The 108,438-nt window shown below is 68.4% G+C and carries 126 protein-coding genes and 2 tRNA genes (2 of these 128 only partly in view); 60 read left to right on the top strand and 68 right to left on the bottom strand.

Features of this window, described 5'->3' with window-relative positions; all coding sequences use genetic code 11:
• On the top strand, positions 1–280 hold the final stretch of the coding sequence (locus tag MRBLWO14_RS05210; protein ID WP_341935393.1) for a cytochrome c biogenesis protein ResB. 1,577 nt of this gene lie to the left of the window's left edge; the window shows 280 of its 1,857 coding nt (coding positions 1,578–1,857); its start codon lies off the left edge, out of view; the stop codon is at positions 278–280.
• A 4-nt stretch (positions 281–284) separates the two neighbouring features.
• Positions 285–1,274: a c-type cytochrome biogenesis protein CcsB gene (gene ccsB, locus MRBLWO14_RS05205; RefSeq protein WP_341935392.1), complete on the top strand. Its 990-nt coding sequence runs from the start codon at positions 285–287 to the stop codon at positions 1,272–1,274.
• A 29-nt stretch (positions 1,275–1,303) separates the two neighbouring features.
• Here the strand turns inward: ccsB and MRBLWO14_RS05200 are convergent, their stop codons facing one another.
• The 3 genes from MRBLWO14_RS05200 to MRBLWO14_RS05190 all read right to left on the bottom strand — a co-directional run bounded on the left by MRBLWO14_RS05200 (position 1,304) and on the right by MRBLWO14_RS05190 (position 6,581).
• Positions 1,304–1,888 carry a 2'-5' RNA ligase family protein gene (locus MRBLWO14_RS05200; protein WP_341935391.1) on the bottom strand — a complete coding sequence of 195 codons (585 nt, stop codon included), beginning with the start codon at positions 1,886–1,888 and terminating at the stop codon, positions 1,304–1,306.
• A gap of 68 nt (positions 1,889–1,956) precedes the next feature.
• Positions 1,957–3,828 carry a YhgE/Pip family protein gene (locus MRBLWO14_RS05195; protein ID WP_341935390.1) on the bottom strand — a complete coding sequence of 624 codons (1,872 nt, stop codon included), beginning with the start codon at positions 3,826–3,828 and terminating at the stop codon, positions 1,957–1,959.
• A complete protein-coding gene (locus tag MRBLWO14_RS05190; protein WP_341935389.1) occupies positions 3,825–6,581 on the bottom strand; it encodes an MMPL family transporter in 2,757 nt (918 codons plus the stop codon). Before MRBLWO14_RS05190 ends, MRBLWO14_RS05195 begins: the two co-directional genes overlap by 4 nt.
• 122 nt (positions 6,582–6,703) lie before the next feature.
• Here MRBLWO14_RS05190 and MRBLWO14_RS05185 point away from each other — a divergent pair, with 122 nt between their 5' ends.
• Positions 6,704–7,324, top strand: coding sequence for a TetR/AcrR family transcriptional regulator (locus MRBLWO14_RS05185; RefSeq protein ID WP_341935388.1), 621 nt, complete (start codon positions 6,704–6,706; stop codon positions 7,322–7,324).
• Positions 7,325–7,424: 100 nt separating this feature from the next.
• Here the strand turns inward: MRBLWO14_RS05185 and MRBLWO14_RS05180 are convergent, their stop codons facing one another.
• Positions 7,425–8,399, bottom strand: a complete 975-nt coding sequence (locus tag MRBLWO14_RS05180; protein ID WP_341935387.1) for an o-succinylbenzoate synthase — start codon at positions 8,397–8,399, stop codon at positions 7,425–7,427.
• Between the two features lie 201 nt (positions 8,400–8,600).
• Here MRBLWO14_RS05180 and MRBLWO14_RS05175 point away from each other — a divergent pair, with 201 nt between their 5' ends.
• From MRBLWO14_RS05175 to MRBLWO14_RS05120, 12 genes are all read left to right on the top strand, one after another.
• Positions 8,601–8,933, top strand: a complete 333-nt coding sequence (locus tag MRBLWO14_RS05175) for a PadR family transcriptional regulator (protein WP_341935386.1) — start codon at positions 8,601–8,603, stop codon at positions 8,931–8,933.
• 1 nt (position 8,934) lies between these two features.
• On the top strand, positions 8,935–9,933 hold the full coding sequence (locus tag MRBLWO14_RS05170; RefSeq protein ID WP_341935385.1) for a permease prefix domain 1-containing protein: 999 nt from the start codon (positions 8,935–8,937) through the stop codon (positions 9,931–9,933).
• 31 nt (positions 9,934–9,964) lie between these two features.
• Entirely contained in the window at positions 9,965–10,876 is a 912-nt protein-coding gene (locus MRBLWO14_RS05165) for a 1,4-dihydroxy-2-naphthoyl-CoA synthase (RefSeq protein ID WP_341935384.1), read from the top strand.
• A gap of 18 nt (positions 10,877–10,894) precedes the next feature.
• Positions 10,895–12,049 carry an AMP-binding protein gene (locus MRBLWO14_RS05160; protein WP_341935383.1) on the top strand — a complete coding sequence of 385 codons (1,155 nt, stop codon included), beginning with the start codon at positions 10,895–10,897 and terminating at the stop codon, positions 12,047–12,049.
• A 55-nt stretch (positions 12,050–12,104) separates the two neighbouring features.
• Positions 12,105–13,208 (top strand): AAA family ATPase, encoded by a 1,104-nt coding sequence (locus tag MRBLWO14_RS05155; RefSeq protein WP_341935382.1) that lies wholly within the window; start codon positions 12,105–12,107, stop codon positions 13,206–13,208.
• 11 nt (positions 13,209–13,219) lie between these two features.
• Positions 13,220–14,011, top strand: a complete 792-nt coding sequence (locus MRBLWO14_RS05150) for a class I SAM-dependent methyltransferase (protein WP_341935381.1) — start codon at positions 13,220–13,222, stop codon at positions 14,009–14,011.
• A 59-nt stretch (positions 14,012–14,070) separates the two neighbouring features.
• Entirely contained in the window at positions 14,071–15,243 is a 1,173-nt protein-coding gene (locus MRBLWO14_RS05145) for a histidine kinase (RefSeq protein WP_341935380.1), read from the top strand.
• On the top strand, positions 15,240–15,875 hold the full coding sequence (locus MRBLWO14_RS05140) for a response regulator transcription factor (RefSeq protein ID WP_341935379.1): 636 nt from the start codon (positions 15,240–15,242) through the stop codon (positions 15,873–15,875). Before MRBLWO14_RS05145 ends, MRBLWO14_RS05140 begins: the two co-directional genes overlap by 4 nt.
• Before the next feature lie 191 nt (positions 15,876–16,066).
• Positions 16,067–16,828 carry an ABC transporter ATP-binding protein gene (locus MRBLWO14_RS05135; RefSeq protein WP_341935378.1) on the top strand — a complete coding sequence of 254 codons (762 nt, stop codon included), beginning with the start codon at positions 16,067–16,069 and terminating at the stop codon, positions 16,826–16,828.
• A complete protein-coding gene (locus tag MRBLWO14_RS05130; RefSeq protein WP_341935377.1) occupies positions 16,825–18,297 on the top strand; it encodes an ABC transporter permease in 1,473 nt (490 codons plus the stop codon). The genes MRBLWO14_RS05135 and MRBLWO14_RS05130 overlap by 4 nt, the downstream gene beginning before the upstream one ends.
• Positions 18,298–18,365: 68 nt before the next feature.
• A complete protein-coding gene (locus MRBLWO14_RS05125) occupies positions 18,366–19,022 on the top strand; it encodes a 2-phosphosulfolactate phosphatase (protein ID WP_341935376.1) in 657 nt (218 codons plus the stop codon).
• Positions 19,023–19,063: 41 nt separating this feature from the next.
• The gene (locus tag MRBLWO14_RS05120; RefSeq protein ID WP_341935375.1) at positions 19,064–19,576 is read left to right on the top strand and encodes a DUF3054 domain-containing protein; all 513 of its coding nucleotides are present in this window, start codon (positions 19,064–19,066) and stop codon (positions 19,574–19,576) included.
• A 20-nt stretch (positions 19,577–19,596) separates the two neighbouring features.
• On the opposite strand, the gene MRBLWO14_RS05115 is transcribed toward MRBLWO14_RS05120, so the two are convergent.
• From MRBLWO14_RS05115 to MRBLWO14_RS05100, 4 genes are all read right to left on the bottom strand, one after another.
• A complete protein-coding gene (locus MRBLWO14_RS05115; RefSeq protein ID WP_096713416.1) occupies positions 19,597–20,085 on the bottom strand; it encodes a SprT-like domain-containing protein in 489 nt (162 codons plus the stop codon).
• Between the two features lie 91 nt (positions 20,086–20,176).
• Complete coding sequence (locus tag MRBLWO14_RS05110; RefSeq protein ID WP_251589082.1) at positions 20,177–20,704, bottom strand: hypothetical protein; 528 nt, start codon at positions 20,702–20,704, stop codon at positions 20,177–20,179.
• Between the two features lie 101 nt (positions 20,705–20,805).
• Positions 20,806–21,666: a fused MFS/spermidine synthase gene (locus MRBLWO14_RS05105; protein ID WP_341935374.1), complete on the bottom strand. Its 861-nt coding sequence runs from the start codon at positions 21,664–21,666 to the stop codon at positions 20,806–20,808.
• 31 nt (positions 21,667–21,697) lie between these two features.
• Entirely contained in the window at positions 21,698–22,966 is a 1,269-nt protein-coding gene (locus MRBLWO14_RS05100; protein ID WP_341935373.1) for an LCP family protein, read from the bottom strand.
• Positions 22,967–23,123: 157 nt separating this feature from the next.
• On the opposite strand from MRBLWO14_RS05100, the gene MRBLWO14_RS05095 reads away from it, so the two are divergent.
• From MRBLWO14_RS05095 to rpoC, 11 genes are all read left to right on the top strand, one after another.
• Entirely contained in the window at positions 23,124–24,419 is a 1,296-nt protein-coding gene (locus MRBLWO14_RS05095) for a sugar ABC transporter substrate-binding protein (protein WP_341935372.1), read from the top strand.
• Positions 24,420–24,441: 22 nt separating this feature from the next.
• A complete protein-coding gene (locus MRBLWO14_RS05090) occupies positions 24,442–25,419 on the top strand; it encodes a sugar ABC transporter permease (RefSeq protein WP_341935371.1) in 978 nt (325 codons plus the stop codon).
• Positions 25,416–26,249 (top strand): carbohydrate ABC transporter permease, encoded by an 834-nt coding sequence (locus MRBLWO14_RS05085; protein WP_341935370.1) that lies wholly within the window; start codon positions 25,416–25,418, stop codon positions 26,247–26,249. The genes MRBLWO14_RS05090 and MRBLWO14_RS05085 overlap by 4 nt, the downstream gene beginning before the upstream one ends.
• Positions 26,246–27,757: a glycoside hydrolase family 3 N-terminal domain-containing protein gene (locus tag MRBLWO14_RS05080; protein WP_341935369.1), complete on the top strand. Its 1,512-nt coding sequence runs from the start codon at positions 26,246–26,248 to the stop codon at positions 27,755–27,757. The genes MRBLWO14_RS05085 and MRBLWO14_RS05080 overlap by 4 nt, the downstream gene beginning before the upstream one ends.
• A gap of 14 nt (positions 27,758–27,771) precedes the next feature.
• On the top strand, positions 27,772–28,647 hold the full coding sequence (locus tag MRBLWO14_RS05075) for a MurR/RpiR family transcriptional regulator (protein WP_341935368.1): 876 nt from the start codon (positions 27,772–27,774) through the stop codon (positions 28,645–28,647).
• 152 nt (positions 28,648–28,799) lie between these two features.
• A complete protein-coding gene (locus MRBLWO14_RS05070; RefSeq protein ID WP_341935367.1) occupies positions 28,800–30,473 on the top strand; it encodes an ABC transporter substrate-binding protein in 1,674 nt (557 codons plus the stop codon).
• 123 nt (positions 30,474–30,596) lie between these two features.
• Positions 30,597–31,601 (top strand): ABC transporter permease, encoded by a 1,005-nt coding sequence (locus MRBLWO14_RS05065; protein ID WP_341935366.1) that lies wholly within the window; start codon positions 30,597–30,599, stop codon positions 31,599–31,601.
• A gap of 46 nt (positions 31,602–31,647) precedes the next feature.
• Positions 31,648–32,613 (top strand): ABC transporter permease, encoded by a 966-nt coding sequence (locus MRBLWO14_RS05060; protein ID WP_341935365.1) that lies wholly within the window; start codon positions 31,648–31,650, stop codon positions 32,611–32,613.
• On the top strand, positions 32,610–34,331 hold the full coding sequence (locus MRBLWO14_RS05055) for an ABC transporter ATP-binding protein (RefSeq protein ID WP_341935364.1): 1,722 nt from the start codon (positions 32,610–32,612) through the stop codon (positions 34,329–34,331). The genes MRBLWO14_RS05060 and MRBLWO14_RS05055 overlap by 4 nt, the downstream gene beginning before the upstream one ends.
• Before the next feature lie 222 nt (positions 34,332–34,553).
• Positions 34,554–38,054: a DNA-directed RNA polymerase subunit beta gene (locus MRBLWO14_RS05050; protein ID WP_341935363.1), complete on the top strand. Its 3,501-nt coding sequence runs from the start codon at positions 34,554–34,556 to the stop codon at positions 38,052–38,054.
• Positions 38,055–38,137: 83 nt separating this feature from the next.
• Positions 38,138–42,013 carry a DNA-directed RNA polymerase subunit beta' gene (gene rpoC / locus MRBLWO14_RS05045; protein WP_341935362.1) on the top strand — a complete coding sequence of 1,292 codons (3,876 nt, stop codon included), beginning with the start codon at positions 38,138–38,140 and terminating at the stop codon, positions 42,011–42,013.
• 64 nt (positions 42,014–42,077) lie between these two features.
• Here rpoC and MRBLWO14_RS05040 read toward each other — a convergent pair whose 3' ends face one another.
• A complete protein-coding gene (locus tag MRBLWO14_RS05040) occupies positions 42,078–42,665 on the bottom strand; it encodes a hypothetical protein (protein WP_341935361.1) in 588 nt (195 codons plus the stop codon).
• Positions 42,666–42,750: 85 nt separating this feature from the next.
• Between MRBLWO14_RS05040 and MRBLWO14_RS05035 the strand changes: the two genes are divergently transcribed.
• Both MRBLWO14_RS05035 and MRBLWO14_RS05030 read left to right on the top strand, forming a co-directional pair.
• Entirely contained in the window at positions 42,751–43,677 is a 927-nt protein-coding gene (locus tag MRBLWO14_RS05035; RefSeq protein ID WP_341935360.1) for a PfkB family carbohydrate kinase, read from the top strand.
• 86 nt (positions 43,678–43,763) lie between these two features.
• Positions 43,764–43,848: transfer RNA gene (locus MRBLWO14_RS05030), tRNA-Tyr, on the top strand.
• Between the two features lie 81 nt (positions 43,849–43,929).
• Here the strand turns inward: MRBLWO14_RS05030 and MRBLWO14_RS05025 are convergent.
• Positions 43,930–44,109, bottom strand: coding sequence for a helix-turn-helix domain-containing protein (locus MRBLWO14_RS05025; RefSeq protein ID WP_341935359.1), 180 nt, complete (start codon positions 44,107–44,109; stop codon positions 43,930–43,932).
• 306 nt (positions 44,110–44,415) lie between these two features.
• On the opposite strand from MRBLWO14_RS05025, the gene MRBLWO14_RS05020 reads away from it, so the two are divergent.
• The 4 genes from MRBLWO14_RS05020 to MRBLWO14_RS05005 all read left to right on the top strand — a co-directional run bounded on the left by MRBLWO14_RS05020 (position 44,416) and on the right by MRBLWO14_RS05005 (position 46,006).
• Positions 44,416–44,745 carry a hypothetical protein gene (locus tag MRBLWO14_RS05020; protein ID WP_341935358.1) on the top strand — a complete coding sequence of 110 codons (330 nt, stop codon included), beginning with the start codon at positions 44,416–44,418 and terminating at the stop codon, positions 44,743–44,745.
• A 197-nt stretch (positions 44,746–44,942) separates the two neighbouring features.
• Positions 44,943–45,284, top strand: coding sequence for an ATP-dependent DNA ligase (locus MRBLWO14_RS05015; protein ID WP_341935357.1), 342 nt, complete (start codon positions 44,943–44,945; stop codon positions 45,282–45,284).
• A 100-nt stretch (positions 45,285–45,384) separates the two neighbouring features.
• A complete protein-coding gene (locus MRBLWO14_RS05010; protein ID WP_341936165.1) occupies positions 45,385–45,708 on the top strand; it encodes an ATP-dependent DNA ligase in 324 nt (107 codons plus the stop codon).
• A gap of 22 nt (positions 45,709–45,730) precedes the next feature.
• Positions 45,731–46,006 (top strand): hypothetical protein, encoded by a 276-nt coding sequence (locus tag MRBLWO14_RS05005; RefSeq protein ID WP_341935356.1) that lies wholly within the window; start codon positions 45,731–45,733, stop codon positions 46,004–46,006.
• A gap of 46 nt (positions 46,007–46,052) precedes the next feature.
• On the opposite strand, the gene MRBLWO14_RS05000 is transcribed toward MRBLWO14_RS05005, so the two are convergent.
• The 11 genes from MRBLWO14_RS05000 to MRBLWO14_RS04950 are packed head-to-tail and all read right to left on the bottom strand — an operon-like array spanning position 46,053 to position 57,165.
• On the bottom strand, positions 46,053–48,152 hold the full coding sequence (locus MRBLWO14_RS05000) for a glycerophosphodiester phosphodiesterase family protein (RefSeq protein ID WP_341935355.1): 2,100 nt from the start codon (positions 48,150–48,152) through the stop codon (positions 46,053–46,055).
• A 17-nt stretch (positions 48,153–48,169) separates the two neighbouring features.
• Positions 48,170–48,583: a hypothetical protein gene (locus tag MRBLWO14_RS04995; RefSeq protein ID WP_341935354.1), complete on the bottom strand. Its 414-nt coding sequence runs from the start codon at positions 48,581–48,583 to the stop codon at positions 48,170–48,172.
• Between the two features lie 2 nt (positions 48,584–48,585).
• Positions 48,586–48,816: a hypothetical protein gene (locus tag MRBLWO14_RS04990; protein ID WP_341935353.1), complete on the bottom strand. Its 231-nt coding sequence runs from the start codon at positions 48,814–48,816 to the stop codon at positions 48,586–48,588.
• The gene (locus MRBLWO14_RS04985; protein WP_341935352.1) at positions 48,813–49,379 is read right to left on the bottom strand and encodes a hypothetical protein; all 567 of its coding nucleotides are present in this window, start codon (positions 49,377–49,379) and stop codon (positions 48,813–48,815) included. The genes MRBLWO14_RS04990 and MRBLWO14_RS04985 overlap by 4 nt, the downstream gene beginning before the upstream one ends.
• Before the next feature lie 2 nt (positions 49,380–49,381).
• Complete coding sequence (locus MRBLWO14_RS04980) at positions 49,382–49,747, bottom strand: hypothetical protein (RefSeq protein WP_341935351.1); 366 nt, start codon at positions 49,745–49,747, stop codon at positions 49,382–49,384.
• On the bottom strand, positions 49,747–50,526 hold the full coding sequence (locus MRBLWO14_RS04975; RefSeq protein WP_341935350.1) for a hypothetical protein: 780 nt from the start codon (positions 50,524–50,526) through the stop codon (positions 49,747–49,749). Before MRBLWO14_RS04975 ends, MRBLWO14_RS04980 begins: the two co-directional genes overlap by 1 nt.
• Positions 50,526–51,566: a hypothetical protein gene (locus tag MRBLWO14_RS04970; RefSeq protein ID WP_341935349.1), complete on the bottom strand. Its 1,041-nt coding sequence runs from the start codon at positions 51,564–51,566 to the stop codon at positions 50,526–50,528. Before MRBLWO14_RS04970 ends, MRBLWO14_RS04975 begins: the two co-directional genes overlap by 1 nt.
• Before the next feature lie 50 nt (positions 51,567–51,616).
• Positions 51,617–52,213, bottom strand: a complete 597-nt coding sequence (locus MRBLWO14_RS04965; RefSeq protein WP_341935348.1) for a hypothetical protein — start codon at positions 52,211–52,213, stop codon at positions 51,617–51,619.
• Between the two features lie 8 nt (positions 52,214–52,221).
• A complete protein-coding gene (locus MRBLWO14_RS04960; protein WP_341935347.1) occupies positions 52,222–53,358 on the bottom strand; it encodes a hypothetical protein in 1,137 nt (378 codons plus the stop codon).
• On the bottom strand, positions 53,349–54,200 hold the full coding sequence (locus tag MRBLWO14_RS04955) for a hypothetical protein (RefSeq protein ID WP_341935346.1): 852 nt from the start codon (positions 54,198–54,200) through the stop codon (positions 53,349–53,351). Before MRBLWO14_RS04955 ends, MRBLWO14_RS04960 begins: the two co-directional genes overlap by 10 nt.
• 13 nt (positions 54,201–54,213) lie before the next feature.
• The gene (locus MRBLWO14_RS04950) at positions 54,214–57,165 is read right to left on the bottom strand and encodes a phage tail tape measure protein (RefSeq protein ID WP_341935345.1); all 2,952 of its coding nucleotides are present in this window, start codon (positions 57,163–57,165) and stop codon (positions 54,214–54,216) included.
• On the opposite strand from MRBLWO14_RS04950, the gene MRBLWO14_RS04945 reads away from it, so the two are divergent.
• On the top strand, positions 57,137–57,475 hold the full coding sequence (locus MRBLWO14_RS04945; RefSeq protein WP_341935344.1) for a hypothetical protein: 339 nt from the start codon (positions 57,137–57,139) through the stop codon (positions 57,473–57,475). The two genes, MRBLWO14_RS04950 and MRBLWO14_RS04945, sit on opposite strands and share 29 nt — an antisense overlap.
• Here the strand turns inward: MRBLWO14_RS04945 and MRBLWO14_RS04940 are convergent.
• From MRBLWO14_RS04940 to MRBLWO14_RS04885, 12 genes are all read right to left on the bottom strand, one after another.
• Positions 57,472–57,915, bottom strand: coding sequence for a hypothetical protein (locus MRBLWO14_RS04940; RefSeq protein WP_341935343.1), 444 nt, complete (start codon positions 57,913–57,915; stop codon positions 57,472–57,474). The two genes, MRBLWO14_RS04945 and MRBLWO14_RS04940, sit on opposite strands and share 4 nt — an antisense overlap.
• A 23-nt stretch (positions 57,916–57,938) precedes the next feature.
• Positions 57,939–58,691: a hypothetical protein gene (locus MRBLWO14_RS04935; RefSeq protein ID WP_341935342.1), complete on the bottom strand. Its 753-nt coding sequence runs from the start codon at positions 58,689–58,691 to the stop codon at positions 57,939–57,941.
• A 43-nt stretch (positions 58,692–58,734) separates the two neighbouring features.
• Positions 58,735–59,148, bottom strand: coding sequence for a hypothetical protein (locus tag MRBLWO14_RS04930; RefSeq protein ID WP_341935341.1), 414 nt, complete (start codon positions 59,146–59,148; stop codon positions 58,735–58,737).
• The gene (locus tag MRBLWO14_RS04925) at positions 59,141–59,491 is read right to left on the bottom strand and encodes a hypothetical protein (RefSeq protein ID WP_341935340.1); all 351 of its coding nucleotides are present in this window, start codon (positions 59,489–59,491) and stop codon (positions 59,141–59,143) included. Before MRBLWO14_RS04925 ends, MRBLWO14_RS04930 begins: the two co-directional genes overlap by 8 nt.
• A gap of 8 nt (positions 59,492–59,499) precedes the next feature.
• Complete coding sequence (locus MRBLWO14_RS04920) at positions 59,500–59,847, bottom strand: hypothetical protein (RefSeq protein ID WP_341935339.1); 348 nt, start codon at positions 59,845–59,847, stop codon at positions 59,500–59,502.
• 8 nt (positions 59,848–59,855) lie between these two features.
• Positions 59,856–60,272, bottom strand: coding sequence for a hypothetical protein (locus MRBLWO14_RS04915; protein WP_341935338.1), 417 nt, complete (start codon positions 60,270–60,272; stop codon positions 59,856–59,858).
• A 1-nt stretch (position 60,273) separates the two neighbouring features.
• The gene (locus tag MRBLWO14_RS04910) at positions 60,274–60,750 is read right to left on the bottom strand and encodes a hypothetical protein (protein ID WP_341935337.1); all 477 of its coding nucleotides are present in this window, start codon (positions 60,748–60,750) and stop codon (positions 60,274–60,276) included.
• A gap of 15 nt (positions 60,751–60,765) precedes the next feature.
• Positions 60,766–60,963 (bottom strand): hypothetical protein, encoded by a 198-nt coding sequence (locus tag MRBLWO14_RS04905; protein WP_341935336.1) that lies wholly within the window; start codon positions 60,961–60,963, stop codon positions 60,766–60,768.
• Between the two features lie 21 nt (positions 60,964–60,984).
• A tRNA-OTHER gene (locus MRBLWO14_RS04900) sits at positions 60,985–61,044 on the bottom strand.
• Between the two features lie 52 nt (positions 61,045–61,096).
• Complete coding sequence (locus tag MRBLWO14_RS04895; RefSeq protein WP_341935335.1) at positions 61,097–61,504, bottom strand: hypothetical protein; 408 nt, start codon at positions 61,502–61,504, stop codon at positions 61,097–61,099.
• 11 nt (positions 61,505–61,515) lie between these two features.
• Positions 61,516–62,517 carry a major capsid protein gene (locus MRBLWO14_RS04890; RefSeq protein WP_341935334.1) on the bottom strand — a complete coding sequence of 334 codons (1,002 nt, stop codon included), beginning with the start codon at positions 62,515–62,517 and terminating at the stop codon, positions 61,516–61,518.
• Between the two features lie 22 nt (positions 62,518–62,539).
• Positions 62,540–62,932, bottom strand: coding sequence for a hypothetical protein (locus MRBLWO14_RS04885; RefSeq protein ID WP_341935333.1), 393 nt, complete (start codon positions 62,930–62,932; stop codon positions 62,540–62,542).
• Between the two features lie 224 nt (positions 62,933–63,156).
• On the opposite strand from MRBLWO14_RS04885, the gene MRBLWO14_RS04880 reads away from it, so the two are divergent.
• Positions 63,157–63,768, top strand: a complete 612-nt coding sequence (locus MRBLWO14_RS04880) for a hypothetical protein (protein WP_341935332.1) — start codon at positions 63,157–63,159, stop codon at positions 63,766–63,768.
• A gap of 122 nt (positions 63,769–63,890) precedes the next feature.
• On the opposite strand, the gene MRBLWO14_RS04875 is transcribed toward MRBLWO14_RS04880, so the two are convergent.
• Positions 63,891–65,060, bottom strand: coding sequence for a phage minor capsid protein (locus MRBLWO14_RS04875; RefSeq protein WP_341935331.1), 1,170 nt, complete (start codon positions 65,058–65,060; stop codon positions 63,891–63,893).
• Positions 65,061–65,161: 101 nt separating this feature from the next.
• Between MRBLWO14_RS04875 and MRBLWO14_RS04870 the strand changes: the two genes are divergently transcribed.
• Positions 65,162–65,371: a hypothetical protein gene (locus MRBLWO14_RS04870; protein WP_341935330.1), complete on the top strand. Its 210-nt coding sequence runs from the start codon at positions 65,162–65,164 to the stop codon at positions 65,369–65,371.
• 17 nt (positions 65,372–65,388) lie between these two features.
• On the opposite strand, the gene MRBLWO14_RS04865 is transcribed toward MRBLWO14_RS04870, so the two are convergent.
• From MRBLWO14_RS04865 to MRBLWO14_RS04855, 3 genes are read right to left on the bottom strand one after another with little or no spacing between them, the layout of a single operon-like run.
• Positions 65,389–66,960 (bottom strand): hypothetical protein, encoded by a 1,572-nt coding sequence (locus tag MRBLWO14_RS04865; protein ID WP_341935329.1) that lies wholly within the window; start codon positions 66,958–66,960, stop codon positions 65,389–65,391.
• Positions 66,961–66,975: 15 nt separating this feature from the next.
• Complete coding sequence (locus MRBLWO14_RS04860) at positions 66,976–68,292, bottom strand: PBSX family phage terminase large subunit (RefSeq protein ID WP_341935328.1); 1,317 nt, start codon at positions 68,290–68,292, stop codon at positions 66,976–66,978.
• Positions 68,282–68,779, bottom strand: coding sequence for a hypothetical protein (locus MRBLWO14_RS04855; protein WP_341935327.1), 498 nt, complete (start codon positions 68,777–68,779; stop codon positions 68,282–68,284). Before MRBLWO14_RS04855 ends, MRBLWO14_RS04860 begins: the two co-directional genes overlap by 11 nt.
• Before the next feature lie 108 nt (positions 68,780–68,887).
• Here MRBLWO14_RS04855 and MRBLWO14_RS04850 point away from each other — a divergent pair, with 108 nt between their 5' ends.
• A complete protein-coding gene (locus tag MRBLWO14_RS04850) occupies positions 68,888–69,712 on the top strand; it encodes a hypothetical protein (protein WP_341935326.1) in 825 nt (274 codons plus the stop codon).
• Positions 69,713–69,844: 132 nt separating this feature from the next.
• On the opposite strand, the gene MRBLWO14_RS04845 is transcribed toward MRBLWO14_RS04850, so the two are convergent.
• The 24 genes from MRBLWO14_RS04845 to MRBLWO14_RS04730 form a co-directional block, all read right to left on the bottom strand.
• The gene (locus tag MRBLWO14_RS04845) at positions 69,845–70,054 is read right to left on the bottom strand and encodes a hypothetical protein (RefSeq protein WP_341935325.1); all 210 of its coding nucleotides are present in this window, start codon (positions 70,052–70,054) and stop codon (positions 69,845–69,847) included.
• Positions 70,047–70,376 (bottom strand): hypothetical protein, encoded by a 330-nt coding sequence (locus MRBLWO14_RS04840; RefSeq protein ID WP_341935324.1) that lies wholly within the window; start codon positions 70,374–70,376, stop codon positions 70,047–70,049. The genes MRBLWO14_RS04845 and MRBLWO14_RS04840 overlap by 8 nt, the downstream gene beginning before the upstream one ends.
• A 124-nt stretch (positions 70,377–70,500) precedes the next feature.
• Positions 70,501–70,887 carry a hypothetical protein gene (locus MRBLWO14_RS04835; protein ID WP_341935323.1) on the bottom strand — a complete coding sequence of 129 codons (387 nt, stop codon included), beginning with the start codon at positions 70,885–70,887 and terminating at the stop codon, positions 70,501–70,503.
• Entirely contained in the window at positions 70,884–71,228 is a 345-nt protein-coding gene (locus tag MRBLWO14_RS04830) for a hypothetical protein (protein ID WP_341935322.1), read from the bottom strand. The genes MRBLWO14_RS04835 and MRBLWO14_RS04830 overlap by 4 nt, the downstream gene beginning before the upstream one ends.
• Positions 71,225–71,608, bottom strand: coding sequence for a hypothetical protein (locus MRBLWO14_RS04825; protein WP_341935321.1), 384 nt, complete (start codon positions 71,606–71,608; stop codon positions 71,225–71,227). The genes MRBLWO14_RS04830 and MRBLWO14_RS04825 overlap by 4 nt, the downstream gene beginning before the upstream one ends.
• On the bottom strand, positions 71,605–71,889 hold the full coding sequence (locus tag MRBLWO14_RS04820; RefSeq protein WP_341935320.1) for a hypothetical protein: 285 nt from the start codon (positions 71,887–71,889) through the stop codon (positions 71,605–71,607). Before MRBLWO14_RS04820 ends, MRBLWO14_RS04825 begins: the two co-directional genes overlap by 4 nt.
• Positions 71,886–72,701, bottom strand: a complete 816-nt coding sequence (locus tag MRBLWO14_RS04815) for a hypothetical protein (protein ID WP_341935319.1) — start codon at positions 72,699–72,701, stop codon at positions 71,886–71,888. The genes MRBLWO14_RS04820 and MRBLWO14_RS04815 overlap by 4 nt, the downstream gene beginning before the upstream one ends.
• Complete coding sequence (locus tag MRBLWO14_RS04810; protein ID WP_341935318.1) at positions 72,698–73,303, bottom strand: hypothetical protein; 606 nt, start codon at positions 73,301–73,303, stop codon at positions 72,698–72,700. Before MRBLWO14_RS04810 ends, MRBLWO14_RS04815 begins: the two co-directional genes overlap by 4 nt.
• The gene (locus MRBLWO14_RS04805) at positions 73,300–73,650 is read right to left on the bottom strand and encodes a hypothetical protein (RefSeq protein ID WP_341935317.1); all 351 of its coding nucleotides are present in this window, start codon (positions 73,648–73,650) and stop codon (positions 73,300–73,302) included. Before MRBLWO14_RS04805 ends, MRBLWO14_RS04810 begins: the two co-directional genes overlap by 4 nt.
• A gap of 34 nt (positions 73,651–73,684) precedes the next feature.
• Positions 73,685–74,185, bottom strand: coding sequence for a single-stranded DNA-binding protein (locus MRBLWO14_RS04800; protein WP_341935316.1), 501 nt, complete (start codon positions 74,183–74,185; stop codon positions 73,685–73,687).
• A complete protein-coding gene (locus MRBLWO14_RS04795) occupies positions 74,185–74,826 on the bottom strand; it encodes a hypothetical protein (protein WP_341935315.1) in 642 nt (213 codons plus the stop codon). The genes MRBLWO14_RS04800 and MRBLWO14_RS04795 overlap by 1 nt, the downstream gene beginning before the upstream one ends.
• Positions 74,823–75,164 (bottom strand): hypothetical protein, encoded by a 342-nt coding sequence (locus tag MRBLWO14_RS04790; RefSeq protein WP_341935314.1) that lies wholly within the window; start codon positions 75,162–75,164, stop codon positions 74,823–74,825. Before MRBLWO14_RS04790 ends, MRBLWO14_RS04795 begins: the two co-directional genes overlap by 4 nt.
• Entirely contained in the window at positions 75,164–75,835 is a 672-nt protein-coding gene (locus MRBLWO14_RS04785; RefSeq protein ID WP_341935313.1) for a hypothetical protein, read from the bottom strand. The genes MRBLWO14_RS04790 and MRBLWO14_RS04785 overlap by 1 nt, the downstream gene beginning before the upstream one ends.
• A complete protein-coding gene (locus MRBLWO14_RS04780) occupies positions 75,835–76,212 on the bottom strand; it encodes a hypothetical protein (RefSeq protein ID WP_341935312.1) in 378 nt (125 codons plus the stop codon). The genes MRBLWO14_RS04785 and MRBLWO14_RS04780 overlap by 1 nt, the downstream gene beginning before the upstream one ends.
• A 163-nt stretch (positions 76,213–76,375) precedes the next feature.
• Positions 76,376–78,178, bottom strand: a complete 1,803-nt coding sequence (locus MRBLWO14_RS04775) for a DNA cytosine methyltransferase (RefSeq protein ID WP_341935311.1) — start codon at positions 78,176–78,178, stop codon at positions 76,376–76,378.
• Entirely contained in the window at positions 78,175–78,603 is a 429-nt protein-coding gene (locus MRBLWO14_RS04770; protein ID WP_341935310.1) for an HNH endonuclease signature motif containing protein, read from the bottom strand. Before MRBLWO14_RS04770 ends, MRBLWO14_RS04775 begins: the two co-directional genes overlap by 4 nt.
• Complete coding sequence (locus tag MRBLWO14_RS04765; RefSeq protein ID WP_341935309.1) at positions 78,600–79,424, bottom strand: recombinase RecT; 825 nt, start codon at positions 79,422–79,424, stop codon at positions 78,600–78,602. The genes MRBLWO14_RS04770 and MRBLWO14_RS04765 overlap by 4 nt, the downstream gene beginning before the upstream one ends.
• Positions 79,421–79,594 carry a hypothetical protein gene (locus MRBLWO14_RS04760; protein WP_341935308.1) on the bottom strand — a complete coding sequence of 58 codons (174 nt, stop codon included), beginning with the start codon at positions 79,592–79,594 and terminating at the stop codon, positions 79,421–79,423. The genes MRBLWO14_RS04765 and MRBLWO14_RS04760 overlap by 4 nt, the downstream gene beginning before the upstream one ends.
• Positions 79,591–80,523, bottom strand: coding sequence for a lambda-exonuclease family protein (locus tag MRBLWO14_RS04755; RefSeq protein WP_341935307.1), 933 nt, complete (start codon positions 80,521–80,523; stop codon positions 79,591–79,593). The genes MRBLWO14_RS04760 and MRBLWO14_RS04755 overlap by 4 nt, the downstream gene beginning before the upstream one ends.
• Positions 80,520–80,858 carry a hypothetical protein gene (locus tag MRBLWO14_RS04750; protein WP_341935306.1) on the bottom strand — a complete coding sequence of 113 codons (339 nt, stop codon included), beginning with the start codon at positions 80,856–80,858 and terminating at the stop codon, positions 80,520–80,522. Before MRBLWO14_RS04750 ends, MRBLWO14_RS04755 begins: the two co-directional genes overlap by 4 nt.
• Positions 80,855–81,100, bottom strand: coding sequence for a hypothetical protein (locus tag MRBLWO14_RS04745; protein ID WP_341935305.1), 246 nt, complete (start codon positions 81,098–81,100; stop codon positions 80,855–80,857). Before MRBLWO14_RS04745 ends, MRBLWO14_RS04750 begins: the two co-directional genes overlap by 4 nt.
• Positions 81,097–81,309, bottom strand: a complete 213-nt coding sequence (locus tag MRBLWO14_RS04740) for a hypothetical protein (protein ID WP_341935304.1) — start codon at positions 81,307–81,309, stop codon at positions 81,097–81,099. The genes MRBLWO14_RS04745 and MRBLWO14_RS04740 overlap by 4 nt, the downstream gene beginning before the upstream one ends.
• A gap of 228 nt (positions 81,310–81,537) precedes the next feature.
• Positions 81,538–81,753: a helix-turn-helix domain-containing protein gene (locus MRBLWO14_RS04735; RefSeq protein WP_341935303.1), complete on the bottom strand. Its 216-nt coding sequence runs from the start codon at positions 81,751–81,753 to the stop codon at positions 81,538–81,540.
• Entirely contained in the window at positions 81,750–81,986 is a 237-nt protein-coding gene (locus tag MRBLWO14_RS04730) for a helix-turn-helix transcriptional regulator (RefSeq protein ID WP_341935302.1), read from the bottom strand. The genes MRBLWO14_RS04735 and MRBLWO14_RS04730 overlap by 4 nt, the downstream gene beginning before the upstream one ends.
• A 44-nt stretch (positions 81,987–82,030) precedes the next feature.
• Between MRBLWO14_RS04730 and MRBLWO14_RS04725 the strand changes: the two genes are divergently transcribed.
• The 3 genes from MRBLWO14_RS04725 to MRBLWO14_RS04715 all read left to right on the top strand — a co-directional run bounded on the left by MRBLWO14_RS04725 (position 82,031) and on the right by MRBLWO14_RS04715 (position 84,153).
• A complete protein-coding gene (locus MRBLWO14_RS04725; RefSeq protein WP_341935301.1) occupies positions 82,031–82,315 on the top strand; it encodes a helix-turn-helix transcriptional regulator in 285 nt (94 codons plus the stop codon).
• Between the two features lie 117 nt (positions 82,316–82,432).
• On the top strand, positions 82,433–82,912 hold the full coding sequence (locus MRBLWO14_RS04720; RefSeq protein WP_341935300.1) for a hypothetical protein: 480 nt from the start codon (positions 82,433–82,435) through the stop codon (positions 82,910–82,912).
• A 2-nt stretch (positions 82,913–82,914) separates the two neighbouring features.
• Entirely contained in the window at positions 82,915–84,153 is a 1,239-nt protein-coding gene (locus MRBLWO14_RS04715; RefSeq protein WP_341935299.1) for a site-specific integrase, read from the top strand.
• A 166-nt stretch (positions 84,154–84,319) separates the two neighbouring features.
• Here the strand turns inward: MRBLWO14_RS04715 and MRBLWO14_RS04710 are convergent, their stop codons facing one another.
• Entirely contained in the window at positions 84,320–84,625 is a 306-nt protein-coding gene (locus MRBLWO14_RS04710) for a hypothetical protein (RefSeq protein ID WP_341935298.1), read from the bottom strand.
• A gap of 313 nt (positions 84,626–84,938) precedes the next feature.
• Here MRBLWO14_RS04710 and MRBLWO14_RS04705 point away from each other — a divergent pair, with 313 nt between their 5' ends.
• From MRBLWO14_RS04705 to MRBLWO14_RS04650, 12 genes are all read left to right on the top strand, one after another.
• The gene (locus MRBLWO14_RS04705) at positions 84,939–85,280 is read left to right on the top strand and encodes a hypothetical protein (RefSeq protein ID WP_341935297.1); all 342 of its coding nucleotides are present in this window, start codon (positions 84,939–84,941) and stop codon (positions 85,278–85,280) included.
• Between the two features lie 10 nt (positions 85,281–85,290).
• Positions 85,291–86,205 carry a hypothetical protein gene (locus tag MRBLWO14_RS04700; RefSeq protein WP_341935296.1) on the top strand — a complete coding sequence of 305 codons (915 nt, stop codon included), beginning with the start codon at positions 85,291–85,293 and terminating at the stop codon, positions 86,203–86,205.
• Entirely contained in the window at positions 86,198–87,322 is a 1,125-nt protein-coding gene (locus tag MRBLWO14_RS04695) for a hypothetical protein (protein ID WP_341935295.1), read from the top strand. Before MRBLWO14_RS04700 ends, MRBLWO14_RS04695 begins: the two co-directional genes overlap by 8 nt.
• Positions 87,315–87,995: an ABC transporter ATP-binding protein gene (locus MRBLWO14_RS04690; RefSeq protein ID WP_341935294.1), complete on the top strand. Its 681-nt coding sequence runs from the start codon at positions 87,315–87,317 to the stop codon at positions 87,993–87,995. Before MRBLWO14_RS04695 ends, MRBLWO14_RS04690 begins: the two co-directional genes overlap by 8 nt.
• Positions 87,992–89,143 (top strand): ABC transporter permease, encoded by a 1,152-nt coding sequence (locus MRBLWO14_RS04685; protein WP_341935293.1) that lies wholly within the window; start codon positions 87,992–87,994, stop codon positions 89,141–89,143. The genes MRBLWO14_RS04690 and MRBLWO14_RS04685 overlap by 4 nt, the downstream gene beginning before the upstream one ends.
• Positions 89,144–89,274: 131 nt before the next feature.
• The gene (locus MRBLWO14_RS04680) at positions 89,275–91,374 is read left to right on the top strand and encodes a family 10 glycosylhydrolase (RefSeq protein WP_341935292.1); all 2,100 of its coding nucleotides are present in this window, start codon (positions 89,275–89,277) and stop codon (positions 91,372–91,374) included.
• Positions 91,375–91,569: 195 nt separating this feature from the next.
• Positions 91,570–92,088: an Asp23/Gls24 family envelope stress response protein gene (locus MRBLWO14_RS04675; RefSeq protein ID WP_341935291.1), complete on the top strand. Its 519-nt coding sequence runs from the start codon at positions 91,570–91,572 to the stop codon at positions 92,086–92,088.
• Positions 92,085–92,273 carry a DUF2273 domain-containing protein gene (locus MRBLWO14_RS04670; RefSeq protein WP_341935290.1) on the top strand — a complete coding sequence of 63 codons (189 nt, stop codon included), beginning with the start codon at positions 92,085–92,087 and terminating at the stop codon, positions 92,271–92,273. The genes MRBLWO14_RS04675 and MRBLWO14_RS04670 overlap by 4 nt, the downstream gene beginning before the upstream one ends.
• On the top strand, positions 92,273–92,668 hold the full coding sequence (locus MRBLWO14_RS04665) for a hypothetical protein (protein ID WP_341935289.1): 396 nt from the start codon (positions 92,273–92,275) through the stop codon (positions 92,666–92,668). Before MRBLWO14_RS04670 ends, MRBLWO14_RS04665 begins: the two co-directional genes overlap by 1 nt.
• Positions 92,665–93,249: a DUF6286 domain-containing protein gene (locus MRBLWO14_RS04660; RefSeq protein ID WP_341935288.1), complete on the top strand. Its 585-nt coding sequence runs from the start codon at positions 92,665–92,667 to the stop codon at positions 93,247–93,249. Before MRBLWO14_RS04665 ends, MRBLWO14_RS04660 begins: the two co-directional genes overlap by 4 nt.
• A complete protein-coding gene (locus MRBLWO14_RS04655; protein WP_341935287.1) occupies positions 93,246–93,860 on the top strand; it encodes a hypothetical protein in 615 nt (204 codons plus the stop codon). The genes MRBLWO14_RS04660 and MRBLWO14_RS04655 overlap by 4 nt, the downstream gene beginning before the upstream one ends.
• A 113-nt stretch (positions 93,861–93,973) precedes the next feature.
• Positions 93,974–94,147, top strand: a complete 174-nt coding sequence (locus tag MRBLWO14_RS04650; RefSeq protein ID WP_144876933.1) for a CsbD family protein — start codon at positions 93,974–93,976, stop codon at positions 94,145–94,147.
• Between the two features lie 58 nt (positions 94,148–94,205).
• Here the strand turns inward: MRBLWO14_RS04650 and MRBLWO14_RS04645 are convergent, their stop codons facing one another.
• The 4 genes from MRBLWO14_RS04645 to MRBLWO14_RS04630 are packed head-to-tail and all read right to left on the bottom strand — an operon-like array spanning position 94,206 to position 98,409.
• Positions 94,206–95,177: a serine hydrolase domain-containing protein gene (locus tag MRBLWO14_RS04645; RefSeq protein WP_341935286.1), complete on the bottom strand. Its 972-nt coding sequence runs from the start codon at positions 95,175–95,177 to the stop codon at positions 94,206–94,208.
• Positions 95,178–95,187: 10 nt separating this feature from the next.
• Positions 95,188–96,105, bottom strand: a complete 918-nt coding sequence (locus MRBLWO14_RS04640; RefSeq protein ID WP_341935285.1) for a carbohydrate ABC transporter permease — start codon at positions 96,103–96,105, stop codon at positions 95,188–95,190.
• Positions 96,105–97,064 carry a sugar ABC transporter permease gene (locus tag MRBLWO14_RS04635; protein ID WP_341935284.1) on the bottom strand — a complete coding sequence of 320 codons (960 nt, stop codon included), beginning with the start codon at positions 97,062–97,064 and terminating at the stop codon, positions 96,105–96,107. Before MRBLWO14_RS04635 ends, MRBLWO14_RS04640 begins: the two co-directional genes overlap by 1 nt.
• Positions 97,065–97,119: 55 nt before the next feature.
• Positions 97,120–98,409 (bottom strand): extracellular solute-binding protein, encoded by a 1,290-nt coding sequence (locus MRBLWO14_RS04630; RefSeq protein ID WP_341935283.1) that lies wholly within the window; start codon positions 98,407–98,409, stop codon positions 97,120–97,122.
• A 232-nt stretch (positions 98,410–98,641) separates the two neighbouring features.
• Between MRBLWO14_RS04630 and MRBLWO14_RS04625 the strand changes: the two genes are divergently transcribed.
• The gene (locus tag MRBLWO14_RS04625; protein WP_341935282.1) at positions 98,642–99,508 is read left to right on the top strand and encodes a MurR/RpiR family transcriptional regulator; all 867 of its coding nucleotides are present in this window, start codon (positions 98,642–98,644) and stop codon (positions 99,506–99,508) included.
• Positions 99,509–99,510: 2 nt separating this feature from the next.
• Positions 99,511–100,686, top strand: coding sequence for a DUF1343 domain-containing protein (locus MRBLWO14_RS04620; RefSeq protein WP_341935281.1), 1,176 nt, complete (start codon positions 99,511–99,513; stop codon positions 100,684–100,686).
• Between the two features lie 21 nt (positions 100,687–100,707).
• Here the strand turns inward: MRBLWO14_RS04620 and MRBLWO14_RS04615 are convergent, their stop codons facing one another.
• Both MRBLWO14_RS04615 and MRBLWO14_RS04610 read right to left on the bottom strand, forming a co-directional pair.
• Positions 100,708–101,226, bottom strand: a complete 519-nt coding sequence (locus MRBLWO14_RS04615; RefSeq protein WP_341936164.1) for a gluconokinase — start codon at positions 101,224–101,226, stop codon at positions 100,708–100,710.
• 5 nt (positions 101,227–101,231) lie between these two features.
• The gene (locus MRBLWO14_RS04610; RefSeq protein ID WP_341935280.1) at positions 101,232–102,638 is read right to left on the bottom strand and encodes a gluconate:H+ symporter; all 1,407 of its coding nucleotides are present in this window, start codon (positions 102,636–102,638) and stop codon (positions 101,232–101,234) included.
• A 132-nt stretch (positions 102,639–102,770) separates the two neighbouring features.
• Here MRBLWO14_RS04610 and MRBLWO14_RS04605 point away from each other — a divergent pair, with 132 nt between their 5' ends.
• From MRBLWO14_RS04605 to MRBLWO14_RS04575, 7 genes are all read left to right on the top strand, one after another.
• The gene (locus MRBLWO14_RS04605) at positions 102,771–103,478 is read left to right on the top strand and encodes an FCD domain-containing protein (protein WP_341935279.1); all 708 of its coding nucleotides are present in this window, start codon (positions 102,771–102,773) and stop codon (positions 103,476–103,478) included.
• A gap of 92 nt (positions 103,479–103,570) precedes the next feature.
• On the top strand, positions 103,571–104,038 hold the full coding sequence (locus tag MRBLWO14_RS04600) for a hypothetical protein (RefSeq protein ID WP_341935278.1): 468 nt from the start codon (positions 103,571–103,573) through the stop codon (positions 104,036–104,038).
• A gap of 9 nt (positions 104,039–104,047) precedes the next feature.
• On the top strand, positions 104,048–104,539 hold the full coding sequence (locus MRBLWO14_RS04595) for an FBP domain-containing protein (RefSeq protein WP_341935277.1): 492 nt from the start codon (positions 104,048–104,050) through the stop codon (positions 104,537–104,539).
• Positions 104,540–104,585: 46 nt separating this feature from the next.
• The gene (locus MRBLWO14_RS04590) at positions 104,586–105,383 is read left to right on the top strand and encodes an enoyl-CoA hydratase/isomerase family protein (protein WP_341935276.1); all 798 of its coding nucleotides are present in this window, start codon (positions 104,586–104,588) and stop codon (positions 105,381–105,383) included.
• 116 nt (positions 105,384–105,499) lie between these two features.
• Entirely contained in the window at positions 105,500–106,516 is a 1,017-nt protein-coding gene (locus MRBLWO14_RS04585; RefSeq protein ID WP_341935275.1) for a hypothetical protein, read from the top strand.
• Positions 106,513–107,307: an inositol monophosphatase family protein gene (locus tag MRBLWO14_RS04580; protein WP_341935274.1), complete on the top strand. Its 795-nt coding sequence runs from the start codon at positions 106,513–106,515 to the stop codon at positions 107,305–107,307. Before MRBLWO14_RS04585 ends, MRBLWO14_RS04580 begins: the two co-directional genes overlap by 4 nt.
• A gap of 192 nt (positions 107,308–107,499) precedes the next feature.
• Positions 107,500–108,438 carry the 5' portion of a M23 family metallopeptidase gene (locus tag MRBLWO14_RS04575; RefSeq protein ID WP_341935273.1) on the top strand. It continues 279 nt past the right edge of the window, so 939 of the gene's 1,218 nt are visible here — the first part of the coding sequence; the start codon lies at positions 107,500–107,502; the stop codon falls past the right edge of the window.

Raw genomic sequence — 108,438 nt, 5'->3', positions numbered from 1 at the left:
ACTCGCTCGCGGCGAGGATCCGACGCTGGCGGCCGCGGTCGACGACCTCGTCGCAGGACACGCACGACTGCTCGACGCGGCGGGCGTCACGACCGCGATTCCGGAGGCGGAGGCGGATGCCGACGGGGATGCCGAGGCGGAGGTGTCCCACGACGAGCAGCGCGTTTCGTCTCGCTCCGCTCGCTCAACGACCGGTCCCGGTGACGTCTCCGACAGCTCCGCTCCCTCGACGACCGGACCCGACGACCGGCCCGCTTCCGACACCCCGAAAGTAGACTGACATCATGCTCGATCTCGAAGTGATCTCTCCCGTCCTCCTGTGGACGGCGATCGCGATCTACGCGGCGGCCTTCGTGGCCTACGCCTTCGATCTCGCGCGACGCTCGCAGCTCTCCGCCGACGCGGCGAGCGTGCGCGAGTTCGAGCTCGTCGGCGCGTCCGCCGGAGCGCGGGGTCGTGCAGCGGCGAAGGGCGGCGCCGCGGCATCCGATTCCGCATCAGCGCCCCCGCGCTTCGTCATGGCGCGCATCGGGACCTCGCTCACGGTGCTCGCGTTCGTCTTCCACCTCGCCGCCACCCTCACGCGCGGCTTCGCTGCAGGGCGCGTGCCGTGGGCGAACCTGTACGAGTTCGCGATGATGGGCACCCTGCTGATCGTCGCGGTCTTCCTCGTCGTGCTGACCCGCGTCGACCTGCGCTTCCTCGGAACGTTCATGACCGGTCTGGTCGTAATCCTGCTGGGTCTCGCCGCGACGAATTTCTATGTCGAGGTCTCGCCCCTCATGGACCCGCTGAAGAGCGTGTGGCTCGTCATCCACGTGTTCGTGGCCTCCCTGGGCACGGCGTTCTTCGCGCTGTCGTTCGCCCTGTCGGTGATCCAGCTCATGCAGTCGCGTCGCGAGCGCCTGATCTCGGAGGGCGCGGAGAAGACCGGTCCCGGATTCCTGCGCACGTTCCCGGGCTCGGAGCGCCTCGAGAGCATGGCCTACCGGTTCACGATCATCGGCTTCATCCTCTGGACCTTCACCCTCATCGCCGGATCGATCTGGGCGTACTACGCCTGGAGCCGCTTCTGGGGCTTCGACGTCAAGGAGACCTGGACGTTCGTGATCTGGGTGCTCTACGCCGGTTACATCCACGCCAGGGCGACTCGCGGGTGGCGCGGCAACCCGTCGGCGTGGCTGTCGATCGTCGGATTCTCGGCCGTGATCTTCAACTTCACGATCGTCAACGTCTTCTTCAAGGGCCTGCACGCCTACTCCGGCCTGAGCTGATCCGGCTTCCCTGACCAGCCGCCGAGGCATCAGCCGCCGAGGCGGATGACCTCGGCGAGCTCGACCCCGCCGTCATACGAGACGAGTTCGACCTCGTGGATCGTCTCGGACGGCGGGTCGGCCAGCTCCCGCGCGGATGCCGTCGCGAGGGCTTGCCACTCCTCGGGTGAGAGGGTCTTGCCGTAGAGGACCGACAGGTGGAACGTCCAGTCCTCGAGGCTCAACTCGCCGAGCCTCCGGATGTCGGTCGCCTCCAGCGCGCTGGTGAGACTCGCGTACGCCGAGACCAGGGACGCGCTGCGCGCGAGCCGCAGGATCACGATCTGCCAGGGCGCGGGGAAGACGTCGACGGCCTCGACCGTGACCTCGATCGGCGCCTGCACGGTCGCCCAATCGCGTACGAGTGCAGCGAGCTCCTCCCGTCGCTCCGGTTCGAAGAACCCGCGCAGGGTCACATGGCCGGTGTGCGGGTGCGGGACGTCGGCGCGGTGCAGCGCGGCATCCTGCTCCCGCTCGTACAGCTCGGCCACGGGACCCGTCGGCCGCAGCACGAGGTACTGCTGCCCGTCGAGTGACGTGAGCTGATCCGGGGTGTCCATGAACGGTCGACGCATGCCCCGATCGTACGGAGGCACACCGCCTGCGTTGCGTCACACGCCGTCGATGGAGCGTCACACGACGATCAGACGGTCGCGAGAGCCGCCTTCACCGACGTCGTGCGACGGAGCGTGACCGCGAGCGTCGTCGCGACCAGGGCGAGCACCGCCCACACGACGAGCGCGGCTGCGGCTGCCCCGTTCGCGGAGATCAGACCGGAGAACGCGGATGCCGTGGGCAGCGCGGCCCCGATCGTCGCCAGCCACCCGGGCACCGTCGACACGAGTCCCGTCGCGATGGCGAGGACGCCGACCAGAGCGGAGACCCACCGGCCCACCCCGCCGAAGACCGCGACGAGCGCCTGGTTCACCGCGGCGAAGGCGACCCCTGCCAGCACGGCCATACCGGCGAACGCCCACCACGTCGCGGCGTCGTATCCGGCGACGATCTGCACGATCAGCGAGACGAGCACACCCTGCCCAGCGCCGATCGCCGCCGCCGGTGCGAAGGCGCGGAGCGCGAGCCCCGCCGATGTGCGGCGCGAGGTCAGTGTGCGGGCAGTGTGCGGGCGCAGCACGAGGAAGGAAGCCAGTGCTCCGAACCACAGCACGACGGCGGTCAGCAGCGGGATCGCCGTCGGTCCGAAGATCGTGTCACCCGCTCCCTCGGCGGCCACCGGGTCGGCGATCACCGAGGCGAGCGACGTCGACTCGGCGTCGCTGAACGACGGCAGGGATTCGGCGGCCGTGCGCAGCCCGCCGGCGAGGTCACCGGTGCCGGTGGCGAGGCTGTCGAGGCCCGTGGTGAGCTCGGTCGCGCCGGTCGCGAGATCGGTCGCGCCGGTCGACAGCTGCTCCGCTCCCGTCGCGAGCGTGCGCGCACCGGTGGCCGACTGCACGACGCCCTCGTTGGCGAGCTGTGTGAGACCGCTCGCGAGCTGCGAGGCGCCCGCACCTGCCTGGCTCAGCTGAGGAGCGACGGTTCCGGGCAGCGCCGCGAGCTGCTGCACGCCCATGTCCGTCTTCGATGCTCCCGCGGCTGCACCGGCCACCTGCTCGCAGAAGGTCGCGGATCCGCCCGCTGCCGCACAGTCGGCTGCGAGCTTCGTCAGACCTGCTGCGAGCTGTGACGAGCCCTGGGCGACCAGTGCCGCGTTACTCGCCTGCGCCTGCAGCTCCTGAGCGCCGGCTGTCAGGCCCTGTCCGATGGTCGAGGCGCCCGCCGCAGCCTCGCGGGTCTTCGTCGTGAGCGTGTCGAGCCCTGCGGCGAGGGTCGTCGCGCCCGATCCGAGCTGCGAGGCACCGGAGGCGAGCTGGGTCGCGCCGTCGGGGATCGCAGCAGCGCCGGCCGCGGCATCCCGTGCTCCTGTCGCGAGCTGGTCGGCGCCGTCTGCGGCCTCGCCGATCTGGTCGCCGATGGTGGTGAACCCGACGAGGATGTTGTCGGTCGTGGCCTCCGAGAGCATGGTGCCCATGCTCGACGCGGCGACGTTCGCGATCTGACTCGTGATGAGATCGTCGGCGACGAGGCCGTCGTCGGGCGTGGTGACACGGATGGTGGCCTGCTCGGCGGTGCCACCGCCATCGGAGATCGCCTGTCCGGCGGAGGTCGCGGCGGCCGAGAAGTCCTCGGGGATGGTGATCACGGCCTGATAGGTGCCGTCGGCCAGGCCGTCTGCGGCATCCTCCTCGTTCGAGATCACCCAGGTGAGGTTCGAGTCGAGATCGTCGGATCCTTCGACGAGTCCTGACGCCAGCTGCCGGCCGAGCGGGGCGGGCTGTCCGTCGATCTCGACGGGCTCGTCGAGATTCACGATCGCGGCGGTCATCGAGTCGAGGCGCTCGGTCGGGTTCTGCAGCGCGGCGACGAGGATGCCGCCGATCGCGGCGGGCAGCAGCAGGATGCCGAGGATGGTCAGCCAGGTGAGGGAGCGGCGGGGTGTGAGCGAGCGGGTCATGCGTGCACCTCGGTCGTGGTGGAGGAGTGGGCGGCGTCGAGATCGGTCGGGGCGGGCGCGCTGCGTCCGGCCGATTCGAGCACGGCGAGGGCGGCGTCGGGGGAGCGAGTCGTGAGCACCACGGCGAGCGCCTGATCGGTGTCGCGCAGACGCGCGGCGAGCTGATCGCGCTCGGACGGGGAGAGCCGGTCGACGCCGTCGATCACCAGGAGCGAGGGGCGCCCGCGCAGGGCCTCGGAGAGCTCGGATGCCGTGTCGCCGGCATCCGAGACGATCACTGCGCCGACGTGCGCGCGCACCCAGGCCGCTCGTCCCGGCAGCAGGTGACCGGCGACGCGGAGGAGACCGCCGTCGGGCGTGATGCGTCCGGCGAGGGCGAGCGCGAGCACCCGCAGTGCGCCGGTCGACGATCCGGTCACGACGGCCGACCCGCGCGGCGGAACCCGCAGACGAAGGGCGCGGATGCCGGCATCCGAGATCGTGAGGTCGTCGGCGGCCACGACCGAGTCGTCGCCGGGCCAGTCGGCCAGGTGACGCTCGCGCTCGACCGCCTCGCCCTCGATGTCGACGCTCGGCAGGATGCGTTCGAGCCAGGCCGGGATCTGCCAGGCGCGCTCGCCGAGGATCGCCATGAGCGCGGGGATCAGCGTCATCCGCACGAGGAAGGCGTCGATCGCGATGCCGGCCGCGAGGCCCAGCGCGATCGGCTTGAGTGAGGAGTCTCCCTCCGGCACGAACGCGACGAACACCGCGAACATGATGAGACCTGCGGCGGTGACGACCTTCGCCGAGCCGGTGAACCCGCTGCGGACCGCGCGGAGGGCCGCTGCGCGTCGGGTGGAGCGGTCGGGGCTCTTGGCGTCCGGGTCGTGCACGTAGTCCTCGCGCATGCGCGAGACGAGGAACACCTGATAGTCCATCGCGAGGCCGAAGAGCACGCCCATGAGGATGATCGGCATGAAGCTGATGATCGGGCCGACCTTCGCGACGTGCAGGGCGTCGGCGAACCAGCCCCACTCGAACACGGCGCCGACGACGCCGAAACCGGCGACGATCGACAGCAGGTATCCGGCGGCGGCCGTCACCGGCACCCACAGCGAGCGGAAGACGATCGTGAGGAGGATCAGCGAGAGGCCGATCACGAAGAGGCCGAACGGCAGCAGGGCGTGACCGAGCTGATCGGAGATGTCGATGCCGACGGCCGTGAACCCGGTGACCTTGAGGTCGATGCCGTACTCGTCCATCCACTCGTCGTGGTGCGCGCGGAGCTCTCGCACGAGGTCTGCGGTCGCCGGGTCGTCGGGAGCCGTCTCCGGCACGATCTGCACGATGCCGGTGTCGGCGGTCTCGTTCGGGGTGGCGAGGGCGACCTCCTTCACACCGTCGATCGCCGCGACCTCGTCGCCGAGGTCCCGCATGAGGGTGAGCGGATCGGTGCTCGTGACGATCGTGCCGGTGAGGATCAGTGGACCGTTGAATCCGGCGCCGAACTCCGAGGCGGTGAGATCGTAGCTCTGCCGGGCTTCGGAGTCCTTCGGCAGCACGCCCGCGTTCGGGAGAGCGAGGTTGAGGCTGAGCGCGGGGACGGCGACGATTCCCAGACCGATCACGACGGCGAGAGACACGAGGATCGGCCGCTTCGTGACACCCGAGACCCAGCGGTCGCTGAAGCCGCGGCGGACGGCGGGAGCGGTCCGCCCCTTCTTCGCCTTCGGGGCCCGGCGCGGTCGTCCGACGACGCGTCCCTTCATGAAGCCGAGCAGAGCGGGCGTCAGCGTCACGGCGATGGCCACGGCGATCGCGACGGCGACCGATGCGGCGATGCCCATGGTGGTCAGGAACGGGATGCCGGCGAAGCCGAGCCCGATCAGCGCGATGAGCACCGTGACCCCCGCGAACACCACGGCCGAGCCTGCCGTGCCCACGGCGCGCGAGGCCGACTCCTCGGGGTCGGTGCCCGCTCTCACCTGGTCCTGGTGCCTGGCCATGATGAACAGCGCGTAGTCGATCCCGACGGCGAGTCCGAGCATGAGGGCCAGCAGAGGGGTGGTCGACGACACCGTGGCGAACGCGGTGGCGGCGAAGATGCCCGCCATCGAGATGCCCACGCCGAGCACGGCGGTGAGCAGTGGGAGGCCGGCGACGACGAACGAGCGGAACGTGACGATCAGCACGAGCAATGCGATCAGCAGGCCGACCGCCTCGGTCAGCGTGACTCCGGGGATCGACGTCGCGAACAGGTCGCCGCCGAGCGCGGTCTGCGAGCCGGAGGGGAGCTCGTCGGAGAGGTCGGCGACCACGGCGCGGAGGTCGTCCTTCGTCTGGTCGTCGACGTCGCTGGACTGGCCGTCGAACTGGAGCCGGATGATGCCGGCGGTCTCGTCGTCGTTGACCATGCCGTTGACGTTCTCGTCGAAGGGCGAGGTCGCGGAGAGCACCGAGTCGTCGAGGTCGGCGAGCTTGTCGACGGTGTCCTCGATGTCGGTCCGATACGGATCGTCGACGATCGAGTCGCCGTCTGCCGCGACGACGATGATCTGCGCGCTCGTGCCGCTCACCTGCGGGAACGAGCGGTTCAGCTGCTCGAGCCCGGCCTGCGACTCGGTCCCGGGGATCGAGAAGGTGTTATCGGTCCCTGCGCCGAGCACGAGGGCGCCGGCACCGGCGAGCCCCAGCACGAGCAGCCACGACACGAGGACGCGCCAGGGGTGCCGGTACGACCAACGGCCGAGCGAGGACAGGAGTGTGGACACGGGGCTCCTCCGAGGATGCGGGTTGGATACACATCTGTATCCAATACATAGTTGTATCGTAAAGTGAGCCGGAGGCAGAAGTCTGTGGACGAGGTGTGAGAATGAGGGGTCAGGAGGATTCGATGACGACGACCGCCACTCGGAGCAGGGAGAACACCCGCGCCCGCCTGCTCGACGCCGCCGCGCAGGTGTTCGCGGAGGTCGGGCTCGAAGGCGCGTCGGTGGAGACCGTGTGCGAGCGCGCCGGCTTCACCCGCGGCGCCTTCTACTCGAACTTCGAATCGAAGGACGAGCTGTTCCTCATGCTCGCCGGCCGCGTCGCCGAGCAGCGCGTGGACGCCGTCCGCGCCCGGGTCGACGAGATCGCCGCCGACGGCGGACTCGTGGAGGGCTGTGATCCCGTCGAGCTGGTGCAGCAGCTCATGGATGCGGGGAGCGATGACCGCCCGGGCGTCATGCTCATGAGCGAGATCCGCATCCGCGCTCTGCGCGACGCGCAGTTCGGAGCGGCCTACCTCGCCCAGGAGCGTGAGATGGTGTCGAGCATCGCCACGATCGTGTCGGGCATCGTCGACGCGAGCTCGCTCGAACTGCGCATCCCCGCCGACGCGGCGGCACGCATGCTCATGATCATCTGGGAGGGGATGACCGTGCGCGGCGCGATGGCCGGTCACGACGCCGAGCAGCTGCGCCACTCCGGCAGCGAGGAACTCGGCCGTCTCGTGCAGCTCCTGCTCGCCTGATCGTCGTCATCCGGGCAGCGCACCGGGTGCCGGAGCCGACGCGTGCCGGATCAGCGCGACTCGACCTGCTTCGGCGATGCGACCGGCACAGCAGCAGGGATCAGTCGGCGAGCACCCCGTGGCAGCGGCGCAGGCGGTCGAGCCACCAGTCGCGGCGGTCGGCGGGGGCCGCGAGACGGTCGAGCGCCGCAGCGTCGGGAATGACTCGTCCCGCCGGGATCGCGCCGTCGACCGGGCGGCGGTCGGCGACGTCATCGAGGAAGAGGGATGCCGTGCCGAGCCCGCAGTCGTAGTCGAGCGTCGGAAGGGCGGCGGCGAGCGCTGCGCCCTGCGAGAGGCCGATCGCAGTGTCGAGGGCGCTCGACACGACCACGGGGAGCCCTGCCGCCGTGACGATCTGCAGCGCGTGGGTGATGCCGCCGAGCGGCTGGGCTTTGACGACCAGCAGGTCGGCGGCTTCGGCGCGCGCCACAGCCAGCGGGTCGGATGACTTGCGCACGCTCTCGTCGGCCGCGACGGGGATTCCCATGTACTTCACGCGCTGCCGGAGCTCGGCGAGCTCCGGCACGGTCCGGCACGGCTGTTCGACGTACTCGAGGTCGTACTCGGCCAGGGCGTGCACGGCATGCTCTGCCTCGTCGACGTTCCAGAGGCCGTTCGCATCGACGCGGATGCGACCCTCGGGGCCCATCGTCTCGCGCACGGCACGGACCCGGGCGACGTCGTCGGCGAGCGACTGGCCGGGCTCGGCGACTTTGACCTTGGCGGTGCGGCATCCCACGAAGCGGTCGAGCACCTCCGACACGCGAGCCGCCTCGATGGCGGGCACGGTCGCATTCACGCGGATGCTGTCGCGCACCGCTGCGGGTTGGGGGCGCCACGCGAAGTCGATCGCCGCCGTCAGCCAGGTGGCCGCCTCCGCGTCGTCGTACTCGACGAACGGCGAGAACTCCGCCCATCCCCCCGGGCCCTCGAACAGCAGCGCCTCCCGGGTGTCGACTCCGCGGAAGCGTGTGTGCATCGGGAGGGCGACGACCCGGGCGGAGTCGAGCAGGTCTGCGAGCGGCGGGATCATGTGCCCATTCTGCTCTGTCTCGGGGAGTCGAACTCGGCGCGAACCACCCCTCTCGGTGCGAGCCACCCCCTTCGAGCCTGCCCCGAGGGGGTGGCTCGCCCACGAGGGGGTGGCTCGGCAATGAGTCGCCGGATCGGAGGCGCGCGCCACGCATGTAAGTGTCATTGACAATAGTGTGTCTCGCACAGTAATGTGATCGTCATGAACGAAACGCTCGACACCCACCTGCAGGAGCTGCGGCGCGGCACCGTGGTGCTGGCCTGCCTGCAGTTGCTTCGCACAGCGGGATACGGCTACGGCCTGCTCGAGCAGCTCGACGCCCGCGGGTTCGCCACCGATGCGAACACGCTCTACCCGCTGCTGCGTCGTCTCGAGAAGCAGGGGTACCTGACCAGCGAGTGGAACACCGACGAGGCTCGGCCGCGCAAGTTCTACCGCACCTCCGAGGCCGGCGTCCGGCTCGCCGACACACTCACAGACGAATGGCGCGCACTCACCACCGCCATCGCCTCTCTCACCGCAGAGGAGAACTGACATGCCCACCACCGGCACCGCCACCCTCACCGAGCGCTACATCAGCGCGACGGTCCGCAGCCTGCCGCCCGAAGTGCAGGACGATGTGCGGGCCGAGCTCGAAGCATCCATCGCCGATGCCGTCGAAGCCCGACGGGAGCAGGGCGAGGACCCGCAGAGCGCCGAGCGCGCCGTGATCGTCGAACTCGGCGACCCCGGCGTCCTCGCGGCCGGCTACGCCGATCGACCGCTGCAGCTCATCGGGCCGAAGTACTATCTCGCGTGGTGGCGCCTGCTGAAGGTGCTGCTCTGGATCGTCCCCACCTTCGCGGCAGCGGGCGTCGCCCTCGGAAAGGTCTTCGAATTCGCGACCTTCGGCGAGACCGTGGGCGCGGTGGCGACCGTGATCGTGCTGTCGATCGTGCACGTCGGGTTCTGGACGACCCTCGTGTTCGCGATCCTGGAGCGCACCGCCACCGCCCCTCGCTGGTCGTGGAACCCCGATCGCCTGCCCGACCCGTCGGATCCGGGGCCGCGGCGCGCCGACCTGATCGCCACCGTCGTCTTCCTCGGCGCGGCCGCCGGCGCGATCCTGTGGGATGCACTGCGCGGCTTCGTCCGTGACGACGGCGTGCCGGTGCCGATCCTCGATCCGGCGCTCTGGCCGGTCGGCATGGGCGTGCTGCTCGCCCTGATGGTGGGCGAACTCGTGCTCGCTGTCGCCGTGTACCGTGCGAGGCGCTGGACGACCGGCGCCGCCGTGGTGAACACCCTGCTCGCGGTCGCCTTCGTCGTGTTCGCCCTGTACCTGCTCCTCTCCGACCAGCTCGTGAACCCGGGGTTCCTGGAGTATCTGGCAGTCGAGCATGCCGCGGGGCTGGCGGAGGCCGACGCGCGAGCCGCCGAGCAGGGCGGGGTCATGAACGTCCTCTCCGTCATCCTCGGCGTGGTGATCGTCGGGAGCGGCCTGTGGGACGCGATCGACGGCTGGATCAAGGCGCTGCGCGCTCGCCGCTCGTGAGCGGCGGGCGCGCGGGAATAGGCTGGATGCCGTGACCAGCGCATTCGTCTCCGACCTGTTCGACCCCGACGAATGGGTGCTCGCGCCCGGCGCCGAGGACTACACCGACATCACCGCCCACGTCACGCACGACGGCGGCGTCGCCCGCATCGCCTTCAACCGCCCCGAGGTGCGCAACGCGTTCCGTCCGCACACGGTTGACGAGCTGTATCGCGCGCTCGACATCGCCCGTCAGGATCCGCGGATCGGCGCCGTGCTGCTCACCGGCAACGGGCCGAGCCCGAAGGACGGCGGCTGGGCGTTCTGCTCGGGCGGCGACCAGCGCATCCGCGGACGGGACGGCTACAAGTACTCCGACGACGAGAAGGTCGTGCACGACCCCGCGCGCGCCGGACGCCTGCACATCCTCGAGGTGCAGCGGCTGATCCGCTTCATGCCGAAGGTGGTCATCGCCGTCGTCCCCGGGTGGGCGGCCGGTGGGGGCCACTCCCTCCACGTCGTCTGCGACCTCACCATCGCCTCCGCCGAGCAGGCGCGCTTCAAGCAGACGGATGCCGACGTCGGCAGCTTCGACGCCGGGTACGGCTCCGCCTACATGGCGCGACAGACCGGGCAGAAGTTCGCACGCGAGGTGTTCTTCCTCGCCGAGGAGTACTCGGCGCAGCGGGCGTACGAGGCAGGAGCCGTCAACAGGGTCGTCCCGCACGACGATCTCGAGCGCGAGGCCCTGGCGATGGCCCGCACCGTGCTGACCAAGTCGCCCACCGCGATCCGCATGCTGAAGTTCGCGTTCAACGCGGTCGACGACGGGCTCGTCGGGCAGCAGGTCTTCGCCGGTGAGGCCACGCGTCTCGCCTACGGCACCGATGAGGCCGTCGAGGGCCGCGACTCGTTCCTCGAGAAGCGCGACGCCGACTGGTCATCGTTCCCCTGGCACTACTGAGGCGCTGAGGGCACGGTCATGGTCGCGCTGATCCCGATGGACGCCGACGATCCGGCGCAGCTGCGGGGCGCACTGGCCCGTGCGCTCGACGGCGGACCGGCTCTCGGCTTCGGCATGCTCGCCGACGCGCCGGACTGGGTGCCGCAGGGCACCGCCGTCGTGATCGCGACGTCGGGGTCGAGCGGCATCCCGAAGCGGGTCGCCCTGAGCGGGGAGGCTCTGCGGGAGAGCGCCGAGGCGACGGCTGTGCGTCTGGGCGCCGGACGCTGGCTGCTCGCGCTCCCCGCCGGCTACGTCGCCGGACTGCAGGTGCTCGTGCGGTCATACCTCGCGGGCACCGAGCCGGTCGCTCTGTCGGGCCGGTTCTCGCCGGAGTCCTTTGCCGAGGCCACGCTGTCGATGCTGCGTCCTGCGGCGGGAGGGGCGGTGCCCGAGCTGTACACCTCGCTCGTCCCCGCCCAGCTGTCGACCCTGCTCGACGCGGCCGACGATGCTCCGGTGCGGGCGGCACTGCGGGCGTATCGTGCCGTGCTCGTGGGCGGTCAGGCGCTTCCGGAGCCGCTGCGCGATCGGGCGGACGACCTGGGCGTGCGACTCGTGCGCACGTACGGATCGACCGAGACGAGCGGCGGATGCGTCTACGACGGCGTCCCGCTCGACGGGGCCCTCGTGCGCGCGGTCGACGGCGAGCTGCGCATCGCCGGACCCATGCTCGCCGACGGCTACATCGGCGACGGCGCACTGACGGCCAGGAACTTCGTACGCGACGAGCACGGCATCCGCTGGTATCGCACCGGCGACCTGGGCCTCGTCGAGGACGGCGTGGTGCGGGTGCACGGCCGCGCAGACAACGTGATCGTGTCGGGCGGGATCAACGTCTCCCTCGATCGCGTCGAGCGGATCGTCCGCAGTGTGCCTGGGCTGAGCGGTGCGGTCGTCGTCGGAGTCGATGACGATCGGTGGGGAGAGGCGTCGGTCATCGTCGCGGCACGAGGCGAGGCCCTGCGCCGCAGTGAGGCCGAGCAGCTCGCGCACGCCAGGGATGCCGTCGCGGAGCAGCTCGGCAAGCACGCGCGTCCGGCGCGGCTCATCCTCGTCGACGAGTTGCAGCTGCTCACATCGGGCAAGCCCGATCGCGAAGCGATCCGCCGGGCGGTCGCCGAGCTGCGCTGAGCGCGCCGCAGCTGCCCGCGGAGGCCGCACGCAGCGCGATGCGTAGGGTGGCTGTGTGAGGATCCTCAGGCTCGCGGGCGGCCCCGGCGTCGGCAAGAGCACGGTCGCCTGGGAGGTCGCGCGTCGGCTCGGAGACGAGGGGACGCCGACCGGCTACGTCGACATCGACCAGCTCGGCATGTGCTATCCCGCACCCGGCGGCGATCCGGACCGCTGGCACCTGAAGGAACGCGTGCTGCAGCACATCGCTCGTGCGCATGAGGCGGTCGGCGTGGACCTCCTCGTCGTGTCCGGCGTCGCGGAGACGCGCACTCCGCCGCGCTCGCACGGGTATCCGGCGACGTCGATCTGGCTGGATGCCGAGGAGTCGGTGCGCCGCGCACGCCTCGCGGCGCGGGGGTGGGATGACGGACAGGTCGGCCGAGCGCTTCAGGCCGGAACGACGGAATCGACGCACGCCCACGCCGACTGGATCAGGCTCGCCACCGATCGCCTCGCCGCCGGGGCGGTCGCGGATGCCGTGATCGACCGGGTCGGGAGTCAGAACGGGTCGGCTGCAGGCGCTGCGACGCGGGCCCTTCGCCCTGTGTCGACGGCAGCCGGCCGGGTCGTCTGGCTCACCGGTCCGCGCCTCGCCGGCGCCTCGACGGTCGGCTGGCGTCTGGTCTCGGAGCGGTGGTCCGCCGGCCTGGTGACCGGGTTCGCGGATGCCGCGCAGCTCGCGTTCACGGCCAACGTCGACGATCACGATCACGGCCTCGCCCTCGCCGGCATCGCGGCCCTGCACGAGGCGTTCGCCGAGGTGCAGGCGCACGAGTTCGTCGTCGTCGCTCCGCAGGCGATCACCCCGGACGCGGTGCGCCTGACGTTCCCGCACGTCGAGGTGGCGATCGTGCGTCTCGGTGCTGATGAACCGACACGCCGAACCCGTGCTGGGGAGCGCCGCGCCGCTCGCGGCCCGCGGCTGGCGGGCGACGATGTCGCCGAGGCGACGGATGCCGAGATCGCGGCCCTGATCGTCGATGGCGCCGTCGAGCCGCGCGAGGATCCCGACGTCGTGGTCGTCGAGACGTCCGGCCTCGAGTTGCAGTCAGCGGTCGATGCCGTGCGGCGGGCTCTCGGGGGCGACATCTCGTCGGTCGGCGACCCGGCGCCCTGACACACTGGAGCATGGCCACCTACACGCACGGGCACCACGAGTCCGTTCTCCGCTCGCACAACGTCCGCGACATCGCGAATTCGGCGGCGTACCTCCGCCCGCATCTGCACGACGGCATCCGGCTGCTCGACGTGGGGGCAGGACCGGGCAGCATCACGGTCGACTTCGCATCGGTGGTCGCGCACGTGACCGCGACCGAGATCGACGAGGCCGCGCTGTCGCTCTCGCGGGAGCTGGCGGCCGAGCGCGGTCTGACGAACCTCGACTTCTCCGTCGAAGACGTGCACGGCCTGAGCTTCGCCGACGACTCCTTCGACGTCGTGCACGCGCACCAGGTGCTGCAACACGTGGGCGACCCGGTGCAGGCGCTCCGCGAGATGCGCCGCGTCGCGGTACCGGGCGGCGTCGTCGCCGCCCGCGACGCCGACTACGCGGGCTTCCTGTCGTTCCCCGTGCTGCCCGAGCTCGAGCGGTGGCTCGACCTGTACCGACGCGCCGCACGAGCCAACGGCGGGGAGCCGGATGCCGGACGGCGACTGCTCTCCTGGGCGCGCGCCGCGGGCTTCGAGGACGTCGAGGCGACGGCATCCACCTGGTGCTACGCGACTCCCGAACAGCGAGCGTGGTGGGGCGGGATGTGGGCCGATCGCATCCGCGAGTCCGCCCTCGCGCGGCAGCTCGTCGCGTCCGGCATGGCCACGCCGGACGACCTCGACGAGATCAGCGAGGCGTGGAAGCGCTGGGCTGCCGACGGCGACGGCTGGTACCTCGTGCCGCACGGCGAGATCATCGCGCGCGCCTGAGCGGCGGATACATCTGCAGGCGGATGCCGTCGGCATCCTGCCCCGCGTAGCGTGGGAGAGTGATCCGCCCGCTCTCGCGCACAGCGCTGACCCTCGACATCGTGGGCGCAGTGCTGCTGTTCATCGTGTTCACGCCGATCTCGGTCGTGTTCTACGCGCCGAACCCGAGCGAGCTCGCTGCACCCGCCGTCGCGGCCCTGGTCGTCTCGAGCATCCTCCTGTTCGGCGGCGTCGCGATCGGTCGGCTGTCACCCGCCCTCGCTTTGATGGCCGCCTGGGCCGGCGCGATCCTGCAGATGCTGGCGGGGTTCGGTCCGCTGCCCATCGACGTCGCGATCCTGATGGTGCTGTACGCCACATCGGCGTGGGGATCCCGCACCGTGCTCTGGTGGGGATTCGGCTCGGTCCTCGTGGGCGGGTTCATCGCCACGATCTTCATCGTGGTCGTCAACGGGCTCGTGCTCAACGCCTCCAGCGGGTGGAACGCGATCTCGACGGGCACTCTGCTGCTGATCCTGTCGATCCTCGCTCTGGGGTTCGCCTGGGTCTGCGGTCTGCTGTGGCGCGTGGTGCTGCGCGCTCGCCGCACGCGCACGGCCCAGCTGCAGGCCGAATCCCTCGCCGCCGAGGAGCAGGAGCGCGTGCGCATCGCGCGCGACATGCACGACATCGTCGCGCACTCGCTCGCCGTCGTCATCGCCCAGGCCGACGGAGCGCGGTACGCCGCCGCGGTGAAGCCCGAGATGGCCACGGAGGCGCTCGGCACGATCGCGCAGACCGCGCGCGGAGCCCTCAGCGACGTGCGTCTGCTGCTCACGCAGCTGCGCCATCGGCAGGGCGACGGCCCGCAGCCGACACTCGCCGACCTCGAGACCCTGTTCGCGCAGGTGCGCCAGGCGGGCATCGAGCCCCGGATCACGGTCGACCCCACGCCGCCGGGGGAGCCGCCGGGGGCCATCCAGCTCGCGGTCTACCGCATCCTGCAGGAGGCGCTCACGAACAGCATCCGTCATGGCGACGGCGCCGTCGACGTGCATCTCGCCTGGCTGCCCGACCGGGTCGAGATCCAGGTGCGCAACACGGTCGCGTCCGGGCCGTCGCAGCCGAGCGGCGGACACGGTCTCATCGGCATGCGCGAGCGCGCACAGCTCGTGGGCGGTAGCCTTCAGGCGGAGCGGGAGGGCGCGCAGTTCGTCGTGCGCGCGGTGCTCCCGATCGGAGAAGGTGCATGATCAGGGTCGTACTCGTCGATGACCAGGCGCTGTTCCGCGCCGGCATCCGGATGCTCATCGCCTCGCAGCCCGACCTCGACGTGGTCGGAGAGGCGGGCAACGGGCAGGAGGCCATCGAGCTCGTCCGCTCGGCGCGCCCGGACGTCGTACTGATGGACATCAGGATGCCGGTCATGGACGGCCTCACCGCGACAGCCGAGATCCTCACCCAGCCCGACCCGCCGCGCATCGTCATGCTCACGACCTTCGACCTCGACGAGGCTGCGGCCCGGGCCATCCGCCAGGGAGCGAGCGGCTTCCTGCTCAAGGACGCCGACCCCGAGTTCCTGCTCGCCGCGATCCGCACCGTGCACTCCGGATCGAGCGTGATCGCGGCCTCCGCGACGCGCGAGCTGTTCGAGCACTTCGCTGAGGCGCCCAAGCCGGTGCCGCCGCAGTTCGCCGCCCTGACCGACCGCGAGCAGGAGATCTTCGCCCTCGCCGCACGCGGCCTCTCGAACTCCGAGATCGCGGCGCGCGAGTACCTCAGCGAGGCGACGGTGAAGACGCACATCAGCCGCATCCTCACCAAGCTCGCGCTGCGCGACCGGGTTCAGCTCGTCGTGTTCGCGTTCGAGCACGGCCTGGCCTGATCGCTCCCTCCCTCCCTCTCTCAGCGCGAGCCACCCCTCTGTGCGCGAGCCACCCCCTTCGGTCGCGCCCCGAGAGGGGTGGCTCGTATAAAGAGGGGTGGTTCGGGGGAGGGGGGATCATCCTCCGGATGTACGAGGATGCGCCGCCAGAGCGACGCGCCGGGAGAGGCCCCGGAAATAGCGTCGGTGTCATGGAGATCACGACCACCGACCTCGGGCTCGCAGCCCGCGTCCAGCACCTCAAGAAGACGTACGGCTCGGGAGAGGGCACGGTCCACGCCCTCGACGACGTCAGCGTCGGAATCCGCCGCGGCCAGTTCACCGCGATCATGGGTCCGTCCGGATCCGGCAAGTCCACCCTCATGCACATCATGGCCGGGCTCGACACCCCGACCGACGGACGCGTCTGGATCGGCGACACCGAGATCACCGGTCTCGGCGACCTCGACCTCACGGTCCTCCGTCGCCGTCGCGTCGGCTTCATCTTCCAGGCGTTCAACCTCGTGCCGACCCTCACGGCCAGGGGGAACATCCTGCTGCCGTTCGAGCTCGACGGCCGCCGCCCGAGCGCGATCGAGAAGGCGCGCATCGACGGCCTCGTCGAGACGCTCGGACTCGGCCCCCGCCTCGATCACCGCCCGCACCAGCTGTCGGGCGGGCAGCAGCAGCGCGTGGCCATCGCCCGGGCTCTCGCGACCGCGCCCGACCTCGTCTTCGCCGACGAACCCACCGGGAACCTCGACTCGCAGACGGGCCGCGAGGTGCTCCGGCTGCTCGCCGCCGCGAGTCGGGAGCACGGACAGTCCATCGCGATGGTCACTCACGACGCGATCGCGGCGAGCTACGCGGACCGCGTGCTCTTCCTCGGAGACGGACGCATCGTCGCCGACCACCCCCGCCAGAGCGCCGAGGAGATCTCGGCCTACATGCTCGCCGCCGAGGTGACCGCATGACCGCCGTGGCAGAGCCGCTCACGCACACCATCGTCCCCGAGACGTCGGCCACCGGACCGCGCCTCGCCTGGCTCCGCGACCGCGGCATGGGTGCGAGCGTCCTCGTCGCCGCGCTGTCGGCGGGGTTCGGCGTCGTGCTCGTCGAGACGACCGCCTACCTCGGCGCCGTGCTGCAGGCCGACCCGTTCATCGGCGACAGCGACAGCCTCGCCCTCGTCGTCGGCATCCTCTCCGTCCTGCTCACGGGCGTCGCGATGTACGTCGCGGCGATCGTCACCGCCAACGCGTTCTCGACGATCATCGCGGGGCGCACGCGTCAGATCGCCCTCATGCGCCTGATCGGCGCATCGGCGCGGTCGCAGCGCTCGGAGGTCGGCAGGCAGGGCCTCATCGTCGGCGTGATCGGCGCGGTCATCGGGCTCGTCGCCGGCGTCGGCCTCGCCGCGCTGGGCGTGCAGATCGGATCCCAGCTGATCGGGACCACGCCCCAGGACTTCACGCTGGCACAGCCCTTCATGGCCCTTCCCGTCGTCGGCGTCGCGCTCACGACGTGGGCGGCTGCCTGGGCAGGGTCGCGTCGGGTGCTCACCGTCACGCCGCTGCAGGCGATCGGCGGGTCCGTCGAGCGCTCGCACGACGAGGTCTCGCGTCCGAGCCGCCACATCGGCGCCTGGATCCTGCTCGTCACGGGTGCCCTTCTGCTGGCCGCCGGTGTCGGTCTGGGGTTGCTGCACCCACTCGGCGTCGTCGTGGCGTTCTTCGGCGGAGTCCTCTCGTTCACCGGCCTCGCGACCGGCTCCGTGCTGTTCATGCCGCCCGTGCTGCGACTGGTCGGCCGGATGTTCGGGTCGAGCGCCACCGCCCGCCTCGCCGCCGAGAACGCCCTCCGGTATCCCGAGCGGTCGTCGCGCATGGCGATCGGCGTGGTCATGGGCGTGACCCTCGTCACGATGTTCGCCGTCGCCCTGGAGTCGGTCAAGCAGATGATGATCGGCCAGTCGGGCGGAGACGTGCCGCCCGAGTTCTTCGCCCCGTTCGACGCTTTCGCCGGCGTCATGATGGTGCTCGTCGCGGTGTCGGCCGTGATCGCCGCGGTCGGCCTCGTGAACCTGCTGACGATCGGTGTCGTGCAGCGCCGCCGCGAACTCGGCCTGCTGCGGTCGATCGGGCTGTCCAACCGCCAGGTTCGGCGCATGGTGCTGCTCGAGGCGACGCACATCACGGTCGCCGCGACCCTCACCGGGCTCGTGCTCGGCGTGGTCTACGGCTGGATCGCCGCGCAGTCCCTGCTGGGCTCGGTGCCGACGTACCCCGACTTCGCCCCGGCAGGGCTGGTCGCGCCGCACGTGCCGTGGCTCCCGATCGTCATCATCGTCGTCGCGACGGCCGTGCTGACCCTCGTCGCGGCTGCGGCGCCGACCAGGCTCGCGACCCGGGTGGCTCCGGTCGAGGCGCTCACCGCCGACTGAGCGTCATCTTCCGTCACCCTCGCCCTCCGCCGGAGGGCGAGGGCGACGTCGCGCCCTAGGCTGGACGGATGCCGACTCCCTTCGACCAGTCCACGTATCAGGTGCGCCTCGACTGGGGCGTCGAGGGCCTCGGACGGCTGGCCGCAGCCGACGTCGTCGTGGTGGTCGACGTGCTGCGCTTCTCGTCGACGGTGGCGGATGCCGTCGCCGCCGGCGCCACCGTGTCTCTCACCGACGCGGGGGAGTGGTCTCGCAACGGCGCCGCTGTGGCCGCTGCGGCGGAGGGGGCGACGGTGCTCCTCGGCAGCGTGCGCAACGCGGGTGCCGTCGCGCGGGCGATCGCCGTCGAACAGGAGCGACGCCAGGCGCGCACCTCGGTCGCCGTGATCGCGGCGGGCGAGCTCGACAGCACCGGAGGCCTTCGCTTCGCCGTGGAGGATCACCTCGGAGCAGGTGCGGTGATCGCCGCTCTCACCGATCTCGGCATCGACCACACCGCCCCGGATGCCGCAGTCGCAGCCGAGGGCTTCCGCGCTCTCCGCCGCGCGCTGCGTCACATGCTGAGTGCGAGCGGGTCGGCGCGCGAGATCGCCGACGGCGTGCCCGCCACCGACCGCATGACGGCGGCGGGACTGACGCCGACCACGGCGACGGACGCCGCCGAACTCGACGCGATCGACGCGGTCCCGGTGCTCCGCGACGGGGTGTTCGTCGCCTTCGCGTGAGTCTCGCGACCGATCAGCCGCCCTGGTCGTAGGGTCGTGGCATGAGGTTCGTCCCCGCCTTCATCCTCGACGCCGTGTTCGTGCTCGTCTTCGCCGTGATCGGGCGAGCGAGTCATCAGGAGGATGCCGCGGGCTTCCTCGTCACGGCCTGGCCGTTCCTCGTGGCGCTGCTGCTCGGGCATCTCGTGGCGGCACTGCTACCCGGTCGCCCTCGGCGCCCGTGGTCGTTGGCGTGGGGCGCCGTGGTGTGGGTGGTGACGGTCGTCGGCGGCATGCTCCTGCGCGTCGTCTCGGGCGACACGGCGCAGGTCGCATTCATCATCGTCGCGACGCTCGTCCTCGGACTGCTTCTCGTGGGATGGCGTGCGGTCGCGGCGGTGCTGCGTCGCCGGTCGACGGCGCGGGCGGCCGCAGAGCGCGAGGTCGACGACCAGTCACCCGGCGGCGATCCCACGCCGGCCGCGCACGGTGACGATGACGCGCAGGAACCTGGTGCGACGGATGTCTCGGATGACGACGTCGCCGACGAGGACCCCGAGCTGCGTCGCGACTGAAGCGGCGATCTGCTCCCGGTTCAGCGCGACATCTGCGCCGCGAGCCGCGTGTCGGCGGTGATCTCGCGCCGGGTCCAGGAGAAGAGGTGCCGGGCGTCGAACGTGCGTGAGCACCGGGCGCACGACGTCGCGCGCGACGGGCGCCGGTGCCGGTACGTCACATGCCCGGCAGGGCACCGCCCCACCCACGGTGCGAGTTCCACGGCGGTCTCGCCGTGGTGCGTGGTGCCGCCGACGTAACCGAGATCGCGCGCCACGCGCTTCCAGACGGGGCCGTGCGCGGCAGCGTGACCTGCGAGGGCATGGGCGACCTCGTGCAGCAGCACCTGATGGATCTCGTCGTCGTCGAACCGGGCCGCCAGGTACCGCGATACCGTGATGCGCTTCTTCGAGTAGTCGCACTGGCCGGCGCGACGTTTCGCATGGTCGAACCCGAACGACCAGCTGTCGTCGAGATGCATCGAGATGAGTGCTTCGCCCCAGACGCGCACCCGGTCAAGTTCCGCCATGCGCTCAGGCTAAGCCATGCCACCGACATCGAGGCGGCATCCGCACGCGGACGCCTCCGCACGGCATCCTTCCGCCGAAGGCCGACCGGGGTCAGCCCGCGAGCAGCTCCGACGAGCGACGGCGTTCGGCGGCCTCGATGGCGAGCAGCACGGTCTCGAGCTCGCGGTCGTCGGCGCCCGCCTCGCGACGCAGGAAGAGCGACTGCTTGAAGCTCTCGCGCGCCGTGTCGTAGTCGCCGGCCTCATAGGCGTTGCGCCCGTGGTGGTGGTACGCGAACGCCGCGATCGACAACCACCGCTGACCCTCCGCCTCGGTCGCGCACGTCGCCAGCTCCTGCTCGGCGGCGGCGTGGGCTCGACGATGCTGCAGCACGGTCGCGTGCAGCACGCGGGCGCGCAGCACGTCCTTGCGCGTGCCGGCCATGCGGGCCTGCCGCACGGTCTCGTCGGCGACGGCGAGCGCATCGTCGAGGCGATTCAGCACCTTCAGCAGCCACACCCGCTCCAGCAGGGCGGGAAGGCTGCGCTGGTCGGAGATCTCCTCCAGGCGTGCCGCGCATTCATCGAGATCGACCAGTTCGCGAAGACTCTCGTGGTCGTATCCACGGATGAAACTCATTGCTCTCCTCTCGCAGCATCCCCCGACCAGTGTGCCCTCCGTCGGCGCGCCAGCCGGGGCGGCACGCCCCGAGTCGCCGCATCCGATCGCGTGGTCGATGCTCAGCGCAGGAAGAGCGAGGCGTCCGGACGCGGCGAGGCCACGGCATCCGCGTCCGTCACGACGCGTGCGCCCTGGATGAAGGCCGCCACCTCGGCGCCCTGAGCGATCTTCGCCGGATGCGGACCGGCGGCGAGCAGGCGCGGCAGCCACTCCGTCGGGAGGGGGGAGGCGGACGCCGCGATCACGAGGTTGCCGAAGCGGCGCCCCTTGAGCACCTGGGTGTCGGCGAGGATGCCAATCTCCGGCAGCACCTCGGAGATCGTCGCGACCTGCCGGCGCGCGAAGGCGAGACCCGGCCCGTCGGCGACGTTCACGAGGAGCACCCCCGTCGGCGCGAGCAGGGCGCGCAGTTCGCGGTAGAACTCGACGCTCGTGAGGTGGGCGGGTGTCTGCGCGCCGGAGTAGACGTCGGAGACGACGAGATCGCACGACCCCTGCAGAGCGGCGGGCAGACGGCCGACCCCTTCCCTCGCGTCGCCGATGCGCACCCGGATCGCGGCATCGCGGGGGAGAGGGAGGTGCTCGCGCACGAGGGACGCGAGCGGCGCCTCGAGCTCGATCACCTGCTGCCGGGACCCCGGCCGAGTGGCGGCGACGTAGCGCGGGATCGTCAGCGCGCCCGCGCCGAGGTGCACGGCGGTGAGAGGTCCTTCGGGCAGCTGATCGATGACCGCCCCCATCCGCACGATGTACTCGAAGTGCAGGTGGGTGGGGTCGTCGAGGTCGACGTGCGACTGCGGGGTGTCGTCGACGATGAGTTCGAACCCGCTCGTGAAGTCGGAGGGGATGATGCGGGCGATGCCGCCGTGGTCGAGACGGGCCTGCGGGTGCTCGGTGTCGCGCGCTCTCGTCCTGCCCATGCTCCGAGACTACGCGCTCGTGCGAGCGGGGTCAGCGGGACTGGTTGCCGTTCGAGCAGGTCTCCTGATCGACGCTCTGCCCCGAGATCTCGGGCGGCAGCGTCACCCTCGGAGCCTCGGTCGGAGCGGGCGTGGCCGGGGATTCCTCGGTCGGGGCTTCCTCGGTCGGGGCCGGGTCGGCGAGCTCGACCCCCGAGTTCGTCGCCACGTCGCCGGACAGCGAGACCGGCTCGCCTGCCGCGAGCGCCGCCCAGAGCGGCGCGGCGGCCGACTCGTCGGGGATCACCTTCACGCCGGGGTTGTCGGGGTCGTCGAGGTTCGGGTACTGCACGAACACGAAGTCCGAGAACCGCACGTCCTTGAGGGCGAGCGCGAGCTGGCTGAGTGTCAGCGGGTTGTTCAGCGACTGACTCGGGACGATGTTGTCGGCGACCGTGTTGGCGAGCCGCAGCACGGTCGCCGGATCGGTCAGGGTCTCGGCGCTGAGGATCTTCTTCGCGAGCCGTGACATGTACTGCTGCTGGTTCGAGATGCGGGCGAGGTCGCTCTCGTCGCCGACACCGTGCCGCGTGCGGATGAAGGCGAGCGCATCGGCGCCCGAGACGGTGTGCGTGCCGACGGGCAGGTCGATGCCGGCCTGCCGGTCGCGGATCCCCTCGCCTGCGACGCACACCTCGACGCCGCCGATCGCGTCCGTGATCTCGATCACGCCGTCGAAGCTGATCTTCGCGGCGAACTCGATCGGGATGTCGCTGAGGTCGGTGATGGTCTTCGCGATGCACGAGACGCCGGCGTGGTCGAACAGGGAGTTCAGGGGCGCCTTCGACATCGACGAGGCGGTCGATCCGTCCTCCCGCGTGCACTCGGGGACGCGCACCATGAGGTCGCGGGGGAACGACACGACGGTGACGTTGCGGGGTGCTGCTGAGACGTGCACCAGCAGGTTGACGTCGTTGCGGATGCCCCCGTCCGCCTCCTCGCACCGCTCGCCGAGCAGCTGGGTGGTGATCTCGCCGCATTCGTCGGTGCCGACGACGAGGATGCTGAACGCCTGGTCGTCGGGATAGGCCCCGAGCGCGGGCGGAGCGGCGTCGGCGCCGTCCTCGAGAGCGACGGCGCCGTCGCCGGTGCGGTTGAGGATGTCGGCCGCCACGAACCCGCCGACGGCGATCGCCGATACCAGAAGCACGCTGAGCGAGATGCCCAGGATCTTCAGGAAGGATGAGAGTGCCGTAGGCGTCGGCAGGGTCGCATGGCGTGCGACGGTCGATCTTCTCGTGTCGTCGAGGGCGCCTGGCATGCGGCAGAGCCTACCCGGCGAGCCTGACGAAGCCCGATGTTACGGGTGCATGACGTTTCCGAGAATAACTTGCAGGTAATTAGTTAGTCGTGAATACTTTTTCCTACGTGGTAGGCAGCACCCGATGCCGCCAGGACGTTCAAAGAGGAGATCCCTGATGCACAAGCGCATCCTTCCGGTCGTGGCGCTCGGCGCCGTGGCCACCCTGGGCCTGGCGGCCTGCGCCGGCGGAGCCGGTGACGACAACGGCGGAGCGGTCGACGGCGAGGGCCAGGAGCTCACCGTCTGGATCATGAAGGGCACGAACCCTGACTCCAGCGCCTTCTACGACGAGGTCTCGAAGGCCTTCGAGGACGAGACCGGCGCGACCGTCAAGATCGAGGAGATCCAGTGGGCCGACGCCCACGACCGGTTCGTGACCTCGATCGCCGGCGGGACCACTCCCGACATCGCCGAGACCGGCACCACCTGGACGGCCGAGTTCGCCGACGCGGGCGCGCTCGAGCCGCTCGACGAGTACGTCGACGCCGAGAAGGGCCTGCGCGACGACCTCGTCGAGGGCCTCGCGGTCGCCGGCACCTACGACGACGAGCTGTACGGCATGCCCTGGTACGCGGGCGTCCGTTCGATCGTCTACCGCACCGACGTGTTCGAGGAGCTCGGCCTCGAGGCTCCGAAGACGTGGGACGACATCGTCGCCGCCGGTGACGCCATCAAGGCCGCCAAGCCCGACATGCTGCCGTTCCCGGTTCCCGGTGACGCCGAGTTCCAGGTCTACCCCTGGGTCTGGGGCGCCGGCGGCGAGGTCGCCACGCAGGACGGCGGCGAGTGGACCAGCGAGCTCGACAGCAAGGAGTCGCAGGCCGGCATCGAGTTCTACACCGGACTCGCGACCGAGCACGGCTTCTCCTCGGCGGGTGCGACCACGTGGAAGGAGACCGACCTCCGCGACGCCTTCACGCAGGGCAACGTCGCCATGATGCTCTCCGGCTCGTGGACCCCCAAGGCCCTCATCGAGGCCAACCCCGACCTCGACGGCAAGATCGGCGCGGCCGTGATCCCCGGTGAGGACGGCGGCATCGCTCCGTCCGTGCTCGGCGGCTCGCACCTCTCGGTGTTCAACACGACGAAGAACGCCGACCTCGCGTGGCAGTTCGTCAAGCTCATGACCACGGGCGAGTTCGCCGAGAAGTGGGCGAACGAGACCGGTTACTTCCCCGGTGTCCAGTCGGCGATGGAAGAGGCTCTCGCCTCGACCGACCCGCTCGTCGCTCCGTTCGCGGAGCAGATGGTCGAGGGCGGCGCGTCCGTGCCGGTGACCCCGAACTTCGGCGCCGTCCAGGCCAAGAAGACGACCAACGCCATGATCCAGGCCATCCTCAGCGGGCAGAAGGACGTCGCCACGGCGACGAAGGATGCCGCTGCGGAGATGACCGAGCTGCTCAACCAGTAAGACAGTTAGGCAATATCACCCCATGTCGATGGTGCACGCGCCACTGCCGGTCACGGAGGCGGAGTCCAGCTCCGCCCCCGTGGCCGGCGGCCGGCCGAAGAAGCGAGGCCTCTCGCTGATCACGGCTCGCCCCTGGCTCCTTCTCGCTCCCGGGCTGATCATCCTCGCGGTGCTCATGCTCTGGCCGCTCGTCCAGGTGGTCATCTACTCGCTGCAGGACTACGGTCTGCGCGAGATCAACACGGGGGAGAGCAACTGGATCGGCCTCGGGAACTACGTCGAGGCGCTCACCAATCCGACCCTGTGGACGGTGGTGCTGCCGAACACCGTCGGCTTCGCAGCCGTCGCCGTGTTCGTCACGGTCGCCGTCGGCACGCTCGTGGCCCTGCTGCTCGCGCGCCTCGGTCCGGTGTGGCGCACCATCGTCTCCAGCTGCATCATGGTCGCGTGGGCCATGCCCGCCGTCACCGGCACCTACGTCTGGACCTTCATCTTCGACGCCGACCGCGGCATCTTCAACACGGTCCTGCGCGACCTCGGTCTGATGGACGACCCGGTGAACTGGTTCACCAACCAGTGGTCGTTCTACGCGATCGTGCTGCTGAACGTCGTGCACCACGGCTTCCCGTTCGTCGCGATCACCGTGCTCGCGGGTCTGCTCGGCGTCTCGAAGGAGATGCTCGAAGCGGCGGCCCTCGACGGCGCGAACGCGTGGACGCGCTTCTGGAAGATCATCTTCCCGACCCTCAAGCCCGTCTTCTCGGTCGTCATCATCCTGTCGACGATCTGGGACTTCAAAGTGTTCGCGCAGGTCTACCTCATGCCGGGCGGTGGGGGAGGCAACAGGCAGGTGCTGAACCTCGGCGTGTGGTCGTACGTGGAGTCGTTCGGGCAGAACCGCTACGGCTTCGGTGCGGCGCTCGCCGTGCTGCTCACGCTCGTGCTCATCGGCATCACGATCGTCTACATCCGGTCGCTCATGAAGGAGGACGAGCTGTGAACCCGCGCCCCAGGCTCCGCTCGCGCATCGGCGTCGGGATCGGCGTCGCCGCCGTCCTGATCTTCACCCTGTTCCCCGTCTACTGGATGGTCTCCAGCGCCTTCGACAAGAAGGCGTCGTCGGGTGGGCAGTCCCTCCTCCCGCAGGAGTTCACGTTCGACAACTTCGCGTTCGTCCTCACCGAGGGCGGATTCGGAACCTTCCTCCGGAACTCGGCGATCGTGGCCCTCGTGACCGTGCTCGTGAGCGCGCTCGTGTGTCTGCTCGCCGCCGTCGCGGTCGCACGGTTCAAGTTCAAGTTCCGCACGACGATCCTCATGATGATCCTCGTGGTCCAGATGGTGCCGCTCGAGGCGCTCGTCATCCCGCTGTTCCTGCAGGTCAAGAGCCTCGGGCTGCTCAACAGCATCCTCGGTCTCATGGTCGTGTACGTGGCGCTCTCGCTCGCGTTCGGCATCTGGATGCTGCGCGGCTTCGTCGCCGCGGTGCCCGTCGAGCTCGAGGAGGCCGCGTACATCGACGGCGCGAGCTGGTGGCGCATGTTCCGCTCGATCCTGCTGCCGCTCGTGATGCCGGGTCTCGTCGCGACCAGCATCTTCAGCTTCATCACCGCGTGGAACGAGTTCATCTTCGCGATGACGATCCTCGGCGCGCAGACCGACCAGTACACGGTGTCGATCGGACTGAAGTCGTTCTTCGGCCTCTACGCCAACGACTGGGGCAGCATCATGGCCGCGTCGACGATCATCACCGTCCCCGTCATGATCTTCTTCGTCATCGTGCAGCGCCGTCTGTCGGCTGGCATGGTCGCGGGAGCGGTGAAGGGATGACCGACGACTTCGAACGCCTCGCGAACGGCGTGCTCTGGCCCGGGTTCTTCGGAACCGAGGCGCCGGAGTGGCTGCTCGCCGAGCTCCGCGACGGCCTCGCCGGGGTCGTGTACTTCGGCCAGAACGTCGGTGACGGGCTCGCCGACCTGAGCGACGCGATCCTCGCGGCGAACCCTGCCGCGCTGATCGGCATCGACGAGGAGGGCGGCAGCGTCACGCGTCTCGAGTCGGCGACGGGGTCGACCCTGCCCGGAGCCGCCCAGCTCGGTCGCGTCGACGACGTCGAGGCGACGAGGGCGACCGGTGCGGAGCTCGCCAGGCGCGTCGCCGCGATCGGCGGCAACGTCGTGCTCGGACCCGTGGCCGACGTCAACACCGACCCGCGCAACCCCGTGATCGGGGTGCGCTCGTTCGGCAGCGACGAGGCGCTCGTCTCGCGGCACGTCGTGGCCGAGGTCGACGGCATCCAATCCGGCGGTGCGGCCGCGTGCGTCAAGCACTTCCCCGGTCACGGTGACACGCACCTCGACTCCCACCACTCGCTCCCCGAGATCGCGCTCGACCTCGACGAGTTCGAGCGTGTGCACCTCGCGCCGTTCCGTGCAGCGATCGAGGCAGGTGTCGACAGCATCATGACGGCGCACATCGTCGTCCCCGCGTGGGGTGCCGAACCAGCCACGCTCAACCCGCGCGTGCTCGGGATGCTGCGCGACTGGGGCTTCGACGGCGTCATCATCACCGATGCTCTCGACATGGCGGCCATCCGCGAGACCGTGGGTCTCGGCGGGGGAGCGGCGCGTGCCCTCGCGGCCGGCGCCGACCTGCTCTGCATCGGAAACCCCACCAACCCCGGAGAGGCTGCGGCGTCCGACCAGGACGAGCGCGACTTCCACGCGGCTCGCGACGGCATCGTCGCCGCACTGCGTGACGGGTCGCTGTCTCGCGAGCGCGTCGAGGAGGCCGCCCGACGGGTGGCGCGCCTCGCGCAGACGCTGCAGGCGCGGGATGCCGCGGCGCAGCCCTCCGCCGCCTTCGACGGCGCGGAGATCGTCAGCAGGGCGGTCACCGGTGCCGAGGCCGACGCGCAGGAGCTCGCCGTGGTCGACGCCCGGCGTCGCTCCTCGCTCGCGGTCGACAGCGCCGCGGGCTATGTGGCGGCCGCACTGGCCGGAGACGGCCACCGGGTGCGTCTCGACGTGGCGCGGACGTCTGTCGAGGAGCAGGATGCCGCGCTCGACGCTGCTGTCTCCGCCGATGGTCTCACCGTGCTGCTGATCGATCGACCAGACGCCGATCCCGCCCAGCGCGAGCTCGTGGAGCGGGCCGCGCGGCGAGACCTCGCGGCGGTCGTGGTGAACGTCGGGCTCGTTCCCGAAGAGGCGTTGCCGCTGCCCGTCGTCGAGGTCGGAGCGGCCAGCAGGGTCGGCGCCGAGGTCGCGCGGGCGCGCCTGGGCGCAGCATCCGTTCCGCTCATTTCGTCATCGGACGTGGCAGAACGCCCGGTCTGAGGCAGGATGGCACCGTGGACGCTGACGTTCTCGCGCTGGTGCGCCGATCCGTTCCCCGACTGAGTGCTGCAGAGGCACGGGTCGCGGAGACGATACTCGGCGATCCCACGCTCGTCGTCGACCTCGCCATCAACGACCTCGCCCGGCTGTGCAGCACCTCGCTGTCGACCGTCGCGCGGTTCGCGCAGTCGCTGGGTTTCAGCGGCTACCGCGAGCTGCGCGTCGCGGTCGCCCGCACGGTGACGCTCGCGCAGGCGCAGCAGGCGCGGTTCGGTCTGGACACGACGGCGATCGACCGAGACGACGAGCCCGCGACGATCGCCGCGAAGCTCGCCGCGCAGGAGATCGACGCGATCGAGAAGACCGCGCGCGGCCTGGATGCCGTGGCCCTCGACCGGGCGGCGCGGGCCGTCGTCGACGCCAGGCACATCGAGATCCTCGGTCAGGCGTCGTCCTCGCTCACCGCGCAGGATCTGCAGCAGAAGCTCTCGCGCATCGGATGCTCGGCCGCGCACTCGTCCGACCCGCACCTGTCTCTCACGGCCGCGTCGATCCGGACGGCCGACGACGTCGTCGTCGCGATCTCGCACGGGGGAGAGACGCAGGAAGTCGTGCGCGGTGTCGAGGTCGCCCGAGACGCGGGCGCCCTGACCGTCGCGATCACGAGCGTGTCCGACTCGGCGCTGGCCCTCGCGGCAGACGTCGTGCTGCTCACCTACGCGCAGGAGTCCCCGTTCCGCATGGCCGCGATGTCGAGTCGTATCGCGCAGCTCGCGCTCGTCGACATCCTGTTCGTGCGCGTCGTGCAGCACCGCGGTGAGCCCGTCGTCATCCCCCTGCAGCTCACGCACGAGGCCGCCGCTCCTCGCCGCCGCGCCTCCGGGCGCTGAGCAGCTCGCACCGCCAGCCGATACCCGATTGAGATAAACCGGTGATTGGCATCTGTGGATCCGCTGGGTAGCTTCGTAGGAATCACCGTGAGCCGGGGCGAACACTCCCCGGTCGCGCAAAGCAGCGCCCCACAGGGAAGGTCATTCTTCACATGCACCACTCGATCACACGCCGGCGAGGTCTCATCGCCGTCTCCGGAGCAGCGCTCGCGGCGCTGGTCCTCTCAGGATGCGTCGCCAGCCAGCGCGGCGACGGTGACGGCGGAGGGTCCGGCGACGTCGACGGCACGTTCGTCTTCGCGGCCTCGTCCGACCCGGCGAGCCTCGACCCCGCGTTCGCTCAGGACGGCGAGACCTTCCGCGTCTCGCGGCAGATCTTCGAGGGACTCGTCGGCACCGAGCCCGGCACGGCCGACCCGGCTCCGCTCCTGGCCGAGAAGTGGGAGTCGTCGGAAGACGGCATGAGCCACACGTTCACCCTCAAGGAGGGTGTGACCTTCCACGACGGCACTCCGTTCAACGCCGAGGCCGTGTGCGCGAACTTCGACCGCTGGTACAACTGGACCGGTCTCGCCGCCTCCGAGGCGCTGGGCTACTACTACAACAAGCTCTTCAAGGGCTACGCGTCCGACCCGACGAACGCCGTGTACAAGTCGTGCACGCCCGACGGCGACTACTCGGTCACGATCGACCTCAACAAGCCGTTCGCCGGCTTCGTCGCCTCGCTCTCGCTCCCCGCGTTCGGCATGCAGAGCCCCTCCGCGATGTCGGAGTTCGGCGCTGACGACGTGAGCGGCACCGCCGAGGCGCCCGTGCTGTCCGAGTACGCCATGGGCCACCCGGTCGGCACCGGACCCTTCCAGTTCGAGGAGTGGGCTCCGGGCGAGCAGGTCACGCTCAAGGCCTACGGCGACTACTGGGGTGAGGCGGGTCAGGTCGACGAGATCATCTTCCGCACCATCGACGACCCGACGGCCCGCCGTCAGGCTCTCGAGTCGGGCTCGATCGACGGCTACGACCTCGTCGGCCCCGCCGACACGAAGGCCCTCGAGGACAAGGGCTTCACGATGGTCTCGCGTCCGCCGTTCACCATCCTCTACCTGGCGTTCAACCAGGCCATCCCCGAGCTGCAGGACCCGAAGGTCCGCGAGGCGCTCTCCTACGCCATCGACAAGGACGCCCTGATCAGCCAGGTGCTCCCCGAGGGCACCGAGAAGGCGATCGAGTTCGTGCCCGACACCGTCAACGGCTACAACCCCGACGTCACGACGTACGACTTCGATCCTGAGAAGGCCAAGTCCCTGCTCGCCGAGGCCGGCTACACCGAGGCGAACCCGCTGAAGCTCGAGTTCGACTACCCGGTCAACGTCTCGCGTCCGTACATGCCGGACCCCGAGCAGATCTTCACCGTGCTCTCGTCGCAGCTCGCCGACGTCGGCGTGGAGACCACCCCGGTGTCGCAGGAGTGGGGCGAGTACCTCGACCGCATCACCGGCACCTCGGACCACGGCATCCACCTGCTCGGCTGGACCGGCGACTACAACGACACCGACAACTTCGTCGGCGTGTTCTTCGGTCAGCAGAGCGCGGAGTGGGGCTTCGACAACCCCGAGCTGTTCCAGAAGCTCGACGAGGCGCGCGGCGTCCCGAGCCTTGAGGACCAGACGGCCCTGTACGAGGACATCAACGAGATGGTCGCGCAGTTCATCCCCGGTGTCCCGCTCGCGCACCCGGCGCCCACTCTCGCGTTCGACTCGCGCGTGAAGAGCTACCCGGCCAGCCCGGTGAACGACGAGGTCTTCACGGACATCGTCCTCACCAAGTAACAGGCTGACGCCAACAGGTCGTCGAGCGAGGAGCGGAGCGACGGGACGAAACGCAGGGACCCGTGCGGAACCTGCGTTTCGTCTCGCTCCGCTCGCTCGACGACCACCGGTTAGGAGACCTCTTTGCTGCGCACCATCGGCAGGCGACTGCTGTTCCTCATCCCCACCCTGATCGGCCTCAGCATCCTGCTGTTCGCCTGGGTCAGGGCCCTCCCCGGCGGCCCGGCCGTCGCGCTCCTGGGCGAGAAGGCGACACCCGAGGCCGTCGCCAGGATCAACGAGCTCTACGGGTTCGACCGCCCCATCCTCGAGCAGTACTTCGTGTGGGCGTCCCGCCTGCTGCAGGGCGACTTCGGCACCTCGATCCAGACGAACCGCCCGGTGATGGAGGAGTTCTTCCGGCGCTTCCCCGCGACGATCGAGCTGAGCGTCATGGCGCTCATCTTCGCGGTGGGTGTCGGCATCCCGCTCGGATACTGGGCCGCCCGCCGCCACGGCAGGTTCACCGACCATGCGTCGGTCGTGCTGAGCCTCATCGGCATCACCATCCCGGTGTTCTTCCTCGCGTTCATCCTCAAGTACGTGTTCGCGGTGCAACTCGGCTGGCTGCCGTCCGACGGCCGGCAGGACCCCCGCATAGACGCGACCCACGTGACCGGGTTCTACGTGTGGGACGGCCTCATCACGGGCGAATTCGACGCGTCGTGGGACGCCATCCTGCATCTGATCCTCCCCGCGCTCGCGCTGGGGACCATCCCGCTCGCGATCATCGTGCGCATCACGCGGGCCAGTGTGCTCGAGGTGCAGAACGCCGACTTCGTGCGCACCGGCCGCGCGAAGGGCGTGGGATCGACGACGCTGCGCAACCGGTTCATCCTCCGCAACGCCATGCTGCCCGTGGTCACCACCATCGGCCTGCAGACGGGGCTGCTCATCTCGGGAGCCGTGCTCACAGAGACCGTCTTCGCCTTCCCGGGCATCGGCTCGTTCCTGGCGAGGGCGATCTTCACGAGGGACTTCCCGGTGCTGCAGGGGTTCATCATCTTCATCGCCATCGCGTACGCGCTGATCAACCTCGCGGTCGACGTGTCGTACAGCCTGATCGATCCGAGAGTGCGGGTGCAGTGATGACCGGCGTGACCCACCCGAACACCCACGGAGAGGAGGCGGTGTCATGAGCATCTCGCTCCCGCCCGCCCAGGGCCCCTCGGCCGCCGGCGGCGAGGTCGTCGACACCGTCGCCGTCGCGCAGGCCGGCCTCAAGGAAGGCCCCGGCGGCTTCTGGCGCGACGTCTTCCGTCGCCTGCGTCGCAACCCGACGGCGTGGATCGGCGCGGCCATCGTGCTGGCGTTCGTCCTCGTCGCGGCCCTCGCCCCGCTGCTGGCTCCGTACCCGGAGACCGCGCTGCCCGGAGCGAAGAACATCACACCGACGTACATCCCCGGACCGGGAGAGCTGCCGGAGTTCCCGCTCGGGCTGGACCGCTTCGGCGGCGACGTGCTGTCGAAGCTCATCTGGGGTGCCCAGGCCTCGCTGCTCGTCGGCGTGATCTCCACGGCCCTCGGTCTCATCGGCGGCATGCTGCTCGGGCTCATCGCCGGCACGTTCGGCGGCTGGGTCGACACGGTCATCATGCGCGTCGTCGACATCATCCTGTCGGTGCCGAACCTGCTGCTCGCGGTGTCGATCGCGGCGATCCTGGGGCAGACGCCGTTCGCGGTGATGATCGCGATCGGAGCCTCTCAGGTGCCGATCTTCGCCCGCCTGCTGCGCGCCTCGATGCTGCAGCAGCGGTCGAGCGATTACGTGCTGTCGGCGCAGACCCTGGGTCTCGGCCGGGGCCGCATCACGATGTCGCACGTGCTGCCCAACGCGATCGGACCGGTGATCGTGCAGGGCACGCTGACGCTCGCCACCGCCGTGATCGACGCCGCAGCGCTGTCGTTCCTCGGCCTCGGCGGCGGGCGCCCGGAGACGGCCGAATGGGGGCGGATGCTGACCTACGCCCAGAACGAGCTGGCGATCGCCCCGTGGCTGGCGTTCCTCCCCGGTATCTGCATCGCGGTCACCGCGCTCGGCTTCACCCTGTTCGGTGAAGCGCTGCGCGAGGCCATGGACCCGAGGACGAGGGCGCGATGAACGGCAACGGCGTCATGGAACAGAACAAGGAGAATCGGATGCCGAGCGCTCCGCTGCTGTCGGTCGAGGGCCTCGCCGTCGACTTCGCCACCATGGACGGCGTCGTGCATGCCGTCGAAGGGGTGGACCTCGAGATCGCCCCCGGTGAGACCGTCGCGATCGTCGGTGAGTCGGGGTCGGGGAAGTCGACGACCGCCATGGCGATCATCGGCCTGCTCGCGGGCGGAGGTCGCGTGGCCGCCGGCAGCATCCGCCTCGACGGGCGTGAGATCGCGCATGCCTCCGAGAACGAGCTGCGCACGATCAGGGGGCGCGACATCGGCATGGTCCCGCAGGACCCGATGTCGAACCTCAACCCGGTGGCGAAGATCGGCACGCAGGTCGCCGAGACGCTGCTCGCACACGGCCTCGCCACCCGGCAGAACGTGCAGGAGAAGGTGGTCGAGGCGCTGAGCGCCGCCGGTCTGCCCGACCCCGAGCGCCGGGCCAAGCAGTACCCGCACGAGTTCTCGGGCGGCATGCGGCAGCGGGCGCTCATCGCGATCGGCCTGGCCTGCAAGCCGCGTCTGCTCATCGCCGACGAGCCGACGAGCGCGCTCGACGTCACCGTGCAGCAGACGATCCTCGACCAGATCGGTGCGATGACCCGCGAGCTCGGCACCGCCGTGCTGCTCATCACGCACGACCTCGGCCTGGCGGCGGAGCGCGCGGAGCGCGTGGTCGTGATGCACCGCGGTCGCGTGGTTGAGCAGGGGCCGGCCAGGCAGATCCTCGAGGCTCCGCAGCATCCGTACACGCAGTCGCTCGTGAAGGCGGCGCCGTCCGTCGCCGCCGCACGACTGCGCCCTGAGGCGTTCCAGGTCGCCGAGCCATCGGGGGTCGATCGGTCGTCGAGCGGGGAGCGCAGCGACGAGACGACGCGCGGCCCCGCCGACAACATCGTCGAGATCGAGAACCTCACCAAGGTGTATCCGGTGCGCGGGCAGAAGGACGACTTCGTCGCGGTGAACGACGTGTCGCTCGCCATCCCGCGCGGCGAGACGGTGGCGATCGTGGGGGAGTCCGGGTCGGGCAAGACCACGACCGCGCGGATGCTGCTGAAGATCATCGAGCCGACGAGCGGTCTCATCCGCTTCGAGGGCAAGGACGTGTCGTCGCTCAGCAAGGCGGAGACGAAGGACTTCCGGCAGCGCGTGCAGCCGATCTTCCAGGACCCGTACTCGAGTCTCAATCCGATGTTCACGATCGAGCGGCTCATCTCCGAGCCGCTGGACTTCTACCGGCGGGGGAGCGGAGCGGATCGCCGCACGCGCGTGCGGCAGCTGCTCGACGACGTGGCGCTGCCGCAGTCGATGCTCACGCGCTACCCGTCGGAGCTGTCCGGCGGCCAGCGCCAGCGCGTGGCGATCGCCAGGGCGCTCGCCCTGTCGCCCGACCTGATCGTGTGCGACGAGCCGGTGTCGGCTCTCGACGTGCTGGTGCAGGACCAGATCCTCACGCTGCTCGGCGACCTGCAGCGCGAGTACGGCCTGAGCTACCTGTTCATCTCGCACGACCTCGCGGTGGTCCGCCTGATCAGCGATTACGTGTGCGTGATGAAGGACGGGGTGCTCGTGGAGGCCGCCTCCTCGGAGGAGATCTTCACGAATCCTCGGGACCCGTACACGCGGCGCCTGCTCGCGTCGATCCCGGGCAACGAGCTGAACATCGCGTCCTGACGGCGGGCGTCCTCGACCGGTTCCGGATGCTTTTACCGCAGCATCCGGAATTGGTCAAGGATTGAGCTTGCCATGTCGCACAATCGCGTCTATAGTTGGTAGTTGCGCTCGCTTCTCCGTGCCCTCATATGGTGGTCGGCATCCGTTGAGCTTCTGAGCGCGCAACTCCACCTGACGACAAAGGAATCGAGAAGCCCTGCGGGGCTCACGGAGGTTATTCCCTTGGCTGCTGCTCGCAACGCATCCACATCCACCACCACCAAGAACGGACGCGGAGCATCCCGCCTCTCGTTCGCCAAGATCTCCGACACGCTGACGGTCCCCGACCTTCTCGCCCTGCAGACCGAGTCCTTCGGTTGGCTCGTCGGCAACGACGCCTGGAAGGCTCGTGTCGAAGAGGCCAAGCAGGCCGGTCGCACCGACGTCAACGAGGTCTCCGGACTCGGCGAGATCTTCGAGGAGATCTCCCCGATCGAGGACCTCGGCGAGACGATGCAGCTCTCGTTCACGAACCCGTACCTCGAGCCCGAGAAGTACTCGATCGAGGAGTGCAAGGAGCGCGGCAAGACCTACGCCGCCCCGCTGTACGTCGAGGCCGAGTTCATGAACCACCTCACCGGTGAGATCAAGACCCAGACGGTCTTCATGGGCGACTTCCCGCTGCAGACCGACAAGGGCACGTTCATCATCAACGGTTCCGAGCGCGTCGTCGTGTCGCAGCTCGTGCGCTCGCCCGGTGTCTACTTCGACAAGACCCCCGACAAGACGTCCGACAAGGACATCGTGTCGGCGCGCGTGATCCCGAGCCGCGGTGCGTGGCTCGAGTTCGAGATCGACAAGCGCGACCAGGTCGGCGTCCGCATCGACCGCAAGCGCAAGCAGTCGGTCACCGTCTTCCTCAAGGCCCTGGGCATGTCGAGCGAGGAGATCCTCGCCGAGTTCGCCGGCTTCCCCTCGATCGAGGAGACCCTGGCGAAGGACACCATCGTCACCAAGGAAGACGCACTGCGCGACATCTACCGCAAGCTGCGTCCGGGCGAGCAGGTGGCCGCCGAGGCCGCTCGCGCGCTCCTCGACAACTTCTACTTCAACCCGAAGCGCTACGACCTGGCGAAGGTCGGCCGGTACAAGATCAACCACAAGCTCGGTCTCGACGCCCCGCTCACCGACTCGGTGCTCACGGTCGAGGACATCGTCGCGACGATCAAGTACCTGGTCCGCATCCACGCCGGTGTCGAGTCGTTCGACGGCATCCGCTCGGGCAAGCAGGCCGAGATCCGCATCGCGACCGACGACATCGACAACTTCGGCAACCGTCGCATCCGCGCGGTCGGCGAGCTGATCCAGAACCAGGTCCGCACCGGTCTGTCCCGCATGGAGCGCGTCGTCCGCGAGCGCATGACCACGCAGGACATCGAGGCGATCACGCCGCAGACCCTGATCAACGTGCGCCCCGTCGTCGCCGCGATCAAGGAGTTCTTCGGAACGTCGCAGCTGTCGCAGTTCATGGACCAGAACAACCCGCTCGCGGGTCTGACCAACAAGCGCCGTCTCTCGGCTCTCGGCCCCGGTGGTCTGAGCCGTGACCGCGCCGGCGTCGAGGTCCGTGACGTCCACCCGTCGCACTACGGCCGCATGTGCCCGATCGAGACCCCTGAAGGCCCGAACATCGGTCTGATCGGTGCTCTCGCGACGTTCGCGCGCATCAACTCGTTCGGTTTCATCGAGACCCCGTACCGCAAGGTCGTCGACGGTGTCGTGACCGAGCAGATCGACTACCTCACGGCATCCGAGGAGGTCGACTTCAACATCGCGCAGGCCAACGCGCCGCTCGATGCGAAGGGTCGCTTCCGCGAGAGCCACGTGCTCGCACGCCCGAAGGGCGGCAGCGGTGAGGTCGACCTCTTCCTGCCGGAGGAGATCGGCTACATCGACGTCTCGCCGCGCCAGATGGTGTCGGTCGCGACCTCGCTCGTGCCGTTCCTCGAGCACGACGACGCGCAGCGCGCGCTCATGGGCGCCAACATGCAGCGTCAGGCCGTGCCGCTGCTGCGCAGCGACTCGCCGCTCGTGGGAACCGGTATGGAGGGCTACACCGCCATCGACGCCGGTGACGTGCTCACCGCCGAGAAGGCCGGTGTCGTCTCCGAGGTCTCCGCGGACCGCGTCGTCGTCATGCTCGACGAGGGCGGCACGCAGGAGTACCACCTGCGCAAGTTCGACCGCTCGAACCAGGGCACGTCGTACAACCAGAAAGTCGTCGTCAGCGCCGGTGAGCGCGTCGAGGTCGGAGAGGTCATCGCCGATGGCCCCGCCACCGAGAACGGCGAGCTGGCACTCGGGAAGAACCTCCTCGTCGCGTTCATGACGTGGGAGGGCTACAACTTCGAGGACGCCATCATCCTCAGCCAGGACCTGGTGAAGGACGACACCCTCTCCTCGATCCACATCGAGGAGTACGAGGTCGACGCCCGCGACACGAAGCTCGGCAAGGAGGAGATCACCCGTGACCTCCCCAACGTCAGCCCCGAGCTCCTGAAGGACCTCGACGAGCGCGGCATCATCCGCATCGGCGCCGAGGTCCGCCCCGGCGACATCCTCGTCGGCAAGGTCACGCCGAAGGGCGAGACCGAGCTGTCGGCCGAGGAGCGCCTGCTCCGCGCGATCTTCAACGAGAAGAGCCGCGAGGTCCGTGACACCTCCCTGAAGGTGCCCCACGGTGAGCAGGGCACGATCATCGCCGTCAAGGAGTTCAACGCCGAGGACGGCGACGACGAGCTCGGCTCCGGCGTGAACCGCCGCGTCGTGGTCTACATCGCCCAGAAGCGCAAGATCACCGAGGGTGACAAGCTCGCCGGCCGTCACGGCAACAAGGGTGTCATCGCGAAGATCCTGCCGATCGAGGACATGCCGTTCCTCGCCGACGGAACCCCGGTCGACATCGTCCTCAACCCGCTCGGCATCCCCGGTCGAATGAACTTCGGCCAGGTCCTCGAGACCCACCTCGGGTGGATCGCGAAGCAGGGCTGGAAGGTCGAGGGCACCCCCGAGTGGGCCGTCAAGCTGCCCGAGCAGGCCTTCGAGGCCGCGCCAGGCACGAAGGTCGCGACCCCGGTGTTCGACGGTGCGAGCGAGGAGGAGATCTCCGGTCTCCTCGACTCGACGCTCCCGACGCGCGACGGTGTGCGCCTGATCGACTCGAGCGGAAAGACGCAGCTGTTCGACGGTCGCTCCGGCGAGCCGTTCCCTGCGCCGATCTCGGTGGGCTACATGTACATCCTGAAGCTGCACCACCTGGTCGACGACAAGATCCACGCGCGTTCGACCGGCCCGTACTCGATGATCACCCAGCAGCCGCTCGGTGGTAAGGCGCAGTTCGGTGGCCAGCGCTTCGGTGAGATGGAGGTGTGGGCCCTCGAGGCCTACGGTGCGGCATACGCGCTCCAGGAGCTCCTCACGATCAAGTCCGACGACATCCTCGGCCGCGTCAAGGTGTACGAGGCGATCGTCAAGGGCGAGAACATCCAGGAGCCCGGCATCCCCGAGTCCTTCAAGGTGCTCATGAAGGAGATGCAGTCCCTCTGCCTGAACGTCGAGGTCCTCTCGGCCGACGGCACGGCTGTCAACCTCCGCGACACCGACGACGAGGCCTTCCGCGCAGCGGAAGAGCTCGGAATCAACATCTCCAGCCGCTTCGAGGCCGCCTCGATCGACGAGATCTAAACGCCTCGACGGGCTCAGCGCCGCATCGCCGCTGAGCCCGCCGAAGCCCGATTTCTCAAAAGAATTCCGACACAGGAGAACTAGTGCTCGACGCAACAACCTTCGATGAGCTTCGCATCGGCCTGGCCACCGCTGACCACATCCGCGCGTGGTCGTACGGCGAGGTCAAGAAGCCTGAGACCATCAACTACCGCACCCTGAAGCCGGAGAAGGACGGCCTCTTCGGGGAGCAGATCTTCGGCCCCTCCCGCGACTGGGAGTGCGCCTGTGGCAAGTACAAGCGCGTCCGCTTCAAGGGCATCGTCTGCGAGCGCTGCGGCGTGGAGGTCACCAAGTCCTCCGTCCGTCGTGAGCGCATGGGCCACATCGAGCTCGCCGCACCCGTCACCCACATCTGGTACTTCAAGGGCGTGCCCTCGCGCCTCGGCTACCTGCTCGACATGGCGCCGAAGGACCTCGAGAAGGTCATCTACTTCGCCGCCTACATGGTCATCTCGGTCGACGAGGAAGCTCGTCACCGCGACCTGGGCACCCAGGAGAACAACATCCGTCTCGAGCTGAAGACGCTCGGCGACCGCCGCGACTCGAAGATCGCGGAGCGCCTGGCCAAGCTGGAGGAGGAGCTCGCCGCTCTCGAGGCGGAGGGTGCCAAGGCCGACCAGAAGAAGAAGGTCAAGGACGCCGCCGAGAAGGAGATGTCGCTCATCCGCAAGGGTGCCGACGAGGCGATCGCCAAGCTCGAGCGCGTGTGGGAGGACTTCCGCACGCTCGAGGTCGGCGCACTCCGCCCCGAGGACGACGTCTTCCACGAGCTGCAGGACCGCTTCGGTCAGTACTTCGAGGCCTACATGGGCGCGGAGTCGATCCAGCGTCGTCTGCAGTCGTTCGACCTGGCCGCCGAGGCGGAGAGCCTGCACCTGCAGATCTCCGAGGGCAAGGGCCAGCGCAAGATCCGTGCGATCAAGCGCCTCAAGGTCGTCAACTCGTTCCTGGAGACCGGCATGAGCCCGGCAGCCATGGTCCTCGACGTCGTGCCGGTGATCCCGCCGGAGCTGCGCCCGATGGTGCAGCTCGACGGTGGCCGCTTCGCGACCTCCGACCTGAACGACCTCTACCGTCGTGTGATCAACCGCAACAACCGTCTTCGTCGTCTGATCGACCTCGGCGCCCCCGAGATCATCGTCAACAACGAGAAGCGGATGCTGCAGGAGGCCGTCGACGCGCTGTTCGACAACGGCCGCCGCGGTCGTCCCGTCACCGGTACCGGCAACCGCGCCCTGAAGTCCCTCAGCGACATGCTGAAGGGTAAGCAGGGTCGTTTCCGTCAGAACCTGCTCGGCAAGCGCGTCGACTACTCGGGCCGTTCGGTCATCGTCGTCGGCCCGCAGCTGAAGCTGCACCAGTGCGGTCTGCCCAAGCAGATGGCTCTCGAGCTCTTCAAGCCGTTCGTCATCAAGCGTCTGATCGACCTCGGTCACTCGCAGAACATCAAGGCTGCGAAGCGCGCCGTCGAGCGCACCCGTCCCGAGGTCTGGGACGTGCTCGAGGAGATCATCCGCGAGCGCCCCGTGCTGCTGAACCGTGCGCCCACGCTGCACCGTCTCGGCATCCAGGCGTTCGAGCCGCAGCTCGTCGAGGGCAAGGCCATCCAGCTGCACCCGCTCGTCTGCGCGGCGTTCAACGCCGACTTCGACGGTGACCAGATGGCCGTGCACCTGCCGCTGTCGGTCGAGGCTCAGGCCGAGGCCCGCGTGCTGATGCTCGCGTCGAACAACATCCTGAAGCCGTCCGACGGCCGCCCGGTCACCCTGCCTTCGCAGGACATGATCATCGGTCTGCACCACCTGACCACGGTCAAGGAGGGTGCGTCCGGCGAGGGCCGTGCGTTCGGTTCGGTCGGCGAGGCGCAGCTGGCGTACGACGAGGGCACGCTCGACCTGCAGGCGAAGGTCCGCATCCGCATCCCGGGTCTGACCTTCCTCGAGGGCGAGGCTCCCGAGGGCTACGACAAGCACGGTCTGGTCGACGCTTCGCTCGGACAGGCGATCTTCAACGACGCGCTACCGAAGGGCTACCCCTTCGTCCGCGAGCAGGCCGACAAGGGCAAGCTGTCGCAGATCGTCAACAAGCTGGCCGAGGAGTACCCCAAGGTCGAGACGGCGGCGACGCTGGACCGCATCAAGGACGCCGGTTTCTACTGGGCCACGCGCTCGGGTGTGACCGTCGCCCTGAGCGACATCCTCACCCCGCCGAACAAGGCGGAGATCGTCGCCGGCTACGAGAAGCAGGCCGCGAAGGTCCAGTCGCAGTACGAGAAGGGCCTCACGACCGACGCCGAGCGTCGTCAGGAGCTCATCAAGATCTGGACCGAGGCGACCGACGAGGTCCAGGCTGCGATGAAGGCGCACTTCCCGCAGGACAACACCATCAACCGCATGGTGTCGTCGGGTGCTCGTGGTAACTGGCTGCAGATCCGGAACATCGCCGGTATGCGCGGTCTCGTGAACAACCCCAAGGGTGAGATCATCCCCCGTCCGATCATCTCCTCGTACCGCGAGGGTCTGTCGGTCGCGGAGTACTTCATCGCGACGCACGGTACCCGTAAGGGTCTCGCCGACACCGCTCTGCGTACCGCCGACTCGGGTTACCTGACCCGTCGTCTGGTGGACGTCTCGCAGGACGTCATCATCCGCGAAGAGGACTGCGGCACGTCGAAGGGCCTCGAGCTCCCGATCGCCGCTCCGAACGCCGCGGGCGAGCTGGTGCGCGACGCGAACGTCGAGAACTCGGTGTTCGCTCGCACCCTGGCGTCCGACGTCGTCGACAGCAAGGGCGAGGTCCTCGCCGCCGCCGGTGACGATGTGGGCGACGTGCTCATCGACAAGCTGGTCGAGGCGGGTGTCGAGACCATCAAGGTGCGCTCGGTGCTGACCTGCGACTCCGCCGTCGGTGTCTGCGCGCAGTGCTACGGCCGTTCGCTGGCGACGGGCAAGACCGTCGACATCGGCGAGGCCGTCGGCATCATCGCGGCCCAGTCGATCGGTGAGCCCGGTACCCAGCTGACGATGCGTACGTTCCACACCGGTGGTTCGGCATCGGCGGATGACATCACCCAGGGTCTGCCGCGTGTCCAGGAGCTCTTCGAGGCCCGTACCCCCAAGGGTGCGTCGCCGATCGCGGAGGCCGACGGCCGCATCACGATCGACGAGACCGACAAGGCCAAGAAGGTCATCCTGACGCCCGACAACGGCGACGAGCCCGTCGTCTACCCGGTGCTGAAGCGTGCGACCCTCCTCGTCGAGGACGGGCAGCACGTCACGGTCGGTCAGCCCCTGCAGGTCGGCACGCTCGACCCCAAGGAGGTCATGCGCGTCATGGGTGCTCGCGAGGTGCAGCGTTACCTCGTCGGCGGCGTCCAGGGCGTCTACCGCTCGCAGGGTGTGCCGATCCACGACAAGCACATCGAGGTCATCGTCCGCCAGATGCTCCGCAAGGTCACCGTCGTCGATCACGCCGACACGACCCTGCTGCCGGGTGAGATGGTCGACCTCAAGCGCTACCAGTCGATCAACCGCGAGGCCGTCGCAGAGGGCAAGCGCCCCGCGTCCGGTCGTCCGGAGCTGATGGGTATCACGAAGGCGTCGCTCGCGACCGAGTCGTGGCTGTCGGCCGCGTCCTTCCAGGAGACGACCCGCGTTCTCACGCAGGCCGCCATGGAGGGCAAGCGCGACCCGCTGGTCGGTCTCAAGGAGAACGTCATCATCGGTAAGCTCATCCCCGCCGGAACCGGTCTCTCGAAGTACCGCGACGTCACGGTCGAGGCCACCGAGGAAGCCAAGAGCGAGCGCTACCCGAACCGGATCTTCGCATCCGACGGTGCGTACGCCGACGGCGACTTCGGCTACGTCGACTTCGACGCGTTCTCGACGGACGACATCACCCCCGGTACCTACAACTGAGGTACTGAGTGACTGAGAAGGCCCCGGGCATCCGCCCGGGGCCTTCTTCGTGTGTGCGGCGGAGTCAGTCGAAGAGGTGCGCGATGATGCTCGACGTGTAGCCGGTGGGGGCGAGGTTGGAGTATGTCGTGTCGATGAGGATGTCGTCGCGCCAGAACAGCGTGCGACCGTCGGTCACGGGGTACTGCGGGTCCTGCCAGGTCTTCTCGCAGCGCGTGCCGCCGTCGGGGGTGAAGCACGAGAAGCCCTCGTTCGCGACGAGTGCGTTGAGCATGTCGAGTGCCGGCCCGCGGTTCATGCGGGAGATGGTGGTCACGAGGCCCGTGGTGTCGGCGCGCGGGTCGCGCCAGATGCAGGTGAGGGTGCCGTCTTCGCCGACGCCCGACGGGCCGAATGCGGCGTCGTTCAGCGGCGTCTCGCCGAGCTGCGACAGCACGTCCTCGGAGAGGATGGCGCGGCAGTCGGTCGGCAGCTCGACGGCGTCGCCCGTGGGCGTCGGAGTGGGGGTGGGGGAGGCGGTCTCTTCGGGCGACGCGCTGGATGCGGATGGCGAGGGTTTCGCGTCGGATCCGCCGGACGTGTCCGCCCCGCAGCCGGTGAGCGCGACGAGGAGCACCAGGGCAGCCGCGCTGGCGGCGAGTCGTCCGTTCATGCGCTCACCGTACCGCCCCTGGTCGGACACCGGCGACACTGACATGCCGCGCGCTGACGGCTGCGCGACCGGTAATCTCGGCTGAATGAGCACTGATTCCCCTGCGCCGACCGCCGTCGTCATCGGCGACGCCCTCATCGACGAGATCCGAGATGCCGGTGGCGTCCGCGAACTGGTCGGCGGCGCGGCCCTGAACGTTGCTGTCGGTCTGCGGCGGCTGGGGGTGCCGACGACGCTGATCGCCATGGTGGGCGACGACGAGGCGGGTGCGCACATCCGCGAATACCTGGGCGACCACGACGTGCGTCTGATCGAGAGCGAGGCGCCCCTCGGGTCGTCGCGTGCGATCGTGCAGCGGGCGGCCAACGGCGAGCCCGTGTACCTGTTCAACGAGGCGGCGCAGCGGCGCAGCATCCGCTATTCCGACGACGCGCGCAGCGCGATCGCCGATGCCGCGCTGGTCGCGGTGAGCTGCTTCCCCTTCGACGTGCCCGCCGAGGTCGACGCGCTGGCGGATGCCGTCGGCGGCGCGCGTCTGGCGATCGATCCGAACCCCCGGTCGGGCATGCTCAGCGACCGGAGCGAGTTCGTGCGCGGGTTCGAGCGCCTCGCGCGTGCGGCGCAGATCGTGAAGGTCGGCGCCGACGACGCGGCGCTGCTCTACGACGGCGACCTCGACGCGCTGCGCGAGCGCTTGCGCGGGTTCGGCGTCAGCGCGGTCCTCGCCACGGCCGGTGCCGACGGGGCGACGCTGGAATCGGATGCCGGAGCCGTGCATGCCCCGATCTCGTCGCTGCCGGGGCGCGTCGTCGACACCGTCGGTGCCGGCGATGCCACGCTCGCCGCCGTGGCGGCCGGGCTGGTCGACGGGACCCCGACCGACCGCGAGGGCTGGCTCGCACTGCTCGAGCGCGCGATGGATGTCGCCGCGGCGACCGTCCGTGCCGAGGGCGGTCTGCTGCGTACGCCCGAGTCGCTGCGCGAGGGGGAGAAGGGCGTGCACGGCAGCTGACCGCTCGATTTCTCCGGCCCGCCGCATCCGGGTATGATTATGACTCGTGCCCCCGGTTGGCTGTCGAAGTCGGACGGGTGTGCAATGGCGAGTTACCCAAGCGGCCAAAGGGATCTGACTGTAAATCAGACTGCACTGCATTCGGGGGTTCGAATCCCTCACTCGCCACCACCGCGGAATCACGCGGAGAAAGCCCCTCCTCGCCAGGAAGCGAGAAGGGGCTTTCTGGTTCTCTGCACCGTATATTGCACCCTATGATTTTTGACTCGCATGCGCGATCCAGGCTTCCAGATCGTCCTCGTAGTACCGAACACGCCCTCTGAGGGTGAACGACGGCGGGGCATCACCGCCCGTACTGCGCAGGTTGTAGAGCGTCTGCACAGCGAGGCCGGTGAGCTCAGATACCTGCTGGATGGTGAGCAGTGCTCGCATGTCTGCCCTTCGCGAGAGTGTTGCGCACGAGACGCGCTGTGATGGGATCGGCGGCGATGCCCGCTGAGCTGGAAGCAGCGCGCGCGAGCAGCTGGTAGTACCGTTCGTCGCTGATCCCGAGTCCTCGTCGGATCACTTCGCCTTTCGCGGGCGTGTGGGGTGGGTGAGCGGCTTCGAAGGCGAGAAGGTCTGCGGGCGTCACGGTTCCGATCCTGCCCCGGGCCACCGACATTCCATCCCCGTTCGTCGGTGTCGGAGCGGCGTCGTAGACTCGTGTCCTCTCGGCCGGAGGAAGGACACCCGGCCATGGCGAGACTCTCACGCGACACGCTGATCAGCGTCCACCTCGACGCGATCTGCTCGAGGAACCGATACACCCAAGACCCCGGCCCGGTCATCGACGAACTCAAAGCCACAGCCGGCGGGCGCTCCGACCTGCTGGCCGAGGCAGTGGGGACATGGGTGGGGTACTTCGAGGACGACTACACGCGGACCCTGTGCGTCGCGCTGCGCGAGCTCCCCGGCCTCGAAACGTGGATAGCGCTCGGCGCGCATCGACGATCTATGCCAGATCATCGGACACCGCCTCCGCCGCCCGGACATGGTGGCGCGCCAATGACCATCGTGGGACTATGACGCGATGGGGACGGGCGAACCCTGCTGCAGCAATCGGGCAGCGCAGCGGGGTCCGTTCGTCGAAGCCCCGATGAAGACGGTTGGGTAGCGGGTGGTCGCAATTCGTGGGACCGTAGAGACATCTCCGCATAGTGATCAGCTCGGTCGCGCCTCTTGGCACAGGTTCTCGTGGCGAAACCGACCAGAGGACGTCCCGTATGGGCATGTTCATCTATGAAGGCGGCCCGCGGGTCGACATCGACGACCGCGCGCTGCTTCACCTGCAACTGGTGATGGCAGCCAAACTCGGCCGCGGCGAGCCCTTCTCCTTCTCCTGGCGAAACGACCTCAGCGTTGGAGGCGGCACCAGCACCGTATGGATCCAGCCGCACACGTCCATGGTGTTCAAGTACGACCGCGAAGTCACTTTGGGGCAGGTCAATCGCGCGTGGATCGATGCGTTGGCCTTCACCGCCAGCTCGCCGGCGGGGTTACGGCTGACTCCCGAACCCCACGGCGCCTCCACCCTCGACCAAGATCTCGATACCGTCGGCTCGTGACCGTTCGGGCGGCCCTCACACAGACGGCGTGCAATCATTGTTCGAGCCACATCCCGCGCGGCAGCAGCCCTGCGATCGTCCGTGGCAGCAGGGAGTAATGATGGGCCGGCTCAACTACGAGCACGAGGCGCATGCCGATTTCGACGACCGCGCTCTCACCCACCTGCAGATTGTCATCATGGCGAAGCTGCGCCGCGGTGAGCCGTTCATGTTCACCTGGATAAACGACGCCCGCGAAGGCGGTGGTCGCACGACCGCCTGGCTCCACCCCAAGGCTGACCTCGTCTTCAGATTCCAGGGCAGCGCACACCCCGACATCAACCGAGCATGGATCGAGGCCCTCACGGAGGCCGCGAACAGCCCTGCCGGACTCCGCCTACTACCGGAGCCAACCGCCACACCGGTAGCCACCGCGTCACGCTAAACCGTCGCCATAGGCTGGGAACATGCTCGCCGCTCTCATCCGCCCCATCGAGAAGACCACCGTTGACGTGATCGGCACGACCCTTGAAGACGTGATCACCCAGCTTGACGCCCACCGGCAACCAGGGTTCGACCTCGTCTCCGCACCCGTGCGCATGCTGAAAGGCGAGGCGAAGATGGAAGCTACGGGCACGTTCTCCCGAGTCGACGGCATCCGCGAGATCGAAGCAGACGACATGCCGACTCTGCAGGCTAAGGTGCCCGAGGGGTGGCGCATGCTCTCGGTGCGCCGCGTTTGAAACGACAGAAGACCCCCACCCGCCCGGAGGCGAGTGGGGGTCTGTGTCATCGGGGACTGACGGGTGCACTGAGCCGTCGGGGTGTGACGACCGGTTCGGGGAGGCGCCGACTGGTCGGGGTGAAGACCATCCGGGTATCGCGGTCCCCAACGGTCCCGGCAGCTTCAGCGGTCAGTGCGGGGAGCATGGCCGCGATGATCCCAAAGGGACCGTTCGTGACCGTGCCGTGCGCCTGAGAGGAGAGGTTCGGCAGCACCGAGGCGATATTCCCGATGAACCCGGGGGGCTGCACGGTACCGAGCGCTGCGGAGACGAGCGCGGGGAGCAGCATCGTCACCGTGCCCGCTTGAACGGGATCGGTGATGGTGCCAGCAGCCACGGAGGTGAGCGCTGGAAGCAACGCCGTGATGTCGCCGCCGACCAGCGGGGGAGCGGTCACTCCGTCCGCGGCGGAGGACAGTGCAGGAAGGGCTGCGGTGACCGCACCGACGAACTCCGGCGGGACGGTCGCCCCTGCCGCTGCCTGCCCGATCGCTGGGAGCACCGCGCCGACGGTTGCCGTGAATGCCGGCGGGGTCGTCGCCCCTGTCGCGCTGCCGCTGAGCGGCGGGAGGGTCTGCGAGACGCTGCCGCTGAACGCGGGAGGTGTCGACGTGCCGGTCGAGGCGCTCTGCAGCGCCGGGAGGGCGGCGGTGATGATGTTCGTCGCGCCGACCGCGCGGATCCCCTCGACGTTCGCGCACTGCACCATGCGAGCACCACGGTTGATCGCGGTGTCGTAGTTCGCCTGCGACCCGGCGATGTGCCCGACGACGGGTTTCCCGTACGCGAGGACTGCGTCCCACGCGGACTGTGGGGCGTCGTAGTTCATGCCGAGGATCGACCAGTGCGACTGCCACGCGGCCAGCTCACCGCTCGTCACGTCCGTGTCGTAGAAGTACCCCCACGTCTGGTAGCCGCGGGCGGCTGCAGCGTCGGCGAGAGCGACCGCACCGGACCCGGCGCCGTAGAACTTCACGACGATCTTCGAGGGGCCGCCGTGCGCGTCGAGCAGGTTCAGGAACTCGGTGTTGTACGTGCCGATCGCATGCTTCGGGTCCACGATCGCCACGTGCGTGGAGGTGAACTTGTCGAGGAACGCGTCGAGTCGGTAGTACGGCCGCGGCGTGCCGGCGCTGTTGAGGCTGTTCTGGTACGTCTGCACCTGCGCCCACGTCATCGTCGAGATGTCGGGGAGCCCGCTGGTCTGCGAGGTGCGGTTCAGGGACGCGTCATGCACACCCGGCCATACGCCGTCGGAGGTGCGGTTGGCGGAGAACTCGAGCGCGCCGTACCCGGCGAGGACCGCCTGATCGTAGGCGTACTCGCTCATCTCCGGGCGGTTCGCGGACCCGCCGCGGTGCGCCCACGTCGCGCCCGGCGTAGCGAGCATCTGCGCGACCGACGAGAAACCGGGCTTCGGGGTCGGTGCGGCGGCGAGTCCACGAAGGACGACGCCAGATGCTGCTTCACCGGTCGCGCTCGCCCATGTCAGCGATCGTGCACCGGTCGTCGCTCCGCCTGAGATCGGCTCGGCGCCGGCCCAGATGGTCGTGCGGGTCGTCGTTGTCCCGGCCGCCGACGGCACGAGAGCTACCGCGGTCGACGGGGTGATCGTGGGGGCGGTCGCGTTGGGCGACACGATCTCCACGCCCCACGCGTAGACGAGGAGCGCGGCATCCGTGGTGTCGACCGCGAAGCTGTTCAGCTGCACGCGCGGCGTCGCCGTCGCATCCCAGTTGACCGAGTTCCCCGCGACAGGGTTCGTCAGGTCGACGCCCCGGACGAGGAACATGGCCCCGACGCGGCGCGCATCGGCGACGGCCTTCGAGAACGTGTACGTCGAGGGCTCGGTCGTGGCGTCGGTGACCGGGTGGGTGTAGATGCCGAACACGCGGCCGGCGCCGTCGTTCGGCTTGAACGTGTACCCGCGGCGAGTCCACCCGGTGAGGGCGAAGTCCGCGGCCGAGGTGGAGCCGTTGGTGCGCAGAATGGCGACGAGCATGTCGCCGTTCTGCGCACCGGCCGGCTTGTCGAGCACGATGGTCGACCCGCTGGTCGCGGACGCGAACGTGGTCGGCGTCCCGACGACCGTAGGTGCAACCATGATGCTCTCCTCGCTGTTCAGCCTGCGGGCTGGGTGACCGTCCAGGAGTTGACCGCGATGGTCCCGCCGGCGACGATCGCGACCTTGTCGAGGATCATGTCCCCGCCGCCTCCGGCCTCGCTGATCGAACCGTCCATCAGCGCGGTGCCGGTGGAGTCGTACACGCGGAACCAGCCCGCCGTGCCCGTCGCGTCGGCGGAACTGTCACCGGTCACTGCGGCGGCGGTCGCGACACCGTTCACCGCGTCCCCGAAGCCGGGATCCGAGAGGGTGAGGGTGCCGAGGAGCGTGCCCGATGCGGCGGTAGCGACCGAGGCGGGCTGGGCGCCGGTGCGGATCTGCACGGTGCCGGCAGCGGGGCCGGCGTCGATCAGGTCGACGGCGGCGTTCGCCATGGCGTTGCGAACGACGTTCGCGATGCGGGTGGCCATGATCAGCCCTCCGCATTCGCGGGTGCGGCCCAGACGCCGGCGAAGCCGACAGCGAAGCCGCCGACAACCGCGCCGGCGATAAGCCAGCCGTCGGCGCCGGAGAGAGCGCCGTCGCCGAGCGCGGTCGTGAGCGCGGTCGATCCGGCTGCGACCGCGCCGGTCACGCCGCCAGCGATCGCCTTCTTCGAGCGGGCGAGGAACGAGGGACGGTCGGGGGTGGTGGGAATGCTCATGGCAGAACTCCTTCGAGGATGGGGGTGGTGCACGCTCCCGCGTCTGCGGTCACGCCGTCTGTGTAGGTGACCGTCCAGCGGCCGGTCGTGCCGTCGCAGTACAGCGACCGGATGCCGCGACCGTCTGCTCCAGCTGGTCCCTGTGGCCCCTGTGGCCCGGTTGCCCCGGGGTCGCCCTTCGCGCCTGGCGCGCCGGACGGCCCTGGGGGGCCGACATCGCCGGGTGAGCCAGACGACCCTGGTGCGCCCGGTGCCCCGGGGAGGCCGTCTTCGCCCGCGGGGCCGGTTGGTCCGGCGGGCCCGCGGGCTCCGGGCTCGCCGGCGGGACCGGCCACGACCTCGGCGGGCGGTTCACCCTCGGGGTCGACGCCTTCTGCGAGCAGCTGCTCGTACAGGCTCTGCGCGTTGTCCTGCGATGCCTGCAGGTCGGCGTACATGTCCTGGTTCTCGGCGCGCAGCTGGGCGTTGTTGAGAGAGACGAGGACGATCGCACCGAGCACCATGAGCGCGATGAGCGCGCCGAGGATCTTGTATCCGATGGTCCAGAGTTTCGTGGAGAGCATGGTCATCCTCCCGCAAGCTGCTGTAGTCCGGAGGTGACCGTCCAGACGACGATCCCGCCGATAACGGACAGGATCGCGCCGAATGCGGCCAACCCGATCGCGAAGAACTGCTGCGCACGAGTGCGCCGCAGCGCCTCCTCGTTCGCCCGGGCCTCCTTCTCCCGCTCCGTGTTCTGCGTTTCGAGAGTGCGGAGTCGAGCGTCCTGTCGGTCGTCGCGCTCCTTCTGATTCGCTTGGACCTGCGCGAGCATGGCCGACGTGACCATGTCGCGTGCGAGACCGTCGAGCCGCCCGTTGATCTCGGTGCGGGTGTCGCGAAGGTCAGCGCGCAGGATGTTGAACAGAGATGGAGGCAGTTCCTCAGCCATCAGCTTCTCGTGGGGCGCATGGCTGCGCAGTCGCGCTCGAGGCGGACCGCGTGGCTCTGCGTGATCCACTGCGCGTCGACGGTGACCCCGTACGCCTGCGCGATGCGGGAGGCGTAGGTGCCGTCAATGCCGGACACCTGGTGGAAAAACCCATTGGAGTCCGTCACGATGTACGTGTTCGGCAGGTTCGTCTCGCTGACCATCTTGTCGTTCGCTGTGGTGCAGAACATCGCTGGGTTTCGCATGTCGTCGTCCTCCTCGGACTCGGGTTCGGTGACTTCGGGAGCGTCCGCGCCGCCAGCAGGCACGGCCCGGAAGATGTCGGGGATGGCGTAGTGCCACGCCTCCTTGAACTTGAATCCCTCGGGGATAAGCCCGTACTTCGAAGCGTTCGCGCGCAGCCAGTTCGAGCGGGCGGAGCCCATCGTGCCGATACCCGCGCCGCCGCTGTCAGCGACGTCGACCGCGGCCGTGGTGCCCTGGATCTCGTGGTTGGACTCACTGGGTGGGGCGACAGTTCCGTCGCCGCTGTGGCGCACGTAGCGTCGCCCCTGCCACCACCGCACGTCTCCGTAGGGGCCGGTCCCGGACGCCTGCAGCTGGTAGCGGCTCAGGAATAGCGCCTTCTGCTCCTCGTGGAGTCGGATGCCGGCGGTTGAGTGCAGGACGAGGGATACACCGAACAGGCGGCGAAGATCCGCGTCGAGGAGCTTCAAGCAGTAGAGCATCCACGGCGTGAGCCGTGCGCCCATCCAGTAGACGTACTGCATGCCGCCCATCAGAGGGACTCGATCCAGAGTTCTTGCCCGTCGCCGCCGAACGAGATCGACGCGGTGACGAACAGCGCGGCACTGACCGGGGCAGCGACCGTGGTGACGTGCTCGGTGTCACAGCCCGGCACGGACACGACCTGGCTTCCGCCGGGCTGGTATGCGCGTCCCGGAATGCTCTTGTCGAACACGGAGGCGGTCACGTCGGCGGCGTTGTTGCGCAGCTGCATCGCATAGGTGGCGCCGCCGGCGACGGTGTTGTACATGCCGACGCGGGCGCTTCGAACGCGGACGCGCTGCCCGATCGGCAGGGCGATCGTGCGGATCACCGAACCGAGGACGGTGTTGGCGACGCCGGAGGTCGTGGAACCGGTCATGTAGGCGAGCCGCTGGCCGGGGGTGAGGTACCAGCCCGGGGTCGGGGTGGAGCGCCGCACCCATTCGAGGTCGCTGTCGATGGTGCGCGCGGTGGCGCCGACCGGCGCCGCCCAAGCGTCGAGTTCCGTCTTGGTGCGGAACAGGACGGGTGCGCCCGCGGCGGCCGTGTACTGGAAGGTCTGCGTGATCACGACGCCCGCGGACTGCGTGGTCGTCGCGGTGGACGGGATCTCGGCGACCGCGAGCTCGACGGCGCCAGCGGGGATCGCGGGCTTCGAAGGCGAGACGGCTGCGGGAGTGCCCTGCGTGACTCCGAACACGACATCGTTGTTCGTGTCGGCGGCGACGGGCGAGCTGAATCGGGCGTGGAACCAGATGACGTCAAGGCGGGTGTTCGACCCCGGCGCCGCGGTCGTCGCGACGGTCACTGTCCCATCATTCGCGACCTCCTCCGCGCCAGCGGTGGTGCGAGCACTGACGGCGTTGAACGCGGCGACGTCGTACCCCATGGACGCGCGGCCCGTGACGAGCGGGCCCGTATGCACGGGGAGCACGCCGACGCGGGGCGTGCCGTCGGCGTTGCGCGCGTACCGGCCGGCGACGATGCGCCGCTCGTCGAGGATCGTGATTCCCGACGCGTGCTGGGTGGGAAGTGAGCGGGTGAGGGTCACGGATGCCTCCTACGGCGGGGACACCCGCGGGTGTCGAGGGTGAGGGTTGGTTATGCGCTGCGGGTGACCGACAGGGCCTGGTAGCCCCAGATGCAGGAGCCGGAGCCGGTGCCGTTCGCTCCGTGCCGGGTGAGGATCGTGTAGGTCGTGTTCCCGGCGAGTTGCACCCGGAAGGTGCTGGACGAGGTGAGCGACGTGGTCCCGCCGACCATGAGCATCCCGGGGGCGGGGGCGGTTGGCCCGCTCACCCCGGCGATCTCGACGGCGATGACGGCGGACGTCGCCCCACCGCCCGACATGAGCGCGCTGGTGGAGATGACGAGCACCCCGGACGCGCCGGTCGTGACCGTCACCGCGGCGTTGTAGTCCGCCTGGTACGGGAACCATGTGACGCCGCTGTTGCTGCCCGACCAGGGCAGGAGTGTGGCGCGCGAGTCGAACACGTTCTGCGTCTGCAGGAACGCCAGCTGTGCGGCCTGCGCGGTCAGGAGCTGCTGCTGTGCGGCGACCGCATCCTGCAGCTTCTTCACCGCCTGGGCGCGTTGCGTGCCAGACGGGTTCTCGATCTCGTCGAGGCGCTGCTTGATCCCCTCGATCTGGGCGAGGAGCGCCGCGTCGGGACCGCCACGGTTCGGAGTCGGGTCCATGCGGCCTCCTACTGGTCGTAGTTCTCGCCGCAGGTGATGGTGACCCAGTTGTCGAGACCGCCCGAAAGGGCGGCAATGCGGCGCTGGTAGGTGCCAGGGGGGACGTACCCGCCCTTCACCTTCGTCTCCTTCGTCACCTCGACGGTGATCAGTGAGCCGGGACCGTACTCGTACGGGAACGGCGACTCGTCGGCGGGGACCTTGAACGACCAGAACTCCCACGGCTTGCGCGCGGTGCGCAGTGTCTCGGCGTTCCACGAGTCGAGCGTGGAAGCGTCAACGGTGTTCGCGGACGCGTCGGAGTCGAGCTCGAGGAGCGGGAAGCCGGCGTCGATGAGGGTGGAGTCGTAGCGTCCGCGGATCAGGGTCGTGTCGAGCGAACGGCCACCCCGGGACCACGCGAGTGAGCCCATCCGGGACGGGTCCAGGTCAACCTGCAGCCCCGTGCCCTTCGCGATCCCCCACGTGTGAGCGTCCCTGCCCTGCAGGCGCGGTTGCTCTTGCGTGCCGGTCTCGAACCGCCACTGGAAGCTCGCGTCGTCCTTCCACTCGAGGCGGAGCCTGATGTCAGGGCCGTTCTCGACCTTCGACAGGTCGGTCCACGCTGCGTCGACACCCTTCCGGTCCACGGCCGCGTAGGTGCGCTCGTGGACGCCAGCGCGGTCCGCGGGCCACACGATCGGGTAGTCCGACCCGGGCCACGCGCACGCCTGCTGACCGATCTTCTTCGCGATCGTGCCGAGGTCGAACCCGGTCCAGGTCGAGTCGAGCGTGGCGTCGGGGGAACCGTCGGGGAGGGTCAACAGGCGGGGCGGCATCGCCGCAGGCGGGAGGATCGAGCGCGGCGCGAACAGGATCCGGCCGCCACGGGAGGTGATGCGCAGCGATCCGTCGGTGTTGTCGAAGTTGTGCGGCATGATCGGCCCGCCGAGGAGCCGGCCGCCCACGTCGAAGGCGAGAGAGTGCTTCCAGGGGGTGCCGTGGTTGCGCCAATCGCGACCGCCTTCGGTGACGGACGCGAGATCGAAGACCCCGGTCACCGTCTCAGGCTGGTTCGCGTTCTCCGACCACGACCCGGCGGCGGGTGTGACCTCACCGAGCAGTGTGCCCGTGCGGGTGACGAACACGTACGCCTTCACGCCCATGCGGACAGCACCCGCCCCTCGAGGGTCGGCGACCCCACAGGGTCGGTGACGTCGAACTGGTACGAGCGGGAGCTTTCGGCGGGGATCGTCTCCCATTCGCGGTACCGCAGCCACCGCGACACGTCCGACTGGCCGTCGATGATCGCGGTGTACGTGGCGGTGTCGATCTCCACAATCGACCCGACCGGGATGAGCCGGTCGAAGCCGATGCGGGCGCCAGTCTCCACTGTCGTGATGAGAGCCGTGCCCGACCCGCCGTTGAGGCGCAGTACGGGCGCGGAGGCGGCCTTCCCGGTGTTGGTGAGGGTGATCCGACCCGTGGATCCACCGCCCGGCCACACGAGGGGGCGCACAGACGGCCACGTGCGACCGAGTCCGGGGCTTGGCGGTGTCGTGGACTGCCACGGCACGTCCGACGCGACGGAATACCGGCGGGGGTCGTCCGCGGTGAGGCCGACGATCATGTCCCCGGTGTACCGGCGGGTTGTGTCCTGGTCGTCGATGATGTCGACGTTCACGACCCGCTGGGTGCGCCCGAGTGCGTCCTCGACGATGATCAGGATCTCGCCATCGGCACCGAAGGAGGACAGATCCGCGGTCGCCGCTTCAACCTCCTCCGGGCTGCCGTCACGGTACCCCGTCTTGAACGAGAACGCACGGGAGGTCCGCAGGGCACGGCGCCGCCGGAACGCGCCGTGGTCCTGCGGACGCTCGTCGCCGCGCTGCTTGTTGCCCGTCTGCCCGTACCACCCGTCGAGGCTGTGGAAGTACCAGCCGTGGGAGGTGATCGCCGGGAACACGAGTGATCGGGAACCGTCGATCAGGGTGATCTGGTTGACCATGCTGCAGCGCCTCTCAACGTCCAGGGGTGGAGGCGAACGAGTTCCTCAACTTGTCGCCGAACAGCACGGCAGCGATCTCCGGGTCCGCGGCGGGCAGCCTCACGTCAACCCGCTCGATGAACGTGTCGCCACCCCGACCCGAGGAGGGGGCGGGGCCAGCGCCTTCGGCGTACCGGCGGGCGCTACCTGGAATGTAGAGGCCGCCGAACCGGTCCGCGATCTCGCTCATGATCATCTCGGAGCGAGCTCGCTTCGACGGCGCCAGTGGCACGTATCCCTCGCCGCCGGTCTCGTCCTCCGCCCAGATGCGCCACTCGCCGGCCCGGGCGATTTGGGCGACGTGGTTCTCGGATACAGAACCGGCTGCGTGGAAGGACAACGCCGGGCGGAGTCCGCCGTCAGCGAAGGTCACGATCCCGCCGTCGGCTTGCGTGATACCGCCCGACCCGCCGGGGCCCTGCGCGACGCGCGAGGTCCCGATCTTCACGATGATCTCGCGCCCGGTGTTCTTCGAGATGTACGAGTCGATCTCGATCTGCGCCTGAGCAGTGTCGGCGATGATCTCCATTTCCTTCTCCGAGGGGAGCTGGAACACGCGGTCAGCGAGCGCTTTGACCTCATCGGCGTTGTATCCGGCGGCGGTTGCACTGTCGATGAACGCCTGCCGCTGCGCGACGAGCGTCGCGTAGTACTTATCGGCGGCGTCCTTCCCCGACATCGTCTGCTGGTCCACAGCGAGCTGCTTCTCGGCGGCCTCCTGCGCGCTCTGAGCGACGTCAGACAGCGCCGCGGCGTTCGCGGAACCGGCCACGGTCGCTTCGTTGAGCGACGTACCCACAGACACCGCCTGCTCGGCAATACCCGCTAGCGACTGCTGCCAGTCGGCGTTCGCGGAGATCGCGTCCTGGTTGGTGCCATTGATCTCATTGATCCGGTCGATGAGCTCCGTCAGCTTGGCGTTGAGATCCTCCACGGAGTCCGCCTGCTCGAGGTATGCCTCCGCAGCAGTCTTCGAGCTCTCTGCCGATTCGTCGGTTGCTTCGGTCTGTTGGTCGACGAGCTTGCGGCCCTCGTCCCGAGCGGTGTTCTCGCGCTCGACGGCCTGCGTGACGGTCGCCGAGAGCCGCTGATAGTCGGTCAGGGACAATCCGAGATCGTCGAGCTTCGACTTGAACTCCTCCGAGCCGTACCCGCCGAACTCGAGCTGTTCCCGGAGTTTGGCCTGAGCGTCCGCGTTGCCCTCGGCGGCATCCGTGACAAGGTCGATACCGAGACCGAGCTTCTTGGCGGCGTCGTAGGCGGAGTCGCTCTCCATCCACAGGAAGCTCTCTTTGGCGGACAGGTTCGCTGCAACGAGATCACGGGTAGCTTCGTCTGCGGCGGAGCCGGTCTGTCGCAGTGCGTCGGCGTAGGACTCGGCCCGCTGCTTCGCTTCCGCCTGCGCGGACATGATGAGGCCGACCACAGTGAGGACGCCCGTGAGGGCGATACCCGCGAGGCCGCCGGCGATCGCGGTCGTCCTGAAGCTGGTGTTCGTCTGGTCGAGAGCGGTCTTGAGCTCGATGAGCTTCACGCGCATGCCGACCGCCGTGCCAGCGAACAGCAGACCCGCGGTGACGAGCGACCCGATGACCAGCGCGGTCACCTGGATCGGAGCGGGAGCCTCCCCATAGACGTCGACCATCTCGGTGACGGCCTGCACCATCGTGCGCAGCACGTCGTTTGCGCCGGACCCGGTACGGATCAGCGCGGTGTCAAACGCCCCGCCGAGCTTCTCGATATCACCCGCCAGGTTGTCCTGTCGAAGCGCAGCCTGCTCGGCAGCGTACCCGGCGTCGTTGACCTGGTTGGTCCAGTCCTCGACAGCCGTCGCGCCACCTTCGTACAGCAGCGTGGCGGCGTTCAGTGACTCGTTGCCGAAGATGCGGCCGAGCGCGGCGAGGCGCTCCTGCTGGGTGAGGCCGCCGAGACGGGTCTTGAGCTGCTCCGCGATACCTGACAGGGACAGCATCTTGCCGTTCGCGTCGAACATGTTGATGCCGTACTTCTGCATCTCGTTCGCGGCGGCGGCGGAGGGCGCCTGCAGCGACGCGAGCACGCCGCGGAGAGACGTACCGGCCTTCTCGCCGATGATGCCCTGGGTGGCGAAGTACGCGAGTGTGCCCGCGGTCTGGTCGAGCGAGAAGCCGACCGATCCTGCGAGTGGTCCGACGTAGGAGAGCGCGAGCGACAGGTCGTCGACCGACCCCTGCGCCTTGCCCGCGCCCGCAGCGAGCACGTCGGAGACGTGAGCGGCCTGCTCGGCGGGAAGGCGGAACTGGGTGAGAGTCGTCGCCATGATCTCCGCGCTGCGGGCGACCTGCAGCTGCCCTGCGGCGGCGAGAGCGAGCGCCCCGTTCAGGGAACCGCCGATGATCTGCGAGACCGACTGGCCGGCCTTCGCCAACTCCTCTTCGGCAGCGGCGGCCTCTGAGGCGCTGTACGCAGTGTCGGCGCCTGCCTCGAGCGCCGCTTCACCGAGGGCGCGCTGCTCCGCGGCGGTCGACATGGTCGCGGCGCGCACGTTGGACATGGCCTGGTCAAACTCGGAGCTCTTCGCGATCGAGAGGGTCACGAGCGCGCCGACAGCGAGCCCGGCGACGTTCAGCGCGGTGGACAGCTCCTTGGCGGCGTGGATCTGCTCCTGGGTCGCCTGAGCCTGCTTCTTCTGCTCCTCGGAGGACTTCTTGGACTTCTTGCCGACTTCCTCGGTCGCCTTGCCCTGTTCATCGAGGGGCTTCTTCGAGTCCTTCGATTTCTTGCTGGTCTCGTCGGTGGCGGTGCCGAGGCCGTCGACCTGTGACTTTGAGGTCTGCGCGGCCTTGCCGGTGTTCTCGATCGCCTGCTTCGCGTCAGCCTGATCAGCCTTGAATGCCTGGGCCCCGAGGGTGATCAGCTTGAAGACGAGCGCGCCGGCGTTGTACATCGTCGACCGCCTTCCGCACCCAGGTGCCCTCGATGTCGACGAGGCGCTCTACCGCGGTGCGGGTGAAGTGCCATGTACGGGTGGAGAGATCGTGGTCAAGGTCCGTGATGAGGTGGTGCTGGCGGAGGTCGATCTCGACACGGTCGAACAGCTCCGGCATGACGAGCGCCCAGAGCTCGTTAGAGGAGATCGAGTTGCGGGCCAAGATCGCAGCTTCCGCGGTCGCCGCGACCGCTGCTTCCCGCTGTTCCTTCCACCCGGGCGGGTAGAGGTACTCGGGGTAGACGCCGTTCTCGTCGGGGGTACCTAGTCCGAACTGGGCGATGTCCGCTGGACCAAGAGGCCCAGTCGTGCGGTCAGCGCCCGTGCCGCTTTTAGGGTGCCGGCGAGGCCCTCACCGCCCTCGACGTACGCTCTCACGCCGTCCATGCCGAGGATCGTGTTCCAGAAGAATGCGGGCATGATGATCAGCTCACCCTCCTCCTGGGAGAGTTCCATGCCGAGGCGGTTGAAGTTCGTCTGCTCCGCCTCCGGGCGGGGTACCCACCGGTCACCGTCGAGGACACCGCCATCGACCGCGATCTGAAGTGCGGCGGTGAGCTCGGACGGCTCACCAACCCCCGCGGTGACCTTGAGGTAGGTGTCGGTGATCTGGCGGCCGGCGTGCCCGGGAAGGGGGCGGATCACGAACGGATCCACCCCCTCGATGGTGATCACGAGGTTCCGGCCGTCTTTCTGTACGTCGATCATGAGGATCCCTGCATCCTTCCCGATCAGGCCGCGGTGTACGGCAGTGCCGAGGACGAGCCAGCGGCGTTGGTGATGACGATGGGCGCGGAGCCCGACACGGCGGCGGGGACGAGCAACCCGACCGTGTAGTCGTCGATCGGGAGGATCTTCGCGACTGCCTGTCCGTCGATGGTTGCCGCGGTCGGCGCGCCGAGCTTGTACCCGCGGACCTTCACGAGGTCGCCGGGTGCCTGACCTGCAGGGCTGGCCGATTCGAGCATCGGCTTCCCGTCGCCAGCGAGCGGGGAGGGGATCTGCTCCACGACACCGTCGCTTGCGAGGGTGAACGTGACGACCGCCTTGTCGGCGAAGCCGGTGTTCGCCTCGCTGTACGCGACGGAGAACGTGCCCTCGAGCACGGGCATGTCCTCGTCGAGCGCGTCCGTGAAGAACTGGAAGTCGCGCTTGTTCGCGGCTCCCTCCGAGAACGCGGCCTTGACGAGGTCCTTGAACCACGCCTGTGCGGCGACGATCTGCTTCGTGACCGGGTCGCGGACGACCTCGACGTTGAAGGACGGGGCGTAGTTGTACCCGATGATGTCCTCGGACGTGCGGCCCTTCGTGCCGTACACCTCGCGGGCGACGGGGATCTTCGACGGGTTCAGGGCGAGGTTGTTGATGTCGCCGGTGATGTTGGTGAACACGCCGCCGATCTTGAGTCGTGCGAGGCGCTGGTGAGCGAGCGCGACAGAACCCTTGGAGGGCGCCGTCGTGTCGTAGATGGTCGTGTCGGACACGATGTCTCCTTCTGATGGATGGTTGCCGGCGCTTCCGGCGGTTCTACGGGCGGCGCCCGCGGAAGTGGTAGGTCGCGGCGGCCGACACTCGGCCTTGCGAGTCGCGGTCGAAGTCGATCGCGGAGAACTCGAACGCCCACGAGATGCCGAGCACGGCGGGCGTGTATTCCGTCTGGTCTAGAGCTGAGCGCAGGTCAGCCATCCAGGTGCGGATGGTGCTGGGGGAACCGACGCGCTGTGTGAAGATCTGCGTCCGATAGGTGATGTCGGCGCGACCGTCCGGGATGGGGCGGAGAGGCTTGAGGAGAGTGAACTCGGCTCGCTCTGTCGGCATGACGCCGTCGAGGCGGATGCCCTTCTCGGGGATCGTTCCCGTCGTCTGGTACACAGCGAGATCGTGGTCGTCGAGGAGCTGCGCGAGTGCGCGGTTCAGGATGACCTCTGGAGCGTCAGTCACCGGACACCTTCTTCGCGATGATCTCCCCGAGCTCGTCGCGATGCTCAAGCGCCGGGTCCTCCACGTACTTGCCCTTGCGTCCGCCCTGGAAGTTGTACTCCGGGTGCTCGTGCAGGCGTGCCGCGTAGGGCGTGTCGTAGACGACGCCCGCGCCTTCCTCCGGGCTCGTGGCAGGCTCGACTGTCCCGCTACCGAGCAGCGTGCTGAGATCGAGTGGCACCTCTTCGGCGCTTAGCGCAAGCAGGCGCTCGGCGGCCAGGTCTTCGCCGTCCATGATGCGACGGTCCAGCTCGGGACCGGTGGGGAAGTTGATGTCGATGCTGACGCTTGCGCTGACACCCATGTCGACTCCTAGTCCAGATAAAGCTCCACGTGGTTCGGGGTGCGGTCGTTGTACATACCGAGAGCGGAATCGATCACCTCGGAGGTGCGTTCCCGCGGCGTGCCGGCGAAGATCGTGACCTTCGTGCGCGGCGGGTAGTCGTGGTCGGGGAGCAGGACTACGGTCGCGCGGGACGTGATCTCCTGCCCGGACGTGGGGGAAGTGGAGCGGCGGTCGACCTTGAGGGTCGTCTTCTGTTCCGCGTACGCCGGAACGTCGGTGATGGGGTCGCCCCAGACGTCCCCCTCGGGCCCGTCACCCACGAACGGGGTGATCGTGACTCGCTGTGGGAGGTGCTTCTTCCGAAGGCGGGGCATCAGTCCTCCTAATGGGCGACGGCGGAGCTAAGCAGCCCGGCATTCGTGAGGACGTCGATCGCACGGCTCCCGATCCGGGAGACGAGCTTGTCGTGCGCGGACGCGTTGTCCTGGTTCGACGAGGTCGTGCCGAGAGACACGGACAGGATCTTCACCGCACCCTGAGCGGCATCCGTGCCCCGAGGGTCGCCGGTGTCGTCCCAGTGCTCGACGATCGCGCACGTCGCCTCGGTGAACGCGTCCGCGATGTCCGGGTCCGTGGCGAACCCGTCATCGTCGACGTCGTACCGCGACAGGCGAGTGACCTTCTCGACCTCGACGGACGCGGCGCGCAGCCGCTTCGTGAGAACGCCCGCGTCACCGGTCCAGGCTTCCTCCGCGACAGCGTTGTAGTCCGCCTCGGTGGCGTAGACGCGCATCACCATGTCAGTCCTCGATGGGATCGAGCGTGACGAGGCTGGTTCCGTCACCGATGACCGTGCCGTCGGTGAGCACGGCGGTGCCGAATGGCCCCTCAAGCGCGGCGCCCTCGGGGACAGGCTGGCCCTCGATCGTCCAGCTGCCGTCGTCGTTCTGCGTCGCGCCGGGAATCGGCGCCGATGTCTGCGCGAGGATCTCGATGATCTCGGGCTTTCGAGCGTTTGCAGGAAGGTCGATGCCCTCCTCCTCAGCGAGCTTGCGAAGCTTCGGCACTGTCAGCGAGGTGAGGTCGATGATCGGCTCGCCGAGCGCCTCCTGGAACGGGGCCTCGACCTCCGGGTCGGCCTCGATCGTGAACCCGTGCTGGCGAAGCGCGAGCTCACGCTCCGGGTGCAGAGACTCGACCGTCGCGACACCGTCACGGAACTCGACGCCCAGGGCGCGCTGACGGCCCAGCTCAGGGCGGGGGTGGGTGATACGCATGGTGGCCTCCAGTGCCTAGTTCTCGGTCTCCGCGGCGTGTGCCGCGAGGTCAGCGGCTGTCGGCCCGCCGGCGCCGTCGATCCGGTACCCGGCCGCCGCGAGAGCCATGAACGCCGCGACGTCGATGTCCTCGGCCTCGGCGACCCCGCCGATGAATGTGATGCCCTCACGGACGCCGTCGACCGGCTTGGGGGCGGTGATCTTGAGGCCCATGCGGGTGTCCCTCCTGTCGGGTGGTCGACACGGCCAGATTCGAACTGGCGCACCGTGGCTCTACCGCTGAGCTACGTGTCGGTGGTGCTCCCGGTGCAGCGGGCGAATACACGCCGCACCGGGAGCGGTGACGTCACTTGACCGGGAGGTCTTCCTGGTTCTTGACGGTCTGGTCCTCGGGATCGGTGCTGTCGGTGACGAGCGCCTCTCCCTCGGGGGTGGTGACGCCCTTGTACGGGGTGCCGCCGGGCTGGATCGCCGCCCAGATCTGGTCCTTCGTCTTCACGTCGGACTCGATCGTGATGCCGCGGTCCTTCGCATACGCGAGCAGCTCGGCCTTGGTCCACTTGTCGGACGGGTCACCCAGGGGGTAGTCCCGCTCGACGTCGTCGGACACGTCGCCGGCGACCTCATAGCCCTGCCGCTCGAAGTACGCGATCGCGCCCTCGTCGTCGGTGTGACCGACGCCGTCCGTGAACGCGACGCCCGCGACGATGCCGTTGAACCCCTCGACGGGAGTCTTGATGGTCTTCTTCGCCATGATCCAGCTCCTTACTGGACGCGGACGTTGCGGAGGACCGCAGCGGCCTTGGTGGACTTGAGTGCGACGGCGACGGGGCCGAGCTCGACCTCGCCCTTCTTCACGGCGCCGGCCGTGGAGAAGTCGGGAAGCCAGGTCTGTGCGATCTGGCCGCCGGCCGTGGACACACCGTGGAACCCGTCGAGGCCGATGCGCACCGCGTACAGGTCCGTCAGGCCCGTGGTGGACACGGTCGCGACGGTGCGGGTGACGATCGGGATGATCGGGTTGTTGGTGCCGGGCTTCGCGCCCGGGTCCATGAAGACGATGTCGCCGTACTGCTCGCGGACGATCGGGCGGCCGTTGGGGCCGGCGAGGTTCTCGAGCGGGGAGCGGACGTACATGTCTGCGCGGCGGGCCGCGGCGCGGACCTTGGCGAGGGCCTTCGCGTTGCCGAAGATCACCGTCGGTGCCCCGTCGAGTGCCGAGAGGAACTCGTCGATCGCGTCGAGTGCAGCGTGCTGCGCGTCGGCCGCGGCGAAAGAGCGCCAGTCGGTCACGGCGCCGGTGCCGAGCTCCGTGGTGGAGCCGGTGAGCGCCTTGTCCAGGCCGTCGAAGCCGTTCGCGTCGACAGCGGTGTCGCCGTTGATCACGGCGTCCTGGAACTTCGTCACGGTCGACTTGATGGTCTGCGCGAGGTTGAGCGCGACCGAGCCGGAGGCGGCGGGGCCGACCTTCGCGAGGACACGGTCGACCTCGAACGAGCCACCGAGCGGGGCGAGAGTCACGTTGACCTTCGTCGTGGTGACGTGCTCGGGCGTGTACTCGGTGTTGTAGGCGCGGAACGCGGCCGAGCGCTGCGTCGCCAGGCGACGGTAGCCGTACTCGAGCGTCGCGCCGCCGCCGACCGGGTTCACAGCGTCGTCGAAGATCAGGTTGTCGAGGATCGCCGACTCCTTGCGGAACTCGTCGATCACCGCGACGTCCAGGTCCTGGACGGCGTTGTTCTTCGCCTCAGTGAGGGTAACGGGCATGGTTCATCTCCCTTCCGGGGAGCTAGCCCCCGAGGGCCGACTTCACGGCGCCTTCGAGGGTCGGGGTGGTGGTGGGTGCAGCGCCGCCCTGATGCCCGCCACCGCTTGTGCCGGGGAGGATCGGTCCTGCCTTGAACGCCGAGTTCCTCTCGAGCGCGTCGGTGATCGCCTTGTCGACGGCCGCGGCATCCGCGAGGTCGACGGTGGCGAAAGCTGTGGTGAACTCCTTCGAGTCCAGGAGTGCGGCGGCCTTCGCCCCGAGCTCCTGCGAGCGGAGGATGATCGTGTTCTCGCGGCGGAGCTGATCGCGCTCGGCGGCCAGGGTGGTGTTCTCCTGCTCGCGTTCGGTGGCCAGCTTCTCAGCGGCCTCGCGGGCCTCCCGGTGCGTCTTCGCTTCACCGCGGAGCTCACGCACGTACTCGTCCGGGCTGCCCTGGTAAGTTGATCGGTGCGGGCTGCTGCGGAGCGGCCGGTGCCGCCGATGCCTGAGGTGCGGGTGCAGGTGCAGCGGGCGCGGCCGGAGCTGGTGCTGCGGGTGCCGGTGCCGTCGGCGCTGCAGTAGCGGCGGGTGCACCGCCTCCCTCGCCGTCGGCGAAGCGGATGCCGCGGATCTGGAACGACGTCGGACCGATCTGCGCCATGCCGTCGCGCGTGATCGCGACCGGGTGGCGGTACTTCGTGGGTGTTGCCATGGTGAGCCTCCTGCTCATCGGTGACCTCGACGCCCTGCGCGTGAGGAGTCAGACCGTGCCGTCGCAGTGCAGGGCCGACGACGGCACGGGGAATTTGGGGCGATACGATCGCCGGATGGAGACATGGGTGGTGACGCTCCTCGTCGCGGGTATCGCGGCGATCGCGTCGGTCAGCGTTGCCTGGCTGAACGTTCGAGGCGAGTCGATAGAACTCAGGCAGCTGAAGGCGATCAACGAGGCCCTCGAGGGAATGCCGACCACGGCGCCCGAGACGATCGCGTTGAGGGTGAGTCGCGACAAACTGGCGGCTCGCGTTGCGGCATGGGTGGAGGAGGCTCCGGCTCGTCGACGACTCGGATGGTCCATCGCAGTCGCCGTCATCGCAGTCGCGATCACCGTCGTAGCGCTCGCTCTGTCGGGCTTCGACTTCACCGACTCGGCCGACATGTGGAACGTGGTTCTAGCGATCGTGACCACCGTTGCTGCAGCTGTGGTCTCCTTCATCGCGAGCGGTTCGACGCGACGCATCAGGCACCGAGCTACCTACAAGCAGGAGTGATCCCGGCGAGGGGCAGGTCTGCCTGGCGCCGAAAGGTGGACGCCTTCGTGAGCAGCCTTCGCGTGGAGCGGCCAATGACGAGCCTTGCGCGTTGACCCCTGCCGGGATGGTCTGGTGGTCTATCACCCGTCGGCGAATCCGAGCTGTTCTCGGTAAGACTGGCGCAGGCGGCCGGTGTCGCGGATGAACTCGCGCATTTCGGCCTGAGCGTCGCGCACGTCCTGCGCGGCCTTCCGACGGTCGGTGTCGGTCATCGCGGACGCCTCGCGGCGCTTCGCCGACCGGATCTCCCGCTCGAGGGCCCGCTGCTGTGCGCGTTCCTTCTCGGCCACCTCGTCGTACGTGGTGTCGCCCTGCGGGATGGTGAGGCCGGGGGAGTAGGCGACGAGGCGGCACCGGCAGTTCGGGTGGTTCCACCCTGCGGCGCGGGCTTCCTCGACCGTCCCGGCGACCTCCACGGTCACCGTCTGATCGCGGGTCGCGTGCGGGAGCTCGAGGACCCCGGCCGGTGTGCCGTCGGTCGACAGGATCTTGCCCGCCCATACCGCGCACTTCCGGCAGGAGTCCAGGCCGCGTACGACGGTCACGAGGTGAATGCCCGCCTGGCCCATCCGCCAGATCCCGGCGTCGTTGAACGCCCGGTTCACGGTCGTCCGGCCGGCCATTTCCGCGTACGCGCCGACCGTCCACCGCCGGTTCGACCTGTCGACGAACCCGGTGATGCCCTCGGCGAGGAACCGCTGCACCGCGGCGGCCTGCTGCACCCGCGACGTGGTGACGCCGAGGAGCGTGTTCGGCGAGTACATGGCGACGATCCGCTGGTACGCGTCCTGCGCGTACCGGGTGAGGCGCTGGTTCAGCACCTCGAGCCGGTTCTCCAGCGACAGGGCCACCATCGCGACGGCCTGTGAAGACGTGCCCGTGATCGGGGCGACCGCGTTCAGGCCAGCGAACCGAAGGGATGCGGCGGCAGCCGCTTCACCCTCAGACGCAGCGATTGCGATCAGTCGGTTCGCGAGATCCTCCTCGCGGAGGTCGGAGACGATCTGCATCGCGCGTGCCTGCAGCTCGCGTGCGGCGACCGCGCGGTGCGCGTTGAGTTCCGCGTTGATGCGGTTCCAGTAGCGGCGTTCCGCGGCCGTCATCCCCATGCCGCCCGGCGCTGTGGGGAGTAGCGCGGCGAGCTGGAAGTCACGGGCCGCCTGCTTCGCGACCTCCCGGATCAGCGTGTCCTCGGCGTCGCGGTACCGCTGCGCCAGGTAGACCGAGAGTTCCTCGATCAGCTCCTCCACGGCGGAACGCTCAGGGTTCGGGACGAACAGCGCCACGAGGCACCCCCGATCGGCGGCGACGAGACGCCCAACGGTGCGAGGCGCTCCAGTAGCATCGGGCCATGTCGCCGATCTACGTAGTGATCCTCATCATTGGAGGGGCGCTGTTCCTCGCGGGCGTTGTGCTCGCACTACGGTTTCGACGTCAGGGCGGTGTAAAGGTACGCAGCCGCAAGTGGTACCTGACGGTGATTCTGGCGTCCCTGGGTGCCTCGCTGATGTCGATCCCCGCCGTGCATGCGTGGTTGCTTCCGGTGCTGGGCCTCCCGTGAAAGGCGCCTAACGCCGCTCAAGCTCCGTCGACCTCGGGGTCCTCACGATCGGGGTCGTCGCCGGTGAACGCGGCCGGCGTCACCACGGCGCGCTCGGCCTGGATCTTCGCGACCTCCTCCTCGATCTGGGGATCTTCCCAGTCGGGGTTCGCGCGGCGGACCTTCTGCTCGAGCGAGATCGCCGACGCGGTGTCGAGGAGGGTGAGGGTGCGGGCGAGCTTCTCCGGGTCTTCCTGGGACACGTCGGGGAACACGACGGTCGGCTGGTCGAACCGGCCGCCGCCCTTGCCGGGGAACACGAGCCCGTCGATCTCCAACGCCACCGACGCGGCCCTGCCGATCGCGACGCGCTCCTGCAGGATCTTCTTGTCCCTGGTGCGCTCGGACGCTTTCTCGCGGTCGGAGACCTCCGTGGCGGTCATCTGCCCCGTCACGCCGGTGTAGTCGCCCCACGCGGACTGGGAGAACCCGGCCTTACGGAGGATCTCACGGTAGATCGCGAACGCTGTCTTCTCGTGCGCTTCGGTGCGGATCTCGAACTGCACCTTGTCGAACGCGACCTCGCCGGGCCTTCCAGGCATGTTCAGCCCGGCGAAGATCTCCCGGCCGGAGTCGAACGATGCGCCCTGTCCGAGCCCGGTGTAGTCGAGCGCGGCCTCCGGGACGAGGATCTTGCCGGCGCCGAGGCGCAGGTCCCGCATCCATGAGGAGAACGTCTCGTCGAGGCTGTCGAACAGGGAGTGCAGCTGGGCGAAGTCGGAGCGTCCCGTGTTCGCGAGGACGCCCTTCTTCCGCCATGCCGCGGTCGGGATGTTGGGGTTGTAGATCGCGGTGAGCCGGTCGATGTTCGTGAGGATGCGGGAGTCGTCATCGACAAGCTCCGCGTACGTGGACGTCTCGGCGATCTCGGTGAGCGGCACACGCCGGCCAAGGTTGTTCTCCGACCCGGCGTACAGGGCGTGCTCGATCGCACCGACCATGTGGTGCTCAAGGTGCCGGTAGTACACCGACCCCTTCACATACTCGGACCAGAGCGTGCACTCGACCATCCGCCCCATGCGGAACGTGGGAATGATGACGTCCGCGGCGGACGGTTCCAGCCATACGTGATCAGCGACGGTCGTGTCCCAGCGGACGACGAGCGCGACAGCACCGAGCGCGGACTTCAGCTCACCCATCTGGTTGAACGTCGCGTGCGCTTCGTCACCGTTCGCGATCAGGTCGAGGCGGTCCTGCGCCCGCCCGACAGCCCGGAGCGTCTTCTCGAGCTTCACCTCGGGCGGCTCGGCAAACACGAGGTCCGACGCGAGCGCGGCGAGATCCGCCGGGGCAGGCACATGTAGGCGGACGCGGTTCTCTCCGGCGGGGACGGGGCGGCCCCAGAACATGCGGGTCGCTGCGCCGACAAGCCCGCCGCGCATCGGCTGACCCCGATGCTGGTGTGTCGCCTGAGCGGCGGCGTCGCGGCGGTACATCTTCGCGAGCGCGGCGGTGTCGCCGGTGTACCAGGCGTCGTTCTCTGCGAACGACCGGTACGCGGTGTCCCACGGGGCGGGCAGCCAGGGAGTGTTCGGGGCGGGGATCGGCATGGGTTCCCCTTCGGGTCAGGCAGCGACCTGCGTCCGCCAGTAGTTCTCGGTCGAGTGGGTGATGTAGCGGCCCGCGTCGAGGGAGTGGTCGTCTTCCTTGACCACTTCGTCGTCGCCGTTGTTGGTCGCCTTCTCTGACCATCGGTACTCGGTGACTTCGCTGTTCCAGCCCTCGCACCGGTCGGTGACGATCATCTGGTCGTTGTCGAGGAGGTTCGCGATCGTCTTGATCCCGGGGAGCACATCGTTCACCGCCGGCCAGGGGGAGAGTCCGGTGCCGCGGAGGTCCTGCTGCATCTGCATGTGCATCGACGCGGCAGCCGGGTCGAGCATCAGGAACCGCGGCGGGATCGCGAGCGGGTACGGGGTGTGGTCGCTGGGCAGCCAGTCGCGGAACCGCTGCGAGAGAGCGGCGTCCGTGAGACGAAGGTTGTCGTGGTCCTTCGGGTTGTACCGCCACTCGTCCATGAGCACGAGGCGGGAGTGGGGGACGGTGCGCCCGTACTTGTCGACCTTCTGCTCGTCGGTGACGCCGAGCATGAGCGCCGCGGTCGTGTTCGTGGTGCCGTAGTCCATCCCGATACCCATGACGTCACGCAGGCGCGGCATCTTCTCGAACGGGATGATGTGACGTTCCGGGTCCCACATCGGGTACACGGCGCCCTCAGCGTTCGTCCACTCGCCCTTGATCATCCGGTCGTAGAACACACCGGAGTACGACCGTTCCATGTCGGCGATGTACTCGGCCGGCAGGTTCGGGTTGTCCTTCATCGTGAAGTGGAACGAGATGAGGTTCTTCGCGGCGCCGGGGACGATCCAGTTCTTCCGGATCCAGTGGTTCCGCGACGCCGGGTTCATCGTCGCGAGGAGACGTGCGCCTTCGACACGGAGGCGGGAGACGAGCATGTTCCAGAACGCCTCGGGCAGCAGTGCCGCCTCGTCGACGTACGCGAGCGCGATCGTTGAACCCTGGATGCGGCCGACCGCCTCGGCGTTGTGCGCGCCGATGACCATGACCTCGCGGCCGAGGATCCGTGCCGAGCTCGCGCCGGGCGTGTAGTGGATCTGCGAGGCGATCAGCGTGCCGAAGATTGAGGTGTTCTGGAACAGGACGAACACGTTCTGGTACACCGTCGTCATAGTGCGCCCGACAATCACGATGATCCCGGTACGCGGGGCGAGACGGATCGCGAGCAGGAACGCCCACAGGCTGATCACGGTCTTCCCGGCCGACACCGACCCGAACCACAGCGCGAGCTTGAACCGCATCGCATCGACGAGGGACAGGATCTGCGCACGCGACGCGGACCGCTCGATCTCCTCAAGCCTCATCTGGAGTCTCAGCTCGGTATATGTCCGCTGCTGCCCGGAACCCCTCAGCGAGAGTGTCGAGAACACCCACCGCCTGCTCGAGGCCCGTGTCCGACCGCTCGACGATGCGAGTCAGCTTGTCGAACGTGATGCCGGCCGTGGTGATGACGTTCCGCCGCACCTCAACCGGCGCCGAGTCCAGAGTGCGCTGCTCGAACGTGTTGTCCTTGCCGCCGAAGTTGTACACCACGTACTCGTCGTCGATGCGATCAAGCATGTCCTCCGACGCCGCGAGCATCTTCTCCGCCAGACGGATCCGACCAGCCGCGAGGTCGATCGTGTGAGCCTTCGTCGCCGCCTCTGTCTCCGATCGGTCAAACTCCACGCCAGCGCGCTTCGCCCACCGGGTGATCGTCGCCGGGTCAAGGTCGAGCTCGCGAGCGATCGCGTTGCGGGACATGCCCTGATCGAACAGAGCCTTCGCGCGTTCCTGCGTTTCGGGGTTCATCGGTGAACGCGCCACGGTAGATCACCTCGACTCGGGCCTCTTGCCCTATGCGGGATGCGCTCTGTTGGCGCGGTACTTTGGAGGCTCGCGGCCTAGGGAGGGTGTTCGATGGCGAGCTTTGGTCAGAGGATTGGGAAGAAGCCGATTCGTGAGGTGATGCAGACGGACGATCTCGACGAGGCGACCCGTGTTCGGCTCTGGAACCTCATCCATCCCGTGACTGAAAACCTCCGCGAGCTGACAGATCGGCGTGGCTGGACTGTGATGCGCGATGTCTGGCGGTCGGTTCTGGGGCGCGCGGTGGATGAATTCTCTTGGCCGTCGTGCGAGCTCCAACTGAAAAGTCGCATTCTCCGTGATGACTGGGTTGAAGCGATGGAGGCAATGGAGGGCTTCGCGAAGATCCTGCACGATGCGGTGAATGAGCGAACCGCTGTCGAGTTCCGGCGCCGCGCAAATCTGATCTTCACGGAGGACCTGGTCGGGTACCGCTACATCGGGTCCGAGCTGGCGCCAGTTGAAGACGAGCAGAGCGCGAACGAAGTAGAAGCCGCGATCGCTGCCGCCGATGATGTCGCGCGTAGGCATCTGCAGAACGCGGTGTCGCTGCTCGCAGATCGCCACAACCCCCAGTACGCGAAGGTGGCCAGCGAGGCGATCCTTGCGGTCGAAGCGTCCGTCCATGCGCTGACCGGCAAGAAGACTCTTGGCGATGGCGTGAAGGAGCTGGGGAAGGTGGGCCTGCCCGTCCATCCGGCAATCGTCAAAGCATGGGGCGCGATGTACGGCTACGCGAGCGACGCGGGCGGGATGCGTCACGCGAATATCGGGGGCGAGGAAGTCGACGCGGCTATGGCGGTGTACCTTCTCGTCACCTGCTCGGCCTTCGTGAACCTGCTGACGAAGGTGGCAGCAGCGAGTTCCGAGTCCTGATGAGCGAAGCCCCGGTGTCCCTCGCTTGAGGGGCCGGGGCTTCGTGCTGTGGACAGACTCGTCCTGCTGTTTCTATCGTGACGGCTTTGACGAATTAATGCACGCTTATTCGATATCAGGACGTGTCTCGGGTTATCGCCTGGACGCAGACCCCTTGGGTCGGCCCCGCTTCACCTCCGTCTCGATCCGCTGCACGGCTTTCGACAGCACCTGCGTGACGCCGCGTGTGGTCTTGCGGGTGGCGAGGAGTCCGTTGTCGATCCAGCGGTAGATCTGGCGGACGTCGCGGTCGGCGAGGAACGCGGCCTCCTTCACGGTGATCCACTCCTTCGGGTCAGGCATCGGTGTCCTCCGTTCCGGGTTCGGTGATGCAGCAGTAGAACGGTGGGTGGTCGCCCCAGGTGTGTGGGGCGTGGAGAGTGGTGACACCGCAGTTGCGGAGTGCGTCGGGGTTGGAGGTGGGAGGTTCCGTGGGTGCGGTGAGGGGGCTGGCCATGGGGACGGGGCGGATCTCCCACTCGCCCCACAGTGAGCCCTGCGCTGTCACGTACGCTTCGGCGGCTTCCCGTGTGGTGAACGCGAGGGGGAGGGGGAGGAGGTCGTGGTGTCCCTCGTCGCGGGCGAGTTCGCCGTCGAGGATGAACACGGTCTCGGGGTTGGTCATCTGATGATCTCCTTCGCTTTCCGTTTCCCGCACCGGGAGCACTTCGCTACCCGGATCCATTCGGTCACGAGCTGGTACGGGTCACCCCATTGCCAGGCGTGGCCGCCACGCCACCACGCGCACCTCACGTCTCGTCTCCCTGCTCTACCGGGAGCCACGGGCCAGGAGGAACAGCTGGGATGCGCTTCACGACCCGATGGACGAGGCGCACATAACCGTCCTCGTGTGCCTCCTCCTCGTTCTGGTCGCGAGCCACCTCCTCGGCTTGCTCGCGCGACATCCACTCGACCGCGTCATATGCCTCGTCGCTCTCCTCGAATCGCGACTCGACGCCGTACTCCCATTCCGGTTCCTCGGTAACGACGGACGCCGCCGATGCGATCTGTCGCACAAGTTCGCGGAACGTCCGCGAGTCGTCAACGTCGTTGAGATCAAGGTCGATCACGTCTTCGAGGCGAGGCTCCAGAACCTCCCAGATCGCGTGCTCGACGGCGCTCATCTGATCGCTCATCGGTCTACCGCCTCTCCCTGCTCAGCCTCGCCCCAACCGAACCAACGGTCGATCTCACCGCGCATCCACGTATCGAGCCATGCCTGCACCGTGTCACGGTCGAAGCTGCGTGTGCGCATGCTCCAGGTGCTCCCGTGCTTTCGCGGCATGAGGGACACGAGGGTGAAGCTCGGCCCTTCCTCGTCGTACTCGCCGTCGTCGAAGAACCACGACAGCGGCAGGTTGAGCGAATTTGACGCCGCCTCGGCCTCACTCTGAAGCTGCTCGAACGTGCCGAAGTCGTTCGCCTCGTAGGTCGAATCGAGCGGGTACATGCCCTCGGGGCATCCCTGGTCAGTCATCGGTTCTGTTCCTCTCGGTTCTCTCCCGGGGTGGCGGGTGCGCCCGTGCTTACGAGCTCACGGGTCAGAAGGTGGTTCTCCTCGGAGTCGTCCGGTTCGCACCATCCGACGCGATCAGGCGTCGAGTAGATCCACTGCCCCCGCTCGCCCGCGGCGGCGAGACACGAGTAGTCCGCGGGGTGCTCGTCGAACACCTCCGGCAGTTCGCGGGCCTGGTCGACGTGCTCCGGGCAAGCCCATGTGCACCAGTCGGTCGGCGGCGCGCCGATCAGGAAGTGCGCGACGGCAGGGCGGAGGCATGCGAGCCTCCCACCCTCGGTCCAGTGGCACTTCCCTGCGGCGTGCTTCGGCGTCTCCCCGGTGACCTTCGCGCGGCTCATCGGTTCTCTCCCTGTACGGCGGCGGGATAGAGTCCTACTTCGCGGTTGAAGGTCTGGCGGGCGTTGATGCGCTTCCACACATCCACGGTCCGGTTCAGGCACCCGGCACCGATCACGATGGAGATCGCCGGGTCGTCAAAGATGTGGAAGCGCTCCGGGTCTGTGAAGTTCGCGTCGTTAGTGCGCCACCGTTCGAGCCACTCGACCTCGGCGGGCGTCGCCGCCCCACCGACGCGCTCCATGAACTGAGCGACGGTCAAGTTCCCCATGCGTAGGTTCATCGGTTCTCTCCCTGTACGGCGGATGCAGCACGCAGAGCGGCACGCATCCGCTCGACAGTGTCGAGTTGCCACCGCTCGAAGTCATCCGATGCCGAGTAGGGAAACATCGCGTTGAGTGCGGCGAGCACCTGCGCGTCGGACGGTTCGCCCTGCGGCTCGAAGCGGCGTCGGAGGAGATCGCGGGTTGCCTCGACCAGTGCTGTCGATGCCACAGGGCGTCCGCGACGCGCGTAGATACCAGCCCAGAACAGCAGATGATCCGGACCGTGAGCGGCGTCGTGCGCGGGGTCGTACCCCTTTGTGATCTGCCGATCGCGCTCGGCCTTGACTGCGACGAGGAAGTCGTGCGGGCTCGGCTCGAAGCCCTGTGCGATCAACACATCCACGTCCCGCTCGTCGTCGGTTGTCAACCCCGCTGTGAGACCGCGCAGAGAGTCCGTATCGTCTCGCGGAGTTGCCTCGGGCCCAGACCCCGCTCGGGGTGACGCCTTCTCGAACACGGCCAGAGCCTGCTCCGCCTCGCGCATCCGTCGCCAGTACTTCGCCGCCGTGTGATCCGCGCCGGCCAGCACGTCCTCGACCTCCCGAAGCCTGCCAATGAGGGTGAGCACGGCACTGGGGTTCGCCGCGGCGATGAACTCGGCGTCGTTCTCCGAGAGGTCTGCGATGACGTCGTATCCGAGGTAGATCACGGCCTCGGAGTCGTGGCAGACCCTCCATGGTTCGCCCGGCCCTTCGCTGCGCGCTTCCCACGGCGGCGGTGTTTCCGTCTTGAGCGCGAGCGCTTCGAGTTCGTCGAGGTCGATCTTCATGATGCGTGCTCCAGTTCTTCGTATTCGTCCTGGTTCAGGACGTGGCGGCATTCGTCATTCGTGCAGCGGATGGTCACGTGCCCTTCGAACCAGGCGGGCGGGTTCCAGATCATCTGCTGCTGGCATTCGGGACAACGAACCCGGCGGATGCGGTGGGGGCGTTCCTCGACCTCATGGGACCGGTACGCCCTCTCGGCGGCGGCAGCGAACTGGATCGCGTTCGCGGCGCCGAGCTCGGACTGCACCCACTGGTTGGCTGTGCCGGGGTTCGAGGCGAGGAACCGGTCGCACTCGTCGAACGCGAGGGCGATGCCGGTGAGGTTCACGTGCCCGTCGACGCGGGTGCGGACGCCGGCGTTGTCGCGCTGCACGGCCTTCGACAGGCCGAGTTGCCGGGCCCGGCGGGAGAAGTCGTCCCACCGCGCCAGGGCGTGCTCGACACGGTCGAAGTGCGCGCCGCACAGGAACCCGCGCTCCGCCTGCCGAGGGAAGCACCCGCGGCAGTCGTCGTTCGTGCACGTCTCGAGGTGCACGTCGGTGGCCTTGCACGGGGCCACCGAAGGTACGCCGGGGTATCCGGCCACACAGAGGATCGTGTTCATCGAGTGGCTCCTGTCGTGCTCGGCGTGCGGATGATCGCGGTCTCGGCGTCCACGTGGGTGAGGGCGATGCATCCGGAGTGCCCCTCGACCCAGACGACGGGCGTGTGCCCGGAGAGGATCTGCGCGGCAGAGCGGGTGACGGACACCCGCCCCTCGCCAGTGCGCGCGCCGGTCCAATACCGGACTGGCGATCCGACGGGTGTGGTTCGGTTGAACTCCTCGACCGCTCGCCGGTTCTCCCATTCCTGCTCCTGGCGCCGCCACTCCGCGACGCATTTCTGCTGGCATGTCCAGTAGTCCTGCCAGTCGTCGTCATGCTCACCGGCGCGGAACCAGACGTGTTTCATGAAGCGCCCGCATAGATCGCAGCGCTCCTGCGACTCAGAACGGTGTGTCATCGCCGTACGCTCCTTCCGGTGACCAGGCGTCCGTCTGGGCGTCTCCGGGCGTTGCCGACGTCCAACCGGTGTCCGTGGCGGTTTCCGTGCGCCCACGGTCCGCCTGGCCGCCCTCCGGACGTGCTGCACGGGTGACCTGTGCGGTGGCATAGCGAAGGCTGGGCCCGATCTCGTCGACCTCCAGCTCAATCGCGGTGCGCTGGTTGCCCTCGCGGTCCTGGTAGGAGCGCTGACGCAGACGACCCTGCGCGATGACGCGCATGCCCTTCGCGAGGCTGCCGGCCACGTGCTCGGCGAACTCCCGCCACACGCTCGCGCGGAGGAACAGCGGCTCCCCGTCGACGTATTCGTTCTTCGCCCTGTCGAAGTTCCGCGGCGTCGACGCGATCGTGAAGTTCGCGACAGGGAGGCCGTTCTGCGTGTAGCGCAGCTCGGGGTCGGCCGTCAGGTTCCCAACCACGGTGATCACAGTCTCGCCAGCCATCAGCGCACCCCCTCGAACTGCACGCGCTTGGCATCCCGCGCCCACGTGTAGTTCCTGAAGCGGTGCACATCGTGCTTCCCGCGGATCTCACAGTGCCAATGCGAGTAACCACCCGAGCCCCTCGGCGGGACCTCGTTACAGGCGAACGGCTTCTTGAGATACACCGCGGCGTGGAGGCCCTTGAAGTAAAGCCACCGGCGGAGACCGAACCACTCGCCGCGGACACGGCATTCCCAGAAGTCCCAGCGTCGGAACAACGCGAGCTCGCGGCGGCTGATGCCGTAGTGCTCGATGCGCTCGCCCCAGAAGCCGAGCTTGACGGTGCCGCCGTCGTCCTGCACGTCGAAGATCCGCCAGGACACGTCCTGACCTTCGGTCGCACGGACGTCGGCGTAGTGGTGCGTGGTGATGATGCGGCCGTGCGCCTCGTTCTCGTCTGCGAAGCGGTACCAGAGGTCCCGGCCGCGGGGGGTGTCGTAGCTGCCGGTGCGGTAGTCGCCGACGAGGATCATCAGCCGGTGACCCCAGTCATACCAGCGGTGGCGGTCGCCGATCATGGTCAGGACTCGGTGGGCGAGACTGCCGTCGCGCGTCTTGTACCGGAGACGGTTCGCCTTGGTGCGGAGCTTCTGAGCATTCATGATGCTGCCCTTTCTGCGCGGTCGCGCATGTTCTGTTCTCTGACTTCGATCTCGTACTTCGCCAGCCACGTGCGGGCGGTGTGCTCGGAGATCCCGAGGTGTCGGGAGATCTCGGCCCAGGACTGGTTGAAGCGGCGGCCGGCGCTGATCTCCTCACCGGCGCGGGTGGTGTAGCCGCTGCGGCGTCCGGAGTTCGGCCGGTAGCCGCCGTGCGTGGTCGGGGTGATGCGCTGCAGGATCACGTCGGCGACGTCGACACCGCGGCGTGTGGCCTCGGCGTGCAGCTGCCGGTACACGTCCAGGGGAACGTTCACCTTCACGGGCAGGTAACCGTCCATCAGGCGACCTCCGCCCTGTACTCGCAGCGGATGCACGTCCCGTCGCCGAGGAGCTTGTGCTTGCCTTCCGGGCACAGAGACCCAGGGACGACGGTGAACGGGATTGGTGCGGACTTCATCACGGGCCCCGCGAGCGTGTACGCCATGCGGGCGTCGCCGCACGCCCGGCACGCCTTCCCATCGGGACCGTTCGGCCTGTGTTTCGAGCAGAAGGGGGAGGGGGCATCGCGCGTCCCCTCTACGCCAGTAGAGGGGAGGTCGGGTCGGGTCGGGTCGGGTCGGGTCGGGGTGCTGTGACTCACACCATCGGTCACGCTGTCTGTCACGCGTGACTCCTGCCGTGACCGACTACGTGACGCCTCGCGTGACCTCCGCTTTCGTTCGACCATCGCCGCGCGATCCGCCTGAACCTGTTCACGTGTGGGCTGGTACTCCGCCCAGTCGTGGAACTGGTATCCGCCCTCGACCTCTTCCCAGAGTTGTGCCTCAACCAGCAGCTCACTAGTCTCCGAACCGCCGAGCGCCAAGACGATCCCGAGCGGCACGAATCCGTCAGTGAGCTGCTGCATCGACCACGAGCCAGCACGCACCCAGAGGCCGAGGGCTTCGTTCCCAGCGACGAACGCCTTCACGTGGAACGCGAGCGCGTCGTCGACCTTGAACCAGACCATCAGTCCGGCCTCCCTTCGCTGATGTGTCGCCGCACGGTCGCGGAGACGAGATAGAACCGCTCGCCGTCGAGGTACTCCACCGGCGTCGCCTTCGAACGCTCGAGCGTGGCCGCGTTCGTCGCTGCCTTCTCGACCCGGAGCCCGCGCTCAATCAGGTCCATCCGGAGCAGCGAGGTGGCATCCTCCGCAGCCCCGTTGCAGGGCACGCACACGGCGCACAGGTTCGCGGGATCGTCGAGCACGGTGGAGCCACCGGACCCGCGGTTCGCGCGGTGATGTGCTGTCTGCGCCTCACCCAGGCACCCGGGTAGCGCCATCAGGCAGAACCCGCCGTCACGCTCGATCACGGCCTTCTTCGTCGCGACGGTCACGGTCATCGCTTCCCCTCCTCTCGGTGGCAGTGGCACGCCAGCGGGTGCGTGGCGGGCAGGTGGTCCCGGACAGTCGAGTGACCGAGCGGGGTCCAGCAACAGCGGCGGGCACACGGCTTCCGCATCTCCCGCGGTTGGGTGGCCGGCGTCGCGCTCGGCGGCAGGTTTCTCATGACGAAACCGCGATCAGGAACTCGGCGACCGCGTGGCCGAGGTCACGTGCTGCGGGCGGGGTGACCGCGTTCCCGGCCTGCTTCACCTTGTCGCGCTTCGAGCCGAGCAGCAGGTAGTCGGGAGCGAAGCCCATGCCCGCCTGGATCTCGTGCGGTTCGAGCATCCGGAATCCGGCGTCCTCGACATCGAGGCTGATCGGCGCGCTCGGCTCGATGAGCGACTGGTGGCCGCCTGTCGTGAGCGTACGGATCGGCTCGGTCACGGGCGTCGACATCTCGGCGCCGCCGAGGTTGTTCCGCATGACGAGCGCGTGGTGGTTGCCCTCCGCGCTGACCGTGTCAATTGGGTGTGACGTCGGCTTCGCGACGCCGTGGTTGCGCAGCGGGATCACGAGTCCCTCGCGGTCCACGGTCGTCACGGTGCCGAGCGGATCCGACGCAGGGCGGGCCGTGCCGCCGCTGTAGTAGGGCACCAGCAGCCCGGTCTCGTTGCGGGTCGACTGAGTACGCAGCGGGTCGGCCGCGGATGCCGCGCTCTTCCCGTCGCGACCCTCGACCGGTACGAGCAGGGAAGCGTGCATGCCGCCCGCGACGACCGACGGCAGTGGGTCGCTGACCGGTCGCGATCGCGAGTCGTCTGCGCCGCTGAGGTGGTTCACGATGAGCGCGTGGTTCGTCGCCGTCGTCACCGTGGGCAGCTCCTCCTCGACGGTCCGCGCGCGGTTCGCGTGGTTGTTCGTCATGAGCAGCGGTGGGATCGCGAGGCCGTGCTCGGCGCTGCCGGTCTGCACCGGCATCGGTGCGTCGATCTCGGACACCCGCAGGTAGTTCGACCCGGTTGTGATGCCGTCGTACGTGTTCCCCGCAGCCTTCGCGACGATGGGTGACCAGTGGCGTTCGATGCCTCGGCGGATGCGCTCGACGGTCTTGGCTGCGAGAGGCTTCGTCCGGTCGCCGATGCGCGGTGCCGGGAGCGACCAGTCGATGATCGACGCGGCCGGGAGCCATCCGGGCTCGACGACCTGCCAGCACTTCGGGCACCGGTAGAGGTACTGCGCGCGGTATCGACCCCACTGCTCGGTCTTCTTGAACGCCTGCACGGCCTGGATCTCGCCGTGTTCGAGGCAGAGCGCCATCGGGCTGGTCCACTTCGCGACGTTCGGTCCGGTGAGCCCCTTCTTCTTCGAGGCGAGGTCTTCGCGCCACATCACGATGTACATGCGGTCGCGGGACTGCGGCGCCGGGAGGCCGCCGATCTGCGCGTGCATGCTGTTCAGCCACGCGAACTGCATCCGGTAGCCGAGCTTCTCCATCGCGAGCTGCCACGCCGGGAACTGATCCCAGCGGTACGCGTCGACGACGTTCTCGAGGATGATCGCCATGTACCGGTGGTGCTCGGCAAAGCGCGGGATGTCCCACATCGTCGCGCGGGACCGGTTCGCGGCCTCGTCGGGCAGCGGTGCGGTGCCGTCGAGCTCGAAGAGTGCGAGATCCTGCTGGCGCTGGCGCTTGATGCCCTTCGCGATCGAGTGGTTCGTGCACTCCGGGGACCCCCACAGCACGTGCGTCCGTGGGAAGTACGCGGGATTCACCTGTGAGATGTCCGCCTGCGAGTGGTCGGTGTCGGGGTGGTTCACCTGGTGCGATGCGATCGCGAGATCCCAGTGATTCGCCGCGATCACGACCTTGAACCCCGCTTCGACGAGGCCGGACGAGGATCCACCGGCGCCGCAGAACAGGTCTGTGACGGTGAGTCCATTCCAGGGCACCTCGGGGTGTCGGTATCCGAGGGTAGTCATGCTGCTGCTCCGATGCGGTGGGTGCGGGCGTACTTCGCAACGCGTGCACGGATGCAGGTCCGGCAGTCGCGGTGCCCGTCGGGCTTGATGTAGGTGTTCTCGGGCGTGTAGTCGTGCCCGTTGATGCACGTCACCTGTGCGAGCGATCGGCGGCGGGCGTTCTCCGCGCGGGTGACGGGTTCCAGGTGGTCCGGGTTCACGCACAGCGGCACACGGCACAGGTGGTCCAGCTCAAGGCCGCGCGCGATCGTGCGCCCCAGGGCGAGCCACACGTGACGGTGCGCGGTCGTTCCGCTCGACTTCCCGTACCCCTTGTGCACGGGCCCGGTCCACAGCCAGCACCCGGCGGTGATCTGGATCCGGTGCCACGGCACCCGGCGGCGACCAGCAGAGCGCGCCGGGGTCGGGATCTCGACGAGAGTCATCGTCCTGCCGCCTGATCTTCGGCCTGCTCCTCAGGAGTGCGAGGCATGGGGTCCTGCTCCTGCACGACGAACGTCTCCGGATCGTCGTCGAGACGGGTGACCTCGACCTCGTCGAGGCCCTTGAGGGTCTGCACCTTCGCCTCGTCGGCTTCCAGTGCACGGCCGAGGTCGGTCGACTTCGGGAGGAACTTCGCCAGCGCGCGGACGGCGGTCTTCTTGACCATCTCGTCCTCGTTCGTCTTCCACGGGGTCGACTGCCAGTACGACGGGCGCCGGTCCATGACCTGCGTGCGGGTGAGGTACACCCACGTCGTGCCGCCGGTCTTCATGCGGGCGGTCGCGACGACACCGATCCAGTCGCGCGTTTCCTCGAAGTCCTGCGGCGTCCAGTCGTAGAACATGCCGCGCTCGGAGTTCCCGCCGTAGGAGAAGTCGTCGCCCCTGCGGACGAGGAACGCCTGCACGTTGGTGACGAACTCGGACCGGAGGGCGAGCTTGATCATCCCCTGGTACCCGATGATGGGGAGGCAGATCTGCCGGCCCCGGTCCTTCCTCGGGGTGAGGTAGAACTCGCCGAGGCCGGAGCCGATCTCGAGGCGGAGCTGTGCGGCGAGCATCACCCCGCCGAGGAGAGTCTTCGGGTCGGCCTGCATCAGGTCGGGGGACTTCCCGATCTCCGACAGCACCGCGCGGACGAACGCCTCGGAATTCATCGCCCCGGCGAGCTGGCGCTCGATCGCGGGGAGCTGCGCCTCGACGAGGTCCTTCATCGTCGGGTTCGTCTTCGCGGCCGCGGCGGCCGTGGACAGGTCCTTGGTCACTGTGCAGCCCTCCGCTCGGCTGCGCGGCGCTGGCGCGCGCTGCGCCCGCTGCGGTCCTGGAATGCGGCGGTGGCCGCGAGGTGCGCGTCGGCGGTGCGGTGCCGCCAGGAGAACCATCCGGGCATCTTTTTCATGCCGCTCGCGGTCATCTGGAATGTCTTCTGGGTCACTTGCTCTGCTCCTTCTGCTTCGTGGCACGGAGGACGCGGAAGGGCTGTCCCGTGCGGGTGTACTGGGCGGCGAGGCGGGGGTGGTCGAGGGTGAAGCCCTCGCGGTCGAACCCGATCCGGCCTTTCTGCTGCTTCCACGTGCCGACCTTCCGGCCGTCGCGGATGAGGGTGTCGGCCGAGCCGACGTACTGGGCGAACGCGACCTTGAGGGCGTCGCGCTCGGCTTCCTGGGCGGTGATGTCGCTGTTCAGCAGCTGGATACGCTCGAACGTCTCGAACGCCACGTCCGACAGCTCCACGGGTCGGTCGTCGGTGGAGATCGCGTTGACCTCGGCGATCGTCGACGGGGGAGGTGGGTCGCCCGCCAGGACGCGCGCCCACAGGTCCTCGGCGGCGGGGATCAAGTGCTCGCGGATGAACCGGTCGTCGCGGTCCTCCCAGAACAGGCGGAACTCGCGGCCACCGATCCACACCACGACCGCGGCGCGGCGGGTGTCGGCGACGAGCATCTCGCCCTGCACCTGCACCCGAATGTCGGTCGGGATCCCGTCGTCCCACTTGTGACCCGTGTAGTGGTGCGCGGTCTTGAACTGCCACGTCGTGAACGGGTCGTCACTCACGCGGTCGAATGACGCGTGCAGGAACGGGTACTCCACCGATCGGGCCATGAACGCCGGGCGCAGCTGCACGTCGAGCCCGGAGAACTGGTGGACCCACTTCTCAATGATGTGCTCAGACTCGTGGCCGATGAACGACAGCAGCTCATCGAAGGGACGATCGATGCCCTGCTTGTGCTTCCACACGTCCAGCGGCGTCGCGTACGGGGACAGGTTCATCGCCGCGGGGAGCTCGGACGCACCGATGCTGTTTCGACGCTCCTGCTCCCACTCCGCAGTGTCGGGGCGGACGTGCACGACTTCGAACGTCATGCTGCGTTGCCTTCCTGCTCCTCGGCGCGGTACAGGTCGCGCTCGGCGCGGTCGCGGCGGGCGATCGCTTCGTCGAGTGCTTCCTCGGCTTCGATGACGGCGGAGCGGGCGGCAGCGAGACGGTTCCGGGCGGCGTCCAGGTTGGTGGCCATGTCGGGGTCCTTTCGAGAGTTGGGGTCGGACCGGGCGTAGTCGCCGAAGGTCCAGAGGATGAAGCCGCAGAGCGCGGCGAAGACGAGAGCGAGGACGGCGGAGGGCCACCCGTGCGGGGCGAAGAACAGGCCCACGAGGCAGATGACGGCCCACAGGACCGCGGCCCAGCGGAGCGTGATCACGTGACCCGCTCCTCCCACTCGTGGTCGCATGCGGGGCATACGACGTCGAGCCAGGGGGTGTCGGTGTTGCGGACCATCGCGCCGACGTTCAGGAGGCAGTTCGGGCACTGCGTCTCGAACAGGGCGCCCGCGAGCCGGTCGAACCGGTACGCGTCGTCGTTCTCCCAGTGCTTCTCGACGTGCTGTTTCAGGTCTGTGAAGTAGTCGGGGAAGTCCTCGATCTCGGGGGCGTCGGTGTTCACAGCCACCACCACCGGAACCACAGGCCGGTCGCGAAGACCGCGACGACAGCGGTGAGGATGACGAGCGCGAGAACCGTCCGGGTGATCGCGACGCGCGCCCGGCCGTTCGTGACCGTGACGAGCGACGTAGCCGTGAACGCGGCCACGAACGCGAGGATGATCGCGAGGAGGGTGAACGCCTCCGGCTGAGTCAGGAACCAGAGGTACATCACTGCACCTCCGACATCGCCGGGGCAGCGGTCCCCACCGTGCCCCGGCGAGCGGCGCCGGAAGCCCCAGCCGGCTTCCCGAACCCCAGATCCGGGAGAGGGTGCGCCGCAGCAGCGGCGCGTGCGGATACGGGCTTGACCTCGCCCGGTATGATCTTCGTGAGCATCAGTAGTGCTCCTTTCGAGTCGTGATGCGCCCCCGTTCCAGCGGGGGCGCTTCCGTTTGAATCAGGCCGCGGACGGCGCAGCAGAATCGCCGTAAGTGCGGTCGCTGATGAAGCGCTGCAGGTCCGACTCGCGGATGCGCTGGTTCTTCCGGGTGTCGCCGAGTTCCACGACGGGGAGTTCCCCGCGCTTGATCCGCTCGTACACCCAGTCGATGCCGACGCTGAGACGCTCCGCGGCAACTGAAACCTTGAGCAACCGCTCGGCTTCGGCGCTCACGCTGCATCCCGAGCAAGGAAGGCGGAGGGCGTGAGGGTCGACGGGGCGACCTCGAGCACGCGAGCGATACGAACGAGCTCGCCCATCGTGAACTCGACGTGGCCGTTGATCTTGCGGTTGAAGGTCGTTCCGGGAATGCCGGCGGCGGCGGCGACCGAGGTCTTCGACCGGCCGGCTCGAAGGATGCTGGCGGCGACCTTGTCCGCGAGCTCCTGAGCGATTGAGTGATCCATATGGATAACTTAAGCGACCGAACGGATCATGTCAACGCTGAAGCATGACCTATTTGGTCTACCAAATTATCCATTTTGGTTATATAGTGATCCGCATGGATGAGTACGTAGAAGCTGCCGCCGGCGCGCTCCGAGCGGCACAGGCGCGAGCACGCATGACCGACATCGCCCTTGCGGAGACTTCCGGCATCCCCGTCGTTACGCTGCGCCGCTACTTGAAGGGAACGCGAGACACTCCGGTGTCAGCGCTATTCAAGATCGCGGACGCCCTCGGCGTGAGCGCCGGCGCCCTCCTCGATGACGCGAGTAACCATGTCAAGAACGACTGATGCCCGCATGTTCAGTGCGGCGGCCGCTCGCATGATCATCCCCGCTGTGATTGCCATCTCTCCCCCTACATTCGAATCTTTGTTCGACAGTATCCGTACCCACCGACAGGAGCAACCATGACCTCCGAATCACCCACCCCCGAGACTGCTTCCTCAGCAGAACTGCCCATCGCCTCCCACGCGGAGGTCGACGAAGCTTCCACTGCGCGGCGACGCCCTCCCGTGAAGTGGCTCGTCGTTGGCGTCGGGATCGTGGTTGCGTTGATCGTCGGGATCATCGTGATCCTGAACGTTGTCTCCGCAAAGTCGCCATTCGAGGCGGCAATCGAAGATTGCAACCTCGAGGGCAGCGCGTACATCCGCGTCGGCGATGACGGAGATACGCTTTTGATTGACACCCAGGGCGACGATAGCCCTGGTGCGAGGTTCACCGATACGGCCTGCGTTCTCGTGGCTCTCGGCGTGCCCGACTCGACTGTGGCGCGAATGGATAGCACGCGTGCTATGGACGGCGTCCAGAGTGACGAATTCGACGGCATCAAGGCGCAGTGGTCTTACCACCCCGACAACGGGCTCGATCTGATCCTGACGAGGTAGGCATGGGGCGCGCAGCGAAGGGTGAAGGCAGCATCTTCAAGACCGATGCTGGATACCGCGGGTACGTGACCATCAACGGCCGCCGCAAGTACGCCTCCGGTGCGAAGAAGACCGAGGTGGCGCAGAAGCTCCGCGAGATCAAGAGCCAGCGCGACGCCGGCGTGCTCGCGATCGGACGTTCCCCGAAGCTGTCCGCCTGGATCGAGCATTGGATGAAGGCGACCGAGCCGAAGCACAAGATCAAGACCCACGCCGGCTACCAATCGATCATCGATCTCTACCTCCCCGGGTGGCTCGGCGACATCACTCTGGCCAAGCTGACGGCCGAGCATCTGGAAGAGGCGTACGACGCCCTGTACAAGAAAGGTCTGAGCGGGTCCACCGTGTACCAGTTGCACTCTGTGATCCGAGCCGCACTCACGCTCGCGCAGAAGCGCGGGCGCACGGCAGTCAATGCAGCGGTGCTCGTCGTGTCGCCACCCTCGCCGTCCTCGAAGAAGGTCGTCCCATTCTCTGACCACGACCTCGCGCAGATCTTCGCGGCGCTGGAGGACTCGCGCTCCAAGGCCCGGTTTGCCTATGCTCTGGAGCTCGGACCCCGCCCGGGGGAGGCGCTGGCGCTGGAGTGGCCGCACCTCGATTTCGGTGAGGGCTCCATCCTCATCTGTCAGCAGATCCAGACCGTCGACAAGAAGCTGCGGCTGGTCAAGTACACGAAGACCGATTCCAAGGCGGATCCGGAGTACCGGAAGGTGCCGCTGCCCGGGCACCTCGCCGATATCTTCCGCGAGCATCGTGACTTGCAGCTGCACGAGATGGGCAGGGCATCACGGTGGGAGGAATGGCGCGACGAAGACGAGTCGGAGGACGTAGTTCACGCTTTCGTCTTCACGTCTGCGCGGCGCCCTGGTCGACCGATCACTCCCGCCGGTGACGCGCAGCAGTGGACGAGGCTGCTGGAGGTGGCGGGTCTACCTCACGCGAAGCCGTACACGGCGCGGCACACAGCCGCATCGCGGATGATCGCCGCCGGGATCGACCTCACGGTGGTCGCGGAGATCCTGGGGCACGCCGATATTAAGACGCTCATCAAGGTCTACGCGCACGCGCTGGAGGAGCGGAAACGAGCTGCGGCCGGGTTGCTGGAGAGTGCATGGGCAAACCGTGTCGGTGCACCTTATTCTGCACCCTATGAAGCCGAGTCGAGCCGATTCCAGCCGAGTGTAGACGGAGGCGTGTAGCGCCTACTCGCCCGGAAAGACGGGTCGCGACGAGTCGTGCCGAGTCGGACAGAGTCGCTACTTCACTGACTGTAAATCAGACTGCACTGCATTCGGGGGTTCGAATCCCTCACTCGCCACGACGTGATGAATCGGGACATAGGTCTCGGATGAGTCGCGAGATACGTCACTCAGAGAAAGAGTCCGGCCGTCGGCCGGGCTCTTTCTCGTTGTTGCCCCAGTAGTCCTGTCGGGGTGGATGGTGTTGGTCGCGATGAGCTCGCCGGTGCCGAGGTGGCTGACGGCGACGTGTGGTGTCGTCGGCGAGGAGCATGACGCGTTTGCCGCGGTGAGCGGCGCCGACGCCGAGGTGATGCATGCGGCCGGCGCGGCGGAAGCTGAACTTCCCGTCGGTGCCGACGTAGTCGTAGCGGAGCCGGTAATTGATGTCTCGGAAGCGCAGAGCCTTCAACTCGGCCGAGGTGTAGTTCACTGTTCGCGGCGAACTGCACCACCAGCGCGTTGAGACTTTCATTCCGGTATCTCAGGATGCCGTACAGTTGGCGCGCCGAGTCTCTTTCAAGGGTGCGTCGGCCGCTCCCCTTATCCGAAAAATCCCTCTGAACTGCACTAAATGCAAATCCAGCCCACCGATACTCAGAGGAGTACGGCCCAACCTGTCCGCCCGGTTCGGTCTTCCCACGTCTCTGTGTCCCCCGAACGGCGGACAGACGCCTGCCCTGCACGCAGCTAAAAAGACCTCGAGGCCTCATCCACTCATCGCACCTGATTCAAGGAGAATCAGCATGAAGAAGAAGATCGGCGCCATCACTGCAGCTGCCGCAGCCGCTCTGATGGTCGGCCTCGGAGTCGCCCCCGCCCACGCGGCGACATGCAACACCGGGAACATGTGCTCGTACGACGCCAACAGCTACGGCGGAACGACTTGGCAGGGAGGAAACGGCGATTTCGTCGAGGTGCCCGACGACGTCACCAACTCCGCGCAGAACAAGACCAGCAAGAACTACAACGCGAAGAACAACACCGCGTTCGGTCAGGAGGAGACGCTGGCGTACATCCCCGCCGGCGCGAGCGTGAGCAGCATCAGCGGCAACAACAACAAGATCGACCACTACCGCAAGGCGTGAGCACACCTTCATGACACGCATCAACTCTCGGGTCCAGGTCCGCAACCTCATGGTTGCGGGCCTTGGCTCGGTCTTACTCCTTGCCGGTTGTGCCGGAGGGGCAGACGCAGGTGAGATCTCCGAGGAGACACTCGATGCCGCGTCCACCCTCACCGCGTTCCCGCCGGAGATCAGCATCGCCCAAGCACTCAGCGTTCAAGAATGCGTGCGTGCGGCCGGGTTGAGCATGCCGTTCGACTCGGATGCTGCGCAGTCCACCCCGCTCTCCTACGGGCTGTCGAACCTGTTCGCGTCCGCAGACGAGGCGAGACGGACGGGATACGCCACGACCATCAGCGAGGGCACGGACGTCGTCGGCGAGTGGGAGAAGTCGTTGAGCAGCAGCGACCGAGAAAAGTACTACAGCGCCCTGTTCGGCCCCGATGGTGGGGAGCAGATCGAAGTCAGTCTCGACAACGGCATGAAGCTCTCCACTTCCAAGGAAGGTTGCATCGCCGACGCCCAGACAGCGTTGTACGGCTCGGTCGAGGACGCGCTCGCGTTCACCGGTCTCGTGAACGAGTATCTGTCGACCGCGGGCGATGCCGGTAATGAACGTGACGCCCAGGTCTCCGCGCTCGCGCCCGACTACGAGGAGTGCATGGACGCGCAGGGCTACGACGTCAACGACTTCGATACCCCGGCGCTCGCGCTAGAACTTTTCGGGACCTACCGCGCCCCCGGGGAAGCCCCCCGCTCTGAAGAGCAGGCGCTGGCGGAAGCCGACTTCGAATGTCAGACCGAGGTGGATCTCCGAGACACTGTCGCTTCCGCCTTTGCGAGCCAGTCCGCCGACTGGTTGAAAGCCAACGAAGGTAGGCTCCTGGCAATGCAGGAGGAGCTGAAGCTCGTGAAGGAGCGAGCTGTCGACATCATCAATGGGTGACATGAAGCAGCGAGCACGCGCATCAGTTCTTATCGCCGTCACCTCGGTGGTCACGGCTCTTCTCACCGCGGTCGCCTCGGTAGGAGTGCTGGTCGTCATCGGCGTCGGGAACTTCCAAGCCACGCAAGCCACGGACGAAGCGCCCGTCGATGTGGTCGCCTCCGTCGACACGGGGTCGGTGCAGAAGACATTGTCGGTGGAAGTGCGAACGACGCCCCTGTCGACGTTGGAGGTTCCCGCAGCGCAGTTCGGTGCCGGGATCGTCACTGGCGTCGCACCGGCGACGGTTGACGACGGCGGGGTGCTGCTGAGCGTGAGCGAACAACCGGTCATCGTGATTCAGGGGGCGCTTCCCGCGTACCGCAGCCTGGCTCAGGGCGCTGAGGGCGGGGACGTCGCCCAGCTCCAGGAATATCTACGTCGAACGGGCTTCACCATCAATGACAAGGCGGGTGTGTTCGGGCCGTCCACTGCTGGGGCTCTGTTCGAGCATTACAAGAGCCGGAACTTCGCCGTCGTCACGGCCGACGGGGCACGCGCGGAGAACTGGCGTGACACGGGCCTTCCGCTGTCTCGGTATGTCTTCGCTGCTTCGACACCCGTCATCGTCGGAAGCGACTGCGGACGGGTGGGACAGACAGCCGACAGCCTGAAATGCGTCCTGAATTCTCAGGGCACGGCAGTTACCGTAGCCAGCGATGCTGAGCAGGATCTCACGGGTCTTGCCGTGACCCTGTCGACGTCCTCCGGTGCGGAGATTCCCGCGACCATCGGTGACCTCACCACCCCCATCGTTGATGCTTCGGATGAGGAGGAAGAGACGGATGCGAGCGATTCGCGACAATGGTACGTGCTCGACGGTATCCCCGCTGAGGCGCAACAAGACCTCCGAGAAACCGCCGAGGTCATCGTCGAAAGCTCGCCCGAGGACGCATTGCGAGTGCCATTGACCGCGATCCGTGAGACTGCCGACGGAGCGACGTTCATACGGGAACCCTCACAGGGATCGGGCGACGGCGGTGACCACCCTCTCGAGGTCACACTCTGCGCGGATGGATACTGTGCGGTCACCGGCGAGGGGATCGTCGATGGAATGAAGGTCATCCTCCTTGGATGAGCCCATCGCTCTCGTCACCGCCGAGAATGCGCGCCGAGTGTTCGAGCCGGGGGAACAGGGGGTCAAGTCTGCGACGTTCACCATCGAAGCGAACACGTCCGTCGCCATCGTGGGGCCCAGTGGATCCGGCAAGACGACGCTGCTCAGCATGTTGGGAATGTTGGAGACCCCCACCGCGGGCAAACTCGACATCCTTGGACGTGACGCATTCTCGGTCACGCCCCGGGCTGTTGCTCACGCTCGACGGGCGGAGATCTCGTTCATCTTCCAGGCATTTCACCTCGTACCCCACTTGACGGTCGAAGAGAACGTGACGCTCGGGCTGCACCACCATGACGGAGGGGCGGCAGCTTGGCGGGCGCGCGTCGGCGAACATCTCGCAGCGCTCGGACTCACCAATCACACGGGCGCTTACCCGAGGACGCTCTCCGGGGGAGAGCAGCAGCGGGTGGCCATAGCTCGAGCGCTCGTCCGTGAGCCGCGCCTTCTTCTCTGTGATGAGCCCACCGGGAACCTGGACAGTGCGAACGGGGCGATAGTCGTCGACGCACTACTTTCCTCCGTGTCGCCGACCACCGCGGTCGTCATCGTCACACATGACGAAGATCTTGCGGCGCGATGCATGCGACGGATACGCGTCAGGGATGGTCTGGCAGAAAGCGTCGCCTCGTGAGCGGCACGGTGCGCCTCGCGGTGAGATCCGTGACCCGACGGTGGCGACGAAACCTCATCTCCCTCGTTGCCGTCGGCGCAGGCGTTGCCGCAGTCGTCATCCCGTCATCGTTAGCGGTCGGCTCGTCTGAGGCCGTCACCGCCCGTCTGGAGTCGGCCACGAGTTCCCGCATCACCGTGCTCCTCCCTGCGACTTCCTGGGAGGCCGAGGAATCAACGCTCCTCAGCGCGCTGGACTCCCAACCGCAGATCGTCGACGCAGGCACGCTCGTCCCCCCTGACCGAACCAACGGTTCCGTTGTCATCACGAACCCGAGGACGGAGCGGAGCGTCGAGTCAGCCATCGGCGTGGCAACACCCAGCGGGCTGCGAACGGGCGGCGCGACGGTGAAGTCCGGCGGCCTCGGCGCGGACGGAATCATCTCCGGCGAGGAGAGCATCGTGAACCTCGGCTCTCGGGTGGCGCGCGAGCTGGAGTACGCGGACGTGGCAGCTGGCCCCGTGCTCATCGACGGGCGCGACTTCACGGTCATCGGGATCATCGCCAGCGACGAGGCATGGATGTCGGCCAGTGTGGTGTTCCCGCCTGACTCTGCGAAGGCTGGCGGCTATCTTCCGGACAATCGGGTCATCACCGTGTCCACCGAGGGGAACGTGACCAAGAGCCTCCAGCAGCGAATCGCACTCGCCGTAGAACCCGCGGCCCCGGATACGGTCACCGTGCTCAGTTCCCCTAGTGCACAAGAACTACGAAGCGAGATTCTGAACAGAGGGAACAGCCTTACGGGTCTCATCGGGATCATCGCCGGCGCCACCGCATTCCTCACGCTTGCCGCCACGACCTTCGCTTCGCTGACTGAACGTCGTCGAGAGATGGGTTTGTACCTCGCCCTGGGGTACACCCGGTCTTTCGTCTCTGGTCAGATCGTCGTGGAGGGCACCATCGTCGGCGCGCTCGGTGGGCGTGTGGGGTTCCTGGTCGGCACACTCGTCGCAGCGGCGGTCAGCGCGGGGTCCTATCCGATGTTCATCCTGCCGACCATCCTGCTCGTCCTGCCCGGTGCCGCGGCAGTCTTGGGATGCGTCAGCGCGCTCATTCCTGCGTGGGTGGCGACTCGAGTTTCCCCGAGCGAACTCCTGCGCGCCTAGAACCGACTCCTCGGCTCGCTCCCGCCCCACCGAGCCCTGGTCATCCGGACCGGCATGTGTCAGAGTGATAGTAACTTTCACGATCGGTTGCGCCTACGGAAATGATTTCCAGGAGGACTGAGGAGGACTCGATGAAGAGAAGACCCATCGCGATCGCTGCAGCGGCAGTGCTCGCGCTGACCGCGCCCGCCGCCGCCGCGGGAGCGGCCGTCGACGAGGAGGCGCTGACCGCGTACGTCAAGAACGCCGACGGCACGTACGGGTACAGCGCGACGCCCGTGGAGACGTACCCCGGTTCAGGGGAGCAGGTCACGATCCCGACGAGCCTCGAGCCAGAGAACCGCCGTTTCTCGAGCGCGTGGGTCGGCACGATCGGCAACCTCAACTTCGGCAAGCCGACCGACGCCGCCGACTTCGACGCGAAGTACGCGGCGGTGCTCGACGACTTCACCGCGTGGAACATGAACGCCGTGATCTTCCAGGTCAGGCCGCTGCTCGACGCGTACTACCCGTCGACCCTCAACCCGTGGTCGGAGTTCCTCACCGGCACCCAGGGTGCCGACCCGGGCTACGACCCGCTGCAGCGCATGGTCGACGCGACCCACGCGCGCGGCATGGAGTTCCACGCCTGGCTCAACCCGTACCGGGTGACGAACACGAAGATGACCGCGCCCGCCATCCTCTCCGCGCTCGGCCTCACCGCCGACGAGGTCAAGGCTCTCACCGTCCCCGAGTACATCGAGGCGCTCAACGAGGCCGGCATCCTCGCCGACGACAACTTCGCCGTCCAGCATCCCGACTGGGTGCTGTCGTTCGAAGAGAAGCTGTTCCTCGACCCCGGCCAGCCCGAGGTGCCCGCGTTCGTCGCCGACTCGGTCGCCGAGATCGTCGAGAACTACGACGTCGACGCGATCCACTTCGACGACTACTTCTACCCGTACCGCATCACGGTCGACGGCGTGAACGTGTTCTTCGGTTCGGCCGGCGAGGATCGGCCGACGTTCGAGGAGTTCGGGCTGACGGCGGGTTACGCCGACAGCCCGGAGGGCATCGAGGCGTGGCGTCGCGACAACATCACCGGTCTCATCACCCAGGTCGGCGACGTCATCGACGCGCACAACGCGGATGCCGGCACGGCCGTGCAGCTCGGGATCAGCCCGTTCGGCATCTGGGAGCACAGGGCGCTGAACCCCGCCGGCTCGAACACGCCGACCGGATCATCGCAGACCTACAGCAACGCGGTGTTCGCCGACACCCGAGCGTGGGTGCAGGACGAACTGGTCGACTACCTCACACCTCAGATCTACTGGAGCTTCGACCAGGCCGCCGCCCCGTACGGCGAGCTCGCTCGATGGTGGAGCGACGTCGCAGAGGGCAGCCGTACGCAGATCTACGTCGGTCACGCCCTCTACAAGCACGTGAACAACGGCGGGTGGGAGGCCGCGTGGATGAATCCCGAAGAGGTGCCCAACCAGATCCGCTTCGATCAGAAGCTCGACGGGATCGACGGCAGCGTGCTCTTCAGCTACAACGACATGAAGCCGAGCGACATCGCGGCGCTGCCCGCCGACCAGCAGCCCAAGCACCAGGCGAAGAACACCGCGATCGACCTGCTCCGCAGCGAGGCGTTCGCGCACCCCACGCTGGTTCCCGCCAAGCCGTGGCTGTCGGATGGCTCGGTCGCCGCCCCGACCGACCTGGCCCTCGACGGCGCCCGGTTGACGTGGCGCGCCGGCGATGCCGCAGAAGCGCGCCAGTATGCGATCTACCGCGGCACGGGCACGCCCGAGGAGATCGTCGCTGGAAGCGGCACACTCGTCGACACGATCTGGGCAGGGGGCGCGGCCGAAGCGGGCTACACGGTTCCGGCCTCCGAACCCGCGGCACTCGACTCCACGGCTCGTGCGGCCGGAGAGACCTGGGTCGTCACCGCGCTCGACGCCGCAGCGGTGGAGAGCGCGCCCGCCGCCGTCGCCGCGGAGCCTGTCGATCCGGTGGATCCTGTCGATCCTGTCGACCCGTCCGATCCCGGCACGCCTCCCGGCGGTACCGGCAGCGGCGGCGCCGCAGCGCCCGGAGCCGCCGGTTCCGCACAGACGGGTTCCCTCGCAACCACCGGCACCGAGTTCCCCGTCGCGACGATCCTCACGGCGCTGGCCCTCCTCGTGGCGGGCGGCACCGTGCTCGTGACGAGGTCCCGCCGGCGAAGCGCCGCGGCATCCCGAGAGTGATGTCCTGACGGGGTGCGCGGCTATCCCCGCACCCCGTCAGCGCTCTCTTCTCCTCCCTCCCGAAACTTCTCCGCCCTTTCTCGAACTTCTTTGTGACGAATCGCGCACCTCGTGCGTCCTATCTATGAGCGACACACACGCTCCCGGCGACACCCCTCAGGGATCGGCCGGCCGTCGATACAGATAGGACTCGTCATGGCAACGCAGGACCAGAAGAACACCTCCACCAGCCCCGCCGAGAAGGAGCTGGCTGACACCACCGCCGCGGCCACGCCCGCGCCGCGCGTCGACCGCTCGTCGTCGTTCTCGACGTCGCGAGTCCCCGCCGACGTGAACGCCGCAGGCAGCACGACGATCGCCGACGGTGTCGTCGCGAAGGTCGCCGGTATCGCGGCGCGCGAGATCCCCGGCGTGTACGCGCTCGGTGGCGGCGGAGCCCGTGCGTTCGGCGCCATCCGCGACGTCATCAACGCGACCGACCTCGCGCAGGGCGTGAAGGTCGAGGTCGGGGAGACCCAGGCCGCCGCCGACATCACCATCGTCGTCGAGTACCCCGCCCCCATCCAGGAGGTCGCGAACAACGTCCGCGCCGCCGTCGCGGGTGCGATCACGCGCCTCGTCGGTCTCGAGGTCGTCGAGGTCAACGTCGAGGTCAACGACGTGCACGTGCCGGGCGACGACAACGCTGAGAACGAGGAGTCGCGCGTCTCATGAGCCCCACCACCACCGGCGCCCTGATCGGTGCCCTCCTGGCGCTCGCCGCCCTCCAGTTCGGCTTCTGGGGATTCCTCCTCGTGGCCGTGCTGGCCGGGATCGGAGCGCTCGTGGGGCGCATCGTGTCCGGCAAGCTCGACGTCCGCAGTCTCGCCGACGTCTTCACGGGGCGGCGAACCTCCTGATGCGCGTCGACCAGAACGTCATCGCCGGTGGCGGCCCTTCGGGGCCCGCCACCGGCGGGGAGGCCCTTCCCGGCCGCGTCAACGTGCGGGAACGCGTCTATCGCACCGTCGTGGAGCAGGCATCCGCGTCGCTGATCGGCGTCTCCCGCAGTGACGTGAAGGCCGACGTCATCGAGCGAGGCACGGGGATCGCCCTCCGCATCTCCAGCCCGCTTCCCGTCCCCGATCTCGACGACACCGTCGCGATCTCCCAGACCACCCCCGTCCTCGACCGCGCCAGAGAGCTGCAGGAACAGCTGCAGCACCGCCTCACCGGCATCCTCGGGCGCGAGGTCAGCCGGATCGCGCTGACCATCACCGGAGCGACCATCCCCGAAAGGAGACGAGTGCGATGACCAGCCCGGCACTGCGTCGCGTCGTACGACGCGAGACCCACTCACCGCGCACCGTCTCGATGTTCGTCGCGGTCATCCTCCTCATCCTCGCCCTGGCCTACATCGGTCTCGAGATCGTGCTGAGCCTCCTGGCCCAGCCCGCGCTCCTGCTCGGTCCGGCCGCGGCGGCGGGGTGGCTCGTCGGACTGCCGACGGCCCAGCCCGCGGGCCTCGTCATCGCCGGCAGCGTCGTGCTCGCGATCATCGGGCTCATCTTCATCTGGCTGGCCGTGACGCCGGGCAGACTCTCCCGCCACACCATCGACGCGGGCGACCGCGCCGTGGTCGTCGACAACGGCGTGATCGCGAGCGCTCTCGCCCAGCACCTCGCCGAGGAGACCGGGCTCGCCCGCGATGACGTCACCGTCGGCGTCGGACACCGCAGCGTCGACGTCACCGTGCGGCCGGGCGTCGGCATCCCCGTCGACAAGGCCGCCGTGCAGTCGGCCGCCGAGGCCGAGATCGAGACCTACCGTCTCACCCGCAGCGTCCGCACCCGCGTGCGCATCGAACGCCCGACCCAGGAGGATGACGAGCTGTGAACAACACGAATCGCGCCCTGAACCGCATCCTGCTGTTCATCATCGGTCTCCTGTTCCTGGCGCTCGGCGCCGTGGGCATCGCGATCATGAGTTGGCCCACCGCGAGCGAGATCTGGAGCGAGGCCGGCAAGAACTCCGAGTCCTGGCTGGATCAGGCGATCGCCGCGACGACCATCGCCGGGGGCAGCGTCTCCTGGGTCGCGATCGGAGCCGTCGCCGCCATCGTCGTCGTCATCGTGCTGCTGATCCTCGCGCTCACCAGCGTGGCGGGTCGCCGTTCGAAGACCGCTCTGCGCTCCTCGGGGTCGCAGAACCCGCTGGGGCGCGTGACGGTCACGGAGTCCTTCGTGTCGGATGCCGTCAAGAACTCCCTCGCGAACCGCGACGAGATCCTGTCGACGAGCGTCACCGCGAACGACATCCATCGCGAGCCGGTGCTGCACGTCGCGGTCACCCCGCGGCAGAACACCGACCCCCGCGACCTCGTCGACCACCTCGACCGACTGCTGACCAACCTCGCCACCCTCACCGGACGCGAGACAGCCACCTACGTGTCGATCCACACCGGACTCCGCGCGCGGCTCGCCCACGATCAGCGCCGCCTGTCCTGACCCGGAGCTGAATCCACGCATTCACAGACTTATCGTCGGATGCTCACAGGCCGACGATAAGACGGCGAGAGACCATCTCGCCGTCAGGATCCACCACCACGAAGGGAAGCATCATGGGACTCGACGACAAGATCAAGAACGCCGCTCAGGACATCGCCGGCAAGGCGAAGGAGACCGTCGGCAAGCTGACCGACAACGACAAGCTCGAGGCCGAGGGCAAGGCCGACCAGGTCAAGGCCGACGCCAAGAAGGCCGGCGAGAACGTCAAGGACGCCTTCAAGAACTGAGCGCTCCGCGAACGGCGAAGGGCGGGGACCGGATGACGGTTCCCGCCCTTCTCGTTCGTCAGGCCGCCAGGAACGCGAAGAACGAACGACGCGCGGCGCTCGCGTCGGCATCCTCCCGCGTGGGGTGCACGCGGTTGAGCAGGAGGACTCCGAAGTCGCCCGTGCGAGGGGAGACCGCGAAGGCGGTGCCGGTGAAGCCGGTGTGGCCGACGGCATCCGCCGTCCCCATCCACAGTGCATCGCGGACCCGCAGGCCGACCGCCTGCTCGAATCCCTCCGCCTGCACGACGGGTTCTCTCAGCAGCCGTGCGGATCCGGGGGACAGGACGCGACTCTCCGCGCCCATGCCGTCGTCGCGCACGACGCGGGCCAGTGCTGCCACGTCGTGCACTGTTCCGAAGAGCCCGGCATGCCCGGCGGGGCGTTCGAGGGCGGCCGCGAGCTCGTCGTGCACCTCTCCGCGCACGAGGCCCCGGTGGGGTTGCACCTCGGTCGCGACCGCACGCTCGACGCCGGGCGTCCAGGTCAGGGACTCCGCTCCGATCAGAGCGGCGGTCTCACGCACGAGATCGTCGAGCCGGCGGCCGGAGACCCGTTCCAGCAGCTCGCCGATCGCGATGAACCCCACGTCCGAGTACCGGTGGGTCTCGCCGGGGCGGGTGAGCAGTGCCGAACCGAGCACCGCCTCGCGCAGCTGCTCGCCGCGCATCCCGGTGCGCCAGAGCCGCCCCTCGGCGGGGAGCCCCGAGGTGTGCGTGAGCAGGTGGCGCAGCGTGATCGTCTCGGCGTCGCGTCCCGACCCCACCGCCGTCACCGACGCGACCGGCGCGTCGAGATCGAGCGATCCGTCGTCGACCAGTCGCAGGGCCGTGACGGTCGTGAAGATCTTCGTCACCGAGGCGAGGTCGAACAGGTGCTCGTCCGTCAGGCGAGTGCGGTCGTCGTGCGCGGGGGTCCCGGCGACCACGACCTCCTCGATGCCGCCGGCCGAGGTGAGCGAGGCCCACGCCGATCCGGGCGCTGCGTTCACCACCGCTGCGTCACTTGCTCATGCCGGAGGTCAGGCCGTTGATGATCTGCTTCGTCGCCAGCAGGAACAGCACCACGAGCGGGATCGTCGCGATCGTCAGGCCGGCGAACAGCTGCGGCCAGTCGGTCGAGTACTCGCCGAAGAAGCGGGTGAGGCCCACCGGCAGCGTGTACGACCCGCGGTCGCGCAGCAGGATCAGCGGGTAGAAGAAGTCGTTCCACACCGGCACGAACCGGAACACGATCACCGTCGCGAGCGCAGGACGCACGAGTGGCAGGAGGATCTGCAGGAACGTGCGGAAGGGACCGGCGCCGTCGATGCGCGCGGCCTCCTCGAGCTCGATCGGCAGCGCCCGGAAGAACACCGTCAGCACGAACGTCGTGAACGGGATGCCGAGGGCGCCGTACACGAGGATCAGGCTGAACACGTTGCTCGTCATGCGCAGCGAGTCGAGCAGGTAGAACAGCGGCAGGATCGCGAGGTGCACCGGCAGCATCAGCCCGGACAGGAACACCGCCTCGATGCCGCGGAAGAACTTCGCGCGAGCGCGGGCGAACGCGTACGCGGCGAGCACCGACACCACGGTCGTGACGATCACCGATCCGACCGTCACGGTGATCGAGTTGATGAAATACGTGTCGAAGGATGCCGTGATCCAGGCGTTCTGGAAGCTCGTGAACGTCGGCTGCAGGGGGAGCCCCAGCGGCTCGGTCGCGATCTGCTGCTGGGTGCGCAGCGAGTTGTTGACCATGAGGAGCAGCGGCCCGATGGCGACGAGCGCGTAGCCCCAGAGGAACACGTTCGCGAAGAAGCGTCCGAGCAGCGGGGTGTCGGAGGTGCGGCTGCTGCGCCGACGGCGGGCATCGGGGCGCCGTGAGACGATCGCCTCGGTGCTCGGCTCGGTGCGCGATTCGGTGACGAGGCTCATCAGAACAGCTTTCGTTCGGCCCGACGCATGGTCGAGGTGATGATCACGGAGATCACCATGATGAAGAGGAAGAGCACGGTCGCGAGCGCCGACGAGACGCCGATGGAGTTCGGGTTGCCCGACTCGAACGCGGTGCGGTAGAAGAGCAGCATCATGACGTCGGTCGACCCGGCGGGTGCGCCGTTGGAGCCGGCGAGAGCGAACGGGATCGCCATCGCCTCCATGCTGCCGATGAACGTCAGCACGGTGATGATGCCGATCGTGGGCGTGAGCATCGGGAGGGTGATGTAGCGGAACCGTTTGCCGGCTGTCGCACCGTCGAGAGATGCGGCCTCTTCGATCTCCTCCGGGATGCCGCCGAGCGCCGCCCCGTAAAGGAGGATCGGGAAGCCGATCCACTGCCACGCACTGACGAGCACGATGACCCAGATCGCCAGCTGCGGGTCGCCGAGCCAGGGGAGCGCGAGGCTCTCGAGGCCGACACCGCGGAGGATCGCGTTCACCGGACCGAACAGCGGCGACAGCATGAGCGACCACAGGTATCCGATCACCATCGGGCTGACGAGGTACGGCAGCGCGAAGATCGTCTGGAAGAAGCGTTTGGTGCGCTTGCGGCGGTGCAGCAGGGTCGCGATGCCGAGGCCGAGGGAGTTCTGGAAGACCAGCGCACCGACGAACAGCAGCAGGTTGTGGCCGAACGCGTTCCACAGCTCGGACGCGTACGGCTCGGTCGTGAGCAGCGTGATGTAGTTGCCGAAGCCGGCGAAGCCGCCCTGTCTGGTGCCCTGCCAGTCGAACAGGGAGTAGCTGAGCGCCGCGAGCATCGGGTACAGGATCAGCACCGCGAACAGCGCGGCCGCCGGAAGCACGAAGAGCAGCGCGGTCGGGGTGGTGAGTGCGATGCCGGTGCGGCTGCGGCGGTTCGGCGTCGTGCGCCGGAGGGGGATGGTCAGAGCCATGTCGAGTCTTTCGCTCCGAGAGGGGGCGCCGTCGCCGGCGCCCCCTCGGTGCGGATCAGGAACCGGGGGTGAACCAGGTGGAGACGCCCGACTGCAGGTCGGTGCCGAGCTGCTCGGGTGTCTTGTCGCCGAGGAACATCGCCTGGATGTCCGGGCCGAGGACCGCGGTGCCCGTGGGGTCGCCGTAGCGGAAGTCGACGAGGAGCAGGTACGGAGCGGGGTTCGCGGTGTACTGCTCGTTCATCTCCTGCATGAGGGGGTCGGAGTACTTCACGCCGGGCAGCGCCGAGAACTGGTCGACCTCGTCGGCGACGAGCTGGCCGAACTCGGTCGTGGTCATCCAGTTCAGCAGCTCTGCCGCGGCATCCTGCTTCTCGCTGGCGGCGTTGATGCCGAAGCTGCCGTCGGCGTAGCCGGGCGTGACCGCGTGGTCGAGCGCGCTGCCGGGTGCCGGCGGCACCTCGTACACGCCCCACTCGGTGTCGGGTGCGGAGCTCTGGAAGGTCGGGAGGTCGAACGAGCCGCCCGGCCACTGCGCGGCCTGACCCGACGTGAACTGCAGCACGGCATCCGCCACCGCGATGGCGTTGACGTTCTTGTCGAGGTACTTCTGCATGTCCTTCACGGTCTGCAGCGACGAGACGTAGGCGGGGTCGGTGAAGTCGACGTCGCCCGCGAGCACCTTCTCCTCGAACTCGGCTCCGCCGTACTGGGCCGATCCGACGATGTCGTGGAACATCGGCAGCACCCAGTCCTCGCGGGCGCCGAGGGCCATCGGGGTGACGCCCTCGTCGAGCAGCGTCTCCTGCAGGTCGATGAACTCGTCCCAGTCCTTCGGCTCTTCGAGACCCATCTCGTCGAACATGGTCTTGTTGTAGAACATCTGCATGGTCTGGTAGGCGAACGGGACGCCGTAGGTCGCGCCGTCGTCCTTGCCCTGTGCCGCGCGGAGCACGGTGGGGTCGAACTGGTCGAGCCCGTCGACGATGTCGTCGATCGGCACGAGCTGCTCGGACTGGATCGCCGACTGGATGCCGCCGTAGGCGCGGAGCATCGCGATATCGGGTCCGTCGCTGCCCTCCAGGCCGGTGGCGAGGATCTGGTTGTACTCGGTCGGCTGGAAGCCCTCGAACTCGATCGTCACACCGGGGTGCGACTCCTCGTACTTGTCGAAGACGGCTTCCCACTTCGGGGAGGACGACGCCTGCCATGACCAGATCTTCAGGGTGACGTTCTCGCCGCCGTCAGCCTCTCCGCTGGAGGCTGCCGGTGCGCAGCCGGCCACGGCGAGACCCGTGACGAGGATGCCGGCGGTGAGCGCGATGCGTGTCGATGGGTGTCGCATGGGGTTCCTCTCGGTGGTGAGAGCCGATGGGGGCGGCTTGCTCTGCTGTGCGACGGAGAGGCGTCCGTCTTCGCGTCGGGGTGGTGATGCGGGGGCCGTGCGACTGCTCTGTCGTGCTGCGGCCTCGGGGGAGTGGGGCGCGCACTAGACACTCTGGGGAATTACTTTCAGGAATGCAAGAGCTTTCTGAAAATCTTTACCAAAACCGGTACGGCTCTGTCATCATGTTCACGTGTCCAACAGCGTCGTGACCGCGATCCACCAGCGCCTGTCGGCGCTCACCCCCACCGAGCGCCGGGTCGCCGAGTACGTGCTCGCCCAACCCCAGGTCGTCGTCGACGCGTCCATCACGCAGCTCGCCGGAGCGTGCACGACCTCCGTCGCCAGCGTCGCGCGGTTCACGAACAGCATCGGCTTCGCCGGCTACCCCGAGATGCGCATGGCGCTCGCCGCAGAGCTCAGTCGCAGCGACTCCGAGCGCGAACGCTTCCAGGTCTCCGGGGGAGACGTCGACCGCGACGACGACGCGGTCACCACCGTGCGCAAGATCGCCTTCTCCGAGGCCGCCGCCATCGAGCGCACTGCCCGCCAGCTCGACATCGACGAGCTGGAACGCTGCGTCGCCGCGATCCGCGGCGCCCGACGCATCGACATCTACGGCACCGCGTCCAGCGGCCTGGCCGCCCTCGACCTCGAACAGAAGCTGCACCGCGCGGGGTTCTGGGCTCAGGCCCGCACCGACCTGCACCTCGCGCTCACCGGGGCCGCTCTGCTCGACGGGCGCGACGTCGCCATCGCGATCTCGCACTCCGGTCGGACGCTCGAGATCGTGCAGTCGGCGCAGACCGCCGCGCACGCAGGAGCCGCCACCATCGCCATCACGAACAATCCGCGCTCGCCGCTCGCACAGGTCTGCGACCGCGTGCTGGTGACCGCCGTGTCCGAGTCGACCTTCCGCTCCGGTGCGATGGCGAGTCGCATCGCGCAGCTCGCCGTGCTCGACTTCCTCTTCACGCGCATCGCGCAGGCCGAGTACGACACGATCTCCGACAACCTGCAGCGCACCTTCAACGCCGTCACCGACCACAGAATCGACTGATCATGCTCCTCGGCATCGACCGCCTCATCGCGCGCGACCTCCCCGCGGCCCTCACCACCCGTCTCGCCGGCCGTCGGCTCGGGATGCTGACGAACGACCTCGCGCTGACGAGCGACCTCCGGCGGGGACGCGAGTCCCTGGTCGAGGCGGGGTGGACGCTCGATCTGCTCTTCGGGCCGGAGCACGGACTCAGCGGGCGGGCGAGGGAGGGCGAGCTGGTCGGCGACGACACCGACCCCGTGATCGGCGTGCCGGTGCGCAGCCTCTACGGCGACCAGGTGCGTCCGTCGGCCGACGACCTCGGCCGCATCGACGTGCTGCTCGTCGACCTCCCCGACGTCGGGGCCCGGTTCTACACGTACATCTGGACTCTCAGTCACGTGCTCGAGGCGTGCGCCGACAGCGGGGTCGCGGTCGTCGTCCTCGACCGACCGAACCCGATCGGCGGGCGTCTCGACCAGGCCGAGGGGCCGATGCTCGATGAGGGCGCCCGGTCGCTGGTCGGACGCTGGACCATGCCCATCCGCCACGGGCTGACGATCGGCGAGCTCGCCAGGCACTGGGTGCGCACGCGGGGGATCGACGTCGAGCTGCACGTCGTCGAGGCCGCGGGCTGGAACCGCGCGCGGTCGGCCCTCGGGCGGCAGGAGCTCACCTGGATGCCGCCGTCGCCGAACCTGCCCTCGGCCGCGACCGCTCTGCTCTACCCCGGAACCTGCCTGGCCGAGGGGGTCAACGTCTCGGAGGGGCGGAGCACCGCCGTCCCGTTCCGCGTGATCGCGGCGCCGTTCATCGACGGCGAGGCGTACGCGAAGGCGATCGGAGCGGCTGGTCTGCCCGGGCTCGCGGCGGTGCCGTACGGCTTCACGCCGCTCGTGCGAGATCATGCAGGAGAGGCGTGCGAGGGCGTGATCCTGCACGTGACCGACCCTGATGCGCTGCGCCCGGTGCGCACCGGCGTGCGGCTCCTGTCGCTGCTCGCCGAGCTGCACCCCGGAGCGCTGGAGGAGTGCTCGCTCGTGCCGATGCCCGGCGAGTCCGACTGGTCGCCGCTCGAGAAGCTCTTCGGCGTCCGGGGCGCGTTCGCGCAGATCGTCTCCGGCGCCTGGGATGTGCCCGACGCCCTCGCCGTGCCGGAGTGGTCGGATGCCGTGGCATCCGACCTGCTCTATCGCTGAGCGCCCGCCGGACCGGCCGGGTCAGTAGTCGGCGAGCAGCCGCAGACGGGTCGCGATCTCGGCGGTCTGCTGCTGGGGCGTCTCGTCGATCGACACCTCGATCGCCTTCTCGTCGGCGCCCAGCGGCTCCAGTGTGGCGAACTGCGAGTCGAGGAGCGTCGTCGGCATGAAGTGACCCTGACGGCGCAGCATCCGCTCCAGGATCAGCTCGCGGTCGCCGGCGAAGTGCACGAAGGTCACCGCGTCGCGGCGCAGCACGTCGCGATAGCTGCGCTTGAGCGCCGAGCACGTGATGATGCCCGGCTCGCCGGCGGCGATGCGCTCGTCGATCCACTCCGCGATGCGATCGAGCCACGGCCAGCGGTCTTCATCGGTGAGCGGATGGCCGGACGCCATCTTCTTCACGTTCGCTTCGGGGTGCAGGTCGTCGCCCTCCTCGAACGTCCAGCCGAGGCGGCCGGAGAGCATGGCGGCGACCGTGGACTTGCCGGTGCCGGCGACGCCCATGAACACGAGGACGGGGGCCTGCGAGGTCATCATCACGGTCACACCACCAGGCTCAGCAGAAGGGTGCCGGCGAGGCCGGTCACCGAGATGAGGCACTCGAGCACGGTCCACGACTTGAGCGTCTGCGGGATGCTGAGACCGAAGTACTCCTTGATCAGCCAGAACCCGGCGTCGTTGACGTGCGAGAGGAACACCGAGCCCGAGCCGATGGCCAGCACGAGCAGCGCGACCATCGGGGAGTCGAGCGTCTCGGTGAGCGGCTGCAGGATGCCGGCCGCGGTGATCGTCGCGACCGTCGCCGAACCCGTCGCGATGCGGATCACGACGGCGACGAGCCACGCGAGCACGAGCACCGACACCGAGGAGCCGGAGACGAACTGGGCGATGACCTCGCCGATGCCGGTGTCGACCAGCACCTGCTTGAATCCGCCGCCGGCGCCCACGATGAGCAGGATGCCGGCGATCGGACCCAGCGACGAGCCGACGATGTCGTTGACCCTGTCGCGGGTGAACCCCGCGCCGCGGCCGAGGATGAAGAAGCCGGCGATCACCGCGATCAGCAGCGCGATGACGGGGGTGCCGAGGAAGTCGAGGGCGACCTTCCAGGGTGCGTCAGAACCGGGGGCCGTGATGTCGGCGATCGCCTTGGCGAGCATGAGGAACACCGGAAGCAGGATGCTGGTGAGCGTGGCGCCGAACGACGGGCGGCGGGCCGGCTCGTCGCCGGCGTCCTCGGCCGAGACGAACAGCTCGGGGACCGGGACGTCGACCCAGCGGGCGGCGAATCGCGCGAACAGCGGGCCGGAGATGATCACGGCGGGGATCGCGACGATCACGCCGAAGGCGAGGGTCAGGCCGAGGTTCGCGCCGAGCGCGTCGATGGCGGCGAGGGGGCCGGGGTGCGGCGGCACGAGTCCGTGCATCGCGGAGAGGCCGGCGAGCGTGGGGATGGCGATGCGCATGAGGGACTGGCCCGAGCGGCGGGCGACGAGGATGATGACGGGCACCAGCAGCACGAGGCCGACCTCGAAGAACATGGGCAGACCGATCACGGCGCCGATCAGGCCCATGACCCAGGGAAGCGATCGGGCGCTCGCGCGGGACACGAGCGTGTCGACGATGCGGTCGGCGCCGCCGGAGTCGGCGAGCAGCTTGCCGTAGATCGCGCCGAGGGCGATGAGGATGCCGACGCCGCCCATGGTCGAGCCGAAGCCGGTGGAGAAGCTCGTCACCGAGGCGCCGATGTCCATGCCGGCGATCGCGCCGGTGGCGAGGGCGCCGATGGTGAGCGAGAGGAACGGGTGCAGCTTCACCCACGTGATGAGGATGACGATGACCGCGATGCCGAGGACGGCGGCGACGATGAGCTGACCGGCTGGACGATCCGCCGGGGCGGCGTCGGAGACGGCGGCCGCGAGCGTGCTGAGGTACGGGGTGGGTGCCATGAGCTTCCTTGATCCGGGCGAACGGCTTTACGTCGTACATAATAAGCACGTTTTCCGATCATGATGGTCATGATTTGCGTTCGCGGGGTTTGATGTGCTGCGTGACGCGGAATCGCCGGGCATACTCGATCTATGACCGCTCCGCGCAACGGCAGTCCGCTGCACGATTCCCTCGTCGACGAGCTCGGTCGAGCCATCGTCGACGGCGCGCAGGCGCCGGGCTCGCGGATGCTGACGGTCGAGATCGCCGAACGGCGCGGGGTGTCCCGGTCGGCCGCGCGCGAGGCGGTGCGCGTGCTCGAGTCGTTCGGGCTCGTGTGGGTGCGCCGCAAGTCGGGGGTCGAGGTGAGACCGCGCGCCGACTGGAACGTCTACGCTCCCGAGGTCATCGCGTGGCGTCTCGACGGCCCGGGGCGCGATGAACAGCTGCGCGAGCTCAGTCAACTCCGCGCGGCGATCGAACCTCTCGCCGCGCGCCTCGCCGCCGGCGGTGCGACAGCAGCGCAGAAGGTCGACCTCGTCTCTCTGGTCGTCGAGATGGGGCAGGAGGATCACGAGGCCGACCGCGAGCGCTACCTCGCGGCAGACGTGCGCTTCCACCGACTGCTGCTGGAAGCATCGGGAAACGCGATGCTCGCAGCACTCGGCGACACGGTCGAGGCCGTGCTCCGGGGTCGCACCGAGCATGACCTGATGCCGCACATCGCCGATCAGAACGCCGTGCAGTGGCACCGCGACGTCGCCTTCGCGGTCGCGAGCGGCGACGCCGACGGCGCGGCCGCCGCCATGAGGGACATCGTCTCGGAGGCAGACCAGGCGATGCAGCGCGCGTCGCGCTGATCGGGCGGACGCCGACGGCATCCTCTCGTCGCTTCCCCGCGTCTTCTCCGCGCACCGGCGTAATGAATCGCCGTGGACGGCGTCTCATAGGTATGACCGCGATCATGCATCCGCAGTTCGACGAACGTCCGGCCGACTGGCCCTCGGGCGAGACGCGCCTGCAGCGGCGTGCCCTGCTCGACCTCAGCATCGACGAGGAGCTCGTCCGCGGCGACCGCCGCGGTGCCGACCTCGCGCCTCGGCTGCGAGTGCTGCTCGCGCTGATCGTGGATGCCGAGCTGCATGCCGCGGAGCCGCTGGGGGAGCGCGCGTTGATCGAGGCGAGGAGGGCGCGCCGGCCGTTCGGCACCGCTCGTCTGCGGGCCGACGTGGAGGCGCTGTGCGCCATGAATCTCGTGCGGCGCGACGGGCGATCCGTGCGGGCTACGGTCGCGGGGGTCGCCGCGATCGAGCGGCCTTCGCTCCTCGAGCGACCGCACCCGCCGAGGGCCCTGCTGCGCCTTCTCCGCCAGGCCGAACTCGACCGCGTGCACGGAGCCTCCACCCGACGGTCTGCCTAGACTGGGCGGATGCGAGCGCTCACCGAGGCAGACGTCCGTGCGTCCTTCGTCAACGCCGATCCCGATGAACTGCGCATCATGGAGATGCCGCACGACTTCCTCCTCATCGACTGGGACTACCTCGACTTCTTCGCCTGGCGCGACCCGGGCGCGGGACGCCGCGGATACGTGCTCGTGCAGCACGAAGGGTCCATCGCCGGCATCGTGCTGCGCGTCTCCGAGCCCGGCCGCGCACGCTCCGGCATGTGCAACATCTGCCACACGATGCAGCCGGGGAACCAGGTCGCCCTGTTCTCGGCTCGACGCACGGGTGAAGCCGGCGCGCGAGGCGACTCCGTCGGCACGTACATCTGCGCCGACCTCTCGTGCCACGACAACGTGCGACTCGCGCACCCGCTCGCGCCGAACGAGATCCGCGCCGCCGGCCAGGTGGACTTCCGCCTCGACGGCACTCGCCGCCGCATGGAGGCGTTCACGTCCCGCGTATGGGCCGATTCCTGATCGCGGTTAGCCTGGGGGCATACGTCCTGTGCTCGAAGGAGAAGCCATGAGCGATGTCATCCTTTCCACCGTCGACGAGGGGCTGGCACGGCTCACCCTCAACCGCCCGGAGCGGCTGAACGCCTTCAACGCCGAACTGGCCCACGCCTGGCGCGACGCCACAGCGGAGGCCGTCGCGCGAGACGACGTCAGGGCGATCCTCATCGACGCGGCAGGACCGTCGTTCTGCGCGGGCGGCGACGTCATCGAGATGGCGACGACGTCGGGCGCCGGCACCGACATCACGGCTCTCGCCGAGGTCATCAACAGCGGCATCCGCTCGCTCACCGAGTCCGCGGTGCCCGTGGTGGTCGCAGCGCACGGCACCACGGCGGGCGGCGGCCTCGGCATCCTGCTCAGCAGCGATTACGCCGTGGTCGGATCCCGGTCGCGCCTCGGCAGCCTGTACGCGAACATCGGGCTGACCCCCGATCTGTCGGTGTCGGCGCAGCTCGCGCGGGCCGTCGGCCAGCGCCGAGCCCTGCAGCTCGTGCTGCAGGACCGGCTGCTCACGGCCGAGGAGGCCGTCGACTGGGGGCTCGCCGCCGAGGCGGTGCGGGCAGAGGATGCCGCGGGCGAAGCCGAGCTCGTGCGCTCCCGTGCCGAGGAGATCGCGCGCTTCTGGCTGGCCGGAGCAGCGGAGGCGTACGGGCAGGCCAAGCGTCTGGTCCGGTCGCAGCCGGAGCGCACCTTCGCCGAGCAGCTCAGCGAGGAGGCGCGGTCGATCGGCGCCGCGATGGCCACGCCCGATGCACAGGCGCGCATCGCCGCCTTCGCCGCGGCGTCGTCGCGCTCCGCACGCTGACCTCTTCTGCACGGAACCGCGTTCCGCGCGATTCCTCACGCGCCCTGCTCCGCCGCCGCTGATCGGACGGGCCACGTGCAAGGATGAACGCAACGCCGCACAACGAGAGGAACGCGATGTCCCAGCCGGAGATCGCCCAGCCGCCGCAGCCGCTGGCCGAGAAGAAGAACCTGTCCCTCCTCATCCGGGGAGCGATCTGGATCGCGATCGGCGCTCTGATCGCCGCCGCGCTCGTGTGCGTCATCTGGGTGCTGGTCGGGGACCAGGACGGACTGATCGGCCGCGCGTTCCTCACGATCCTGCTGCTCGCCGGGTTCGCGGGCATCGCGATCCTCGAGGCGAGCCTCGCGCCGAACCGCCCTGACTGGCTCGCGCTGGCCAGCATGGTGACCTGGATCGTCGCGCTCCTGGTCGGGGCGGTCAAGATCTGGCTCCCCGAAGACGACGCCTACTTCACCGGAGCGGAGCGCTTCTTCCAGCTGCTGCTGGTGGTCGGCATCCTTCAGCTCGCGCTGCTGCACGTCCGCCTCTTCACGCCGGCGGCGCAGCGCCACCGCACGACCTTCACGCGCATCATCTACATCGCGACTCTGGTGTTCCTCGGGGCGCTCGTCGGGATGCTGGTGTTCTTCCTCACGTTCCCGCACACGTTCGACTACGGCGAGCTGTACTGGCGCATCGTCGTCGCGCTGACGATCCTCGCGGCGGTCGGCACCACGCTGATCCCGCTGCTCAACGCGCTGTTCGCACCGAAGAAGGCGCGTGCGCCGCAGCCGCTCACCGCGGCGCCCACCTGGCCGACCTACGCCGATGGTGTGACGCCGCTTCCTGTCCTGCCCGACGGCTCGCCCGACTGGAACGCCTACTACACGGGGCACCCGTCGGTGATGCCTCCGCCCCAGCAGGCTCCGCTCGCGGTCGCGGCTCCGCAGCCATTCCCGGTCGCGAGCTACCCGCCCGCGCCGGAGGCCGGTGCACCGACGTACTCGCCCACGCCTCCGCCGCCCGCGCCTGCTCCGCCCTCGCCTGCTCCGCCTGCGCCGACCGCCCAGGCCCCCGGGGTGCCGCCGGTTCCGCCCGCGCCCGACGCACCCGGTGCGTACCCGCCTGCTCCGCCGATGCCGCCGCAGTGAGCGTCGATCTCGAACTGCGCGACCTCGCGGCAGAGATCGCACGGGAAGCGGGCGACCTGGCGCGCCGTCGCCGTGCGGAGGGTGTTCGTCTCGCGGCGACGAAGTCGTCGATCGCCGACATCGTCACCGAAGCCGACCGCGAGGTCGAGGCGCTCATCCGGGATCGGTTGCGCTCGGCGCGACCCGGCGACGGATTCCTCGGCGAGGAGACGGAGCCGACGCCGGGGGAGACGGGCGTCACCTGGGTCGTGGACCCGATCGACGGAACCGTGAACTACGCCTACGGCATCCCGATGTACGCGGTGAGCATCGCCGCTGTGCACGGCAGTACCCTTCCGGACTCCTGGGAGGCGCTCGCCGGGGCCGTCTACTCGCCCGCCGCCGACGAGCTCTTCACCGCGGCTCGCGGCCACGGGGCGCGGCTCGGCGAACAGCGGCTGTCGGTCAACGAGTCGACCCCGGCGGGGGCGCTGCTCGGCACAGGCTTCGGATACGACCCCTCGACCCATGACGGCGACCTCGCGACGGTGCGGCGCGTCATGACCATGGCGCGCGACCTGCGCCGCTCCGGGTCCGCGGCGCTCGACCTCTCCTACGTCGCGGCCGGGCGTCTCGACGGGTACTTCGAGCGCGGCCTCAAGCCCTGGGATCTCGCGGCGGGCTCACTGCTCGTCGCCGAGGCCGGCGGTCGCGTGTCACGCACCGGCGCCGACACGCCGAGACCCCTGCTCGTCGCGGGGGGAACTGCGGTTCACGACCGCATCCATGAGATCATCGGAGAAGAAACGTGAGCGATTCATGGCATTCCCAGCCTCATCGGGCTAGGGTTTATCCGATCGTTACTTTCGTCGCCCCGAACGATGAGAGCTCGAACGCCCCCCTGCGTGACGTCTAACCCGAGAGAATTCGCTTTGCCCTTCGAGAACCCCCAGGCTGCCTCTGCGCCCACGCGCCGGTCCAGCCGACTCCGCACCGAGCCCATCGTGGCCACCGCGGCAGAGGTACAGGCAGCCGACTCCGAAGACACCTCCTCCGTCTCCGCCGCACCGCTGTCCCGCCGCGCCGCCCGTGAACGACTGACGACCGCCGAGGTGTTCGTCGCCGCGACCGCCGTCGCCGCCGCGACCGCGGCGTCCGAGTCCGGCGACCTCGAGGTCGCCGACACCGACGCCTCCGCCCCGGCTGAGATCGTCGAGGTCGAGGACGCGCCCGTCGCCGCAGAGCACGCTGCCGCAGAGCAGGCTCCCGACGACGAGGTCATCGCAGAGCACGCTGCCGCCGACGCTTCGGCCCCCGACGCGGCTGACGCCGACGCCGACCCGTTCACGACCGCGTCCCGTGTCTTCCGCACCGTCGCGACCGGCCCGACTCCCACGGCATCCGCCGAGGAGCCGGCTGCAGAGTCCGAGACGGCTCCGGCCGACGAGGCGCCGACTACCACCCACGTGGCTCGCCGCCGTCCGCCCGTTCGCAAGTTCCTCGCCGTCGGTGCGACCGTCGGCGTGATGAGCCTCGCTGGGCTCCTGGCCGTCGGCCTGACTCTTCCGGCAGAGGCTGTCGCGGCCGTGCAGGGTGGCCAGCCGCTGTCGGCCACGTCGCTCGTCGCCGCATCGGGCGCTGGCGCCACCGGTGACAAGAGCGACGAGATCCAGGCGTTCGTCACGTCTTCCGACGTGCAGAACGACACGCTGGCCCGCTCCGACAGCTTCTCCACGATGTCCCTGATCGAGGTCGCCTCGGAAGAGGGCATCAACTACTCCAACGAGGTCTTCACGAACGACCCCGAGGCCGCGATCCAGTGGCCGTTCAAGGTCGGCGTGGGCATGAGCTCCGGATACGGCATGCGCTGGGGCCGACTGCACGAGGGCATCGACTTCGTGCCGGGTGAGGGTGCTCCGATCCAGGCCGTCGCAGACGGCGTG

Source organism: Microbacterium sp. LWO14-1.2 (genome assembly GCF_038397715.1).
In the GTDB taxonomy this organism is placed as follows: Bacteria; Actinomycetota; Actinomycetes; order Actinomycetales; family Microbacteriaceae; genus Microbacterium.
Note: the sequence above shows the minus strand (reverse complement) of the source record. Positions and strands in the feature narration are given on the sequence as shown.

Bases quoted from the DNA above. Each gene is read 5' to 3' on its own strand.
- ccsB (WP_341935392.1), top strand. From the start codon at position 285: ATGCTCGATCTCGAAGTGATCTCTCCCGTCCTCCTGTGGACGGCGATC.
- MRBLWO14_RS05200 (WP_341935391.1), bottom strand. From the start codon at position 1,888: ATGCGTCGACCGTTCATGGACACCCCGGATCAGCTCACGTCACTCGAC.
- MRBLWO14_RS05195 (WP_341935390.1), bottom strand. From the start codon at position 3,828: ATGACCCGCTCGCTCACACCCCGCCGCTCCCTCACCTGGCTGACCATC.
- MRBLWO14_RS05185 (WP_341935388.1), top strand. From the start codon at position 6,704: ATGACGACGACCGCCACTCGGAGCAGGGAGAACACCCGCGCCCGCCTG.
- MRBLWO14_RS05180 (WP_341935387.1), bottom strand. From the start codon at position 8,399: ATGATCCCGCCGCTCGCAGACCTGCTCGACTCCGCCCGGGTCGTCGCC.
- MRBLWO14_RS05175 (WP_341935386.1), top strand. From the start codon at position 8,601: ATGAACGAAACGCTCGACACCCACCTGCAGGAGCTGCGGCGCGGCACC.
- MRBLWO14_RS05170 (WP_341935385.1), top strand. From the start codon at position 8,935: ATGCCCACCACCGGCACCGCCACCCTCACCGAGCGCTACATCAGCGCG.
- MRBLWO14_RS05160 (WP_341935383.1), top strand. From the start codon at position 10,895: ATGGTCGCGCTGATCCCGATGGACGCCGACGATCCGGCGCAGCTGCGG.
- MRBLWO14_RS05150 (WP_341935381.1), top strand. From the start codon at position 13,220: ATGGCCACCTACACGCACGGGCACCACGAGTCCGTTCTCCGCTCGCAC.
- MRBLWO14_RS05140 (WP_341935379.1), top strand. From the start codon at position 15,240: ATGATCAGGGTCGTACTCGTCGATGACCAGGCGCTGTTCCGCGCCGGC.
- MRBLWO14_RS05135 (WP_341935378.1), top strand. From the start codon at position 16,067: ATGGAGATCACGACCACCGACCTCGGGCTCGCAGCCCGCGTCCAGCAC.
- MRBLWO14_RS05130 (WP_341935377.1), top strand. From the start codon at position 16,825: ATGACCGCCGTGGCAGAGCCGCTCACGCACACCATCGTCCCCGAGACG.
- MRBLWO14_RS05125 (WP_341935376.1), top strand. From the start codon at position 18,366: ATGCCGACTCCCTTCGACCAGTCCACGTATCAGGTGCGCCTCGACTGG.
- MRBLWO14_RS05120 (WP_341935375.1), top strand. From the start codon at position 19,064: ATGAGGTTCGTCCCCGCCTTCATCCTCGACGCCGTGTTCGTGCTCGTC.
- MRBLWO14_RS05115 (WP_096713416.1), bottom strand. From the start codon at position 20,085: ATGGCGGAACTTGACCGGGTGCGCGTCTGGGGCGAAGCACTCATCTCG.
- MRBLWO14_RS05110 (WP_251589082.1), bottom strand. From the start codon at position 20,704: ATGAGTTTCATCCGTGGATACGACCACGAGAGTCTTCGCGAACTGGTC.
- MRBLWO14_RS05105 (WP_341935374.1), bottom strand. From the start codon at position 21,666: ATGGGCAGGACGAGAGCGCGCGACACCGAGCACCCGCAGGCCCGTCTC.
- MRBLWO14_RS05100 (WP_341935373.1), bottom strand. From the start codon at position 22,966: ATGCCAGGCGCCCTCGACGACACGAGAAGATCGACCGTCGCACGCCAT.
- MRBLWO14_RS05095 (WP_341935372.1), top strand. From the start codon at position 23,124: ATGCACAAGCGCATCCTTCCGGTCGTGGCGCTCGGCGCCGTGGCCACC.
- MRBLWO14_RS05090 (WP_341935371.1), top strand. From the start codon at position 24,442: ATGTCGATGGTGCACGCGCCACTGCCGGTCACGGAGGCGGAGTCCAGC.
- MRBLWO14_RS05080 (WP_341935369.1), top strand. From the start codon at position 26,246: ATGACCGACGACTTCGAACGCCTCGCGAACGGCGTGCTCTGGCCCGGG.
- MRBLWO14_RS05070 (WP_341935367.1), top strand. From the start codon at position 28,800: ATGCACCACTCGATCACACGCCGGCGAGGTCTCATCGCCGTCTCCGGA.
- MRBLWO14_RS05060 (WP_341935365.1), top strand. From the start codon at position 31,648: ATGAGCATCTCGCTCCCGCCCGCCCAGGGCCCCTCGGCCGCCGGCGGC.
- MRBLWO14_RS05055 (WP_341935364.1), top strand. From the start codon at position 32,610: ATGAACGGCAACGGCGTCATGGAACAGAACAAGGAGAATCGGATGCCG.
- MRBLWO14_RS05040 (WP_341935361.1), bottom strand. From the start codon at position 42,665: ATGAACGGACGACTCGCCGCCAGCGCGGCTGCCCTGGTGCTCCTCGTC.
- MRBLWO14_RS05035 (WP_341935360.1), top strand. From the start codon at position 42,751: ATGAGCACTGATTCCCCTGCGCCGACCGCCGTCGTCATCGGCGACGCC.
- MRBLWO14_RS05025 (WP_341935359.1), bottom strand. From the start codon at position 44,109: ATGCGAGCACTGCTCACCATCCAGCAGGTATCTGAGCTCACCGGCCTC.
- MRBLWO14_RS05020 (WP_341935358.1), top strand. From the start codon at position 44,416: ATGGCGAGACTCTCACGCGACACGCTGATCAGCGTCCACCTCGACGCG.
- MRBLWO14_RS05015 (WP_341935357.1), top strand. From the start codon at position 44,943: ATGGGCATGTTCATCTATGAAGGCGGCCCGCGGGTCGACATCGACGAC.
- MRBLWO14_RS05010 (WP_341936165.1), top strand. From the start codon at position 45,385: ATGGGCCGGCTCAACTACGAGCACGAGGCGCATGCCGATTTCGACGAC.
- MRBLWO14_RS05005 (WP_341935356.1), top strand. From the start codon at position 45,731: ATGCTCGCCGCTCTCATCCGCCCCATCGAGAAGACCACCGTTGACGTG.
- MRBLWO14_RS05000 (WP_341935355.1), bottom strand. From the start codon at position 48,152: ATGGTTGCACCTACGGTCGTCGGGACGCCGACCACGTTCGCGTCCGCG.
- MRBLWO14_RS04995 (WP_341935354.1), bottom strand. From the start codon at position 48,583: ATGGCCACCCGCATCGCGAACGTCGTTCGCAACGCCATGGCGAACGCC.
- MRBLWO14_RS04990 (WP_341935353.1), bottom strand. From the start codon at position 48,816: ATGAGCATTCCCACCACCCCCGACCGTCCCTCGTTCCTCGCCCGCTCG.
- MRBLWO14_RS04985 (WP_341935352.1), bottom strand. From the start codon at position 49,379: ATGCTCTCCACGAAACTCTGGACCATCGGATACAAGATCCTCGGCGCG.
- MRBLWO14_RS04980 (WP_341935351.1), bottom strand. From the start codon at position 49,747: ATGGCTGAGGAACTGCCTCCATCTCTGTTCAACATCCTGCGCGCTGAC.
- MRBLWO14_RS04975 (WP_341935350.1), bottom strand. From the start codon at position 50,526: ATGGGCGGCATGCAGTACGTCTACTGGATGGGCGCACGGCTCACGCCG.
- MRBLWO14_RS04965 (WP_341935348.1), bottom strand. From the start codon at position 52,213: ATGGACCCGACTCCGAACCGTGGCGGTCCCGACGCGGCGCTCCTCGCC.
- MRBLWO14_RS04960 (WP_341935347.1), bottom strand. From the start codon at position 53,358: ATGGGCGTGAAGGCGTACGTGTTCGTCACCCGCACGGGCACACTGCTC.
- MRBLWO14_RS04955 (WP_341935346.1), bottom strand. From the start codon at position 54,200: ATGGTCAACCAGATCACCCTGATCGACGGTTCCCGATCACTCGTGTTC.
- MRBLWO14_RS04950 (WP_341935345.1), bottom strand. From the start codon at position 57,165: ATGTACAACGCCGGCGCGCTCGTCTTCAAGCTGATCACCCTCGGGGCC.
- MRBLWO14_RS04940 (WP_341935343.1), bottom strand. From the start codon at position 57,915: ATGATCGACGTACAGAAAGACGGCCGGAACCTCGTGATCACCATCGAG.
- MRBLWO14_RS04925 (WP_341935340.1), bottom strand. From the start codon at position 59,491: ATGGGTGTCAGCGCAAGCGTCAGCATCGACATCAACTTCCCCACCGGT.
- MRBLWO14_RS04920 (WP_341935339.1), bottom strand. From the start codon at position 59,847: ATGCCCCGCCTTCGGAAGAAGCACCTCCCACAGCGAGTCACGATCACC.
- MRBLWO14_RS04915 (WP_341935338.1), bottom strand. From the start codon at position 60,272: ATGGTGATGCGCGTCTACGCCACCGAGGCGGACTACAACGCTGTCGCG.
- MRBLWO14_RS04910 (WP_341935337.1), bottom strand. From the start codon at position 60,750: ATGCGTATCACCCACCCCCGCCCTGAGCTGGGCCGTCAGCGCGCCCTG.
- MRBLWO14_RS04905 (WP_341935336.1), bottom strand. From the start codon at position 60,963: ATGGGCCTCAAGATCACCGCCCCCAAGCCGGTCGACGGCGTCCGTGAG.
- MRBLWO14_RS04895 (WP_341935335.1), bottom strand. From the start codon at position 61,504: ATGGCGAAGAAGACCATCAAGACTCCCGTCGAGGGGTTCAACGGCATC.
- MRBLWO14_RS04890 (WP_341935334.1), bottom strand. From the start codon at position 62,517: ATGCCCGTTACCCTCACTGAGGCGAAGAACAACGCCGTCCAGGACCTG.
- MRBLWO14_RS04880 (WP_341935332.1), top strand. From the start codon at position 63,157: ATGCCGTCGCGCGTGATCGCGACCGGGTGGCGGTACTTCGTGGGTGTT.
- MRBLWO14_RS04870 (WP_341935330.1), top strand. From the start codon at position 65,162: ATGTCGCCGATCTACGTAGTGATCCTCATCATTGGAGGGGCGCTGTTC.
- MRBLWO14_RS04865 (WP_341935329.1), bottom strand. From the start codon at position 66,960: ATGCCGATCCCCGCCCCGAACACTCCCTGGCTGCCCGCCCCGTGGGAC.
- MRBLWO14_RS04860 (WP_341935328.1), bottom strand. From the start codon at position 68,292: ATGAGGCTTGAGGAGATCGAGCGGTCCGCGTCGCGTGCGCAGATCCTG.
- MRBLWO14_RS04855 (WP_341935327.1), bottom strand. From the start codon at position 68,779: ATGAACCCCGAAACGCAGGAACGCGCGAAGGCTCTGTTCGATCAGGGC.
- MRBLWO14_RS04850 (WP_341935326.1), top strand. From the start codon at position 68,888: ATGGCGAGCTTTGGTCAGAGGATTGGGAAGAAGCCGATTCGTGAGGTG.
- MRBLWO14_RS04845 (WP_341935325.1), bottom strand. From the start codon at position 70,054: ATGCCTGACCCGAAGGAGTGGATCACCGTGAAGGAGGCCGCGTTCCTC.
- MRBLWO14_RS04840 (WP_341935324.1), bottom strand. From the start codon at position 70,376: ATGACCAACCCCGAGACCGTGTTCATCCTCGACGGCGAACTCGCCCGC.
- MRBLWO14_RS04835 (WP_341935323.1), bottom strand. From the start codon at position 70,887: ATGAGCGATCAGATGAGCGCCGTCGAGCACGCGATCTGGGAGGTTCTG.
- MRBLWO14_RS04830 (WP_341935322.1), bottom strand. From the start codon at position 71,228: ATGACTGACCAGGGATGCCCCGAGGGCATGTACCCGCTCGATTCGACC.
- MRBLWO14_RS04825 (WP_341935321.1), bottom strand. From the start codon at position 71,608: ATGAGCCGCGCGAAGGTCACCGGGGAGACGCCGAAGCACGCCGCAGGG.
- MRBLWO14_RS04820 (WP_341935320.1), bottom strand. From the start codon at position 71,889: ATGAACCTACGCATGGGGAACTTGACCGTCGCTCAGTTCATGGAGCGC.
- MRBLWO14_RS04815 (WP_341935319.1), bottom strand. From the start codon at position 72,701: ATGAAGATCGACCTCGACGAACTCGAAGCGCTCGCGCTCAAGACGGAA.
- MRBLWO14_RS04810 (WP_341935318.1), bottom strand. From the start codon at position 73,303: ATGAACACGATCCTCTGTGTGGCCGGATACCCCGGCGTACCTTCGGTG.
- MRBLWO14_RS04805 (WP_341935317.1), bottom strand. From the start codon at position 73,650: ATGAAACACGTCTGGTTCCGCGCCGGTGAGCATGACGACGACTGGCAG.
- MRBLWO14_RS04800 (WP_341935316.1), bottom strand. From the start codon at position 74,185: ATGGCTGGCGAGACTGTGATCACCGTGGTTGGGAACCTGACGGCCGAC.
- MRBLWO14_RS04795 (WP_341935315.1), bottom strand. From the start codon at position 74,826: ATGAATGCTCAGAAGCTCCGCACCAAGGCGAACCGTCTCCGGTACAAG.
- MRBLWO14_RS04790 (WP_341935314.1), bottom strand. From the start codon at position 75,164: ATGGACGGTTACCTGCCCGTGAAGGTGAACGTTCCCCTGGACGTGTAC.
- MRBLWO14_RS04785 (WP_341935313.1), bottom strand. From the start codon at position 75,835: ATGGTCTGGTTCAAGGTCGACGACGCGCTCGCGTTCCACGTGAAGGCG.
- MRBLWO14_RS04780 (WP_341935312.1), bottom strand. From the start codon at position 76,212: ATGACCGTGACCGTCGCGACGAAGAAGGCCGTGATCGAGCGTGACGGC.
- MRBLWO14_RS04775 (WP_341935311.1), bottom strand. From the start codon at position 78,178: ATGACTACCCTCGGATACCGACACCCCGAGGTGCCCTGGAATGGACTC.
- MRBLWO14_RS04770 (WP_341935310.1), bottom strand. From the start codon at position 78,603: ATGACTCTCGTCGAGATCCCGACCCCGGCGCGCTCTGCTGGTCGCCGC.
- MRBLWO14_RS04755 (WP_341935307.1), bottom strand. From the start codon at position 80,523: ATGACGTTCGAAGTCGTGCACGTCCGCCCCGACACTGCGGAGTGGGAG.
- MRBLWO14_RS04740 (WP_341935304.1), bottom strand. From the start codon at position 81,309: ATGTACCTCTGGTTCCTGACTCAGCCGGAGGCGTTCACCCTCCTCGCG.
- MRBLWO14_RS04730 (WP_341935302.1), bottom strand. From the start codon at position 81,986: ATGGATCACTCAATCGCTCAGGAGCTCGCGGACAAGGTCGCCGCCAGC.
- MRBLWO14_RS04725 (WP_341935301.1), top strand. From the start codon at position 82,031: ATGACCTATTTGGTCTACCAAATTATCCATTTTGGTTATATAGTGATC.
- MRBLWO14_RS04720 (WP_341935300.1), top strand. From the start codon at position 82,433: ATGACCTCCGAATCACCCACCCCCGAGACTGCTTCCTCAGCAGAACTG.
- MRBLWO14_RS04715 (WP_341935299.1), top strand. From the start codon at position 82,915: ATGGGGCGCGCAGCGAAGGGTGAAGGCAGCATCTTCAAGACCGATGCT.
- MRBLWO14_RS04705 (WP_341935297.1), top strand. From the start codon at position 84,939: ATGAAGAAGAAGATCGGCGCCATCACTGCAGCTGCCGCAGCCGCTCTG.
- MRBLWO14_RS04700 (WP_341935296.1), top strand. From the start codon at position 85,291: ATGACACGCATCAACTCTCGGGTCCAGGTCCGCAACCTCATGGTTGCG.
- MRBLWO14_RS04695 (WP_341935295.1), top strand. From the start codon at position 86,198: ATGGGTGACATGAAGCAGCGAGCACGCGCATCAGTTCTTATCGCCGTC.
- MRBLWO14_RS04680 (WP_341935292.1), top strand. From the start codon at position 89,275: ATGAAGAGAAGACCCATCGCGATCGCTGCAGCGGCAGTGCTCGCGCTG.
- MRBLWO14_RS04675 (WP_341935291.1), top strand. From the start codon at position 91,570: ATGGCAACGCAGGACCAGAAGAACACCTCCACCAGCCCCGCCGAGAAG.
- MRBLWO14_RS04670 (WP_341935290.1), top strand. From the start codon at position 92,085: ATGAGCCCCACCACCACCGGCGCCCTGATCGGTGCCCTCCTGGCGCTC.
- MRBLWO14_RS04665 (WP_341935289.1), top strand. From the start codon at position 92,273: ATGCGCGTCGACCAGAACGTCATCGCCGGTGGCGGCCCTTCGGGGCCC.
- MRBLWO14_RS04660 (WP_341935288.1), top strand. From the start codon at position 92,665: ATGACCAGCCCGGCACTGCGTCGCGTCGTACGACGCGAGACCCACTCA.
- MRBLWO14_RS04650 (WP_144876933.1), top strand. From the start codon at position 93,974: ATGGGACTCGACGACAAGATCAAGAACGCCGCTCAGGACATCGCCGGC.
- MRBLWO14_RS04640 (WP_341935285.1), bottom strand. From the start codon at position 96,105: ATGAGCCTCGTCACCGAATCGCGCACCGAGCCGAGCACCGAGGCGATC.
- MRBLWO14_RS04635 (WP_341935284.1), bottom strand. From the start codon at position 97,064: ATGGCTCTGACCATCCCCCTCCGGCGCACGACGCCGAACCGCCGCAGC.
- MRBLWO14_RS04630 (WP_341935283.1), bottom strand. From the start codon at position 98,409: ATGCGACACCCATCGACACGCATCGCGCTCACCGCCGGCATCCTCGTC.
- MRBLWO14_RS04620 (WP_341935281.1), top strand. From the start codon at position 99,511: ATGCTCCTCGGCATCGACCGCCTCATCGCGCGCGACCTCCCCGCGGCC.
- MRBLWO14_RS04615 (WP_341936164.1), bottom strand. From the start codon at position 101,226: ATGATGACCTCGCAGGCCCCCGTCCTCGTGTTCATGGGCGTCGCCGGC.
- MRBLWO14_RS04610 (WP_341935280.1), bottom strand. From the start codon at position 102,638: ATGGCACCCACCCCGTACCTCAGCACGCTCGCGGCCGCCGTCTCCGAC.
- MRBLWO14_RS04605 (WP_341935279.1), top strand. From the start codon at position 102,771: ATGACCGCTCCGCGCAACGGCAGTCCGCTGCACGATTCCCTCGTCGAC.
- MRBLWO14_RS04600 (WP_341935278.1), top strand. From the start codon at position 103,571: ATGACCGCGATCATGCATCCGCAGTTCGACGAACGTCCGGCCGACTGG.
- MRBLWO14_RS04595 (WP_341935277.1), top strand. From the start codon at position 104,048: ATGCGAGCGCTCACCGAGGCAGACGTCCGTGCGTCCTTCGTCAACGCC.
- MRBLWO14_RS04590 (WP_341935276.1), top strand. From the start codon at position 104,586: ATGAGCGATGTCATCCTTTCCACCGTCGACGAGGGGCTGGCACGGCTC.
- MRBLWO14_RS04585 (WP_341935275.1), top strand. From the start codon at position 105,500: ATGTCCCAGCCGGAGATCGCCCAGCCGCCGCAGCCGCTGGCCGAGAAG.